This window comes from Streptomyces sp. ISL-36 (assembly GCF_018614205.1).
GTDB lineage: Bacteria > Actinomycetota > Actinomycetes > Streptomycetales > Streptomycetaceae > Streptomyces.
On the sequence record NZ_JAGGOS010000049.1, the window covers coordinates 1 to 92,000 of the forward strand.

Below are 92,000 nucleotides of genomic sequence, written 5' to 3' on the forward strand. Positions count from 1 at the left end.
GCCGGGGCACCGACCACGCGGCCCCGGGCCCGCACGGGACGGTCCGCCGGGGCCGTACGAAACCCGAACCCGCGGCGTTCCGGCCGGCCGAAGGCCCACCGACCACGCGGCCCCCGGGGCCCGCAGGCGGCCGGTCGCCGGGGCCGTACGAGACCCGAAGACACGGGTGCTCGCAGCCGGTCGCCGGGGCGGTCGGAGGGCCCCCGGCCAGACCGCGGCCGGTAGAGGGGCCGTGATCGTCGAGAATCGATCTCACCCGCCGCGGGCGGCAGGTGGCACGCGACCGAAGGGACACCGCATGACCCACGACCACGACCTGGTGCTCCGGCCCACGGCCGCCCAGACCGAGGCCGCGCTCAACCCGCCCGCCGGGCGCAACGGCGGCGACCTCGTCGTCGAGACGCTCTCGGGCCTCGGCGCGACCACCGTCTTCGGGCTCCCGGGCCAGCACGCCCTCGGCATGTTCGACGCCCTGCGCCGCTCCTCGCTCAGCTACGTCGGGCTGCGCGTCGAGAACAACGCCGGCTTCGCGGCCGACGCGTACGGCCGGATGACCGGTGAGGCGGCCCCGCTGCTGCTCTCCACCGGCCCCGGCGCGCTGATGTCGCTGGCCGCGCTGCAGGAGGCGGCCGCCGCCTCCGCCCCCGTCCTCGCCATCGGCAGCCAGGTCCCGGTGGCCGGGCTCGGCGGCGGGCGCCACGGCTATCTGCACGAGCTCCGCGACCAGCAGGCGTCCTTCCGGGACATCGTGAAGTCCGTCCACACCGTCCGTACCCAGTCCCAGATCCCGTCCGCGATCGCGGCGGCCTGGGAGTCGGCGCTGACGGCCCCCCACGGGCCGGTGTGGGTCGAGATCCCCCAGGACGTCCTCCTCGCCGAGACGACGCTCCCCGTCGTCACGGCGATGGACGCGACCCCCGAGGAGGTCGTGCCGCGCCCCGAGCTGACCGCGGTGGCGGCGCATCTGCTCGCGAACGCCGAGCGGCCCGCGATCATCGCGGGCGGCGGAGTCGTCCGCTCCGACGCCTCCGGCAAGCTTCTCGCGCTCGCCCAGCGGATCCAGGCCCCCGTCGTGACGACCTTCGGCGGCAAGGGCGCCTTCCCCTGGGAGCACCCGCTCTCGCTCCAGTCCTGGCTTGAGGACCGGCACACCACCGATTTCCTGGAGGACGCCGACGTCCTGCTGGTGGTCGGCTCCGGCCTCGGCGAGCTGTCCTCGAACTACCACACCTTCGCCCCGCGCGGCCGGGTGATCCAGATCGAGGCCGACGCCGGGAAGCTGGAGTCCAACCACCCGGCCCTCGGCATCCACGCCGACGCCCGCCTGGCGCTCTCCGCGCTGCTCGAAACCGTGGCGGTACGGGAGGACCCGACGGCCCCGGAGCGGGTCGCGGCCGTCCTGGCCAAGGTCCGCGACCGCATCGCGGCCCAGGACCTCACCCTGGAGCAGCGGATCGTGGCCTCGGTCCGCGAGGCCCTGCCGGACACGTCGCCGAGCTTCTGGGACATGACGATCCTCGCCTACTGGGCCTGGTCCGCCTTCGACCCCCGCCACCCCAACACCATGCACTCCGCCCAGGGCGCCGGCGGCCTCGGCTACGGCTTCCCCGCCGCCCTCGGCGCGGCGGCGGCCGACCCGACGCGCCCGGTCCTCGCGGTCTCCGGCGACGGCGGCGCGATGTACTCGATCGCCGAGCTGGCCACGGCCAAGCAGTACGGCTCCGACGTCACCTGGCTGATCGTCGACGACGGCGGCTACGGCATCCTGCGCGAGTACATGACGGACGCCTTCGGCGAGGCGACGGCGACGGAGCTGTCCCGCCCGGACTTCGTTGCCCTCGCGGAGTCCTTCGGCGTCCCGGCGGTCCGCACGACCCCGGAGTCCCTGACGGCCGACCTGACGAAGGCCCTGTCGACCCCGGGCCCGTCGGTGGTGGTCCTCCCGGCCCTCCTGCGCATGTTCGAACCCACGCACCTCTGAGCGTCTCCCGGGCACCCTGACCGCGCCGCGCCACACGCGGAGGCGCGGCGCGGACAGGGGCCCAGGACGCTCGCGCCCAGGACGCCCGTGCCCAGGACGCCCGGGACTTTCAGGCGAGCAGCGCGCCGTACTTCTCCTTGTAGGCGCTGAGCTGGTCGTTGTACCCGTCGCTGAACAGCGCGGAGTCGGAGTTGCCGAGAGCGCCCGACGGGATCCCCTTCGCCGGGATGAGCGCCGGTATGCCCTGGAAGACCTCCGTCGCCGCCTTGGCGTGCGCCCCACCGCGCTCCACGGCCGCCACGATGTGCTCACCCGCCAGCCTGAGATGCTGCCGCAGCTTGTTCTGCGGCGAACGGGCGGTCTCGTACAGCGCGGCGGTCTCCGCCAACTTGTTGGTGCGCGCCCCGATGCTCTCCAGCGCGCGCAGCGCGGCGTGGAGCTGCCCGCACAGATACGCCGCCCGGTGCTCGGTCTCCGACATGCTCACCCCCTCCTCGACCCGCCGCCGTTCGACGGCCCGTGACTGCCTACCCGTTCCCCGGGCCCGCGGAACGCCCTGCCCCCGCGCACGGGAGCACGCCCCCGGCGCACCGCGGCCCGGTCCCAGGACCGAAGCCGGTCCTGCCCGGAGGTTCGTCGCGGCGGGATGAAATCCCACCCCGCCTGCGTTGGGCCTTCCGGTAGAGCAGGACGAACGGGAGGAACCACGTGGCCGTGGCGGGGCAGAAACAGCAGGGCTGGGCGCGCAGGCTGACCGGATACGCGTGGCGCTACAGGGCGAACGTGGTCCTCGCGCTCGGGTCCTCGCTCGCCGGCATGGCCGTCCTCGCCCTCGTCCCGCTCATCACCAAGGTGATCATCGACGACGTCATCGGCGCGCGGACCAGGTCCCTCACCGTGTGGACCGGCCTGCTCATCGGCGCCGCCGTCGTCGTCTACGCCCTCACCTACATCCGCCGCTACTACGGCGGCCGGCTCGCCCTCGACGTCCAGCACGACCTCCGTACCGAGATGTACGGCACCATCACCCGGCTCGACGGGCGGCGGCAGGACGAGCTGTCCACCGGGCAGGTCGTCGGACGCGCGACCAGCGACCTTCAGCTCATCCAAGGTCTTCTCTTCATGCTCCCCATGACGGTGGGGAACATCCTGCTCTTCCTGATCTCCCTCGCCGTCATGGCCTGGCTGTCGATCCCGCTGACCCTGGTCGCCCTCGCCGTCGCGCCCGCCCTGTGGTTCATCGCCAAACGCAGCCGCATCCGGCTCCACCCCGCCACCTGGTACGCCCAGGCCCAGGCCGCCACCGTCGCCGGTGTCGTCGACGGGGCGGTGACCGGTGTCCGCGTCGTCAAGGGCTTCGGGCAGGAGGACCAGGAGACCGGGAAGATCCGCGACGCCAGCCGCCGGCTCTTCGCAGGGCGGCTGCGCACCATCCGGCTCAACTCGCGGTACACCCCCGCCCTCCAGGCCGTCCCCGCACTCGGCCAGGTCGGCGTCCTCGCGCTCGGCGGCTGGCTCGCCACCCGCGGCCAGATCACACTCGGCACCTTCGTCGCCTTCTCCTCCTACCTGGCCTCGCTCGTCGGCCCGGTCCGGATGCTCGCCATGGTCCTCACCGTCGGCCAGCAGGCCCGCGCCGGCGTCGAGCGCGTCCTGGAGCTCATCGACACCGAACCCGTGATCAAGGACGGGACGAAGGAGCTGCCGGCCGACGCCGAGGCCACCGTCGAGTTCGACGACGTGGGCTTCGCGTACGAAGACGGCCGCCCCGTCCTCGACGGCTTCTCCCTGGAGATCCGCTCCGGCGAGACCGTCGCCGTCGTCGGCGCCTCCGGCAGCGGCAAGTCCACGGTCTCGCTGCTCCTGCCCCGCTTCTACGACGTCACCCACGGCGCCGTCCTCGTCGGCGGCCATGACGTCCGCGAGCTCACCCTCGACTCCCTGCGCGCCGCCATCGGGCTCGTCCCGGAGGACAGCTTCCTCTTCTCCGACACCGTCCGCGCCAACATCGCGTACGGCCACCCCGACGCCACCCAGGAGCAGATCGAGACCGCCGCGCGCGCCGCCCAGGCGGACCGTTTCATCGCCGACCTGCCCGAGGGCTACGACACCACGGTCGGCGAGCACGGCCTGACCCTCTCCGGCGGCCAGCGCCAGCGCATCGCGCTCGCCCGCGCCATCCTCACCGACCCCCGGCTCCTCCTCCTCGACGACGCCACCTCCGCCGTCGACGCGCGCGTCGAGCACGAGATCCACGAGGCCCTCGCCTCCGTGATGGCCGGCCGCACCACCCTCCTCATCGCCCACCGCCGCTCCACCCTCAACCTCGCCGACCGGATCGCCGTCCTCGACGACGGCCGCCTCTCCGACATCGGCACCCACGAGGAGCTGGAGGAACGCTCGGCGCTCTACCGCAAGCTGCTCACCGACCCCGACGAGCTCGGCGGCGTCTCGCCCGGGCACACCGTGGCGATGGAACTCCCCGAGGACCGCACCCTCCGCGAGGAGCTGGACGCCGAGTTCGACGCAGAACGCGGCATCACCCCGACCCTGTGGGTGCGGGAGGAGACCGCCGAGGAGTCCCAGGCCCCCGGAGCCACCCCCGAACTGCTCGCCGCCGTGGAGGCGTTGCCACCTGCCACGGACACCCCCGACGTCGACGAGGCCCAGGCGGTCACGCCGGAGAAGACGTACGGACTGCGCCGCCTGCTGCACGGCTTCCGGATCCCGCTGCTCATCAGCCTCGGCCTGGTCGCCCTCGACGCCGGCACGGGCCTGCTGCTGCCCGTCCTGATCCGCCACGGCATCGACGACGGCGTCAACCGGCTCGCCCTGGGCGCCGTCTGGGCCGCCTCCGCGCTCGCCCTGCTGACGGTCCTCGTGCAGTGGGTCGCCCAGACCGCCGAGATCCGGATGACCGGCCGCACCGGCGAGCGGGTGCTCTACGCCCTCCGTCTGAAGATCTTCGCCCAGCTCCAGCGGCTCGGCCTCGACTACTACGAGCGCGAGCTGACCGGCCGGATCATGACCCGGATGACGACGGACGTGGACGCCCTGTCGACCTTCCTCCAGACCGGTCTGGTCACGGCCTTCGTCTCCGTCGTGACCTTCTTCGGCATCATGGTCGCGCTGCTCTTCCTCGACCTGCAGCTCGCCCTCGTCGTCTTCGCGACGCTCCCGGTCCTCGCCGTCGGCACGTACTTCTTCCGCCGCTCCAGCGTGAAGGCGTACGAGCTGGCCCGCGAGCGGATCAGCGTCGTCAACGCCGACCTCCAGGAGTCCGTCGCCGGCCTGCGGATCGTCCAGGCGTTCCGGCGCGAGCGCTCGGGAGCGGCCCGGTTCACGGAGCGCAGCGAGGCGTACCGCGAGGCCCGCGTCCGCGGACAGTGGCTGATCTCGATCTACTTCCCCTTCGTCACCCTGCTGTCCTCCGTGGCCGCCGCCGCCGTCATGATCGTCGGCGCGAACCGTATCGAGGCGGGCACGCTGACCACCGGTGCGCTGGTCGCCTACCTCCTCTACATCGACCTCTTCTTCGCTCCCGTGCAGCAGCTGTCGCAGGTCTTCGACGGTTACCAGCAGGCCGCCGTCTCGCTGAAGCGGATGCAGGAGCTCCTCCAGGAGCCGACGTCGACGGCCGCCGCCGAGGAGCCCCTCGACGTGCTGTCGCTGCGCGGCGAGATCGCCTTCGAGGACGTCTCTTTCGCCTATGGGCGGGACGCCGGCGACGGGGAGGCCGCCCTCACCGGCATCGACCTGCGCATCCCGGCCGGGCAGACGGTCGCCTTCGTCGGCGAGACCGGCGCCGGAAAGTCCACGCTGGTCAAGCTGGTCGCGCGGTTCTACGACCCGACGAGCGGCCGGGTCACGGCCGACGGCACCGACCTGCGGGACCTGGACCTCACCGCGTACCGCCACCGGCTCGGGGTGGTGCCCCAGGAGGCGTATCTCTTCGCCGGGACCGTCCGCGACGCCATCGCCTACGGCCAGCCCGAGGCGACCGACGCCGAGGTCGAGGCGGCGGCCCGCGCGGTCGGCGCGCACGACATGATCGCCACCCTGGACGGCGGCTACCTCCACGAGGTCGCCGAACGCGGCCGCAACCTCTCCGCCGGTCAGCGCCAGCTGATCGCCCTGGCCCGCGCCGAGCTCGTCGACCCCGACATCCTGCTCCTCGACGAGGCGACCGCCGCCCTCGACCTGGCCACCGAGGCCAAGGTGAACCAGGCCACCGACCGCCTCGCGGGCCGTCGTACCGCCCGTCCGTCGCCCGACGGCGACCTCGCGTCGAGCGCCTGCGCGCGCACCACCCTGATCGTCGCCCACCGCCTCACCACGGCAGCGCGCGCGGACCGCGTGATCGTCATGGCCGACGGCCGGGTGGCGGAGGACGGCACCCATGACGAGCTCCTCGCCCGGGGCGGGCGGTACGCGGCGCTGTGGCGGACGTTCATCGGCGAGGAGGAGCCCGCCGCCGCCAAGGCGCTCTGAGTACCGGGGCCGGGCCGTTTGAGTAGCTCAGCGCATTCGGCCCGGCCCCCCGGCGGGGTTGAATCGGGCCCATGAGCGACGAGCGCCCCACCCCGGCCCCCGACGGCCCCGTGCCCGCGGGGCGCAAGGCGTCTGCCCCGGCCTCCGACGGCCCCGTGCCCGCGGGGCGCAAGGCGTCCGCCCCGGACGTCCGTGCCCGCGCCTGGTCGGAGGGCGCCGCCGCCGCCCGTCCGAACGAGGTGGCCCGGCGGCTGCGCACCCGAGCCCTGTGGGCCGGACTGCTGCTGCTCCCCGCGACGGTCGTGGCCGGGTTCCTCGGGCTGGCCTCGGAGAACGCCGGCCGCTGCCTCGGCTACGGCGAGGGCTGCTCCGACACCCCGGGCTGGGCCTATCTCGCCTCCCTCGCCGTGGCGGCCACCGCCTGGATCCACGCCCTGTGCACCCCGGACGCCCCCGCCGAACCCACCACCGCCCGCAAGGCGGCCTTCTGGACGCTGATCGGCGCCGAGTGCGTCTTCCTCCTCCTCGTCCTGACCCTCTTCGGCTGAGCTGAGGGAGGCAACCGCTCGGGCCTCCCGTGCGTCGTACGCATGTACGGCACAGAGGCGGGAGGGGACTCACATGTTCGGTGGGACGAAACGGGCGGGCTCCGGGCGGCTGCTCACGCACCTGCTCACGATGGTGCTGGCCGTCGGCGCCCTCACCCTCGCCGGCCCGGGCGCCGCACGCGCCGACGCCGCCTCCCTGTGCGGCGGCCGCCCCACCAAGACGGTCGCCTTCGCCACCGGAGAGCTGCGCCTCTACAAGAGCCGCCAGTACGTGTGCGCCCTCACCGTGGCCAAGAGCCCCGGCGCGCGCCGGCAGATGTCCGTCTCCCTCCAGCCCCGTGGCGGCCTCCCCGCCGTCGACTCCGGCCGTTTCACCCGCCAGGCGGGCCCGGTCACCGTCCACGCCCTGAACCGCTGCGTCCGCGCCACCGGTTCCGTCGCCGGCCGGAGCGCCTCGACGGGATGGATCCTGTGCTGATGCGGAGGAATTCCCCCAGGTAAGGCCCAACCAGGGCTGGCGGCACGCACGTTGCCCCGCTAGGTTCGCGACACCGTTGTGAATCAAGGGGAGGGTGAATGCGCAAGTCGCTGAGATGGCTGCTGTCGCTCACGGTGCTCATAGGCACCGTCGGAGCGTCCGGCGCGGCTACCGCCGCGGAGCCGGCCACCGGCACGTTCGGCGGGACGGCTGTCGACCGTACGTCCGCCACCGCCGACAGTACGGACATCAAGGACCGCATCCTGGCGATCCCCGGGATGAGCCTGATCGAGGAGAAGCCGTACGCCGGCTACCGCTTCTTCGTCCTCGAGTACACCCAGCCGGTCGACCACCGCCGCCCCTGGGCGGGCACGTTCAAGCAGCGGCTCTCGGTCCTTCACAAGGACACCGACCGGCCGACCGTCTTCCACACCAGCGGCTACGGGCTGAGCACGACCCCCAGCCGCCGCGAGCCCACCCGGATCATCGACGGCAACCAGGTCTCCATGGAGTACCGGTACTTCACGCCGTCCCGGCCGCAGCCCGCCGACTGGTCCAAGCTCGACATCTGGCAGGCCGCCAGCGACCAGCACCGCATCTTCACCGCCCTGAAGAAGGTCTACGGCAGGAACTGGCTCTCCACCGGAGCCTCCAAGGGCGGCATGACGGCGACGTACTACGAGCGCTTCTACCCGCGCGACATGGACGGCGTGGTCGCGTACGTCGCGCCCAACGACGTGGTCAACAAGGAGGACTCGGCCTACGACCGGTTCTTCGAGACCGTCGGGACGAAGGAGTGCCGCGACCGGCTCAACGCCCTCCAGCGCGAGGCCCTGATCCGCCGCGAGCCGCTGCAGAAGAAGTACCAGGAGTGGGCCGCCTCCGAGGGCGCCACCTTCAACACCGTCGGCTCCCTCGACAAGGCGTACGAGGCCGTCGTCCTCGACTTCGTCTGGGGCTTCTGGCAGTACTACGGCGAGGACGTCTGCGGCTCCGTGCCTGAGGCGAGGACCGCGAGCGACGACGAGGTCTACGAGACCATCGACGCCTACTCCGGCTGGTCCTTCTACACCGACCAGGGCCTCGACCCGTACACCCCGTACTACTACCAGGCGGCGACCGAACTCGGATCGCCCAGCATCAAGCTGCCGCACCTGGACGGTCTGACCCGGTACGGCTACCAGCCCGCCCGGACCTTCGTGCCCCGCGAGATCCCCATGACGTTCAAGCCGTGGGTCATGCGGGACGTCGACGACTGGGTCCGCAAGAACGCGCACCAGATGCTCTTCGTCTACGGCGGCAACGACCCGTGGGGCGCCGAGCCGTTCCGCCTCGGCAAGGGCGCCCGTGACAGCTACGTCTACACGGCCCCCGGCGCGAACCACGGCGCCCAGGTCGCCGGCCTCGTCGAGGCCGAGCGCGCCAAGGCCACGGCCCGCATCCTCGCGTGGGCCGGCGTCGACGCCCCGACGGCGGCGGCCGCGCAGCCGCTGGCCCGCTTCGACGCCCGCCTCGACAAGGCGGCCGACGACGAGCTGAGCCGGGAGCACGGCATCCGTCCATGACCTGGAGAGGGGCTGTGCCCGTCGGCCGTGGAGCCGACGGGCACAGCCCCTTCCCTGTCAGGCGTACGAGAGGCCGTACCCGACCGGGTACAGCACCCGCGCCGGGTCGTCCGCTCGCTGTACGGGGACGGGCAGACGGCCCTTGGGCCGCGCCTGGCCCGCGATGACCCGGACGGCGGCCCGCAGTTCGACATCGGTCCAGGAGTACGCGGCGACGGTCGCCCGCTGCCCCGTCAGATGGGCGATGTCGTACGGGTTGCGGATCGCGACCGTCACGACGGGCACACCGGTCGCCACCAGCCGGGCGACGAGGGTGCGTTGGGAGCTGGTCGCCGAGACGTTGTAGGTGCCGACCACGACGACGTCCTTGCCGGCCGCCGCGGCCACCGCCTGCTCGATCTTCGCGGCGGTCGGGCTGATCCCGGTGGACAGCGCCGTGGCGCTGAAGCCGAGTTCGGTGAAGGCCGTGGCCAGGGTGGTGGTCGGCGGCCCCGTGGTGCCGGACGGCGAGGCGGGGTCGGCACCCACGACGAGGACGTCACCATGGCTGCGCCGCGAGAGCGGGAGCAGCCCGCCCTCGTTGAGGAGCAGCGTCGTCGTCGCCTCCGCGATCCGGTCGGCGTGCGCCAGATGGGAGGTGGAGCCGACCGTGCGGTTCACTCCCGCGTCGCCCACGTACGGCCGGCGGAACAGCCCCAGCTTCCCCTTGAGGCGCAGGATCCGCAGGATCGACGCGTCGAGCCGGGCCTCGGTGAGCTCACCGTCCTCGACCGCCCTGAGGACGGCGTTCCAGGCGACGTCGAGCTTCGGCGGGTTGAGCAGCTGGTCGACACCGGCCTTGAGCGCGAGGACGGGCACGCGCCCGTCGCCGTACTTCGTCCGCACCCCCTCCATGCCGAGCGAGTCCGTCACCACCACACCGTCGTAACCGAGCTGCTCGCGCAGGATGCCGGTCAGGATGGGGTGGGAGAGGGTCGCCGGGTCCTCGCTCGGGTCGAGCGCGGGGACGACGATGTGCGCGGTCATGATCGAGTCGATGCCGGCGGCGATGGCGGACCGGAACGGCGGGGCGTCCAGCTCGGCCCACTGCGCCCGCGTGTGGGTGATGGTCGGCAGGCCGTAGTGGCTGTCGACGGCGGTGTCACCGTGCCCGGGGAAGTGCTTGGAGGTGGCCGCGATCCCGGCCTGCTGATAGCCCTTGACCTGGGCCGCGACCAGCGCGGCCACAGCCTGCGGGTCGGAGCCGAAGGAGCGGACGCCGATGACGGGGTTGGCGGGGTTGACGTTGACGTCGGCGACCGGCGCGTAGTTCTGCCGGATGCCGACGGCGGCCAGTTCGGCGCCCGCGATCTGCGCGGCCTTGCGGGCGTCGGAGTGCGAGCCTCCGGCGCCGAGCGCCATGGCGCCGGGGAGCAGCGTGGCGGGCTTGCCGACCCGGCAGACGATGCCGTGCTCCTGGTCGGTGGAGATGAGCAGGGGCAGGGGGGTGGGCTGGGCGAGGCCGGCCCGCTGGATGCCGTCGGAGAGCTCGGCGATCTGACGCGGGTCGCGGGTGTTGTGCGCCCAGGAGAAGTAGATGATCCCGCCGACGTGGTAGCGCTCGACGAGCTCGGCGGCCGTGCGGACGCCGATCTCCTTGAGGTTGGCGTCGATGTCGGCCTGGTCGGGGGCGGTGGCGGAGTGGCCGTACACCCGCATGACGAAGAGCTGGCCGACCTTCTCCTCCAGCGACATCCGGGAGATGAGCTGCTGGAGCGTGGCGTCGTCGGCGGCGGTGTCGGCGCTGTCGGCGGTGCTGTCGGCGAGGGCGGGCGTGGTCACTCCGGTGACGGCCGCCGCGGCTGCGGCGGCGGTGACGGTGAGGAGGGTGCGTCTGGAGGTGGCGCGGTGGTGCACTGATGCTCCTTCCGGCCGTGCAAGGTTGAAGGAAACTTCCAAGGTGTCACGGATAGCCCGAAAGTAACTGCCAGGTCAAGCATCCGGGCAGGATCCGCGTCGCGCCGGGAGAGCGGAAAGGGGTACGCGCCCGGCCGTCACGGACGCCGTGTCAGGTCGGCCCCGGACACCGCGGCCGCCTCGGACACCGCGTCAGGTCACCGCGGTCGCCGCGAACACCTCGTCCGTCACCACGGACACCGCGGCCACCTCGTCAGTCACCGCGGTCGCCGCGGACACCTCGTCCGTCACGGCGGTCGCCTCGGACGCCGTGTCAGGTCACGGCGGTCGCCGCGGACACCGCGGGCCAGAGTTCCTGGAGCGTGCGGACGGTCTCCGTGATCGCCGGACGCCGGGCCGCTCCGGCGCGCCACAGGGCGTGCAGCCGGCGCATCGGCATCGGGTCCAGACGGACCGGGGCCACCTCGGGCGGCAGCGGCCCGCGGCCGAGGCGGGGCACCAGCGCGATGCCCAGACCCGCCGCGACCAGGGCGACCTGCGTGGGATTCTCCTCGGCGCGGTGGACGATGTGCGGCTCGTACCCGGTGGCCCGCAGCGTCTGGATCAGCCAGTCGTGGCACACCGTCCCCGGCGGCTGGGTGATCCACCGCTCCTCCACCAGCTCCTCCCGCCGTACCGATGCCCGCGCCGCCAGGGGATGGTCGTGCGGTACCAGGACGTCGCACAGGTCGTCGCCGATCGCCGCCTGCTCCACCCCCTGCGGGGTCGGCATCGGCGCGATGTCCCAGTCGTGCGCCACGGCCAGGTCGAGCACCCCGCGCGAGACGAGGTCGATCGAGAGATGCGGGTCCACCTCGGTGAGCCGGGCGTCCAGGGAGGGGTGCCGCCGGGCCAGTTCGGCGAGGACCCGGGGCATGAGCCCGCGTGCCGCGCTCGCGAAGCAGCCGATCGCCAGGCGCCCGGACGGCAGCCCGCGCCGCTCCTCCAGGCGTACCTCCGCCTCCTCGACGATCGACAGCAACGTCTCCGCCGTGGCGGCCAGTTGCTGGGCCTCGTCGGTGAGCCGCACCCCGCGCCCCTGGCGTTCCAGCAGCGTTGTGCGGGTCTCCCGCTCCAGCTTGGCGATCTGCTGGGAGACGGCGGAGGGGGTGTAGCCGAGGGCGGCGGCAGCGGCGCCGACCGTGCCGTGGACGGCGACGGCGTGGAGCGCCCGCAGGCGTCCGAGATCGAGCACGGCACTCTCCTCGACAGGTCTGGATGAAGCGCTGCTTCATCCAACCATGAAGAAATCCGTGCTGGTGCTACACGGTCCCGGGCGGCGATGCTCGATCGCATGCGTCCCGCCCACATCGCTCTCGCCGCGCTCGTCGCCGCCGTCTGGGGAGTCAACTTCGTCGTCGTCGAGATCGGCCTCGACCACTTCCCGCCCCTGCTCTTCTCCGCCCTCCGCTTCCTCGTCGCCGCCCTCCCCGCCGTCTTCCTCGTGGGGCGGCCCAAGGTGGCCTGGAAGTGGATCGTCGCCGTCGGCCTGGTCCTCGGCGTGGCCAAGTTCGGCCTGCTCTTCACCGGTATGGACCTGGGTGCGCCGGCCGGGCTCTCCTCCCTGGTCCTGCAGGTCCAGGCCGTCTTCACGGCCCTGTTCGCCTTCGTCGCGCTGGGGGAGCGGCCGGGCAAGGTGAAGATCGCCGGCATGGTGGTGGCGCTCGCCGGTATCACCGTCGCGGCGGTCGACCAGGGTGCGTCGGGGCCCCTGGCGGGCTTCGTCCTCCTGATCGCGGCGGCGGCCTGCTGGGGCCTCTCCAACGTCCTGACCCGCAAGGCGTCCCCGCCCGACGCCCTCAACTTCATGGTCTGGGTCAGCACCGTCCCCGTACTGCCGCTGCTCGCCCTCTCCCTCGTACGGGAGGGGCCCGAGCGGGACCTCGAAGCGCTGCGGGCGCTCGACTGGACCGGCGTCTTCGTCATCGTGTACGTCGCCTGGATCACGACCATCTTCGGCTTCGGTGCCTGGGGCTGGCTCCTGCGACGCCACCCGGCCTCCTCCGTCGCTCCCTTCTCCCTGCTCGTCCCGGTCTTCGGGATGTCCTCGGCGGCCCTGATCCTGGGCGAGGGCATGAGCCCACTGCGCTGGTGCGCGGCGGCGCTGCTGGTCGGCGGGGTGGCGCTGACGTCGCTGACGTTCGGGGGCGGGAGGACGGCGGCGGCGTATCGTGCACCTACCGACGCCCCTGCCCACGTCCGCCCGCACGCTCACGCTCACGCGCACGCCGACGCGCAGCGCGAGAAGGAGTCCGTCCATGTCCCTGGACCTGGTCCCGATCGACCGTGAACCCGCGTCGGCGGCCGTGCTGCTGAGCGGCATCCCCGGCAGCGGCAAGTCGACGGTCGCTGCGGCGCTCGCGGCGCGTTTCGGGATGTCCGCGCACATCGAGGTGGACGGCCTCCAGGAACTGATCGTCGGCGGCTGCCGCTGGCCGACCATGGAGCACGACCCGGAAGCGGACCGTCAGATCTTCCTGCGCGCCCGCAACGCCTGCCTGCTCGCGGACAGCTTCACGACGGCCGGTTTCCTCCCGGTGATCGACGACGTGGTCGTCCGCCGCACCCATCTCGGCTTCTACCGCAGCCAGTTGGAGTCGACTCCGCTGTACGTCGTCTTCCTCGCCCCGGGCCCCGACAAGGCCTGGGAGCGCAACAACGCCCGCGACAAGCGCCTGACGACGAACTGGGCGCCGCTGGACGAGGCGATGCGCGAGGAGCTGGCGGGGGAGGACGTCTGGATCGACAACGTGGAGATGTCGGTGGAGGAGACGGTGGAGGCGATCCTGACGGCGACGACCCTGAAGCCGACCGCGTAACGCACCCCGGCGCACCGGCGGCCTGATCCGGCCCCCGGATCCAACCTCCCCCGAGCCGACCTCCCCCGAGCCGACCTCCCCCGATCCGGCCCCCGAGCCGCCCCCCGATCGGGCCCCCGGCCCGAAGCACGGCCGGGCCGAGCGAGCCGGGCCGTCGCACCGCCCGCCCGAAGGCCGCACCGCCCGAAGGCCGCCCGCCCGAAGGCCGCACCGCCCCGTAAGTCCGCAGCGCCTCCGAAGACCGGCCCGGTTGCTTCAGAGGCCGGTCCCGGCCCCTTCAGCCCCGCGGCGGGGCCGTGGACGCGCGGACCATCAGTTCTGCCGGGATCGTCGCGATGCCTCCCGGCTGCGCCTCCTCCGTGGCCATCGCCAGGCGCCCGGCGCGGGCGCCCGCCTCGTGCAGCGGGAGGCGTACCGTCGTCAGGGCGGGGACCGCGTCGACCGAGAACGGCAGGTCGTCGAAGCCCGCCACCGACACGTCGCCCGGAATGCTCAGCCCCCGGTCGCGCAGCGCCGCGCACGCACCCAGCGCGACGGTGTCGTTCGCCGCCACGATCGCCGTCAACGACGGCTCCCGACGCAGGAGTTCGAGCGTCGCGTCGTATCCCGAGCCCCGGTCGTACGAGCCGTGGACCGTCGGCCCCTCGGCCGCGCCGGCCGCCGACATCGCCTCCCGGTGTCCCTCCAACCGGTGCCGGGTCGTCGTCCGGTCCGCCGGCCCCGCGACGTAACCGATCCGCCGGTGCCCGAGCGTCAGCAGGTGGTCGGTCAGCCGCCGCGCCCCCGCCCGGTTGTCGAAGGTGAGCGCCGCCACGCTCGCGTCCCCCCGCACCGGAGGCCGCCCGCACAGCACGACCCGCGTCCCGGCGTCCGCCAGCTTGGTGAGCTTGGCCGCGACCGCCGCCATGTGCTCCTCGTCCTCCAGGGATCCGCCGGTGAGGATCACCGCGGCGGCCCGCTGGCGCTGCAGCAGGGTGAGATAGGTCAGCTCGCGTTCCGGGGAGCCGCCCGTGTTGCAGACCACGGCCAGTTTCTCGCCACCCGCGCGCCCCGACGCGCCCTCCCCGATCGCGCTCTGCGCCGCGCCCGCCATGATCCCGAAGAAGGGGTCGGCGATGTCGTTGACGAGGATCCCGACCAGGTCGGAGGTGGCCGCGGCGAGCGAACTCGCGGGCCCGTTCAGGACGTAGTCGAGCTCGTCCACCGCCCGCAGCACCCGCTCCCGCGTCGAGGCGGCGACGGGGTAGTTGCCGTTCAGGACGCGCGAGACCGTCGCCGGGGACACCCGGGCCCGCGCGGCCACATCCGCCAGCGTGACTGTCATCGCGTACCTCCGGGGAGAGTCGGGCCGCCCCCTTGTCCGGGGTGTTGTCGGCAGGCTAGCGTCATTCCCAGTAGAAAGCGCTTTCTGTCGGAGGCGCGCATCGCCCATGGAGGGAACCTTCGTGACACGCAGGACAGTCCGCATCGCCATGAACGGCGTCACCGGACGGATGGGATACCGCCAGCACCTCGTCCGTTCGATCCTCGCCCTGCGTGAACAGGGCGGCCTCGACCTCGGCAACGGCGAGACCCTCTGGCCCGAGCCCGTCCTCGTCGGCCGCCGCGAGCACGCCCTGCGCGCGCTCGCCGAGCGCCACGGCCTCACCGAGTGGTCCACCGACCTCGACGCCGTCCTCGCCGACGAGACGATCGACCTCTACTTCGACGCCCAGGTCACGTCCGCCCGCGTCGAGGCGATCAAGAAGGCGATCGCCGCCGGCAAGCACATCTACACCGAGAAGCCCACCGCCACCGACCTCGAAGGCGCCCTGGAGCTCGCCCGCCTCGCCGAGGCCGCCGGCATCAAGCACGGTGTCGTCCAGGACAAGATCTTCCTGCCGGGCCTGCTCAAGCTGAAGCGCCTCATCGACGGCGGCTTCTTCGGCCGGATCCTCTCCGTGCGCGGCGAGTTCGGCTACTGGGTCTTCGAGGGCGACTGGCAGGACGCCCAGCGCCCCAGCTGGAACTACCGCGCCGAGGACGGCGGCGGCATCGTCGTCGACATGTTCCCGCACTGGGAGTACGTCCTCCACGAGCTGTTCGGCCGGGTCACCGGCGTCACCGCCCAGGTCGCCACGCACATCCCGCAGCGCTGGGACGAGCAGGGCAAGCCGTACGAGGCCACCGCCGACGACGCCGCGTACGGCACCTTCCAGCTGGAGGGCGGGGTGGTCGCCCAGATCAACTCCTCCTGGGCGGTCCGGGTCAACCGCGACGAACTGGTCGAGTTCCAGGTCGACGGCACGCACGGCTCGGCCGTCGCCGGACTGCGGGGCTGCCGCGTCCAGCACCGCTCGGCCACCCCGAAGCCGGTCTGGAACCCGGACATCGCGGTCACCGAGTCCTTCCGCGACCAGTGGCAGGAGGTGCCGGACAACGCCGAGTTCGACAACGGCTTCAAGGCGCAGTGGGAGCTCTTCCTCAGGCACGTGGTCCTGGACGAGCCCTACCACTGGGACCTGCTGGCGGGCGCGCGCGGTGTGCAGCTCGCCGAGCTGGGCCTGCGCTCCTCCGCGGAGGGCCGCCGCCTGGACGTCCCGGAGATCGCGCTGTGATCCGCCTGCCGAACGCCGGGGGAGGGCTGCGCGACTACACCCCGCGCCCCGCGAACCCGGCGGCGACCCGGAGCCTCGCCGCGACCGGGACCGGGCCACTGTCCTCCCGTACCGTCTTCTCCGCCGCCCATGTCGTCGCCGACCCGTACGCCGACACCACCCCCGACTCGCCCGCCGCCATCGACTGGGACGCCACCCTCGCCTTCCGCCGCCACCTCTGGTCCCACGGCCTCGGGGTCGCCGAGGCCATGGACACCGCACAGCGCGGAATGGGCCTGGACTGGGCCGGCGCGGCCGAGCTGATCTGCCGCTCGGCGGCCGAGGCCAAGGCCGTCGGCGGCCGGATCGCCTGCGGCGTCGGCACCGACCAACTCACCGGCCCCGCCGACCTCGTGACGGTGCGGGAGGCGTACGAGGAACAGCTCGCCCTGGTCGAGGAGACCGGCTCCCAGGCCATCCTCATGGCCTCGCGCGCCCTCGCGGCCGCCGCGGAGGACCCCGACGACTACGTCGACACCTACACGCACCTGCTCCGCCAGGCCTCCGAGCCGGTGATCCTGCACTGGCTGGGCCCGATGTTCGACCCGGCGCTCGACGGGTACTGGGGCTCGGCCGACCTCGACACCGCGACCGACACCTTCCTGGAGGTCATCGCGGCCCACCCGGACAAGGTCGACGGCATCAAGGTCTCCCTCCTCGACGCCCAGCGCGAGATCGACCTGCGCCGGCGCCTCCCCGACGGCGTCCGCTGCTACACGGGCGACGACTTCAACTACCCCGAGCTGATCGCGGGCGAGGAGCCCTCGGCGGGAGGGCGTTTCAGCCACGCCCTGCTCGGCATCTTCGACCCGCTGGGTCCGCTGGCGGCGCAGGCGGTGCGGATCCTGGACACGGGTGACGTCAAGGGCTTCCGGGAGGTGCTGGACCCCACCGTGGAGCTGTCCCGCCACCTCTTCCAGGCGCCGACCCGCTTCTACAAGACGGGCGTCGTCCTCCTCGCCTGGCTGGCCGGCTACCAGGACCACTTCACGATGGTCGGCGGCCTGCAGTCGGCGCGTTCGCTCCCGCACCTGGCGCGGGCGTACGAACTCGCCGACGGTCTGGGCCTCTTCCCGGATCCGGAGCAGGCGGAGTCCCGGATGCGATCCCTGCTGACGATCTACGGAGTCCCGGCGTGAACCCTCTGTCCCGCTTCAGCATCAACCAGATGACGGTGAAGCAGCTACCCCTGCCCGAGCTGGTGGAGCAGTGCGTACGGCTCGGCGTCCCAGGCATCGGCCTGTGGCGCGAGCCGGTGCACGCGTACGGGCTGGAGGCCACGGCCAAGCTCGTCCGCGACGCCGGCCTGACCGTCACCACCCTGTGCCGGGGCGGTTTCTTCACCACGGCGACTTCCCTGGACGACAACCGCGCCGCGATCGACGAGGCGTCGGCCCTCGGCACCGACACCCTGGTCCTCGTCTCCGGGGGCCTCGCCCCGGGCAGCCGTGACCTGTCGGCCGCCCGGGCGCGGATCACCGAGGCGATCGCCGAACTCGCTCCGTACGCGGGGGAACGGGGTGTACGACTGGCCATCGAACCGCTGCACCCGATGTACGCCTCGGACCGCTGTGCGGTCTCCACCCTGGACCAGGCGCTGGAGATCGCCGAGCACTTCCCGGCGGAGCAGGTGGGCGTGACCGTCGACACCTACCACCTCTGGTGGGACGACCGGGCTCCCGCAGCGGTGGCGCGGGCGGGCGCGGCGGGCCGCATCCACACCTTCCAACTGGCCGACTGGACCACCCCTCTGCCGGCCGGGGTCCTCAACGGCCGGGGTCAGCTGGGCGACGGCGCGATCGACCTGCGGGCCTGGTGCGACCTCGTCGAGGAGGCGGGCTACACGGGACCGATCGAGGTGGAGCTCTTCAACGACGAGCTGTGGGCGAGGGACGGCGTGGAGGTCCTGGAGGAGACGCTGACGCGGTTCCTGCGGATCTGACGGCACCGCCGACCGGGACGGCGGCGGCCCAAGACGTCACCCCGTCGCCCCGTCACCCCGCCGTCCCGTCGTTCCTAGGACCGGGTCCGGGAGCGGGGCGCGCCTCGGCGGCATGACGCCGAGGCGCGCGGCCGTTCCGTCGGCCGGGACATCAGACGGAGAGCGCGCCGCTCCTGACCGCCGCGACGAACGACGACCAGCCGTCCGCGGAAAAGACCACTGCCGGGCCGGTCGCGGCCTTGCTGTCACGGACGGGCACGCCTGCGTGGCCACGGGCGACCTCAAGGCATTCACCTTGGCCGCCGCCGCTGTAGCTGGACTTGAACCACCCGGTGAGGGTGGTCGAGTCCCTGACGGTGTGCTCACTGCTGACCATGCACGTGTTCCTCTGCTGCCGCCCTCACGAGGGCCAGTGACTCCTGCTGCGACATGGCGTCGCTCAGCGCAAGAGCGTAGGCCGTCTGGCTGGCCCTCACCAGAGCGGGATCATCCATCAAGTGCCCGCTCAGCAACCCCTCCACGTAGGCGACCGGCGCAGCGTCCTCGAAGCTCATGAGGGTGAGCAGGCTCTCCATGAGCGCGTGCGCCCCCACTCCGAACGGCAGCACGTGCAGCCGCAGCCGACCGGCCTCCGCCAAGTCCCCGATCCGATGCAACTGTTCCGCCATGACCTGCCGTCCGCCGACCCGGCGGCGAAGCACGGCCTCGTCGAGAAGGGTCCACATGACCGGATTCAGCGGTCCGTCGAGAATGCGGGCACGCCTTGTTCGAATGACAACCGCTTCGTCAAGTTCTTCCCGCGTGTGGTTCGGCTGGTACGCACGGAAGAGGGCGCGGGCGTAGCCCTCCGTCTGAAGCAGGCCCGGGACCAGGGACAGCGCGAACTGCTGGATCAGCGTCGCCTGTTGCTCCAGCTCCGCCACCGCCGCGAAGTGATCGGCGTACTTCGACTCCAGGTCTTCCAGCCAGCGGGAGAAGAACCCGTCCGTCCCCAGCGCCCGGTCGATCCGCTGCGCGTCGTCGGGTTTCGGCAGTCGTCGGCCCGCCTCGAAGTGGCTGATGAGCGTGGGCGAGCACACGACGTGATCGCCCAGTGCCTCCTGGGTGAGGTCGGCCGCCATCCGCCGCAGCCTCAGCTCCTCTCCGTACTTCTGACGTGGTGTGCGCGGCTTGCGGCGCTGCTCCATACCCCAACTCCCCAACCTGACAGGTCTGCTGTCAACCCTCCGGTACTGGCAGCGTAGCGACGTCCGACGTCACTCTGTGAGCGGTTCGCCACACAACGCGACGAAAGGATCGATGTGAAGGACTTCATCGCCAGGCTCGCCCACCGGCTCCTGCGCGGGACCGGTGGCCCCGCTTCCTCCCCGGCGCCCGCCCTCCACCCGTCCCCGTACACCTGCCTCTCCGTCGACGGACCCACCCGCCACCGCACCGGCGAACGCCCGGCGCGCGGGGAGGACAGCCCGCTCGTCCGCCCCTACCTGCTGGCCTACGAGAGGCGGCAGGGGCGGCGACGGGTGGTGTTGCTCGCCGCGCACGGGCTGGAGCTCCGCCCCGGGACGGAGGGCGCCGCGTGAACGGCGACGAGAGGACCCGGGTGCGGCTGCTCCCCTGGACGGGAGAGGGAGGGAAGGCCTGCTATCTCATGAGCGACGGCAGCGACGGCAGCGACGGCACGGACGACGACACCGACAGCGACACCACCGGCACCGGCGCCGTGTCGCGGCTCGCGGACGGCATCGAGAGCGTCCAACTCGGCATGGCCGGCGAGCTGCTCGGCCACGCCGACGACCTCCTCGCGGACCGAAGGGTGACCAGCGGCGAGCTGCGCTATCTGGCAGGCCGGCTCACCGAGTCCCTGCGGGACGTCAAGCGGATCGCGGAGAGCCGGGGCGCCCGCCTCGGGGTGTGACGCGGACACGCCCGTGCGTCACCTCTTCGGGCCTCCGCCCAGCACGTCCGCGAGGCCGCCGCCCTTCCTGGTGGTCGCCCGCTTCGTGAGTGCCGCCAGGACCGCCGGTACCAGCGTCTCGACCGCCCGGTTCACCGTCGCCGGCGGCAGGCCCGTCCTCTTCGCGACGGCGTTCGCCGCCGGCTTCGCGAGCTTTGCCAGTACCTCGCCCATGAGCCCTCCGCCCACCGGTGCTCCGAACTTGGCCACGCCCTGCAGGGGAGGCTCGAAGGTCGTCACCTCGTCGACCGCCTGGCGCACCTCGTCGGCGCTCGCGGGCTCGGCCGCCGCCCGTCGCAACTCACCCGTCAGCGCGGACACGGAGCTGCCGACGACGTCGCGGGCGCCCGCCGGGTCCGTGCCGAGCAGCCCGGCGATCTCCTGGAGCCTGTCGTCGCCGAGTTCGGCCAGCACGTCCTGCTGAAAGGAGGATTCGTCGCTCATGCCGGAAACGCTACGACCCACCGCTGTCGTCGGCACGTCGAGGAATCGGCCGGGACGGGGTCCGTTTGTCCACAGGCCCGGGCGCGCTGTCCGAGGCCTTCGCTACCTTCGGTACATGTCCAACCAAGGTCAGGGCCAGGCAGTGGTCGAAGGGGTTCTCGAGCGGATCACGTACGCCAACGAGGAGAGCGGCTACACCGTGGCCCGGGTCGACACCGGTCGCGGAGCCGGGGATCTGCTCACGGTGGTCGGCTCGCTGCTCGGGGCGCAGCCGGGCGAGTCGCTGCGCATGGAGGGGCGTTGGGGCTCCCATCCGCAGTACGGCAGACAGTTCACCGTCGAGAACTACACGACCGTTCTCCCGGCCACCATCCAGGGCATACGCCGCTACCTCGGCTCGGGCCTCATCAAGGGCATCGGCCCGAAGATCGCCGAGCGGATCGTCGAGCACTTCGGCACCGACACCCTCGACGTCATCGAGCAGACGCCGAAGCGGCTCGTCGAGGTCCCCGGACTCGGACCCAAGCGGACCCGGCTGATCGGCGCCGCCTGGGAGGAGCAGAAGGCGATCAAGGAGGTGATGGTCTTCCTCCAGGGCGTCGGCGTCTCCACCTCCATCGCCGTGCGGATCTACAAGAAGTACGGCGACGCCTCGATCTCGGTCGTGCGGAACCAGCCGTACCGGCTGGCCGCCGACGTCTGGGGCATCGGCTTCCTCACCGCCGACCGGATCGCCCAGGCCGTCGGCATTCCCCACGACAGCCCGGACCGGGTCAAGGCGGGGCTGCAGTACGCGCTGTCGCAGTCGACCGACCAGGGGCACTGCTTCCTGCCCGAGGAGCGGCTGATCGCCGACTCCGTCAAGCTGCTCCAGGTCGACACGGGTCTGGTCATCGAGTGCCTCGCCGAGCTCGCCGAGGACCCGGAGGGGGTCGTACGGGAGTCGGTGCCCGGCCCCGAGGGGCAGCCGGTGACGGCCGTCTATCTGATCCCCTTCCACCGCGCCGAGCTCTCCCTGGCCGCTCAGCTGACCCGCCTCCTGCGCACGGACGAGGACCGGATGCCGGCCTTCCACGAGGTCGCCTGGGACAAGGCCCTGGCGTGGCTCGCCGATCGGACCGGGGCGACTCTGGCGCCGGAGCAGGAGGAGGCCGTGCGGCTCGCGCTGACCCGTAAGGTCGCCGTGCTGACCGGCGGTCCGGGCTGTGGAAAGTCGTTCACGGTCCGCTCGATCGTGGAGCTGGCCCGCGCCAAGAAGGCCAAGGTCGTCCTCGCAGCGCCCACCGGCCGGGCCGCGAAGCGGCTGGCGGAACTGACCGGCGCCGAGGCCTCCACCGTCCACCGCCTCCTGGAGCTGAAGCCGGGCGGGGACGCGGCCTACGACCGGGACCGGCCCCTGGACGCCGACCTCGTCGTGGTGGACGAGGCGTCCATGCTCGATCTGCTGCTCGCCAACAAGCTGGTGAAGGCCGTGGCACCGGGTGCCCACCTCCTCCTGGTCGGGGACGTGGACCAGCTGCCGTCGGTCGGCGCGGGGGAGGTGCTCGGCGACCTGCTGGCGCCGGGCAGCCCGGTGCCGGCCGTCCGGCTGACCCGGATCTTCCGCCAGGCGCAGCAGTCGGGTGTGGTCACCAACGCCCACCGGATCAACGCGGGGCACGCACCCGTCACCACCGGTCTGCCGGACTTCTTCCTCTTCGCGGAGGACGAGACCGAGGACGCGGCGCGGGTCACCGTCGAGGTCGCGGCACGCCGGATCCCCGCGAAGTTCGGTCTCGATCCGCGCCGGGACGTGCAGGTTCTGGCCCCCATGCACCGGGGCCCTGCCGGAGCCGGCGCGCTGAACGGGCTCCTCCAGCAGGCCATCACCCCGGCCCGTCCGGATCTGCCCGAGAAGCGCTTCGGCGGCCGGGTCTTCCGCGTCGGCGACAAGGTCACGCAGATCCGGAACAACTACGAGAAGGGCGCCAACGGCGTCTTCAACGGCACGGTCGGCGTCGTGACCTCGCTCGACACCGTCGAGCAGCGGCTGACGGTGCGGACCGACGAGGACGAGGAGGTGCCGTACGACTTCGACGAGCTGGACGAACTGGCCCATGCCTACGCCGTCACCATCCACCGCTCGCAGGGCAGCGAGTACCCGGCCGTCGTGATCCCCGTCACCAACAGCGCCTGGATGATGCTTCAGCGGAACCTGCTCTACACGGCCGTCACCCGGGCCCGGAAGCTCGTGGTCCTGGTGGGCTCCCGCAAGGCGATCGCCCAGGCGGTCCGTACCGTTTCCGCAGGCAGACGCTTCACCGGCCTCGCCCACCGGCTCGCCGGGCCGTCCGCCGTCCGCGCGTGACGCCGAGGGGCCGGCCGCGGGCCTCCGGTCGTGTGAAAGACCACCCCGGACTTCCGGAAGCGGGGCGAAGGGGGCAAGATGAGCAGGTTGGCGGCACTGAGTGCCGCCAAACGGCCCAATGGTCGACCCCGAGTGCACTCTCCTGAGCCAAATGGGGGATGGTAGAGACAGTCAGGGCACCTCGAAGAAGAGGCACTACGTCGGTGAGGGATGACGTGAGCGACAACTCTGTAGTACTGCGGTACGCGGACGGTGAATACACCTACCCGGTGGTCGAGAGCACCGTCGGCGACAAGGGCTTCGACATCGGGAAGCTCCGAGCCCAGACCGGTCTGGTCACCCTGGACAGTGGATACGGCAACACCGCCGCCTATAAATCCGCCATCACCTACCTGGACGGCGAGCAGGGCATTCTGCGGTACCGCGGTTACCCCATCGAGCAGCTGGCCGAGCGCTCCACCTTCCTCGAGGTGGCGTACCTGCTGATCAACGGTGAGCTCCCCAAGGTCGACGAGCTGTCCAACTTCAAGAACGAGATCACCCAGCACACGCTGCTGCACGAGGACGTCAAGCGTTTCTTCGACGGCTTCCCGCGTGACGCCCACCCGATGGCGATGCTCTCCTCGGTGGTCTCCGCGCTGTCCACGTTCTACCAGGACAGCCACAACCCGTTCGACGAGAAGCAGCGTCACCTCTCCACGATCCGGCTGCTCGCCAAGCTCCCGACGATCGCGGCGTACGCCTACAAGAAGTCGATCGGCCACCCCTTCGTCTACCCGCGCAACGACCTCGGGTACGTGGAGAACTTCCTGCGCATGACCTTCTCGGTCCCGGCGCAGGAGTACGAGCTGGACCCGGTCGTGGTCTCCGCGCTCGACAAGCTTCTGATCCTGCACGCGGACCACGAGCAGAACTGTTCGACCTCCACCGTGCGTCTGGTCGGCTCCTCGCAGGCGAACATGTTCGCGTCGATCTCCGCCGGCATCTCGGCCCTGTGGGGCCCCCTGCACGGTGGTGCCAACCAGTCGGTCCTGGAGATGCTGGAAGGCATCCAGGCCAACGGCGGCGACGTCGACTCCTTCATCAACAAGGTGAAGAACAAGGAGGACGGTGTCCGCCTGATGGGCTTCGGCCACCGGGTGTACAAGTCCTTCGACCCGCGCGCCAAGATCATCAAGGCGGCGGCGCACGACGTCCTCTCGGCCCTCGGCAAGTCCGACGAGCTGCTGGACATCGCGCTCAAGCTGGAGGAGCACGCGCTCTCCGACGACTACTTCGTCTCGCGCAACCTGTACCCGAACGTGGACTTCTACACGGGTCTGATCTACCGCGCGATGGGCTTCCCGACCGAGATGTTCACCGTGCTCTTCGCGCTCGGCCGCCTTCCGGGCTGGATCGCCCAGTGGCACGAGATGATCAAGGAGCCGGGTTCCCGCATCGGCCGCCCGCGCCAGATCTACACGGGCGAGGTCCTGCGCGACTTCGTCCCGGTCGAGGGCCGCTGAACCTCCAGCGCGAGTGCCGCTGAGCCTCCGACGCGAGGGCCGCTGAGTCTTCGGCGCCGCTGAACGAAAAGCGCCCCGCTTCCGATCCCCCCACGGGTCGGCGAGCGGGGCGCTTCCCATATCCCCGGTGCGGATTCCCCCCACGGGATCCGGGCCGGGCGTCTGCCGGTGTCAGCAGAAGCTGGGCGGGCGGCGCGGTCTGCCGGGGTACGTACGTACGGGAGGGCCGCTCAAAGCTCCCCGGTGCACGTGCCCCGGCCAACGCTTGCCTGGGACGTCCCCCAAGACATCCCATGAACGTCCCCCAAGACGTTCTTGGCATCGCCCACTTAGACTCGCGAACGGCCCGAATGGTTACCCCCAAATATCTGTGATCTAGGTCTCTTTGTGAAGGTCCTGTGCGTCACGTGTAGGTGAATTCACGTGAAGCGCCGAAGTCGCAGGCTGTTGGATACGACGAAAACGGACGAAAAGGCCATCGCCAGCCCCGCGATCATCGGGTTGAGGAGCCCCGCGGCGGCCAGGGGCAGGGCGGCCAGGTTGTAGCCGAAGGCCCAGCCGAGATTGCCCTTGATCGTCGCCAGGGTGCGGCGGGAGAGCCGGATGGCGTCCGCGGCGACCCGGAGGTCCCCTCGGACCAGGGTCAGATCGCTCGCCTCGATGGCGGCGTCCGTGCCGGTGCCCATGGCCAGGCCCAGATCGGCGGTGGCGAGCGCGGCCGCGTCGTTCACGCCGTCGCCGACCATCGCGACCGTCCGGCCCTCCGCCTGCAGCCGCCGGACCACGTCGACCTTCTCCTGCGGCAGCACCTCGGCGAAGACCCGGTCCGCGTCGATGCCGACCTCGGCCGCCACCGTCTCCGCCACCGACCGCTCGTCGCCGGTCAGCAGGACCGGCGTCAGGCCGAGGGCGCGCAGCCGGGCGACCGCCTCGGCGCTGGTCTCCTTGACCGCGTCGGCGACCGTCAGGAACCCGCGGGCCCGCCCGTCCCAGGCGACCTGGACGGCCCCCGGCTCGGGCGCGCCGGGCGTCTCGATCCCCTCGGCCGCCAGGAGGGCCGGGCGGCCGACCAGGACCTCGTGGCCGTCGACCGAGCCACGGACGCCGAGACCGGGCGCGTTCGCGAAGGACTTCGGTACGGGAAGCTCCGCCACCGGCAGCCCGAGGCGCTCGGCGGCGCCGGCCGCGACCGCCCGGGCGACCGGGTGCTCGGAGGCGTGTTCCAGGGCGCCGGCGAGCCGCAGCAGCTCGGCCTCGTCCTCCCCCTCGTACGCGTACACCTTCCGCAGCGTCATCCGGCCGGTGGTGACCGTGCCGGTCTTGTCCAGGACGATGGTGTCGACCTTGCGGGTGGTCTCCAGGACTTCGGGGCCCTTGATGAGGATGCCGAGCTGGGCGCCGCGGCCGGTGCCGACCATGAGGGCGGTGGGGGTGGCCAGGCCCAGGGCGCAGGGGCAGGCGATGATCAGGACGGCGACGGCGGCGGTGAACGCGGCCGTCGTGTCGCCGGTCGTGAGGAGCCAGGCCGCCAGGGTGCCGAGCGCGAGGAGCAGCACCACGGGAACGAAGACGGCGGAGATCCGGTCCGCGAGGCGCTGTGCCCGCGCCTTGCCGTTCTGGGCGTCCTCCACCAGCTTCGCCATCCGGGCGAGCTGGGTGTCCGCGCCGATCCGGGTGGCCTCGACAACGAGACGGCCGGAGGTGTTGACGCAGCCGCCCGTCACCGGGTCCCCGGCCGCCACGTCGACCGGCAGCGACTCGCCGGTGAGCAGGGAGGCGTCGACGGCGGACGCGCCCTCCGTGACGGTGCCGTCGGTGGCGATCTTCTCGCCGGGCCGTACGACGAAGAGGTCACCGGTCCGCAGCGCGGCGACCGGGATCCGTACCTCCGTGCCGCCTCTCAGCACCGCCACGTCCTTGGCGCCCAGTTCCATCAGCGCGCGCAGCGCGGAGCCGGCCTTCCGCTTGGCGCGGGCCTCCAGATAGCGGCCGAGGAGGATGAAGCAGACCACCCCGGCGGCGACCTCCAGATAGATCGTGGAGGCTCCGTCGGTGCGGCCGGCGGTGAGGTCGAAGCCGTGGCGCATGCCGGGCATGCCCGCCGTGCCCAGGAACAGCGCCCACAGGGACCAGCCGAAGGCCGCCAGGGTGCCGACCGAGACGAGGGTGTCCATGGTGGCCGCGCCGTGCCGGAGGTTGGTCCAGGCGGCGCGGTGGAAGGGCAGCCCGCCCCAGACCACGACGGGGGCGGCGAGGGTGAGCGAGAGCCACTGCCAGTGGTCGAACTGGAGGGCCGGGGCCATCGCGAGGAGGACGACGGGGGCGGCGAGGACGGCGGAGACGGTCAGGCGGGTGCGGAGCGGGTCGAGCTCCGGGTCCCGGCCGCGCGGCTCGTGCTCGGCCCTGGCCTCGTCCCGGTCCTCGTCCTCGTCCTCGTCCTCGGGAGAGGGTTCGGGCTCCGGGGGCGGGGGTTCCTCGGCGGTGTAGCCGGTCCTGACGACCGTCTCGATCAGATCGGCGATCCCGACGTCGGCCGTGTGCTCGATCCGCGCCTTCTCCGTCGCGTAGTTGACGGTCGCGGTGACGCCGTCCAGGCGGTTGAGCTTCTTCTCGACGCGGGCCGCGCAGGAGGCGCAGGTCATCCCGCCGATGGTCAGCTCGGTGGTGAGAGTGGAGGTCATGTGCGGTGTCCAAAAGGGAGCGGGGCCGTACCGTCGTAACGGTACGGCCCCGCCGGGTATGCCGGGGGCAGGTCTCAGCCCTGGCCGACCAGCTCGTAGCCGGCCTCGTCGACGGCGGCGCGGACGGCGGCCTCGTCGAGCGGCGCCTCGGAGACCACGGTGACCCGGCCGGTCGCGGCCACGGCCGTGACGGAGGAGACGCCGGCGATCTCGGAGATCTCGCTGGAGACCGCGCCCTCGCAGTGGCCGCAGGTCATGCCCTTGACCTGGTAGACGGTGGTGACACCCTCCGTCCGGGCCTCGGCCGCGCCGTCCTGACACGAGCCGGTCGACGAGCAGCAGCTGCCGGTGACCTGGGGAAGTTCGGTCTTCGTCTCGGCGGTCATGACGGTCTCCTCTTCGAGGGGCGGTGCTGGTTCAGGTGCTTCAGGGTCGTACTGAAGCACACTCTATACCCCTAGGGGGTATAAATTCCAGCGCCGTCGTACGCGTGCCGCGCGGAGACCGGGCCGGAGTGCGACGACGGCCGGGACAGGGAGCCGCAGGGGGGATTAGTTTCGAAGGTCGGATCGGCGGTACGGCGGCGGAGGGTGGGGCCCATGAAAGCGGTGGTGTTCGAGCGGTACGGACAGGACGCGGAGGTCCGGGAGGTGCCGGACCCCACCCCCTCCGCCCATGGCGTGGTCGTCCGGGTCGAGGCGACCGGGCTGTGCCGCAGCGACTGGCACGGCTGGATGGGACACGACCCCGACATCGCCCTGCCGCACGTCCCCGGCCACGAACTCGCCGGGGTGGTGGAGGCGGTGGGCGCGGACGTGGGCCGGTGGAAGCCCGGCGACCGGGTCACGGTGCCGTTCGTCTGCGCCTGCGGGAGCTGCCCGGCCTGCGCCGCGGGGGACCAGCAGGTGTGCGAGCGGCAGACCCAGCCCGGCTTCACCCACTGGGGCTCCTTCGCCGAGTACGTGGCCCTGGAGCACGCGGACGTGAACCTGGTGGAGGTGCCGGACGAGCTGTCGTACCCGACGGCGGCCGGGCTCGGCTGCCGGTTCGCGACCGCGTTCCGGGCGGTGATCGCCCAGGGGCGGGTGGCGGCGGGAGAGTTCGTCGCGGTGCACGGATGCGGGGGCGTCGGACTCTCGGCCGTGATGATCGCGGCGGCCTGCGGGGCGCGGGTGATCGCCGTCGACGTGTCGCCGAAGGCCCTGGAGCTGGCGCGGGAGTTCGGGGCGGCGGCCTGTGTCGACGCCTCCGCCCTGTCGGGGACGCCCGGCGCGACGGCGGCGGCCGTGCGGGATCTGACCGGCGGGGGAGCCCATCTCTCGATCGACGCCCTGGGGTCCCCGCTCACCTGCGCCGCCTCGGTGGAGAGCCTGCGGCGCAGGGGCCGGCACATCCAGGTCGGGCTGCTGCCCACGGCCGCCGGAGATCCTGTGGTGCCGATGGCCCGGGTGATCGGCCTTGAACTGGAGATCCTCGGCAGCCACGGCATGGCCGCGCACGCCTACGGCCCGATGATGGAGATGGTCCGCGCGGGCAGCCTGCGCCCCGACCGGCTCGTCACCTCCACCATCCCACTGGCGGCGGCCCCCGCCGCGCTGGCGGGGATGGGGTCGACGCCGGGCTCGGGAGTGACGGTCATCCGACCCTGGGCCTGACGGCTGGACCCGGCCTGGCGACGGGATCCTGGCCTGACGACGGGGCCCCGGCCTGGCGACGGGGCCCCGGCCGGCCGCGGGCCCCGCACCGGGGGAGGCGCGGGGCCCGCGGGCCGGGGGAGGAGGTCAGCCCTGGCGGCTCCGGTTGCCGGGCCGGTTGGCCACCCAGAGGCGGATCGTGTCCACGTACCAGTAGGGCTTGCCCGACTCGACATGGTCGGGCGGCGGCAGGAGTCCGTGCTTCCGGTAGGAGCGGACCGTGTCCGGCTGCACCCTGATGTGCGCGGCAATGTCCTTGTACGACCAGAGCCTTCTGTCCGTCATGCGGGGCACCTCCCTGCGCGCCTCGCAGCGGCGGGCGGGTGTGCCGTTCGGGGGAGCTGCGAGGCGAGCGCTGGCGATCACTGAGCCTGTGCCCGTTGAACGACGCTCCGTGACGAGAGGAGAGCGGCTGTCGATCGCCTGTGACGGAAACCCCGCGTAATGGAGACATCTGTGACGACAGAGGGATGGATGTGACGTAAGTGGCGCACGATCACACACCATCACATCGGCGTGGCGATGTGCCGCTTCCCGGTGTCACGCCCCGCAGGAGCGCAGAAAGCGGCGCGTGCGGACCGCGATCGGATACGGCCGGTCCGGATCGCACGGGTACATGTCCTGCTCGACGATGGCGAAGAGGTCCACGTCCAGCGCCTGCGCCGCCGCCAGGACCGGCTCCAGGGCGGGCACCCCGGAGGGCGGCTCGCACATCACGCCCCGCGCGACGGCCGGCCCGAACGGCACTTCGTCGGCGACGACCCCGGCCAGGATCTCGGGGTCGACCTGCTTGAGATGGAGATAGCCGATCCGCTCACCGTAGGTCTCGATCAGTTTGACGCTGTCGCCGCCGCAGTAGGCGTAGTGCCCGGTGTCCAGGCAGAGCGACACCAGCTGCGGATCGGTGGCGTCCAGGAACCGGGCGACGTTCTCCTCGCTGTCGATGTGCGTGTCCGCGTGCGGATGGACGACGATCCGCAACCCGTAGCGGTCCCGCACCTCGCGGCCCAGACGCTCGGTCAGACCGGTGAGATTCCGCCACTGTTCGGCGGTGAGCGTGCGGTCCTCCAGGACGGCGCCCGTCTTGTCGTCCCGCCAGAAGGAGGGGATGACGACGAGGTGTTCCGCGCCCATGGCCTGGGCCAGGGCCGCGTTGTCGGCGACATGGGCCCAGGTCCGCTCCCACACGGCCGGGCCGTGGTGCAGCCCGGTGAAGACCGTCCCGGCGGAGACCTTCAGCCCCCGTCGGCCGGTCTCCTCGGCCAGCACGGCGGGATCGGTGGGCAGATAGCCGTACGGGCCGAGCTCGATCCAGGCGTAGCCGGCCCCGGCGACCTCGTCGAGGAACCGCTGCCAGGGCACCTGCCGGGGATCGTCGGGGAACCAGACTCCCCACGAATCGGGGGCCGAGCCGATACGGATACGGGACAGTGGCGACGGCTTCGTCATGCAAGCCACCTTGGCCGGGCTCCCGGAGAAGCGTCAAGACGCTCGTCCGAATGTAAGGACATAGCGTTGACAGGGCTCCGGGCGGGCGGCTAGACCTGGGTGCGGGGCCGAGGCGAGAGGGTGGCGTGCATGGAGTCGGAGCCGGGGACGGAGCCGTACGACCTGATCACGATGGGGCGCATCGGCGTGGACCTCTACCCGCTCCAGGTCGGGGTGGCGCTGCCCCAGGTCGAGAGCTTCGGGAAGTTCCTGGGCGGTTCCCCCGCCAACGTGGCCGTCGCGGCGGCGCGTCTCGGCCACCGTACGGCCCTCATCACCCGCACCGGCGCCGACCCCTTCGGCACCTATCTGCACCAGGAGCTGCGCGCTTTCGGCGTGGACGACCGGTGGGTGACGGACGTCGAGGCGTACCCCACGCCGGTCACCTTCTGCGAGATCTTCCCGCCCGACCACTTCCCGATCCACTTCTACCGGCAGCCCAAGGCGCCCGATCTGGAGATCCACCCGCACGAGCTGGACCTCGCGGCCATCCGGACGGCCCGCGCGTTCTGGGTGACGGGGACGGGCCTGAGCGCCGAGCCCAGCAGGACCTCGACGCTCGGGGCGCTGCGGGAACGGGGCCGCGCGGGCGTCACCGTCCTCGACCTGGACTGGCGCCCCATGCTCTGGGCCGACCCCGAAGAGGCCCGCCCGCTCTACCGGGCCGCCCTGGCCCACGCGACCGTCGCCGTCGGCAACCTCGACGAGTGCGAGGTCGCCACCGGGGAGCGGGAGCCGTACGCCGCCGCCCGTGCCCTGCTCGCCGCCGGGGCCCGGCTCGCGGTCGTCAAGCAGGGCCCCAAAGGGGTGCTCGCGATGAGCGCGGACGGCGAGCGCGCGGAGGCGGAGCCGCTGCCCGTGGAGGTGGTCAACGGGCTCGGCGCCGGCGACGCGTTCGGCGGGGCGCTGTGCCACGGGCTGCTCGCCGGCTGGGACCTGGAGCGTACGATCCGCTCCGCCAACGCCGCGGGGGCCATCGTCGCCGGCCGTCTCGCCTGCTCCCCGGCGATGCCGTACGCGGACGAGATCGACCAGGCCCTGGCGAGGGGCACCGGCACGATCCCGGAGCGCACCCCATGACCGGTGACGGCATGACCGACGACGGCATGACCGACGACGGTGTGACCGGCGACGTCGCGTCCGACGACGACATGACCGGCGACGGTGTGACCGGCGACTTCGCGTCCGACGACGACATGACCGGCGACGGCGTGACCGGCGACTTCGCGTCCGACGAGGACCTGGCGACCGCGGGGTCCGCCGCCTCGAACCTTCCCTTGGGCCCCGACACCGACACCGCGCAGTCCGAAGCCGCCCCGCCCCAACCCCCTCACCTCGAAGTCCCGTACGCCGAAGCCGCGGCCCCTCGACCGCACCTGCGGCCGGCGCACGAACCGGAAGACGGGGCGGCGGTCACGGGCCGTCCGTACGACCACCCGTCGGCGCCGCCGGGCCACCGTTCCTGGTACGCGGAGCCGGCACCGGGTTCCAGGGGCGCACGCCCCCGCCCCCACCCGCATCCCTCCCCCGGTGCGGCGTCTGTCGATGTCGATGTCGATGTCGACCGGCTCGTACGGATTCGCGCGCACCACCCCGAGGCCGTCGCCGAAGCCGCCTCGCGGCGCCGCACCCGGCCGTTGTTCCAGGGGCGCGACCGGCTGCTGATCGTCGCCGCCGACCATCCCGCCCGCGGGGCGCTGGCCGTCGGCGACCGGCCGTACGCCATGGCCAACCGCGCCGACCTGCTGGGCCGGCTCTGCCTGGCGCTGTCCCGGCCCGGGGTCGACGGGGTCCTCGCCTCCGCCGACATCCTGGACGACCTGCTGCTCCTCGGGGCCCTGGAGGACCGGCTGGCCGTCGGCTCCATGAACCGCGGCGGGCTCGCCGGGGCCGCGTTCGAGCTCGACGACCGCTTCACCGGCCACCGCCCCCAGGACCTCGCCCGTCTCGGCTTCGACGCCGGCAAACTCCTGCTGCGGATCGACCCCGACGACCCCGGCTCCCTCACCACCCTCCACTCCGCCGCCCGCGCCGTCGACGAGATGGCGGCCCTGCGCCTGCCCGTCTTCGTCGAGCCCTTCCACTGCCGCCGCGACTCCCGGGGACGGCTCCACAACGACCTCTCCGCCGAAGCCGTCATCACCTCCCTCGCCGTCGCCTCCGGCCTCGGCGGCACCTCCGCCTACACCTGGCTCAAGGTCCCCGTCACCGAACACCCCGACGACATGGCCCGCGTCATGGAGACCACCACCCTGCCTGCCGTCCTCCTCGGCGGAGACCCCGGTCCAGGCCCGGACGCGCAGGACCTGGCGTACGAGAAATGGCGCGGCGCGCTGCGCCTGCCCACCGTCCGAGGCCTGGTCGTCGGACGCTCACTGCTGTATCCGCCCGACGGGGATGTGGCCGGAGCCGTCGATACGGCGGCAGGTCTGCTGTAAGAAGGGGTAGTCACCGACCATGAACTCCTTGCACCTGCCCGCCGGGACCGCCTCCCGCGGGCCGTACGCCCTCCATGTCGACCCCGATCGGGCCGGCTGGAGCTACTCCGCACTGCGCGTCCTCGAACTCGGCCCGGGCGACACCCACCTCCTGGACTCGGGGGACGCCGAATGGATCGTGCTTCCGCTCACCGGCGGCTGTACGGTTCACATCGACGGCGAGGTGCTTCAACTCCTGGGCCGCGAGAGCGTGTTCGGCGGAGTGACCGACTTCGCGTACGTGCCCCGCGACGCCCGGGCCCAGATCGCCTCCGGTGCGGGAGGCCGCTTCGCTTTGGCAGGAGCGAAGTGCGAGCGACGACTCCCCGCTCGCTACGGCCCCGCGCCGGAGGTGCCCGTCGAGGCCCGCGGCAGCGGCAACCAGGCCCGGCAGGTGCGCAACTTCGCCGCGGCCGACGCCTTCGACTGCGACCGGCTGATCGCCGTCGAGGTGATCACCCCGGGCGGCAACTGGTCCTCCTACCCGCCCCACAAGCACGACGAGCACCGCCCCGGCACGGAGTCCGAGCTGGAGGAGATCTACTACTACGAGATCGCCGACGGGGGAGTGGGCTACCAGCGGATCTCCCCCTCCCGTCCCGGCGGCGCCGATCTCCTCGCCGAGGTCCGCACGGGTGACGCCGTCCTGGTCCCCGACGGCTGGCACGGCCCGTCGATCGCCCAGCCGCGCCACGCCATGTACTACCTGAACGTGATGGCGGGACCAGGACCGGAACGGGAGTGGAAGATCTGCTTCCACCCCGACCACACGGAGGGATATCGATGACCCGGCTGACGGTCGCCCAGGCTCTGGTGCGGTTCCTCGCCGCCCAGTACACCGAACGCGACGGCGTGCGACATCGGTTGATCGGCGCGACCTGGGGAATCTTCGGTCACGGCAACGTCGCCGGGATCGGCCAGGCCCTGGTCGAGTACGCCGAGGAGATGCCGTACCACCAGGGGCGCAACGAGCAGTCCATGGTCCATGCGGCCGTCGGCTACGCGCGCCAGTCGAACCGGCTCTCCGCCCACGCCGTCACCACCTCCATCGGCCCCGGCGCCACCAATCTGGTCACCGGCGCCGCCCTCGCCACCATCAACCACCTGCCGGTGCTGCTCCTGCCCGGCGACACCTTCGCGACCCGGCCCGCCGACCCTGTGCTCCAGCAGCTCGAGGTCCCGTACGCGGGCGATGTCTCCGTCAACGACTGCCTGCGGCCGGTCTCGCCGTACTTCGACCGGATCACCCGCCCCGAGGCGCTGATCCCGGCCGCTCTCGCAGCCGCCCGGGTCCTCACCGACCCCGTCGCGACCGGGGCGGTCACGCTCGCCCTGCCGCAGGACGTACAGACACAGGCGTACGACTGGCCTGAGGAGTTCTTCGCCGACCGGGTCTGGCGGGTGCGTCGCCCGCGGCCCGACACCGCCGAACTCGAGGCCGCCGTACAGGCGATCAGAGCCGCGCGACGCCCCCTGATCATCGCCGGCGGTGGGGTCAAGTACAGCGGCGCCGAGAACGCCCTGCGCGCCCTCGTCGAACAGACCCGCATCCCCGTCGCCGTCACCCAGGCCGGCAAGGGAGTCCTGCCGTACGACCACGTCTGCGAGACCGGCGGCATCGGCCACACCGGTACCGCCACCGCCGTCGCGCTCGCCCGCACCAGCGACCTGATCATCGGCGTCGGCACCCGTTACACCGACTTCACCACCGCCTCCAGCACCCTCTTTCCCACAGACGCCCGCTTCCTCAACCTCAACATCGCCGGGTTCGACGCCCACAAGCAGTGCGCCCTGCCCCTCGTCGCCGACGCCCGCGAGGGGCTCGCCGCACTCGCCGAAGCGCTCGGCGACCACCGCCAGGACATGGTCCAGTGGACGTTCGCCAAGGCGGACTGGCAGGAACGGACCGACGCCGCCTACGCCGCACCGGACCAGGACGCCCGCCCCACACAGCCGCAGGTCCTCGGCGTACTCGACACCCTGGTCGACGAGAGCGACATCCTGATCAACGCGGCCGGATCGCTGCCGGGCGACCTCCACAAGCTCTGGCGGGCCCGCTCCTCGGACCAGTACCACGTCGAGTACGGGTACTCGTGCATGGGATACGAGATCCCCGCCGCCATCGGAGTCGCGCTCGCCGCGCCGGGGCGGCCGGTCTGGGCGCTCGTCGGCGACGGTACGTATCTGATGAACCCCACCGAAATCGTCACGGCCGTACAGGAGGGCGTACCGATCAAGGTGGTCATCCTGCAGAACCACGGGTACGCCTCCATCGGAGGGCTCTCCGAGGCCGTCGGTGGTGAGCGGTACGGCACTCCCTACCGCTACCGGGCCCCCGACGGCACCTTCACCGGAGCGCCGCTCCCCGTCGACCTCGCCGCCAACGCGGCCTCCCTCGGGATGCGGGTGCTGACCGCCCGCACCGTACGTGACCTGCGAGAAGCCCTCGCCGACGCCCGGGCGTCGACCGTTCCCACATGTGTCTATGTCGAGACCGAAACGGCAGACACAGTGTCGGGCGCGCCCCCTGCCCAGGCGTGGTGGGATGTGCCCGTGGCCGAGACCTCGACCCGCGCGTCGGCGGTCAAGGCCCGGGAGGAGTACGACCGGCACGTCACCGCCCGACGCCGCCACCTGTAACAGCCAGAAGGAGCATGTCGTCATGACGAAGACCGTCAACCACTGGATCGGTGGCAAGACCGTCGAGGGCACGTCGGGCAACTGGGGCCCGGTCACCGACCCGGCCACGGGCGCCGTGACCACGCGGGTGGCCCTCGCCTCCGTCGAGGAGGTCGACGCGGCCGTCGCCGCCGCGAAGACGGCGTTCGAGACGTGGGGCACGGCCTCGCTGGCCCAGCGGACCACGATCCTCTTCAAGTTCCGGGCCCTGCTCGACGCCAACCGGGACGCGATCGCCGAGCTCATCACCGCCGAGCACGGCAAGGTCCACTCGGACGCCCTCGGCGAGGTCGCCCGCGGTCTGGAGATCGTCGACCTGGCCTGCGGCATCACCACCCAGCTGAAGGGCGAGCTGTCCACCCAGGTGTCGAACCGGGTGGACGTGGCCGCGATCCGCCAGCCGGTCGGTGTCGTCGCCGGCATCACCCCGTTCAACTTCCCGGCCATGGTGCCGATGTGGATGTTCCCGATCGCCATCGCGTGCGGCAACACCTTCATCCTCAAGCCGAGCGAGAAGGACCCCTCCCCCTCGCTGAAGATCGCCGAGCTGCTCGCCGAGGCCGGTCTGCCGGACGGTGTCTTCAACGTCCTCCACGGTGACAAGGTGGCCGTGGACCGGCTCCTGGAGCACCCGGACGTCTCGGCGATCTCCTTCGTCGGTTCGACGCCGATCGCGCGTCACATCCACACCACCGCCTCCGCCAACGGCAAGCGCGTCCAGGCGCTCGGCGGGGCCAAGAACCACATGCTGGTGCTCCCGGACGCCGACCTGGACGCGGCGGCGGACGCGGCCGTCTCGGCGGCGTACGGCTCGGCCGGCGAGCGCTGCATGGCGATCTCCGCGGTCGTCGCGGTCGGCTCCATCGCGGACGAGCTGGTGGAGAAGATCCGCGAGCGCGCCGAGAAGATCAAGATCGGCCCCGGCAACGACCCGACCTCCGAGATGGGCCCGCTGATCACGGCCGTCCACCGCGACAAGGTCGCCTCGTACGTGCACGGCGCGGCGGCCGAGGGCTGCGAGGTCGTCCTCGACGGCACGGGCTACACGGTCGACGGTTACGAGGACGGACACTGGATCGGTCTCTCGCTCCTGGACAAGGTGCCCACGACGGCCAAGGCGTACCAGGACGAGATCTTCGGCCCGGTGCTGTGCGTGCTGCGCACCGAGACGTACGAGGAGGGCGTCGCCCTCATCAACGCGTCGCCGTTCGGCAACGGCACCGCGATCTTCACCCGCGACGGCGGCGCGGCCCGCCGCTTCCAGATGGAGATCCAGGCCGGCATGGTCGGCGTGAACGTGCCGATCCCGGTGCCGGTGGGCTACCACTCCTTCGGTGGCTGGAAGGACTCGCTCTTCGGCGACCACCACATCTACGGCAACGACGGCGTCCACTTCTACACCCGCGGCAAGGTCGTCACCACCCGCTGGCCGGACCCCTCGGAGGCCCCGGCGGGCGTGGACCTGGGCTTCCCGCGCAACCACTGACGCGCCGCCCCGCACGTAGTTGACCCCCGTCGGCCCCGGCCGGCGGGGGTCTCAGTGTGCGAGGTACCGACCGTCCGTGCTGTCAATCGGCAGTGGGCAGAGCCCGGAGGCGGTCGCGGAATTCCCGTACGGCCGGCACCGCGAAGTGCGATTCGAGGTGGTTGCTGAACTTCATCAGCCGGACGTACGCCCGGTCGGAGCGGACCCGGTTCTCCAGCAGTTCCAGGCCGACGTTGGCGGCGTCCAGGGCGCCGTCCAGGTCCCGGGCGGCCAGCCGCGCCGTCGCGAGGCGGCCGGAGCGGACGGCTCTGTCGCGCGGGACCGCTTGGTCCACCGCCACGGCGAGGGCGCTGGTCGCTCGCTCGGGGAAGCCGGAGCGGAGCATGATCTTGCCCTCGGTGGACTTGAGTTGGGCCTCGCCGTACCAGCCGAGCCAGTCGGGGCGGTCGCCTTCGCGGTGGGTGCCCCACAGGTCGTAGGCCCGGTTGAGGGACTTGCCGGCCGCCTCGTGTTGGGTGTCTCGGGACAGCGCCTCGGCCTGGTGGAGGTAGAGGTACGAGGTCGCCGCCGGCGGAAGGGCCGTCGGAGCGTTGCCGATGGCGGTGTCGATGAGCTTCACGCGTGCGGAGGTGTCGCCCGAGTCGGAGATGTGGACGCCCATCTCGGCCAGGATGAACGCGCCGAAGCCGTCGTCCTTCGCGCTGTGGGCGCTGCGGAGAGCGCCGACGTAGTAGCGCTGGCCGAGGGAGCGCAGACCCTTGTCGTAGGCCATCCATCCGGCGAGGTACGACACCCGGGCCGCCGCCCCGTAGAGGCGCTGCTCGACGGCGTCGGTGTAGCGCCCGTGGTCGAGGAGGCCGGTGATCAGCGCGAGGTCGCCGGTGGCCTGGTCCAGGAGGCGAGCACCGCCCATCTGGTCATCGAGCGTGCGGAGGGTGTCCACGCGCGCTTCGATGGTGGTCACCATCACGTCGGTGACGCGGTCGCCGTCGAAGGCTGAGGCGAACGGCTCTGGTGCGGCTGCCCAGTTGGCCGCCACGCCCGTCAATGCGACGCCGGTGATGGACAGGAATCCCCGGCGATCCATGTCGCCGCTCCTGACCAGATCAGCGAATACCTTCACGGTGCCGGCCGGAGTCCATGGCGCTGCCAGGGCCGTCGACTCCCACGCCGGCAACCATCGGGGCCAGGACGCCGAGCGTACGTGGTCCTCGGGGACGCCCAGCAGGTCGGCGAGCACCTGTTGCGCGTCGGCGTCAGGCGCCTGCCCCTGCTCCCACTTCCACACCGTCGTCCGGTTGGTGGCCAGCGGTACGCCCAGCTCGGCCCCGCGTTCACGCATGCGCCGGGCTAACTCGGCCTTGCCCCAGCCCTTGCCTTCTCGCACGTAGGTCAGCGGGTGCAGAGCCATCGGGTCAGACATCCCACCCTCCCCTCAGGTTGGTGGTCAGGAGGCTACTCCCCGTGCGGAAAACGGGGGTTTCTCGCACTGGAGGAACCCCCTGGAAACGTTCCGGGCCCGTGGTCCACAGCCGTTCAATGGGCCTCCCGCCGTTCAGAGCTGAGCACCCGGGTCAAACCGGCTCTCCCGCCCCGCTCCGACGGCTCCCAGGACCGCAGCCCATCAATGGCGTCCCTCACTTGGGTGACGGGCTGCACACCCCCCGAGGAGGGTGTGATGAGCCAGCCTCTGCCCGTTCGCATGCCCGGCGCCAGTGGACGGCAGCACACGGATCCCGAGCTGCCGGCCGGCCCGAGCCCCGGCCTCCGTGCCCGCGGCATCGTCTCGTCGACTACGGCCGACAACATCGGGCCCGCCCGATGAGGCAGCGCCTCGCTGTCGTGGCCTACGCGGTCGCCGTCACCGCGTTCGTCGTCACGTTGGCCATCGCCGGAACAACAGACCACTGAGAAGCGGGAGGAACACCATGAGACCTACCGCGAACCGCGGCTTCAACCACCGCCAGGCCCTGACCGAGGAGTGGTTCCGCACTCGAGTTCTTCCCCGCGTATCCGGCGCGCGGTTCCTCCCCTACCAGGTGCGGCAGATGCGGCACGAGCACCTCCCCACGATGCTGCGCGACGAGGATCGCAAGAGCATGGCCCGTATCGCGGGGGACCTGGTGAAGGTCTCCGCGCAGTGGCGCTGCCTGCCGTTCCACTACTTCCGCTACGGCGGATACCGGCGCGAGGTGTCTGCCGAACGCGCCTGCTCGTACCTGCCGGAGGCCGCCCTGTTCCACCGGCTCCTTCCCCGCGTGAACCGGGACACCATCGACCTGGACGACAAGGCGACCTGCAAGAAGATCCTCGCCTCCGCAGGCCTCCCGCAGCCGACGCTGATCGCGAGCGGTGACCGCCGCACGGGCGTGATGCCCGACGGTGAGGCGGTTCCGCTGACGAACGTCCTGCAGCGCGCTTCCGGCTTCGGCCGCGTGGTGGTCAAGCCCTCCCGCTACTCCAGTGGCGGGTCCGGCGTCGTGATCGTGCGGCCCGGCGAGGACGACTTCGACCTCCTGCGCTACGCACAGCGGTGGGGTACGTGGCTGGTGGAGGAGTACGTGCCGCAGCACCCCGACCTGGACGTGCTGAACCCGTACGTCCTCAACTCCTTCCGCGTGATCACTCTGCTGCGGGAAGGCGCCCCCGAGGTCCTGTACGTGATGTTGAAGCTCGGCGGCATCGAGAGCAGCACGGACAACTCGGCGGCGGGCGGCATGCAGATCCGCGTGTACCCGGACGGCGAACTCGACCGCTACGGCTACGACCGGCATCTCAACGCCCACACAAGCCACCAGGTCAGCTCGGTGCCGTTCGCCGACCACCGGATCACCTGTATGAGAGAGGTCCGAGAGCTGGCCGCGCGCTGTGCCCGCCTGTTCCCGCAGGTGCCCTTCATCGGTTGGGACATCGCCCTCACGCCGGGCGGACCCGTGGTCATCGAGGGCAACAGCAGCCCCTCCCTGGCACACATTCAGCGCACTCACGGCGGCATCGCGCCGGAGCTCGTTCCCGCGCTCCGTGCCGTGATGGATCGCCCAATCATCTGACCAGGAGTTCTCGTGGAAAAGCTGAGAATGCAGGCCCGCGCCGCAGCTGGTGGTCTGCTCGACACGCTCAAGACGATGCCGGAGGTCCAGGCGCTCTACGTCCTTTCCTCCTCGGCGGTCGCGCCCCGCAACGTCACGCGATTCAGTACCGATTCGGACTTCGACCTGGCCGTTGTCCTCGACGTTCCGCTCAAGGAGGACGAGTGGAGGCCGCGGCCGGCGGACACATACGCCCTGGTCCGTGACCGGCTCCCCGCCTGGATCCCGGAGTTCAGCTTCCACCTGCCCGTGCCCTGGGGACGCATGGAGGTCAACGTCCACCAGGTCCTCTTCCAGTACGAGGTCGACCCGCGCACGACGTGGAACAGCGACAAGTGCGACGCCTACGGGAACAAGGGCGAGCCGCTTTTCGACCGGGAGGGCGCGTTCGGGGCGCTGATCTCCCGCAAGACGCGGGAGCAGCTTGCGCGGCTGGAGGGCGAGACCCACCGGCTGCACGACCGGATCACGTGGGACGTGCGAGAGATCCCGCTGCGCATGGCGCGGCGGGTCGGGGTGCCCACGGGGCACTTCGTTCTCTCCGGAGCGCTGGACGAGGTCGTGGACTGGATGTACGCCCGCTCGGGCCGGCTGCTGCCGAACATGAAGTGGAAGCTGTACTCCCTCGGCGCGCTCGGCCTGATCGGCGGCGAGCAGGAGAACCTGCTGATCGAGGCCCAGCAGTGCGACCCGCTGTCGATGGTCGACCTGGAGCGGCGGTGCGAGGCCCTGGGCGAGTTCTGCCGCACGGCCGGGATGGACCTGAGCACGGGGGCGATCGAGGCCGTGCGGAAGGCGTACCAGCAGGCCAACCACCACCTCCTCGGAGGCGAGGCGGCGGTCTTCGCCGACCAGCCGACCCCGCGATTCGTCACCTTCGCCGAGCGCGGCGGTTCCAGTTAGACGCTTATGTCCGGGCGTCAGTACGCTGCGTGATCCGCTTACACAGGAGGCAGGATGTCGATCAAGGTCCACAACACGCTGACCGGCCAGACCGAGGAGTTCCGCCCCGAGCGGGAGGCCGAGGTGCGGATGTTCGTGTGCGGACCCACCGTCTACGGCCCCAGCCACGTCGGGCACGCGAAGACCTACACGCAGTTCGACTTCATCGCCCGGTACCTGGAAGTGAGCGGGTACAAGGTCACCTACCTCCAGAACATCACCGACGTCGACGACAAGATCATCCGGCGGTCGGCGGAGGATGGCGTCCCGCCGGAGGAGATCGCGGCCCTCTTCGAGAAGCAGTACCGGGAGGACATGGCCGCGCTGGGGAACACCGGTGTCGACGTCCACGCCCGGGCCCACGACCACATCGACGCGATCGTGGACCAGATCAAGCGGCTCATCGCCCGCGGCCACGCCTACCAGCTCGACGACGGCTGGTACTTCGACCTGGCCTCGTTCCCCGCGTACGGCAAGCTCTCGGGCCGTACCGACCTGCAGCCCGAAGACTCGGTATCGCGGATCGACGACCACGCCAAGAAGCGCAACCCGGGCGACTTCGCCCTGTGGAAGGGCCGCAAGGACGGCGAGCCCTTCTGGGAGACCGAGCTGGGCCCCGGCCGACCGGGGTGGCACATCGAGGACACCGCGATCACGGAGACCTTCTTCGGGCCCTCGTACGACCTGCACGGCGGTGCCGTCGACCTCATCTTCCCGCACCACGAAGCCGAGGTCGCGCAGATGGAAGCCGCCTCCGGCATCGAGCCGCTGGCCCGCTACTGGATGCACACCGGTCTCCTGAGGGTCGACGGCGAGAAGATGTCGAAGAGCACCGGCAACTTCCTCACCATCCGCGACGCCCTTGCCCGGACGGACTTCCGCACCCTGCGGCACGCCTTCCTCTCCCAGCACTACCGCTCCTCCATGGAGCTGAACGACTCCACGCTGGAGCAGGCCCGAGGGGCACGACGCCGGATCGAGAACTTCGCCCGGACCATCGACCCCGCGCACACCGACAGCCCGGCGAACGCCGCACGGGCGACGGACGCCTGGAAGGAGATGCGCGAGCGCCTGGACGACGACTTCGACACCCCCGGCGCCTTCGCCGTCCTCTTCCAGTACATCCGCGAGCAGAACCGCATGGAGGAGCCGGCCGGCCCGGCCGCCCTGCGGCTGATCGAGGACGTGAACAACCTCTTCGGAACCTTCGACATCCCCGGCTCCGCCCAGAGCGATGCCGCCGTAGACGAACTCGTGAAGGAACGTGACCGGCTCCGCGCGGCGAAGAAGTTCGCTGAGGCCGACGCGATCCGTGACCAGCTCACCCAGCAGGGCGTCGTCCTTGAGGACTCGCCCGAGGGCACCCGTTGGTGGAAGGAGACCACTTCATGACTTGGAAGAGCCGCTTACCGCTCGTCGTAGAGAGCGCCATCCCCCTCAGCCTCTGCGGAGCGGTGATGGACCACGTGAAGAACCGGACCGCCCGCCCGCGCACCTACCAGGGCGTCATCGACGAATCGCTGCGCAAGAGCGAGTACGTCGAGGTCCCGACGCACATGGAGGAGGCAGTCATCTCCCACTGCGCCGCCCACGTCCGCGGTCACTTCGAGATCGCCCCGGCGCGCATACCCACCCAGCCTGCGGTCGTCTACCGCTACGGCCCCGGCGTCGGCTTCGTCGCCCACCACGACGAGGTCACCGACATCGAGCGCGAACGGGCCCGGACCAATGGTCAGCCTGTCGTCGGCGGTGACCTCACCCTCGTGGTCTGGCTCAACACCCCGGACTCCTACGGCGGCGGCGAGCTGTTCTTCGAGAACCCCGCCCAAGAGTTCAAGCCTCCCTGTGGCAGCCTGGTCGCCTTCCCGGCCACACGCGACCACACCCACGGCGTACGCCCGATCACGAGCGGTGAACGTCTCACCCTCGTCGTACGCACCGATGCCGAGCGCCTCTGAGCCCGATAGCTGACTCCAGGGGAGAGGCCGGTGATTCTGTCGGGCCGCCCGGCCGGAGGGCTGGGAAGCAAGCTGTTCTGCGCAGCCCTTCCATGCGTACTCCGGCCGGGCCCAGGCGTACGGGGCGGTCGGGCGACGGCGAGCAGGTTCTTGAGCGTGAGATCGGCTCACCGCATCAAGGAAGGCAGCCAAGCTGCCAGGATGAGCGGCATGGCGACGATCGACGGTGAGGTAGCGCCCGGGTTCGAACCGGTCCGCGAAGCGTTCATAAAGAACTTCACCCAGCACGGAGACATCGGCGCGGCCGTGTGCGTCTATCAGCACGGCCGACCAGTGGTGGACCTGTGGGGTGGCGTCGCCGACCCGGAGACCGGTCGTCCGTGGACGCGGGACACCCTCCAGCTGGTCTACTCGGCGACCAAGGGAGCCACCGCGACCGCAGTGCACATGCTGGCTGAGCGCGGCATGCTGGACCTCGACGCACCGGTGGCGAAGTACTGGCCGGAGTTCGCGGCCAACGGCAAGGCCGACATCCCAGTGCGCTGGCTCCTGTCCCACCAGGCCGGCTTGGTTGCGCTCGATCAACCGCTCCCGCTGACAGAGGCGTTGGCCTGGGATCCCATGGCGACTGCATTGGCGGCCCAGCGCCCCCTGTGGGCTCCGGGCACTGCACACGGGTACCACGGTCGAACCTGGGGCTGGCTGGTCGGCGAGGTGATCCGACGAGTCTCCGGGCGTTCGCCGGGCCGCTTCTTCGACGACGAGATCGCGAGCCCTCTCGCGTTGGACTTCTTCATCGGCTTGCCGGCGAGTGAACGCGGCCGAGTCAGCCGCATGGTGTACCGGCCACCGGCCGTAGACCTCACGACGGTCCCCGCCGGATCCCTCCCCGAAGAACTCCGCGAACAGGTCGCCGCCTGGCGCGACCCGAACTCGTTCGGCAACCGGGCGTTCGCGGTCACCGACCCCGCCGGGATCGACTTCGACTCCCCCGAGGTGCAGGCCGCCGAACTCCCGTCCTCCAACGGCATCGGCACCGCACGCGCAGTTGCGCGCATGTACGCCGCGCTGATCGGGGAGGTCGACGGCGTGCGCCTGCTCGCCCCGGAAACGCTGGCATCGGCGACTGCGGAGCAGGCAAGCGGGCAAGACCAGGTGATGCTGATCCCGAGCCGCTTCAGCACCGGATACATGCTGCCCACCGGATCCAGCCCCATGACGGGCCCGAACGTCTTCGGCCACACCGGCCGCGGCGGCTCACTCGGCTTCGCCGACCCGGATCACGCCATCGCCTTCGGCTACGTGATGAACCACATCATCAGCGGGGCCGACGATGCACGCGCGGCTTCGCTGACAGAAGCGGTACGGAAGTCGCTGGCGTAAGTGATCGACTGGCCTCGAAAGGCAGGCCACACACCGTCCAGGCCATGTCCGAGAGAGTCTGGTCGGCGCTGGGGCACGGCGCCCACGGTGACGGCGTGCGAGATCGGCCGTCCAACACGCCGCCTCCAAGCCACGCGGCCGTCAGGTCAGGATCACGACCGCAGGGGAAGCGGGTTGTCGTTGTCGGGGCCGGGGTGCAGGGCTCACCACCGCCGTCGTTCTCGTCGAGGCGGGAGCATCGGCGCACGTGATCACCGAGCTGGTGTCCGGGTTCACCTCGTGGGTGGCTGCGGCGATGTGGGGGCCGTACCTGGTCGAGCAGGTGGCCGCACCTCCGACGCTGTATCCAGCGTGAGGAGCCCCGGCCGTTCGACCGGGGCTCCGTCGACGGTTCTCAGGCAGACAGTTCGGCCCATACGAGCTTGCCAGGGCCCGACCGATCGGATACGCCCCACTTCTCCGAGAGCGTGTCCACGAGCGGAAGCCCCCAGCCGCCGTCGGCGTCACCATCCGGCAGTGCCATCAAGGGCCGTCGCTCCGAGGCGTCGTGGACCTCGACGCGCAGTCCATCGGGGATGAGGACGAAGCGCGTCTCGATCGCCCTGGTCGGCACACGCGCATGCCGGACCGCGTTGGTGAGCAGCTCCGAGAGCACGAGCGAAGCCGCGTCTTCGATGTGGCTCAGCCCCCAGTCCTTCAGTGCCCTGCGCAATTCACCTCGGGCCAGCGGGACGCTCCTTGCTCCCCGCTCCCAGCGCAGTACGATCAGGCCGCCCACTTCCATCAGGCCACCTCCACGCCGTGGATCAGCCGCGGGCCCACATCCACACCGTGAACGGCCAGCCACAACGCCCGCCGCCGCTGACGAGCGACCGTGTCTGTTCCTTCGCCTCGTGCGCGTCGAGATACGGGCGCACGAGCCTGCTGTCCTCGCCACGAAGCAGTGGGACGCGGTGGCGAGCGGGCACCGCCGAAGCCGTCCAGGCGGTCACCAACGGTGCTTGCCAGCGCGAGCCGGCGCATCGCCGTCGACGTCCGGACGGTGGCAGGACCAGCCGTAAGAACCACGTGGTGAGGTGGACGATAGGGTTGCTCATGTTGACGCTCCTTCGCAGCGTTGGCCATGCCCCCGGACCGGTCGCACGGTCGCGGGGGTCTTTTCGTTTCGACGCAGCGTCACGCACAGCGACAAGCCGTGTGCGCATTGCCATATCCAGAATGGACGCCTGCCAGCCATTCGGCAAGCTGCTTTGGTGAGTTGGCCTATTTGCCAACTCGATCGAGTTGGTTTCACGACCGCCTGTGCGAGCATGTAGCGGCCTACGTCTGGAGCGGAGCAGGCTGAACCAGCAAGCGAGTAAGGGAGTTACCCGGTCATGGCACCACCCACCGTGCGGCGGCGCAGACTTGGCCTGGAGCTGCGCAGACTTCGGGAGCAGGCCAAGCTCACCCTTGAAGAGGTCGAAGCGCGGACCGGTCTCAGCGCGTCGAAGCTCTCGCGCCTCGAAAGCGCGGCCCGAGGCGCGAGATCGGCTGACGTCGAGCAATTGCTGAGCCTGTTCGGGGCGGACCAGGCGCTCTCCGAGTTCCTGCTGACGCTCGCGAAGGATGGCAGCCGACGAGGATGGTGGCAGACCTACGACATTGCTCCCGTGTACGCCGACCTCATCGGTCTGGAGGCCGACGCGGCCTCGGTCAGCAACTTCGAACCACTGTTGATCCCAGGGCTGTTGCAGACGGCGGCGTACGCTCGCGCTGCAATCGGGGCCGTCAGCATGACCGCGACGCCCGAGGAGATCTCACCGCTCGTGGAAGTGCGCATGGCGCGCCAGTCGGTCCTGACACGGCCCAACCCACTGAAGCTGCGCGCGATCATCCACGAGGCTGCCCTCACCGCCCGTGTGTCAGGAGCCGGCGTCATGCGGGACCAGTTGCAGCGTCTTCTCGACGTGGCCGAGTATCCGCATGTGACGATTCAGGTTCTCCCAGCCACTGCCGAGCTGCACCCCGGTGCCACAGGTGGGTTCGCCATTCTGGGCTTCGGGCAGCCAGGCATGGACGTCGTGCTGCTGGAGCACCTGAACAGCAGTCTGTACATCGAGGAACCCGCCGAAGTGGACGGGTACACGGAAGCGTTCGAGCGGCTCACCGCATCTGCGCTGCCGTTCGATCAGTCGCTGAGCCTCATCGCCGACCATAAGAAGGATGCACACCAGTGAGTGCGATCACCCCGGACGCGTCGACCCTCCCTGTGGCATGGCGCAAGTCCAGTCACAGCGGGGCCAATAGCAACTGCGTCGAAACAGGTCGTCTCCGAGGTGCGACGGTGGTGCGCGACAGCAAGAATCCCAGTGGTCCCGCGCTGCACTTCACGGTCCACGCATGGGGCCGCTTCATGGAGTGCTTCCCCCGTCGCGGCTGACTGAGAGTGCCGCTTCCGCGCGGAAATTCGATGGCCCCAGGGCGTGCGGCGGCGGAGGCTGGGGTCATGTCCGTTCCACCGAAATACCAGATCCGCGCCCTGCACACCGAGTCGACGGTGACCGTCTACCAGGCGTACGGCCCCTCCATCGGTCTCCCGGCCGTCCGGGACGGGCGGTTCCCGGACGCGTGGAAACGGGACCGGATGACCTGGATCAAGCCCTCGTTCCTCTGGATGATGTACCGCTGCGGCTGGGGCCTGAAGGAGGGCCAGCAGACGGTCCTCGCCGTGGAGATCACCCGCGAGGGCTTCGAATGGGCCCTGCGCCACGCCTGCCTGTCGCACTACGTCCGGGGCTTCCACCCCGACCGGGGCGCCTGGAAACGGGAGTTGAAGCAGGCTCCGACCCGCGTCCAGTGGGACCCCGAGCGGGACGTCCACCTCACCGCCCTGCCGTACCGCTCGCTCCAGCTCGGCCTCGCGGGCGAGGCGGCCCGGCGCTACGCCGACGAATGGACCGTCGGCATACGGGACGTCACGCCGCTCGCCCACGACATCCACGCGCTGGTGCGGGCGGGCCGGCTGGACGAGGCGGAGAAGCGGCTGCCCGGGGAGCGTCCGTACCCGGCGGGTCCGGAGCTCCTCGGGCAGCTGGTCGCTTGAGGCCTAGAACAGCGAGTACAGCAGCTTGTTCGGGGAGCCCGTCCTCGGGTCCTGGACCTTGCCGCTGGTGGCGTTGTTCACCAGCGCGTCCCGGACCTGGGCCGGGGACGCCGTCGGGTTCGCCGACAGGTAGAGCGCCGCCACGCCCGCGGTGTGCGGGGTGGCCATCGAGGTGCCCGAGATGGTGTTCGTCGCGGTGTCGTTGTCCTTCCACGCCGAGGTGACGGAGACACCCGGCGCGAAGAGGTCCACACAGGTGCCGTAGTTGGAGAACGACGCCCGCTTGTCGGCCGAGTCCGTGGCGCCGACCGTGATCGCCTCGGGGACGCGGGCCGGGGAGTAGTTGCAGGCGTTCGCGGGCAGGCCGAGGATGTTGCCGTTGCCCGCCGCGACGGCGTAGCTGACGCCGGAGGCGATGGAGCGCTTCACCGCGTCGTCGAGCGAGGCGTTCGTGCCGCCGCCCAGGCTCATGTTCGCCACCGCCGGCTTGGCCGCGTGGGCCGTCACCCAGTCCACGCCGGCGATGACCCCGGCGGTCGTGCCGGAGCCGGTGCAGTTCAGGACCCGTACCGCCACCAGCTTCGCGGCCTTGGCGACGCCGTACTTCGCACCGCCGACCGTGCCCGCCACATGGGTGCCGTGACCCTGGCAGTCCTGGCCGTTCTGGCCGTCGCCGACCGTGTCCGTCCCGACGGTCGCCCGGCCGCCGAACTCGCTGTGGGAGATGCGGATCCCGGTGTCGATGATGTACGCGGTGACGTTGGAGGCCGTCCTGTTGTACGTGTACGTGGTGGACAGCGGCAGGTTCCGCTGGTCGATCCGGTCAAGGCCCCAGGTGGCGCCGGTCTGTGTGTCGGCGACGCGGACGGTGGCGTTCTGCTCGACGTACGCCACGCGAGGGTCGGCGGCCAGCGCGGCGGCCCTCGACCGGGACATCGTGGTGGAGAAGCCCTTGAGCGCCGTGCGGTACACGTGCTGGGGCGTGACGCCGAGGTCGGCGGCGTGGGTCGAGCCGTCCTTGAGGACGACGATCCAGCTGTTCTCGACCGCGAGGGAGGCCGGGGCGAGCCGGAGGTCACCGAGGGGGGCGGTGGCGGCGCCCTGGGCGGTGGGGGAGGTGGCGAACTGCAGGCCGGCGGTGAGCGCGACGACCGGTATGAGCGCGGCGATACGGCGGGTGGTGGGGGACATCGGGTGAGGCACCTGAACCTTTCGTTGTCCGAGGCACGGGCAGGCACGGAGACTGGCTGGTGCTGGTCGTGCGGTGCCCCACAGGTTCTCGCCGTTGTCATGCGCTGCACAAGACGGTGTCGGTCCTCATTCACCGAACCGCCACTCCAACATCGCGAACACCCCTCCGTCCGCCGCACCGGCCGACCGATACGTCCGCAACGCCGCCTCGTTGTCCGTGTCGACCCCGACCCACACGTCGTAGCAGCCCCGCTCCCGCGCCACCGCCACCAGCGCCTTTGTCAGCGCCCGCCCGATGCCCCGCCGCCGGTACGCCTCGTCCACCGACAGCTCGTACAGACACATCTCCACGCCCTTGTCCGGGTGGAGCATCTCGATCCCGGAGACCAGACCCGCGGGGAAGCCGTCCTCCGCGTACGCGATCAGCATCAGATGGCCCGGCGCCGTCAGGAACCTCTCCGCCCACGCGGCGCGTGGCGGGCCGTCGTAGAGATGCTCCGCCGCGAGCAGCTCGGCCACCGTCGTCGCCCGCCTGATCTCCATCCCCAGCCCCTCGGATCACGGCCGCGCATACCGCGCCTGGTGTACGGGACGGTACTGCGTACGCCTCCGGGAGGTCCGGGACCTCCGCCCCTGGGCAGCCGTGCCGCACAGCTCGCCCGCCTAGGCTCAGGGGCATGCAGCTCCGACTTCCCCGGTGGGCCGCGGTCACCGCCGCCCTCGCCGTACTCGCGGGCGCCGGCACCTGGACCGCCGTCGCCACGGACGAACCCCCGCCCGTGCACCGCGCGGACCAGGTACTCGACATGCCCGGGGCGCGGATCGACACCTCGTACTTCACCGACGGCGGCGGTGGCCGCCGGCCCGCCGTCCTCCTCGGGCACGGCTTCGGCGGCTCCAAGGACGACGTCCGCGCCCAGGCCGAGAGACTCGCCCGGGACGGATACGCCGTGCTGACCTGGTCCGCGCGCGGATTCGGCGCCTCCACCGGCCAGGTGGGTCTCAACGACCCCGACCACGAGGTGAGGGACGTCCAACGGCTCCTCGACTGGCTCGCCAAGCGCCCCGAGGTCCAGCTCGACAAGGCCGGCGACCCGCGCGTCGGGGTCACCGGAGCCTCCTACGGCGGTGCGATCTCCCTGCTCGCCGCCGGGTACGACAGCCGCGTCGACGCGATCGCCCCGCAGATCACCTACTGGAACCTCGCCGACGCGCTCTTCCCTGAAGGCGTCTTCAAGAAGCTCTGGGCCGGCATCTTCTTCTCCGCCGGAAGCGGGCCGGGCGCGACGGACGGCTGCGGCCGCTTCACCCCCGAACTGTGCGCACTGTACGAACGCGTCGCCGTCTCCGGGAAGCCCGACGCCGCCGCCCGTGCGATCCTCGAAGCCCGCAGCCCCTCCGCCGTCGGCGGCCGCATCAAGGTCCCGGCCCTGATCGTCCAGGGGCAGACCGACTCCCTCTTCCCGCTCGCACACGCCGACGCCATGGCGCGGACCATCGGCGCCAACGGCGCGCCCGTCGCCGTCGACTGGATCGCCGGCGGCCACGACGGCGGCAACCAGGAGACCGACCGGGTCCAGGCCCGCATCAGCAGCTGGTTCGACCGCCACCTCAAGCAGGACAAGGGCGCCGACACCGGCCCCGTGTTCCGGGTCAGCCGCGCCGGCGGAGTCGACTCCACCGACGGGCAGGCGACCCTGCGGGGTGCGACCTCCGACCGCTACCCCGGTCTCTCCGGCGAGGACCGGCGCACCCTCGCCCTCGGCGCAGGCCGGCCGCAGCCCTTCGCCAACCCCGCCGGGGCCAACCCGCCCGCCATCTCGGCCGTCCCCGGCGTCGGCGGCGGACTCTCCCAGCTCTCCTCCCTCGGCGTCGGCCTCTCCCTCGACTTCCCCGGCCAGCACGCCCGGTTCGAGACGAAGCCGCAGGAGGAACCGCTGCGGATCACCGGTTCGCCGACCGTCCGCGTCAAGGTCACCTCCGACAGCCCCGACGGCTCCGCCGTCCTCTTCGGCAAGGTGTACGACGTCGGACCCGACGGGCGGCAGCAGGTGCTGCCCGCCCAGCTCGTCGCGCCCGTCCGGATCGAGGGCGCCCGAGCCGGCACGTCGGTGGAGCTGACCCTGCCCGCGATCGACCACGAGGTCGAGGCCGGGCACCGGCTGCGGCTGGTGCTCTCCGCCACCGACCTCGGCTACGCCTCGCCGGCCACGCCCGCCACGTACACCGTCGCCGTGGAGAGCGGACTCACCGTGCCGACCGCGCCAGCCGTCGCCACCCAGGCGGCAGGGACACCCTGGTGGGTGTGGGGGCTGCCGCTCCTCGGCGCCCTCGCCGCCGCCGCGCTGCTGCTCACCGGCCGCCGCCGGACCGCGCCACCCGCACCGGAGCCGACCCTCGCCGCCGTACCCCTGCAGATCACCGGGCTGACGAAGAAGTACGCCAAGTCCTCCGACCGGTACGCCGTACGGGACCTCTCCTTCCGTGTCGAGCAGGGCCAGGTCCTCGGTCTGCTCGGCCCCAACGGAGCCGGGAAGACCACCACCCTGCGGATGCTCATGGGCCTGATCACCCCCGACGGCGGGGAGATCCGCGTCTTCGGCCAGGCCGTCCGCCCCGGCGCCCCGGTCCTGTCCCGGGTCGGCGCCTTCGTCGAGGGCGCGGGCTTCCTGCCCCACCTGTCCGGGCGGGACAATCTGGAGCTGTACTGGAAGGCCACCGGCCGCCCCGCCGAGGACGCGCACATCGACGAGGCCCTGGAGATCGCCGGCCTCGGCGACGCCCTCGCCCGCGCGGTGCGGACGTACTCGCAGGGCATGCGGCAACGGCTCGCCATCGCCCAGGCCATGCTCGGCCTGCCGGACCTGCTCATCCTCGACGAGCCCACCAACGGACTCGACCCGCCACAGATCCGCGAGATGCGGGACGTGATGATCCGGTACGCGGCCGGTGGCCGGACCGTCATCGTCTCCAGCCACCTCCTCTCGGAGGTCGAACAGTCCTGCACCCATCTGGTCGTGATGGACCGCGGCCGGCTCGTGCAGGCCGGACCCGTCGCCGAGATCACCGGCGCGGGAGACGCCCTCCTGGTGACGCTCGGCGAGGCCGTCCCCGACCCGCTCGTCGAGAAGATCGACGCGCTGCCGGGGATCGACTCGGCGGTACGGACCGAGGGCGGACTCCTGGTCCGCCTCGACGGGGCCGACGCGACCGCCCTGATCGGCGAACTCGTCCGCCTGGACGTACCCGTGACCGGTGTGGGACCTCACCGGCGCCTGGAGGACGCGTTCCTCACCCTGATCGGAGGAGGATCCGCATGAGTACGACCGCGGAACTGGTGGAGAGCGCCCCGGGCTACCGGGCACGGCACACCCTGCCGCTGCGCGTCGAGGCCCTGCGGCAGCTGAAGCGGCGCCGCACCCTGGTCATGGGAGCGGTGCTCGCGGCCCTGCCGTTCGTCCTGATCATCGCGTTCGCGATCGGCGGCGGCCCGGACGGCGGCGACCGGAACGGCCGGATCACGCTGATGGACACGGCGACCGCCTCGGCGGCCAACTTCGCCGCGACCTGTCTCTTCGTCTCGGCCGGATTCCTCCTCGTGGTGCCGGTGGCCCTGTTCTGCGGGGACACCGTGGCCTCCGAGGCCAGTTGGTCCTCGCTGCGCTATCTGCTGGCGGCGCCCGTGCCCCGGGCCCGGCTGCTCTGGTCCAAGCTGGCCGTGGCGCTCGGATTCAGCGCGGCCGCGATGGTGCTGCTGCCGTTGGTGGCGCTCGCCGCCGGCGCGGTCGCCTACGGCTGGGGGCCGCTGAAGCTGCCCACCGGCGGGGCCCTGCCCGCCGCAGAGACCCTGCCCCGGCTCGCGCTCGCCGTCGCCTTCATCTTCGTCTCCCAACTGGTCACCGCCGGACTGGCGTTCTGGCTCTCCACCCGGACCGACGCCCCGCTGGGCGCGGTCGGCGGGGCGGTCGGCCTGACGATCATCGGCAACGTCCTGGACGCGGTCACGGCGCTCGGCTCCTGGCGCGACTTCCTGCCCGCGCACTGGCAGTTCGCCTGGGCCGACGCCCTGCAGCCGCAACTGGAGTGGGGCGGCATGGCCAAGGGCGCGGCGGTCTCGGTGACGTACGCACTGATCCTTTTCGCCCTGGCCTTCCGGGGCTTCGCCCGCAAGGACATCGTTTCGTAGCAGCCGAACCGGCGCTTTTCACAGCCACCCCCTTCGAGCCGCTTCCGCACCCGCGCGGAAGCGGCTCGTCGTGCCGAGGGCGTGCATCAGCTCACCGACGCGCCGGCTGTACGTACGGCCCGACATCCCCAGACGCGCGGCAGCGGTCTCGTCCGTCAGACCGGCGAGGAGCGCGTCGAGCACCGGCCGCAGCTGTGCGGGGAGGTCCCGCGGCGGAGCGGTGGCACCGGCCAGCTCCTCGGCCGCGTCCCAACTCGTGTGATGGGCGCGGACCAGGGCCTGGACGACGACCGGGTCGCGGATCAGCAGCAGCCCGTTGTAGAGCAGCTCCAGGTCGAGCGGGACCGCCGCCACCGTGCGGTCGACGACGATCATCTTGAACGGGATCGAGTCCACGAACCGGGCCCGGCCCGGCGCCCCGACCGCGCCCGCGACCTGGGGGAGGGCGTGGCGCGGCACGATCCGTCTGACCTCCGGGGCCCGTTCCACCGCGGCCCGCATGCACGCTTCCGCCAGCTCCAGGAACGGCTCGGGGATCGCCCGGCCCGCGGAGGCGGCCGGGTCGTCGAAGGTCAGCAACTCCTGCCGGGTCGAGGCGGCGAGACCGGCCAGCGCCGCGCTGATGCGACGGGCGCCGCGGACGGGTCGTCCCGGCGGCCGCTGTGCCTCCGTCACGGCGCGGTTCATCGCCGACCGGGCGAGCATCACGGAGCCCGCAGTCTGTGCCACCGCTGACCACCCCCGCCGATCGGTGTGCCACTCCATGTACGCATGCGACTGCACACGGTGACAACCCCTGTTGAGAAGGATGGCGAGTCCATGCCACGTGGGGCGGCCGGGGCAGCCGTTGCCGCATCGAGATCCATCCGCAACGCCTTCGTCTGCTCCGTCGCCGCCCCTCGGACGTCTCATTCACCAGTGCCGGACAACGAGGGGAAGAAGCGATGAAGCGACGACACGGCGGGCGGCTCGGCGCCGGGATCCTGGTCACCGGACTGCTGTTGACGGGGTGCGCGGGCGGCAACGGCGTCGAGCGGACATCGGACCGGGGCGGCGGCAGGCACGCACCGGCCGTCCCCGACGGCGGCGGCCGGACGGGCGCGGACGCCCCCGAGGGCGAACAGCGCTCCCGCCCGCCGGCCGCCGACCACCTCTCCACCTTCGCGCTGGACGTGGACACCGCCTCGTACGGCTACGCCCGCCGCACGCTGGCCGACGGCCGGCTGCCGGACCCGGCGACCGTACGGCCCGAGGAGTTCGTCAACAGCTTCCGGCCGGACTACCGGCGGCCCGAGGGCGACGGGTTCAGTGTGACGGTCGACGGCGCGCGGAGCTCCGACGACGGCTGGTCGCTCGTCCGGGTCGGCCTCGCGACCCGGGCCGCGGAGCCCAAGGGCACCCGCCCGCCGGCCGCCCTCACCTTCGTCGTCGACATCTCGGGATCGATGGCCGAACCGGGCCGGCTCGACCTGGTCAAGGAGTCGCTCGGCATCCTCACCGACGAGCTCCGCGACGACGACTCGGTCGCCCTGGTCACCTTCAGCAACGAGGCCGAGACCGTGCTGCCCATGTCCACGGTGGGGGAGAACCGTGAGCGCATCCACGGCCTCGTCGACGAGCTGGCCACCACCTCCTCCACCAACGTCGAGGCGGGTGTGCGCACCGGGTACGACGTCGCCGTGGAGGGCCACCGCAAGGGAGCGGTCAACCGGGTCGTGCTGCTCTCCGACGCCCTGGCCAACACCGGCGACACCGAGGCGCAGTCGATCCTGAACCGGATCGACGAGGAGCGCAGGGAGTACGGCATCACCCTCTTCGGCGTCGGCGTCGGCAGCGACTACGGCGACGCGTTCATGGAGCGGCTGGCCGACAAGGGCGACGGGCACACCACGTACGTCTCCACCCGCGAACAGGCCCGCAAGGTCTTCGTGGAGCAGCTCCCCACCCACATCGAGCTGCGCGCCCGCGACGCCAAGGCGCAGGTGGCCTTCGACCCGGCGACCGTGGAGAGGTTCCGGCTGATCGGCTACGAGAACCGCGAGGTCGCCGACGAGGACTTCCGCGACGACCGCGTCGACGGCGGCGAGGTCGGCGCCGGTCACACCGTGACCGCGCTGTACGCGGTGAAGACCCGCCCCGGCCGCACGGGCCACCTGGCGACGGCCACGGTCCGCTGGCTCGACCCGAAGACCCGCGCCCCGCACGAGCGTTCCGGGACGGTGGGGACGGCCGCGCTGACCTCCTCGGTCTGGGCCGCCGGCCACGACAGCCTGCAGCTGACCGCCGTCACCGCCTACTTCGCGGAGAGGCTGCGCGGCGGTGATCTGCCGGGCGCCCCGAGTCTCTCGGAGCTCGCTCGGTACTCGGCGGCCATCGCCGAGCGGTCGCGCTCGAAGGTGGTCCGGGAACTGACCGAGGCGATCCGGCAGGCGGACCGGTTGCACGGCCCGGACGGGGACGCGGAACCGGGCGATCCGTACAGCGGTTGATCCCCGTTCCCCGCGTGATCCCAATTTTCTCGCGCGCGGTGGCCATGGAGAGCGTCAAGATGACCTCATGGCCACCCTGCTGCTCGCCCTCGCCGTCGGATCCACCGGTCTCTACGCCGGGTTCATGCTGATCTTCCTGACGGGGATCATGCCCGCCCTGGCCCGGCTCGACGACGCGGAGTTCGTGGGCGCGATGCGCCGGATCAACGAGTACGTGCCCAAGGCCGTGTTCCTCGTCGTCTTCCTCGGGGTCGTGGCCTTCCCCGCCGCCGCGTTCCTCGTCCCGGTCGACGGCCGCTCAGAGACCCAGAAATGGCTGATCCTGGCCGGTCTCGTCGGCGCGGTCCTCAACCACCTCGTGACCATGGGCGGCAACATCCCGCTCAACAACGCCCTGGCCGCTTCGGAGGGCACGGGGGAGTCTCCCGCTGCCGTCCGGTCGGCCTTCGAGAAGCGGTGGAACGGCTTCCATCTGATCCGTACGGTGCTGATCACCGCTGCTTTCGGGCTGCTGATCGCCGCCTGTCTGAACTGAGCGGCGAGCTCCCCGTCGTTCTGGCGACCGGGGCTTTCCGCGACGCGGCCCTATCCGGTGGGCAGGTCCGCCACGGTGGTGATCGCGGTGAAGAGGATCTCGTCGTCCTGCCGGCCGGTCACCCGGATCAGCCGCTCCACGCCGCCGGGGTAGCCGACGGCCGGCTCGGTCTCGATCCAGCAGGGGCTGCCGAACTCCGCGTACCGGTGGAAGGCGGAGTCCATCGCCACCGGCAGGACCGCGCGGCCGTCCGGCGTGAGGGTGTGCACCGCCTGGCGGGCCGCCTCCAGGAGGACCATCCCCGGTATGTGGTCGCCGGGGTGGTCGAAGAGCACCGGGTGGCGGGTGTTGACGCGCAGCCGCCAGCGGTCGTCCCGCTCGGTGGGGGTGAGCACCACGTCGAAGTCGTGGTGCCGGCCGACGCGGCGCGGCTCCACGGGCGCGGTGGGCGGCGCCGGCGCAGCGGCGGAGTGCTCGGCGAGACGGTCGGCGCGCAGCCGGCGGTAGACCTCGGGGCTGGTGCAGATGTACCGGGCGTCGCCGGTGGCGATCGCCCGGCCGCTCTCGCTGATCACGACCTCGTAGCTCAGCCCCGCCAGCCGGCCGGCCCGGCGGCGGATGTCGGAGCAGGTGACGTCGAGGCGCAGCTCGGCCGGCGCGTCACCGACGGGCAGCAGCGCCGGGACCACGCGGTAGTTGAGCTCCCACATGAGGAACTGGTGACCCAGCGGCACGTCGAAGCCCACGTGGGCGAGGAGCGCCCCCACCTGGCGGATCGTTTCGGCGGCCAGCATCGGGTCGTAGTGACTCCCCCCGACGGGCCCGAAGAAGGAATGCCCGCGAGGCCATTGGGCGCTGAGGGTGAAGTGAGCCTCGTCCGTACGGGACCAGTCGGCGGTCAGGAAGACCTCGGCGAGCGCGGCCCGGTGGACGTACTCACGAGGGGCCGTCGTGGTGAGCCGGACGAGGGCTTCGGTACCCACGAGGTCGGTCGGAGCGGGCGTCTGCAGCATGAGATCCCTCAACTAGGGGCCTACTAAGGAGATTCGGGCATCCGGGCACGGCGGAAGTTACGAACCCATGGGTCGGTTTTGCAAGTCGCCGGTCTCGGTTCTGTCAGGTCGGTCGGAGGACGGTGCGGAGCGTGATCGGCCCTGTACGCAGTCAACCATGCTTGTCAGAACGGCAGATGTCCGACTCGTGAGACCCCAGGGTTCACGAGGGGAGAGGCTTCGGGTATCTTCCAGCTGCCGGAAATCTGTACCGCCAGGTTTGTTTCTCGGGCATCCGAGACGCCGGTTCGGGCGGACACGTCACCATCCGAGTGATTCGACCCGATGTGCCCCGGCTCGCCGACCGGCTGCCCCTTGGAGATTCCGTGGAACAACTGCGCCAGATATCCCTCGCCGCCGTCAACATCGACGGCGTGTTGCTGAACGACACGTTCAGTCCGGTGATCCACCGGTTCGTCACCAGCCGCGGCGGGCGTTACGACGCCGAGGTGGAGCGGGAGATCTTCTCCCAGCCCCAGCTCATCGCGGCCAAGGCCCTCGGCGCCGCCGCCGGACTCGACGCGAGTCCCGCGGACGTGCTGACCGCTTACTTCGAAGAGCGCGAGGCCCATCTGGCCGAGCATCCGCTGCGACTGCTCGACGGCGCGGTCGAGCTGCTGCACCGGCTGCGGGGCCTAGGGCTCAGGACGGTCTGCTACGGCGGGCTCGACAAGACCCACTTCGACCGGCACCTGCGGGAGCTGGCGCACCTCTTCGACGGTCCCGGCTACGTCTGCACCAACGACTTCCGCCCCGGTGTGCACGAGATCACCACGGAGGTCTTCGGGCTCCGTCACGACCAGGCCCTGTTCATCGACGACGTCGCACGCGTCGCCGAGGCCGCCAAGGAGCTCGGTGTCCCCTTCATCGGCCACCCGAGCGACTTCGCGCACGGCTTCCAGGGCGAGCTGATGCGAAGGGCGGGCGTCCGCCACCTGGTGGGGTCGCTCGACGAGATCGACGAGCCCCTGCTGCGCACGCTCGACGCCGAGGCCGCCGCCGGCCGCGTCTGGAACGGCTGAGTCCCGTGGCGCACCCCCGCGAAGGCGCCGCCCGCGCGACCGCGGTGATCTCCACGAGCCCGCCGAGCCCGACGACCTCGACGCCTCATGACCAGGTGTCATCCATCCGACTGCCGAGGGAGACGACCGTCCCATGACTGCCGACCACCGCCTGCTGAGCGACAAGGTCGCCCTGATCACCGGCGCCAGCAGCGGAATCGGAGCGGCGGCCGCCCGGGTCTTCGCCCGGGAGGGCGCCCGGGTGGTTCTCACCGCCCGCCGCGAGGAGAAGCTGAAGGCCTTGGTGGCCGCCCTGCGCGAGCAGGGCGCGGAGGCCGAGTACGTGGTGGCGGACATGACCCGCCGCGAGGACACCCGAGCCGCCGTGGCGCATGCCGTGGCGTCGTACGGGCGGCTCGACCTGGCCTTCAACAACGCCGGGTGGGGCACCGGCCGCGAGCCCCTGCACGAGATGGACGACGAGCTCTACGACCGGATCATGGACGTCAACGTGCGCGGCGTCTGGAACTGCCTGCGCGACGAGATCGCCGCGATGCTGCCCACCGGCGGCGGCGCGATCGTCAACACCAGCAGCGTCGGCGGGCTGCTCGCCACCCCCGTGGCCGCCCCCTACGTCGCCGCCAAGCACGCCGTGATCGGACTGACCAGGGCTGCCGCCGCCGAGTACGCGGCCCAGGGCATCCGGGTCAACGCGGTGGCGCCCGGCACGACCCGGACCGAGGTGGTGACCGACTGGTTCGCCGCCGTGCCCGGGATGGAGGAGGCGCTGCACGCCGCCACCCCGCAGCCGCGCACCGCCGAACCGGAGGAGATCGCGGAGGCCGCCGCCTGGCTCTGCAGTGACCGAGCGTCGTTCGTCACCGGTGCGATCATGCCGGTGGACGGCGGCTTCACGATGGTGTGAGCCGGGTGACGCCCGACCGAACGGCCTGCGTGCGATGTCTTGTGTCCTCTGCACGTATCCGTCCATACTTGCTGTTTTCGACCGTGAAGTGCACGGAGCACGGAGCGAGCGCGAGGGCCCTTTGGGGCATCGGGCTATGAGAGGGACGTGACCCCCAATGGCGAAGCAGGATCGCGCGATTCGGACGCGCCAGGCGATCTTGGAAGCGGCTGCCACCGTCTTCGACGAGCGTGGTTACGAGGCCGCGAAACTCACCGACATCCTCCGGCTGGCCCAAGTCACCAAAGGCGCGCTCTACTTCCACTTCGACTCCAAGGAGGACCTCGCGCACGCGGTGATCGACGCGCAGGTCTCCACCGCCCCGATGCCGATGCCGCAGGTCTCCAAGGTGCAGGAGTTCGTCGACATCGGCATGGTGTTCGCGCACCGGCTGGCCCATGACGGGCTGCTGCGCGGCAGCGTGCGGCTCACCCTGGACCAGGGCGGCCACGAGCTCAACCGCAGCGGCCCCTACCGGGAGTGGACCGAACTCAATCTGCGGGTGCTCAACGAGGCCAAGGAGTGCGGCGAACTGCTGCCGCACGCCAATCCGCAGGAGGTGGCCCCGCTCGTCGTGGGCGCCTACGCCGGCCTGAATCTCATGACCCAGGCGCTGGGGAACAACCGGGCCGAGATGGACCGCTGGGCCTCGGTGCTCTACCGCCATGTGCTGCCCAGCATCGCCGTGCCCGCCGTGCTCGCGATGCTCGACATGGAGCCGGGGCGGGGGGCCAGAGCCCTGGAGGCCGCGGAGGCCGCCGCGGCCGGCTGACAGGGCCGCCGCCGGCTGACAGGGCAGTCCGGGCCTGTCAGGCCCCGTATGGAGCTTCAAACCATACCCACAGGCCGGTTTTCTGTGGATGACACGAACGTGCCATCTTCTCTTCGTCGGAAATCGACCGGACAAAAGCGTACCCGCGAGTCCAGATCCTGGATCCGTGGGTACGCTTCTCTGTGCCCCTTACAGATTCTTGATCGCGGCAAATCCGCCCAACTAGGGCATAATTCCCAGTTCTTTGGCCAGGGCATTCCATACCCTGCGGTTTCTTATTGACATGCCTCCGGGTCTCTTTTCTAATCATCCAGGGCCATGCCGCGCACAGACACTGAGGGGGCAAAGTGGACGTCCGCATCCTGGGGGGACTGTCGGTACGCGAGAACGGGGTTTCGATCACTCCGACGGCCGCGGCACCGCGGCAGCTGCTCGCCCTGCTCGCGGCCAACGCCGACCAGGTCGTGCCCGTGACTGTACTGATGGAGGAGTTGTGGCCGTCCGGGGCGCCACGCGGCGCCCGAGTCGAACTCCAGTCCCACATCATCGATCTACGCGCACTGATCACCACCGCGCTGCGCGGCGCCGAGCCACCGGATCCGGACGCCGCCTGGCAGCAGCGCCACACCGCCGAGGCCGTGCTCGTCTCGCTGCCCGGCGGCTACCGGCTCGACACCGGAGGCGGCTCCAACGACGCCTGGCAGTTCGAACGGGCCGCCGGAGCCGGCTACCGCGCCATGGAGGCCGGCGACCTGCAGCGCGCGGCACGCCGACTCCAGGAGGCGCTCGCCCTGTGGCACGGCGACCCCTACGCGGGCGTCGCGGCCGGCCCCCATCTGCGCATGGAGATCGAGCGCCTGGAGGCCTCCCGGCTGAGCGCCCTCGACCAGTGGGTCGAGGCCCAGCTGCGGCTCGGCCGCCACTTCGAGATGATCTCCGACCTCGCCGAACTCGTCGCCCAGTACCGCACCAACGAACCGCTGCACGGCCAGTTCATGCTCGCGCTGCTGCGCTGCGGCCGGCAGGACGAGGCCCTGGAGGTCTACCAGCGGCTGCGCAACGGCCTGAAGAAGGAGACGGGCATGGAGCCCTCCGCGCGCCTGCGCAGGCTCCAGCGCTCGATCCTGACCGTACGGGACGTGGCCCGCCCCGCGTTCGGGCGCCAGACCTCCACCCGCCCCCGTCGCGTACCGGCCGGTTCGCTCGTCTGACCGTCGTACGCACGACACGAAGGAGGGGCGGGACGCTCGAAGCGTCCCGCCCCTCCTTCGTGTCTCGGCCGTCAGACGTCGGCGAGACCCTTCTTCAGCGCCGTGGCGATCTCGACGGCACGACGGGTCTGGAACTCGATCGCGGCCAGGTTCTCACCGGCCACGTTGTTCGCCTCGTTCGCCGAGACACTGCTCGTGCCGTACGGGTTGCCGTTCGCCGGAGCGAACTGGACCGGGTCCGCGTAGCCGGGCGCCACGATGACCGCACCCCAGTGGTAGAAGGTGTTGTTCAGCGCGAGGAGCGTCGACTCCTGGCCGCCGTGCGCGGTCGAGGTCGAGGTGAACGCCGAGGCGACCTTGTTGACGAGCTTGCCCTGCGCCCACAGGCCACCGGTGGTGTCGATGAACTGCTTGATCTGCGCGGCGGGCAGACCGAAACGGGTGGGCGTGCCGATCAGCACGACGTCCGCCCACTCCAGGTCCTCGGGCGTGGCGACCTCGATGTCACGGGTGGCCTGAACGTGCTCGGCCCACTCCGCCTTCGTCTCGATCACCGACTGCGGGGCCAGCTCCGCCACCTTCCGCAGCCGCACCTCCGCACCGGCCTTCTCCGCGGCGTTCGCGGCGGCGGTGGCCAGCGCGTGCACATTGCCGGTCGACGAGTAGTAGATGACTGCGACGTTGGTCATGACAGACCTGCTCCTTGACTACGGAGGACGGGAAAGGGTGGAACCGTTGAGCACAAGGCCCGTCGCGACCTTCCCCGAACGACACGGCGCCACTCCACGAGGCCGGGGAAAGTCCGTCAGGTCCCGCCCCCGGATGTCACTTTCCGGCGAAGAACCGCAGCACAGCCTGCTCGTCCTCGTCCTTCAGTTCGACCGAGAACAGCTCCCCGAGCGCGCACACCGTGTCCGCCGCGCTCAGCTCGCGCCGCTCGACCCGCCCGTCCGCGTACTGGATCTCCAGCATCTTGTCCCGCAGCAGCAGGCGCTCCTTCTCCGTCTCCTTCTGCGCGACGAGCTGGCCCACGAACGGCGAACCCGGCCGGGTGGAGGAGAGGTAGTGCGCCGCCTCGAAGTCGATCCGGAACTGCGGCTCCTGGCGGAAGCTGTACATGGCGAACCAGCCGTCCCCGTCCGGGATCTCCACCACCCAGTCCGGGCCGTCCGCCACCAGCCGCCAGGTCCAGTCGGCGACCGACGAGGTCGCGCCGTCCTCCAGCGGCAGCGCCTCCATCAGCCCGCTGTAGCCGTAGCCGGCGTCGGCCAGCCACACCCGGTCGTCGGCCCGCACCAGCAGCACCGTGTGGGTACGGAAGCGGCGCCGGGTCTCGCCCTGCCGGATCCGGGCGAGGAGCCGGGTCACCGGAAAACCGAGCCGGTCCAGGGCGGCGGCGAGCAGCAGGTTGTTCTCGTAGCAGTAGCCACCGCGCCCCGCCCGTACCAACTTCTCCTGGATCCGCTCCAGATCGAGCGAGACCGGACGTCCCAGCGCGATGTCGATGTTCTCGAAGGCGATCGTGGACATATGGCCGCGCAGGACGCGGTGCAGGGTGTCCGCGGTGGGAGTGCGGGGACCGGTGAAGCCGATCCGGGCCAGATACGCGTCGAGGTCGAGGCGCTCGCTCTGCCACTCCGGATCGGCCTCGACCGTCACGGGCAGACCGTACGTTCCCAGCATGGGTGTCTCCTTGGCTCTGTCAGATGCGGTGCGGGTCGTCGTCCCGCAGCAGCTCGGGCGGGATGGTGTCCGGGCAGACCGTCCCCTCGGCGCCCGACAGGAAGGGTGGGAACGGCGGGACGGATTCGGCCGACGGGATCGATTCGGTTGACGGGATCGACGGGGCCTGCGGCGGCGGCCGCAGCGCCGCCGCGAGTCCCGCCGCGAGCGCCGCGCCCAGGACAGGACCGATCAGATACGCGGCCAGGAAGCCGAAGTTCCCGGCCCACAGCGCGGGCCCGAACTGCCGGGCCGGATTGACCGAGCCGCCCGACAGCGGCCCGAGGATCGCGATGAAACCGCTGATGCACAGCCCGACCACGCCCGGGATCAGCCACTCCCAGCGCGGCCGGATCAGCAGGGCGGCCACCAGCGTCATACAGATCAGCTGCCCCACCGTCTCGGCCGCCAGCACCCCCCAGAACCCCCAGCCGGGCTGCGGCGCCACCGCCGCGAAGCCCACCTGGGGCAGCCCCACGTCCGCGCCCCACACCAGCCGGGCCAGCCCCACGCCGGCCACGGCACCGGCCATCTGCGCCGCACAGAACGGCAGCACGTCCCGGCCGGGAAAGACCCGCAGCAGCCACAGCCCGATGCTCACCGAGGGGTTCATGTGCCCGGCGGTCTTCCGCGACATCGAGTAATGGATGATCCCCGTGTTGACGCCGCCGAAGAAGATCCCGAGCGCGACGAACGCCGCCCGCCCCTTCAGTACCGAGCCGAGCGGCGCGTCCGGAGCGAAGAGCCAGCGGGCGGTGGTGACGATCAGGAAGAGGATCCCCGCCGTGATCAGGAACTCCAGGACGACGGTGCGGGCGCGCGGCGAGAGATACCGCGTACGCGGAGCCCGGTGACGACTGCTGTGGGTCATGGTGACCAACTCCCAGCTGTGATGCGGTTGGTACGGATGGTGCGCGGGGCACACATGCGTCCGCGGCGCCGCGCACGACCCGAAGGCCGTGCACGACGCCGCAGCAGGGCGAACGCGCAGGTCAGAGCTCGATACGGACCTCGTACGCGAGCGCCCAGGCGTTGAACTCGATCAGCCGCTCCATCACCGCCCGGGTCCCCCAGAGCCCGCCGAGCGCCGCGTACTCCTCCAGCGGCTTGTCGAGGAGCTTCTGGATCCCCTCGCGCGGGACGAGCCGCAGCACCGGCGAATCGTCGGCGAGCAGCTTCTCGACCTTGGCGCGCAGCGCCGTGACGTACTCGACGTCCTGCGTCGAGGGGTACGGGCTCTTCTTGCGCTCCAGGACGGACTGGGGCAGGACGTGCGCGGCGGCCGCGCGCAGCAGGCTCTTCTCCCGGCCGTCGAAGTTCTTCATCTCCCACGGCACGTTGTAGACGTACTCGACGAGCCGGTGGTCGGTGAACGGGACGCGGACCTCCAGGCTGGTGGACATCGAGATCCGGTCCTTGCGGTCCAGCAGGAACTTCTCCCAGTGCGTGATGTTGAGCCAGGTCAGCTCCTTCATCCGCTCCTCGTGCCGGGAGTCGCCGGCCAGGCGGGGCACCGCCTCCAGGGACTCGGCGTAGCGCCGCTTGACGTACTCCTCCATGGAGAGCCGGTCCCAGAGCCCGATCTCCTTGATGGTGTCCAGGCCGCCGAGCCGCCGCCAGGCGTCGTACCAGGGGAAGGTGTCCCCGTTGACGGCCTCCTCGTCGAAGAACCAGTTGTAGCCGCCGAAGATCTCGTCGGCCGCCTCGCCCGAGAGCGCCACCGTGACCCGCTCCTTGAGCGCCTTGCACAGGTGGTACAGGGAGTGCTCCATGTCCCCGGTGGAGACCGGCAGGTCCTGGGCGCGCAGCACGGCGGCGCGGACGTCCTCGTCGAGGATGTCGCGGTTCTCCAGCTCCACGATGACGTGCTCGGCGCCGGAGTGCTGCGCCACGTCGACGGCGTAGGGGGTGTCCGGGTCCATCCAGATGCCGTTGTCGCGGAAGGTCTTCCCGTGGTCCTTGAAGTCGACCGAGAAGGCGGTGATCCTCTCGTCGGAGCCCTGGTCGCGCAACACCTTGGCGGCGAGCGCGGTCACGGCGCTGGAGTCGAGGCCGCCGGAGAGCAGCGTGCCCACCTTCACGTCGGCGATCAGCTGCCGCTCGATGATGTCCTCGAGCAGTTCGCGGACCTTCGCGATGGTGGTGTCCAGGTCGTCGGTGTGCGGACGGGCCTGGAGCGTCCAGTACGTACGGGTCGTGGTGCCCGCGCGGGAGAAGCGGACGACGGTGCCCGGGACGACCTCGTACATGCCCTTGAAGACGGCGTGGCCGGGGGTGTTGATGATGGCGAAGATCTCCGCCAGGCCCTCGGCGTCGACGACGGCTTCCGCCTCGGGGTGGACGAGGATCGACTTGGGCTCGGAGCCGAAGAGGACGCCGTCGGCGGTGGGGTAGTAGTAGAGCGGCTTGACGCCCATCCGGTCGCGGACCAGGAGGAGCTCCTCGGTGCGCGGGTCCCAGATGGCCAGCGCGTACATGCCGTTGAGCCGCTCGGCGAACTCCTCGCCCCACTCGAGGTAGGCGTGCAGCACCACCTCGGTGTCCGACGAGGTGCGGAAGGTGTGGCCGAGGCCGGCGAGTTCGTCCCTCAGCTCGCGGAAGTTGTAGACCTCGCCGGTGTAGATGAGAACGGGCTGCCCGTCGTCGCCGGGCACGGCGTGCATGGGCTGCCGGCCGTTCTCCAGGTCGATGATGGAGAGCCGGCGGTGTCCCAGGGCGGCGTGGCGGGAGAGCCAGATGCCGCCGTCGTCCGGGCCCCGGCACTCCAGGGTCCGGGTCATGGCCTCGGCGGCGTCGCCGCCGAGCGTCAGGTCGCGGTCGTAGGCGACCCAGCCGGTGAGTCCGCACATGGCGCCTCAGGTCCTTTCTCGAATGATCAACTGATCAGCGGGATGTACGGAGTCAGGGGCCGGGGGCGGTCGCGGGCGCCGGAACGGTCGTCGGCTTCGGGTCCGTCGCGGGCTCGGGAACCGTCGTGGCCGCCGGAACCGTCGCGGGCCTCGGGACCGGGACCCAGCCGGCGGTGTCCCAGTGGGCGAGCCCGCGCAGCGCCGAGCGCTCGCCGATCTCGGCGACCCGTTCCCCGCCGAGGATCAGCGTGGAGGGCCGGTCCGGCGAGAAGCGCGGCACCGCGGGGGCGTTCGGGCTGCTCGGGGCTCGGCCGCGGGCGAAGGAGGCGATCAGGTCGATGAAGGTGTCCGAGACAAGACGTTCCAGCGGGCCGTCGCCGTAGTGCGGGGCGTTGACGGCGGAGCCGTAGGTGCCGAAGAGGAACTTGGAGGTGGCCTCGTGCGGGGTGCCGGTCAGCGGCGGGGCGACCGGGTGCGCGAACTCCATGAGGTAGCTCGGCACCTCGGGCCGCTCCCGCGCCTGCCGCTCGGCGAGCCGGGTGATCTGGTAGCGGAAGAGGCTGTCGCCCCAGATCGCGCCCCAGATGGACACCGGGTCCTGCGGCAGTCCGTCGATGGCGGCGGCCCGGCGGTACGCCGATATCGCGGCGTCCACCTCGGTGTCGGCGACATGGACGGCGCCCTTGTGGAGCACGGCCCGGACGGCGGTGCGCAGGCTCGCGTCGTCGGTGGGGTGCGGACCGGGGAAGGGATAGCCCGGGCCGGTGGTGAAGAAGGTCCCCTCGGTCCGGCCGTAGACGGCCAGGGTGGGGAGGTCGGGGGTGGGCAGCTCGAAGTCGTGGCCGAGCATCCAGCGGTCGTCGACGACCGGGCCCTGGTACTCGCGCCAGGTGGATATCTCCCGGTCGGTGGGGCTGCCCGAGAAGATCTTCTCCCAGGTCTCCTTCAGCCGGTCCGCCGGGACGGCGCGCAGCCCGCGGACACTGGTGCCGAGCTTGCGGGCGACCAGCTCGAAGACCCGGTGCGAGTCCTCCCGGCTCATCGAACTGGCCGGCTCCCACACGTGCTTGACGCTGATCGGAACGATCCGCCGCACGGTCCCGCGCAGCTCGGGGAGCAGTCCGAGCTGCCAGGTGGAGGAGCCGCCGGCCGAGGTGCCGACGAGCGTGATGTTCTCCGGGTCGCCGCCGAAGGCCGCCGCGTTGCGGCGCACCCAGTGCAGCAGCGCCACCTGGTCCTGCAGGCCCCAGTTGGAGTACCCGCCGGTGCGCTCGTCGACGAGGTCCTCGTGCAGGCCCCAGCCAAGCGCGCCCAGACGGTAGTTGAAAGTGATGACGACCATGTCGCCGTGGGTGGCGGGGCGTGCGCCGTCGAAGTCGGGCTCGCTGCCGGCGCCGAGGAACCAGCCGCCTCCGTGGATGTAGACGACCACGGGGCGACCGGGGTGGCCCGGCCCGGAGCCACCGGTGTGCGGTGTCCAGACGTTCGCGTACAGGCTGTCCTCGCTGGAGCCCGGCAGATACGACTGGTACGAGACGGGTGCGAACGCGGTCGCGTCCCGCACCCCGCTCCACGGGACCACCGGACGCGGAGAGCGGTAGCGCAGCGCACCGACCGGGGGAGCGGCGTAGGGCACCCCACGGAAGACGGAAAGACCGCCGGTCCGCTCGCCCCTGATCAGGCCGCCCTCGACGCGGGCGACGACACCGGTGACCGCCTCGTCGGACGCGGCGCCGGCGGCGGCCGGGCCCGGCACGGTCGCCGCGGCGGCGCCCGGCACGGTCACCGCGGTCGCCACCGCTGCGGCGGCCGCGACGACCGTACGTCTCCGTGGCATAGGTGGCGGCTCATGTCCAACTCCCGACCGGTCCATAAACAAAACTCCCCGGGTATGCGAATGCCGAAAGACGGCACGTCGAAGAGTGACGACGGTGTGAGGGTGCCGTACGCTCCCGGCCTCGGCCAATGCGCTTCGGCGTACTCAGTCAGGTCAGTCGGACGGCCGGTCGAAGCGATGTCACGGTGACCTGACGTATTCACACGCGACCCTTTGAGCACACCCGTCGGGTATCGGCAGGATCCAGGCATGACAACGTCGATTCTGGACTCCCGCCCCCTTTTCGAGCTGGGTGCCGAGATTCACATCGCGGCCTCCGCGGACAAGATCTACTCGATCGTCAGCGACATGAAACGGCATTCCGAGTGGAGCTCGGAACTCCAGGGCGGAAAGTGGCTGTCCGGAGAGCCGGGACAGGTCGGATCGATCTTCGAGGGAGAGAACTTCCGCAGCGACGACATCGTGTCCTGGGCTCCGCTCATCCGTGGAATCTGGCACACCAAGTCGGAAGTCGTGGAGACCACGCCCGGCCGCGCTTTCCGCTGGAAGATCCACTCCAAGACCGGTGAACCGCAGGAACTCACCTGGTCCTTTCTGATCGAGCCCACCGAGGACGGTGCCACGCTCTCCCAGACGTTCCGTATGGGATACGCCTCGCCCGGGATCCACGAGATCACCAAGGACATGGACGAGGCCGAAAAGCAGAAGTTCATCGCCGACTGGACCGAGAAGATGACCTGGGACGTCACCGAGACCCTGGGCAAGATCAAGGTCGTCGTCGAGAAGGACTGACGCCACCCCCCACCCGCACCGGGAACGACGCAGCGACGGGCCGGCCCCCACGAAGGGCCGGCCCGTCGCACACCCGGCCCCCACACCCCCACACCCCCACCTCCCCCCCACACCCCCCCACACCCAAGGCAAGGAGATCGGGGCGCGCACAGGGCGCGCCCATGACGAGGGGAATCCCCATGCTTTCCAGACGACGGTTCATCGGTGCCGCCCTGGCGACAGGCGGCACGGTGGCCACCGGCGCAGCCCTGACCCCGCTGCTCGGCGCGGCATCGGCCTCCGCGGCCGACGCGACCGCCGTCGCGTTCTTCACCCAGCCGATGCCGCTGCCGCAGGTCATCGCACCCAGCTCCACCGCCAACGGCGTGGACACCTACAACATCTCGATCCGCACGAACACCAAGGAGATCCTGCCCGGCAAACTCACCGAGGTCCTCACCTTCAACGGCGGCTTCCCCGCGCTCATCCGGGCCACCTCCGGCCGCCCGGTCGTCATCAACCAGTACAACAAGCTGGACATGCCGGCCTCGATCCACCTGCACGGCGGGCACGTCGCCCCGGAACACGACGGCGACCCGATGGCCACGATCGCCCCCGGCGGCGTCCGTACGTACCACTACCCCAACCAGCAGGCGCACGCCCCGCTCTGGCTCCACGACCACGCCCACCACATGGAGTCCGAGCACGTCTACCGCGGCCTGTCCGCGTTCTACCTGCTCAGCGACGCCCAGGAGAAGGCGCTGCCGCTGCCCTCCGGCGCGTACGACGTGCCGATCATGCTCCGCGAGGCGAACCTCGACGCGGCCGGGAAGCTCGTCTACACCATGGACGACTTCATGGGCCGCTCCACCATCCTCGCCAACGGCAAGGCCTGGCCCTATTTCCAGGTCGCCGCCCGCAAGTACCGCTTCCGGCTGCTCAACTCCACCAACCTGCGGTTCTTCACCCTCCGCCTGCAGGACGGCTCGCCGTTCGTCCAGATCGGTTCCGACGGCGGTCTGCTGGAGAAGCCCTTCTCCACCGACACCGTCTCCCTTTCGCCCGGAGAGCGCGCCGAGGTCGTCATCGACTTCTCCCGCTATCCGGTCGGCACCCGGCTCGTCCTGGAGAACACCGAGGGGCCGGGACCGGCCGAACAGACCGGCAAGGTACTCAGATTCGACGTGGTGAAGACCGCCACCGACTCCAGCTCCGTGCCCGCCACCCTGCGCACCCTGCCCCCGCTGCCGGCCGTCACCGGACGGCGGACCGTCGTCATGAGCATGGACGAGGACGGGCGACCGAATCCCCAGGGATATATGGACGGAAAGGTCTACGACCACCACCGCATCGACAACACCGTCCCCTGGGGCGGTTCGGAAATCTGGACGGTGACCAACAGCAATCAAGCCATTCCGCACAACTTCCATATTCACCTGGTGCAGTTCCGCGTTCTCGAACGGAACGGAAATCCGCCCGGCCCGGCCGAGGCCGGACTCAAGGACACGATCCGCGTCATGCCCGGCGAGACGGTGAAGTTCCAGGCGACATTCGACAGCTTCCGCGGGAAGTATCTCTACCACTGCCACATGCTCGACCATGCGGCGATGGGAATGATGGCCCAGATGGAAGTCGTGTGAACCCAGCACGAACCGACCTGATGGATTCTCCGCCCACTTGACGGAGTGCGGCCCGCATCATTGGCCGGGCCCCCGCACACAGCGGATGATTCCAACGAATTCCGGGCCGGCCGGCCCCTGTCGAGGACACCGCGGACACCGGTTCGCTGATCCGCACTGCCGGCCGGCCCTCCACCTGCTCCCTCTTCCCGCCGAGCGGATCTCTGCCGCGAAGAATGCCGCCGCACCGTCGTCCTGTCGTCTTAGGAGAGACCCCCCGTGGACAACACTCTGCTCGACATCCGGCAAAGGCCGGCTCTGCAACAGCCCGTGTGGGAAGACGCGTCGCAGGTGGCACGCGTACGGGAGGAACTGAGCGTCCGCCCCTCCCTGGTCAGCCCCCAGGACGTGCACACCCTGCGCACCCTGCTCGCCAGGGCGGCCGCGGGCGAGGCCGTGATCGTGCAGTCCGGCGACTGCTCCGAGGACCCGGACGAGTCCACCGCCCAGCACGTCGCCCGCAAGGCCGCCGTCCTCGACCTGCTCGCCGGCGCCATGAAGATGATCACCCACAAGCCGGTGATCCGCGTGGGCCGCATGGCCGGACAGTTCGGCAAGCCGCGCTCGAACGACACCGAGAAGATCGGCGACCTCGAACTCCCGGTCTACCGCGGCCACATGGTCAACGGACCCGAGCCCGACCCGGAGTCCCGCCGCCCCGACCCGCTGCGCCTGCTCACCGGCTACATGGCCGCCAACGACATCATGGGCCACCTCGGCTGGCGCAAGCCCGTCGGCCGCCCGGTCATCGACCCGCCCGTGTGGACCAGCCACGAGGCCCTGCTCCTCGACTACGAGGTGCCGATGCTCCGCCGTGACGACGAGGGCCGGCTGCTGCTCGCCTCCACCCACTTCCCGTGGATCGGCGAACGCACCCGGCAGACCGACGGCGCCCATGTCGCCCTGCTCGCCGAGGTGGTCAACCCCGTCGCCTGCAAGGTCGGCCCGAGCATGACCCCCGACGAACTGCTCACCCTCTGCGAGATCCTCGACCCGGCCCGCGAACCCGGCAGGCTCACCCTCATCGCCCGCATGGGCGCCGAGAAGGTCGCCCAGAAGCTGCCCCCGCTGGTCGAGGCCGTCCGCGCCGCCGGCCACCCGGTGATCTGGCTCACCGACCCCATGCACGGCAACACCGTCTCCGCGCCCGGCGGCCTCAAGACCCGCTACACCACCACCGTCGAGCGGGAGATCTCCGAGTTCCAGCTGGCCGTCCGCTCCTCCGGCGGCATCGCCGGCGGCGTGCACCTGGAGACCACCCCCGACGACGTCACCGAGTGCGTGCTCGGCGAGCAGTGGGTCGGCCGCTGCGGCGAGCACTACACCAGCTTCTGCGACCCGCGGCTCAACCCCGGCCAGGCCGTCACGGTCATCTCGGCCTGGCGCGCCTGAGCCCCGTCCGCCCGCCCCACGCCCTCAGGGAGGAACCGTCATGCAGGACAGGCAGAACGCACAGGACAGCCAGACCACGCAGGACAGGCAGACCACGCAGGACAGGCCAGACACCCAGGACAGGCAGACCACGCGGAACACGCAGGACATGCGGGACAAGGTCGCCCTCGTCACCGGCGCCGCCGGCGGGATCGGCGCCGCGGTGGTCCGCGCCCTCGCCGAACGCGGCGCCACCGTCGCCGCCGTCGACCGCGACGAGACCACGCTCAAGCAGCGGGTGGCCGCGTTCACCGACGAGGGCCTGCGCGTCGAGGCGTTCCCCGCCGATGTCACCGACAGCGCGCAGGTCACCGCCCTCGTCGACGAGGCCGAGCGCCGCCTCGGCCCGATCGACCACCTCGTCAACGCGGCCGGCGTCCTGCGCCTCGGCCCCGTGCGCACTTTCACCGACGAGGACTGGGCGGCCACCTTCGCCGTCAACGCCACCGGCGTCTTCCAGGTCTCCCGCGCCGTCGTCGACCGGATGATCCCGCGCGGCTCGGGCGCCCTCGTCACCGTCGCCTCCAACGCCGCCAACACCCCGCGCAGCGAGATGGCCGCGTACGCCGCCTCCAAGGCCGCCGCCTCCCTCTTCACCAAGTCGCTCGGGCTGGAGGTCGCCCGGTACGGCATCCGTTGCAACCTGGTGGCCCCCGGCTCCACCGACACCCCGATGCTCTCCTCGATGTGGCACGACGAGTCCGGCCCCCGGGGCACCATCGAGGGCCGCCCCGAGGCGTTCCGCGTCGGCATCCCGCTGAAGAAGCTGGCGCTGCCCACCGACATCGCCGACGCCGTCGTCTTCCTCCTGTCCGACCAGGCGTCCCACATCACCCTCCACGACCTCACGGTCGACGGCGGCGCCTCGCTCGGCGCCTGAACCCGCTCCGTACACGCCCCCACGTCACGAGAGGACGTCATGGCCGGGATACCGCCCATCAAGGCCTATCCGTTGCCGACGGCCGGCGCGCTGCCGGCCGCCACCCCGCAGTGGTCCGTCGACCCGGACCGCGCGGTCCTGCTCGTCCACGACATGCAGCGCTACTTCTTGGCGCCCTTCCCCTCGCCGCTGCGCGAGGAGATCATCGCCAACGCGGCGCTGCTCCGCGACCGTTGCGCGGGCCGCGGCGTCCCCGTGGCGTACACCGCGCAGCCGGGCGGCATGACGCCCGAACAGCGCGGCCTGCTCGCCGACTTCTGGGGCCCGGGCATGCGCGTCGACCCCGCCGACCGGGAGGTCGTCGAGCCGCTCGCCCCCGCCTCGGGGGACTGGCTGCTCACCAAATGGCGCTACAGCGCCTTCTTCAAGACCGACCTCCTGGAGCGGATGCGGCTCCACGGCCGCGACCAGCTGATCATCTGCGGGGTGTACGCCCACGTCGGCGTCCTCGCCAGCGCGGTCGACGCCTTCACGAACGACATCGAGACCTTCCTCGTCGCCGACGCGCTCGGCGACTTCACGGAGGCCGAGCACCTCTCCGCCGTCGAGTACGCGGCCAAACGCTGCGCCGTGGTCACCACCACCAAGGAGGTCCTGGGATGACCGCGCCGGCCCACGAGAAGCAGGACCTGCTGAGCCGCGTCCTCGGCCCGAACCCGCCCGCCTTCGCCGTGCTGCACCGCCCCGAGACCACCGGGCCCGGCGCCCTCGACCTGCTGACCGGTGACATCTCGCTGCCCGCGACCCTCGCCGACCTCCCCCTGCGGGACGAGCCGGGCACCGCCGGGCGCCACGAGGTCCTCGCCGTCGTCCCGTACCGCCAGATCGGCGAGCGCGGCTACGACCGCACCGACGACGGCGCCCCGCTCATCGCGATGAGCGTCACCGAGCAGGCCACCCTCCCCCTGGACACCGTCCTCGCCGCGATCCCCGACGTCCCCATCACCCTCGCCGACGGGCACTTCGACGTCGAGGACTCCGCCTACGCCGAGATCGTGCGCCGGATCGTCGCCGACGAGATCGGCACCGGCGAGGGCGCGAACTTCGTCATCCGCCGCTCCTTCACCGCCGAGATCACCGACTACGGACCGGGCAGCGCCCTCACCTTCTTCAAGCGGCTCCTGGAGCGGGAGACGGGCGCGTACTGGACCTTCGTGATCCACACCGGGGACCGCACCTTCGTCGGCGCGTCCCCCGAGCGGCACGTCAGCCTCGCCGACGGCACCGCCGTGATGAACCCGATCAGCGGCACCTACCGCTACCCGGCCTCCGGCCCCACCCTCCCCGGCGTCCTCGACTTCCTCGCCGACCGCAAGGAGGCCGACGAGCTGTACATGGTCGTCGACGAGGAACTGAAGATGATGGCCCGGATCTGCGAGGACGGCGGCCGGGTCGTCGGCCCCTACCTCAAGGAGATGGCCCGGCTCGCCCACACCGAGTACTTCATCGAGGGACAGACCGACCGCGACCCGCGCGAGATCCTCCGCGAGACGCTCTTCGCCCCGACCGTGACCGGCTCGCCGCTGGAGAGCGCGGCCCGCGTCATCGCCAAGTACGAACCTCACGGCCGCGGTTACTACAGCGGCATCGCCGCCCTCATCGGCCGCGACGCCCTCGGCGGCCGGGCCATGGACTCCGCCATCCTCATCCGTACCGCCGAGATCGACGCCACCGGCCGGCTCGGGATCGGGGTGGGCGCCACCCTGGTGCGCCACTCCGACCCGGAGTCGGAGGTCGCCGAGACCCGCGCCAAGGCCGCCGGGCTGCTCTCCGCGCTCCAGGACGACGGCGCCGCCCGCTTCCGCGCCCACCCCCGCGTGCGGGAGGCGCTGGAACGGCGCAACGCCACCATCGCCGACTTCTGGCTGGCGGAGGAGTCCGGCCGCGGCCGGCCCGGCCTCGACCCCGTCCTCGCCGGCCGGCGCGTCCTGATCGTCGACGCCGAGGACACCTTCACCTCGATGATCGGGCAGCAGGTGCGCGCCATGGGGCCGGAGGTGACGGTCCGCCGCTTCGACGAGGAGTACGCCTTCGACGGGTACGACCTCGTCATCATGGGCCCCGGCCCGGGCGACCCGCGCGAGGCCGGCCACCCCAAGATCGCCCACCTGCGGGAGGCGGTCTCCACCCTGCTGCGCGAGCGCCGGCCGTTCCTCGCCGTCTGCCTCAGCCACCAGGTCCTCAGCCTGCGCCTCGGCCTGGACCTCGCCCGCCGCGACGTGCCCAACCAGGGCGTACAGAAGGAGATCGACCTCTTCGGCAGCCGGGAGCGGGTCGGCTTCTACAACACCTTCGCGGCCCGCAGCGACACCGACCGTCTGCACCGGCCGGACATCGGCACCGTCGAGGTCAGCCGGGACCGGGAGACCGGCGAGGTGCACGCCCTGCGCGGACCGTACTTCGCCTCGATGCAGTTCCACGCCGAGTCCGTGCTCACCCAGAGCGGACCGCGGATCGTCGCGTCCCTGCTCGGTGGTCTGGTGAAGAGCGCCCCGGCCGAGGGCGTGCCCGTCGCGTGACCGGCCCGCCGCCCCGCCCGCCCGCCGTCCTCCTCGTCCTCGCCGGGCCCACGGGCTCCGGCACGTCCGCCGTGACGGCGAGGCGGCGGGCGGGCGCGGCGCGTCGGCCCGGTCGGAAGGAGGATCGGACATGAGCCCCACCGCCGTCGCCACCGCACGGATCCCCGGATCCAAGAGCATCACCAACCGGGCCCTGCTGCTCGCCGCCGCCGCCCGCGGCACCACCGCCCTCGGGTCGCCGCTCGTCAGCGACGACACCCTCGCCTTCCGTACCGCACTGACCGATCTCGGCACCTCCGTGCGCGCCACCCCCGACGACACCCGCTGGGAGATCACCGGCAGCGGGCACGGCCCCCGCTCCGGTGGCCGGGTGTGGTGCGCCGACGCGGGGACGGCGGCCCGCTTCCTGCCGCCGTACGCGGCCACCGGGCACGGCACGTTCACCTTCGACGGCTCGGCCCAGCTGCGCGCCCGCCCTCTCGCCCCGCTCGCCGACGCGCTGGGGCGGCTCGGGGCCGGGGTCGCGGGCGACGGCGCACTGCCGCTCACCCTCACGGCCGACGGGCTCGCGGGCGGGCGGATCGCCCTGGACTCCTCGCTCAGCAGCCAGTACCTCACCGGCCTGCTGATGGCGGCGCCGCTCATGGCCCAGGGGCTCACCGTCGAGGCGAGCTCCCTCGTCAGCCGCCCCTACATCGACATGACCCTCGCCCTCATGCGCCACTTCGGCGCGCGGACCGCCGAGCGGGACGGGGTGATCACGGTGGCGCCCGGCGGCTACCGGGCCGCCGATCTGGTCGTCGAACCGGACGCCTCCACCGCCTCGTACGTCTTCGCCGCCGCGGCGGTCACCGGCACCACCGTCACCGTGCCGGGGCTCGGGCGCGGCAGCCTCCAGGGCGACCTGCGCTTCGTCGAGGCGCTGCGCCGTGCCGGAGCCGGGGTCGAGATCGGCGAGAGCGCGACGACCGTCACCGGCGCCGGCCCCCTGCGCGGCGGGTTCACCCTCGACATGGGCGAGATCTCCGACACCTTCATGACCCTCGCCGCGATCGCCCCGCTCGCGGACGCGCCGATCACCCTCACCGGTATCGCCCACGCCCGGCTGAAGGAGTCCGACCGGATCGCGGCCGTCGCGGAGAACCTGAGGGCCTGCGGCATCCGCACCGAGGAGGCCGCCGACCGGATCACCGTGCACCCCGGGTCCCCGCGCCCGGCGCGGATCGCCTGCCGCCGGGACCACCGGATCGCCATGGCCTTCTCGGTGCTCGGACTCGCGGCCCCGGGCGTGATCACGCTGGACGACCCGGGGTGCGTGGCCAAGACCTTCCCCGGCTTCCACGCCGAGATGGCCCGGCTGTTCCCTTCGTAGGAACCGGCGTCCCCGACAAGGCCTGTGCGGGAACGGGTCCTCGCGTGTCGTACCCGGGCAGGTGTCGGACGCGGGCAGGTGTCAGGCGCGGACGGGTGCGGTGCCGGTGGGTGCGGGGTTGGTGGGTGCTGTGCCGGTGGGTGCGGTGCCGACCTCCACGCGCCCGAGGAGGGTACGCCCGTCCGCTCCCAGGACGAGCTTGCGGTACCGGCCGCCCGCACGGTCCGCCTCGCTGAACTCGATCGCCCCCTCCGTACGGGCGTGGATGTCCCCGAACCCGGAGACGTCGATGCCGAGCAGCTTGAGCCGGGTCGGCTGTCCCGTGTCCGTGAACGGCGTGTGGTCGAGGCCGAGGAGACGCCGGGCCACCGCGGCGGCCATCCGGAGGCCCGGGGCCAGCAGGCCGTGGCAGCGCCCCTCGACGGCGGCGCACTCGCCGATCGCCCAGATCCGCTCGTCGGCCGTGCGCAGGCCGTCGTCGACGAGGAACCCGCCGCGCTCCCCGGTCGCCAGCCCCGCGGCGGACGCCAGCTCGTCCCGGGGCCGTATCCCGGCGGAGAAGACGACGAGCCCGGCCTCGATCTCCGCACCGTCGGCGAGGCGGACCCGGTCGGCGTCGACCGAGACGGTCGTCGCCCCGCAGTGCACCTCGATCCCGAGCTCCCGCACCAGCGAGGCGAGGAGCCGGCCGCCACCCGCGTCGACCTGGAGCGGCATGAGTCTGGGGGCGGCCTCCACCACGTGCGGCCGCATTCCGAGCCCCCGCAGCGCGTCGGCCGCCTCAAGACCGAGCAGCCCGCCGCCGATGACGACACCCGGTTCGCCGGGGCGGGCGGCGGCGCGGAGCGCCTCGATGTCGTCGATGGTGCGGTACGTGAGGCAGTGCGGCAGATCGTGTCCCGGCACGGGCGGCACGAACGGCCGCGAGCCGGTGGCCAGGACCAGCGCGTCGTACGCGTGCCGCGACCCGTCGGAGCACCGCACGGTCCGCCGGACCCGGTCGATGCCGGTCACGGTCGTGGAGAGGCGCACGTCCACCAGGGAGTCGGGGGCGGGCAGCGTGAGGTCGCCGGGGGTGCGGCCGGAGACGAGGGAGGAGAGGGCGACCCGGTCGTAGGCGGGGCGCGGCTCCTCGGCGAGGACGACGATCCGCCAACTGTCGGTCCGGTCAAGGGCGCGGACCTCGGTGACGAGCCGGTGCCCGACCGGCCCGTACCCGGCGACGACGAGCGTACGACGGCTCACGCGGCCACCTCCGGTACATACGGCACCGGGACCGCCCGGATAGCCTCGGAGGCTTGCGCCGTCCGGGCCCCGATCGCCTCGGCTGCCTGCGCCGTCCGGATCACCTCGGCTGCCCGCGTCCTCTCAAGCGTTCCGGTCGCGGGGCGTCCCGCGGCCCTTCGCGTACGGTGATGGCTCATCCGACCTCCTCCGGGACCCGCAGCGCCGCGCACACCGCGCGGACCGTCTCCGCGCAGCCGCCGCAGCCCGTGGTCGCCCGGGTCGCCGCCGCCAGGGCGGTGAGTTCCCGCGCGCCGTCCTGCCAGGCCCGCACGACGGTTCCCTTGCTGACGTTGTTGCAGTGGCAGAGGACCGCCTCGTCGGCCATCGCGGCCGGGTCGTCCCCGGGCTCCTCGGCCCGGCCGCCGAGCAACAGGGCGAGCCGGTCCGCGGGCACGGGCCGCCCCGTGGCGGACAACTGGCCGACGGCCGCGATCCCTTCGGGAAGGCCGACGAGCACGGCCCGCGCGATCCGCTCGCCCCGGATCTCGATCCTGGCGTACCGCCCGCGCGCCGGGTCGGAGAAGGTCACCACCTCGTCGGGCCCGGTCGCCGGACCGGCGCCCGGCCACCCCCAGGTCCCGACGGAGGCGATGTCGAGGCCCGGCACCCTCGGGCGCAGGAGCGGCGGCACCGGGACGTACCGCGCCTCGCCCCCCGCGAGAAGCGTGGCCAGGGTCTCCGCCTGCGCCATGGACCCCGCCTGGTCCGGCGTACCCGCGCAGGCGCCGATGGCCCGTATCGAGGGGTCGCTCGTGCGGAGGCGGTCGTCCACCACGACGCTCCCTGTACCGTGCCGCACCGCAAGACCCGCCTCGCGGGCCGGCGCCGTGTCCGGGACGGTGCCGGTGCACCGCAGGACCGTGTCCGCGCCGAGCGTGTCGGACGGCGGGACGTACGCGCCGAGCCGCAGCTCGATGCCGCAGGACTCCAGCCGCGCCGCCACCAACTGGCCCGCCACCTCGTCGAGATGGCGGTGCATCGGGTACGGGCCTCCGTGCGCCAGGACCACTCGGTGCCCGCGTCGCCGCAGGGCCGTCGCCGTCTCCACGCCCAGGACGCCCCCGCCCACCACGGCCACCCGGCCCCGGACCGGCCGGGCGCCGTCGTCCAGGGTGTGCAGATCGCCGGTGGGCCGCGCCCCCGTCGCCAGGACCAGCGTGTCGTAGCCGTACACCGCCCCGTCCGCGCACCGCACCTGGCGGCGCGCCCGGTCGATCGCGACGACCCGGACACCGGTCCGCACCTGGACCCCGGGCGGCGGTGCGGACAGTGTCAGCGCGCTCGGCGGCAGGTCCCCGCCGATCACCGAACCGAGCAGGGTGCGCTGGTACGCGGGGTGGGGCTCGGCGCCCAGGACGGTCACCGGGCCGTCGTGGCCGAGTGCCCCGAGGCGGTCGGTCAGCCGATGCGCGGCCGGCCCGTTGCCGACGACGAGAATCCGCTTCACGCGCCCACCGGCCCGACCCGTACCGCGTCCACCGACTCGGCCTCCACCGGCCCGACCCGTACCGCGTCCACCGACTCGGCCTCCACCGGCCCGACCCGTACCGCGTCCACCGACTCGGCCTCCACCGGCTCCACGCGTACCGCGCTCACCTTGAACTCCGGCATGCCGCTGCGGGGGTCGAGCGCCCCGCTCGTCAGCAGGTTGGCCCGGCCGTCCCCCGGGAAGTGGAACGGCAGGAACACCGTGTCCGTCCGCAGGCTCTCCACCAGCCGCACCCGCGCCACCACCGCTCCCCGCGCCGAGACCACCCGGGCGAGCCCGCCCGCCGTCACGCCCGCCCGCCGGGCCGCGTCGGGGTGGATCTCCACGAACGGCTCCGGCTCGGCCGCCGTCAGTCCCGGCACCCGCCGGGTCTGCGCCCCGGACTGGTAGTGGGCCAGGACCCGGCCGGTCGTCGCGTACAGGGGCAGGTCGCCGCCCGGCAGTTCCGCCGCGTCGCGGTGTTCGACCGGTACGAAACGGGCCCGCCCGTCCGGGTGCGCGAAGCCGTCGAGGAAGAGTCGCGGCGTCCCCGGATGAGCCGGTCCCGACGGCACCGCCGGGCAGGGCCAGTGCAGCGCCTCGCCCGCGTCGAGGCGTTCGTAGCTCACCCCGGAGTAGTCGGCCCGGCCGCCCGCGGTGGCCCGCCGCAGCTCCTCGAAGACCTCGCGGGGCGCGACGGGATACCGCTCGGCCGGTTCCCCCAGCCGTACCGCGATTCCGCGCAGGACCTCCAGGTCGCCGCGTACCCCCGGTGGCGGAGCGAGCAGCGCGCGACGGCGCAGCACCCGCCCCTCCAGGTTGGTCAGCGTGCCCTCCTCCTCCGCCCATTGGGCGACGGGCAGGACCACGTCCGCCATCCGGGCCGTCTCCGAGGGAACGAAGTCCGCCACGACCAGTAGATCGAGCGCGGCGAGACGCTCGGTGACATGGCCGGCGTGCGGGGCGGAGATCACCGGGTTCGAACCGAAGACCAGGAGCGCGCGCGGACCGCGGGGCGTCCCCAGCGAGTCGAGCAGCTCGTACGCGCTCGGCCCGGGCCCCGGCAGCGCCGCCGGGTCGACGCCCCACACCCCGGCCACGTGCGCGCGGGCCGCGGGGTCGGTGATCATCCGGTAGCCGGGCAACTGGTCGGCCTTCTGCCCCAGTTCACGTCCGCCCTGACCGTTTCCCTGGCCGGTGAGGCAGCCGTAGCCGCTGCCGTCCCGGCCCGGAAGCCCGAGCGCGAGCGCGAGATTGACGAACGCGGAGACCGTGTCGGCACCCTTGCTGTGCTGTTCGGCGCCGCGCCCCGTCAGGACGTACGCCCGTCGGGCGTCGGCGAGCAGCCGTACCGCCTCCCGCTGGGCCGCGACCGGCACCCCCGTCACCCGCTCGGTCCGCTCCGGCGTCCAGGGCAGCGCCCGCTGCCAGGCCTCCTCGAAGCCGTTCGTGCGCTCCCGTACGAAGGAGTGGTCGAGCCGTCCGTCGACCACCGTCAGCTGCAACAGCCCGAGCGCGAGGGCGAGATCGGTGCCGGGCGCGGGCCGCAGATGCAGCGCGGCCCGCTCGGCGGTCGGGGTGCGGCGCGGGTCGAGCACGATCAGCGCGGCCCGGTCCAGATGCCGCATCAGCGGCGGCATCGTCTCGGCCGGGTTCGCCCCGGCGAGCAGCACGACGTCCGCCCGGCCGAGGTCGGCCACCGGGAAGGGCAGACCCCGGTCGATACCGAAGGCGGCGTTGGACGCGGCGGCGGCCGACGACATGCAGAAGCGCCCGTTGTAGTCGATCCGGCTGGTCCGCAGCGCGATCCGGGCGAACTTGCCGAGGAGGTACGCCTTCTCGTTGGTCAGCCCGCCGCCGCCGAACACGCCCACCGCGTCCGGGCCGTACTCCCGCCGGATCTCCCGCAGCCGCCCCGCGACCAGGTCCAGGGCGACGTCCCAGCCGGCGGGGGCGAGCCTCCCGTCCGCGCCGCGCACCAGGGGTTCGCGCAGCCGGTCGGCCGCCGACAGCACCTCGGGCGCGGTCCAACCCTTCTGGCACAGACCGCCCTGGTTGACGGGGAAGGAGGAGGGGGCGACGGTGACCTCACCGAGGGATCCGCGGCCGCCCGCGTGACCGAGCCGCGTACCGCACTGCAGCGCGCAGTAGGGGCAGTGCGTATGGACCGCGCGGGGGGCTGCGGACACGGCGGAGGAGACAGCGGGCGTCACGGCGGGCGAGACAGCGGGCGTCACGGCGGGGGAGTGGATCGGGTCAGACACGGGTGGCCCCGGACCGTACGGGACGCGGTTGCGACTGCCCGGGCCTGCCGGGCCGGCCTGGCCGCACCGGCCGCAGGTACACCACCCAGGTGACCGCCACACAGAGCGCGTAGAAGCCGAGGAACGCCAGGAACGCCGGCGCGCCGCTGCCGCCCTCGGAGCCGTACGCCGCCCGGAAGGCGAGGTTCACCGCGACCCCGCCGAGCGCGCCGACCGCGCCGGCGATCCCGATCACGGCCCCCGAGAGCCGGCGGGCACGGGCGAAGGCCCGGGTCGCGTCCCCGCCGCCGGTGACCTCGCGGCCGGCCCGCTCGGCGAAGACGGCCGGGATCATCTTGTACGTGGAGCCGTTGCCGATCCCGGTGAGCACGAACAGCACGGTGAAACCGGCCACGAACAGGGCGAACGAGCCCTCGCGCGAGGCGAGGAGCAGTCCCGCGGTCCCGGCCGCCGTCCCCGTGAACGTCCACGCGGTGACCCGCGCCCCGCCCCACCGGTCGGCGAGCCGCCCACCGAAGGGGCGCGCCAGAGAACCGAGGAGGGGGCCGAGGAACGTGTACGAGGCCGCTTGGAGCGGGCTGGACCCGAACTGGGTCTGCAGGACCAGACCGAAGGCGAACCCGTACCCGATGAACGACCCGAACGTGCCGATGTAGAGCAGCGAGATCCACCAGGTGTGCGCGACACCCAGGGCTTCGCGCAATGCACCCTTCTCGCCGCGCACCAGCGCCAGATTGTCCATCCGCAGCGCGGCCAGGAGCGCGACGGCGACGATCAGCGGCAGGTAGAACGCGGCGACGTAGGACGGGTGCGTGTCGCCGGCCGTGGCGATGACCAGCAGCCCGAGAAGCTGGACCACGGCCACCCCCAGATTGCCGCCACCCGCGTTGAGCCCGAGGGCCCAGCCCTGGTGGCGCTGGGGGAAGAAGGCGGTGATGTTCGTCATCGAGGAGGCGAAGTTGCCGCCGCCGACGCCGCCGAGCGCGCCGATGAGGAGGAAGACCCACAGGGGTGTGCCGGGGCGCTGTGTGAAGTACGCGGCACCGCAGGCGGGGACGAGCAGCACGGTGGTGGCGAAGACCGTCCAGTTCCGGCCGCCGAACCGGGTGACCGCGTGGCTGTACGGGAGTCTCAGCACCGCGCCCACCAGGGTCGGGGTGACGACGAGGAGGAACTTCTCGCCGGGCGTGAACGGCAGCCCGATACGCGGCGACATGAACAGCACGAGGACCGACCACATGGACCAGACGGAGAAACCTACGTGCTCGGAGGCTATGGAGAGCACCAGATTGCGCCGCGCGATCCGCTTGCCCTTCCCCTCCCAGAACCGGACGTCCTCGGGGTCCCAGTCCTCGATCCACCGGCCGCCCGCGCGCCGGCCCTCGGCGCTCACGGTGCGCCCTTCAGCGCCCGGTCCACCAGGGGGCCCGCAGCGCCCGTGTAGGCGGCCGGGTCGCAGAGCGAGGCGATCTCGGCGGCGTCCATGACGCCGGCGAGCTCGGGGGCCTCGGCCAGGACGTCGGGGAGGGGCCGGCCGTCGCGGTCCGCCGTCACCGACGCCCACGTCAGCAGCTCCTTCGCTGCGGCCTTCCCGAGCCGGGGCGCGAGCACGGCGGCGATCCGCTCGGAGACGACCTGGCTGCCGGTGAGCGCCAGGTTCTCCCGCATCCGCTCCGCGCGCACCTCAAGACCCTCGGCCAGCTCGACGGCCGTGTGCGCGGCGCCGCCGGTCAGCCGCAGGCACTCGCGCAGCAGCTGCCACTCGGCGTGCCACACCCCGCCGGAGCGCTCGTCCTCGGTCACCAGGCACTGCGCCAACGCGCCGGCGAGCGCCGGTACCTGCAGGGCGGCGGATCGGATCAGGGTCGCGAGGACCGGGTTCCGCTTGTGCGGCATCGCCGAGGACGCCCCGCGTCCGGACCCGCCCGACGGCTCGGCGACCTCCCCGACCTCGGTCCGCGCGAGCGACTGCACGTCGACCGCGATCTTCCCGAGCGCACCGCTGGCGAAGGCGAGCGCGGAGCCCAGATCGGCGACCGGGGCGCGCAGGGCGTGCCAGGGCAGCAGCGCGGTGCTCAGCCCGGTCTCCTCGGCGAACGCCGTGAGGAGCCGCTCGTGGTACGCCCCGGCGTCGAACCTCTCCGCGGCGTCGTCGGTCGCTGCCTCGCCGGTCGCCGCCGCCTCGCCGGTCGCCCCCTCGCCCGCCGCCACGCCGGTCGCCCCCGCGGGCCCGGCCGCGAGGCGCGCGTACTCCACGTACCCCGCGAGCGTGCCCGCCGCCCCGCCCAGGGACACCGGGAGGGACTCCTGGACGCGCGCGAGGCGTTCGTCGGCGGCCAGGAGCAGTTCGCGCCACCCCGCGGCCTTGAGTCCGAAGGTGGTCGGGACCGCGTGGAGGGTCAGGGTGCGGCCGGCGATCAGGGTGTCACGGTGGCGTTCCGCGAGGGCGGCCAGCGCGACCGCCGTGCGGGACAGGTCCGCGCGGATCAGCCGCAGCGCCCGGTCCGCGACCAGCATCGCGCCGGTGTCGAAGATGTCCTGGCTCGTCGAGCCCCGGTGGACGTACTCCGCGGCCGCCGGTTCCTCCGCCGCGACCACCCGGGTCAGCGCCTGCACCAGGCCGACGACGGGGTTCGCGGTCTCGCGCGCCGCGAGGGCCAGGGCCCGAAGGTCCAGGCGTTCCGCGCGCGCCGCGTTGGAGACCGCACGGGCCGCCTCCGCCGGGACCGTGCCGAGCCGCGCCTGCGCCCGGACCAGCGCCGCCTCGGCGTCCAGCATGGCCTGCAGCCAGGCCCGGTCGCCGACCGCGGCCTCCACCGGAGTCCCGGCCCGTACGGGCGACAGCAGCCCCGCGTCCTCCCACGGCCGCGTCACACGATCACCCCCGCCGGCTCCATCGAGGAGCCCTCCGTCACCGGCCGCACGCCCGCCGGTACCTGTGTCGCCGGCGGCAGCGCGCACAGCGCCCGCGCGATGGCGTCCGAATCGCCGAGTGTCACGGAGTCGACGCCCGGCCGGATGCCGGCCGCGGTGACCCAGTGGACCGACTCGGTCGGCACACCGTACGCGAACCGGCGCGGGTGCGGTCGGCCGCGGCCGTCCACCACCCGGTACGGCCGCTCGGTGACGGCCAGGCCCCCGGTCTCGTAACTCGTCCCGCAGGACCCGGCGATCCGGTACGGCGCCGCCTGGTCGGTGCCGAGGAGATGCAGCATCAGCGGGTCCCGGGTGCGCCGCAGGTCCGGCTCCGGCAGCCGCGCCTCGATCAGCACACCGGCCCGTACCGGCGGCCCCGGCACGGACTCCGACGCGGCCACGAACGACGGCGCCGCCGCGTCCAGCCGGATCTGCGTGCCCGGCCCGGTGACCTCCAGGACACCCGCCTCGATCAGCGCGATCATCTCCTCGACACGGGAGGCCGGGGGCCCGATCGACAGGAAGCCGTTGAGCGGGGTGTACCAGCCCTCCAGGTCGTCCCGGTGCGAATTGCCCTCCAGGCCGCCATGGTCGACGGCCAGCCGGATCTCGTTGCGCAGGTCCCGCAGCACGTCGAGCGCGGCCTTGAGTGGGCCCCGTACATTGCCCGCCCGCGCCTCCGCCACGTCCCGCTCCAGATGGCGCAGCAGCCAGGCCCGGAAGTCGTCCCGGCCGGTGAACTTCCGCTCCCCGTAGGGCCGGGACAGCTTCTCCCAGTCCCACCGGTCCGGCTCGGTGACTCCGTACTCCGCCACCAGCGCCGCCCGCTCGGGCTCCTCGGCCGCCTCCAGGTAGCGGGCGGTGAACTCCTCGCGGCGGTCGCCGCGCCCCAGTGAGTCGAGGAGCGTGCCGTAGTAGACGCTCTCCACCTCGCGTGAGATCAGCGGCCACAGGTCCTGGGTGAAGTTCACCCGCTCGCCGTCGACGTTCCGGGCCCGCAGCCGCGCGATGAACTCCGGTGTCAGCAGCTGCGGCAGGTGACGCCCGTACGCGCCCTTCTGGTTGTCGCCGCGTGCGTGGTATGGCACCCCGCGGCGCGAGGACGCGAACAGCTTCGGCTCCCGCCCCGAGGCGCGGTACACCAGTCGGCCGTCGCGCCGCTCGAAGACCCCGCCCCGGCCGGCCGTGAACAGCGCCATGTGGTCGAAGAAGTTGAGCCCCAGGCCGCGCAGGAGCACATGCTGCCCCGGCTCGATGAAGCTCAGATCCACGTCCGCCGGGTTGGCCGGCGTGATGTAGCGCAGGTTGTGGATCCGGGCCAGGCTCGCCGTACGGGCCTCGCGGGCCGTCGGCCGGGCCGGCACATGGCCCTGGGCGAGGACGACTCCGTCGAGGTGGTTGAGGCGTGTGCCGTCCTCCAGACGCACCCCCTGCGGGCCGCCGGGCACACCGTGGGTGTCGGCCATCGCCACCGCCCGCGAACGGTGCACCCGGACCGTCACATGATCCGGCGCGCGGTCCACCACCCGCTGGAAGCAGTCGTGCAGATAGCGGCCGTAGAAGGCGCGTGAGGGGTACGAGTCCGGGCCGAGCCGGCGGGCCTCCTCCAGCGTCTCCGCGTCGTACCCGTCGGCGGACGCGCCGGCCCGCGTCAGCACCGCGAGCTGCTGCGCCCACGCGTACAGACTGGGCCCAGGCTCGACCGGGCCCTCGATCCGCGTGCTGTCGTCGGTGTAGACCGTCACCTGCGAGGCGACCGTGTTCATCAGCAGGTGCCGCGACTGCTCCGTCCGCCAGACCGCGCCGGGGCCGGGCGCCGCGGGGTCGACCACGTGGACGGTGAGCGTCCGGTGGGTGGGCGCCACACGCTCGTTGGCGCAGATCCGCTCCAGGACGGACAGGCCGCGCGGCCCGGCGCCGACGATGCAGAGCTCGGCGTGCGCGCCGTTCATGCCTGCGCCCCGGCGGCGGGGGCGGAACCGTTCGTACCGGTCACACGGGTCGCATCGATCGCACCTGCTGTACCGGGCACACGCGTCGCATCGGTCGCACCGGTCGCACCGGTCGTGCCGGCCGCGAGCAGACGGGCCAGTTCGAGCCGCTTGATCTTGGTCGTCGCCGTCTGCGGCAGCTCACCGAGCCGCCACTGCACCGGCTCCGCCATCGGAGGCAGTGTGGCCGTCGCCGTCTTCCACGCCGCCGGGTCCAGCGGGCGGTCGTCCTTCGTGCAGACCACCGGAACGGCACGGCCGTCGGCGCCGGGAATGATGATGACCTCGGCCAGCTCGGCCAGCTTCCCGAAGAGGGTGTCCTCCGCGGCGAGGGTCGATCCGAAGCCCTCGATCAGGTCGACCTCCCGGTCGAGCAGGTGCACACAACCCCACTTGGTGCGGTAGCCGACATCACCCATCCGCCACCAGCCGTCCGCGGACACCTGCTGGTCGTACCGCTCCTGCTCCCCGAGGTAGGTGACGATCCGGCCGTCGCTGCGGACCTCGATGTAGCCAGGGTTCTCCGGCGAGGGCTCCTTGCCGTCCCGGCTCACCACGCGGACGTCCGTCATCCCGGGGAAGGGGCGGCCGACGCAGCGCCCGTCGTCCTCCAGCGAGCGGCGCCGGGTGAAGGCGCGCACCACCGCGGGGCCGACCTCGCTCTGCCCGTACAGCTGGCCGAAGAGCGGCGCGCGCCGCTTCGTGGCACGCAGCAGTGTGTGCACGGTCCGCGGGTGGATCGCGTCGAAGGTGGACGAGAACAGCTTGACGTTCGACAGCGGACCGCGCGGGTCGTCCGCCAACTCCTCCCACTCCATGAAGGAGTTGGGGTGCGCCTCCAGGATGCCCGGCTTCAGCCGGGCGAACAGGTCGGCGGCCTGCTTCGGGTCGGGGTCGGCCAGCACGATGATCGGGAAGCCCCGGAAGAGGGAGATCGCGAGCGCCGTGAAGAGCCGCGAGTGCACGAACGACACATGCATCGCGATCGTTTCGCGGCCCCGGATCAGCGGCGCGATGGCGGAGACCTGCGGCCGGTAACGGGCCTGCAGCGTACGGCCGGTGTGCACGGCCAGCTTCGGAGTTCCCGTCGTGCCCGAGGTGTGTGTGATCAGCGTCGGGTGCTCGGGCGGCATGGTCACCGCGGGGACCCGCGCCACGCCCGCCAGACCGGCAAGCTCGGTGGCGCGCTCATGGCTGCCCGAGGCGAGCAGCACGGTTCCGGCCAGGTCGAAGACCTCGGCCGGCAGCTCCTTCTCCAGCTTCGTGGCGTCCGTCAGGAGGAACGGCCGCTCCGTGCGCCGCACCAGCTCGGCGGCGGTCGCGCCGTCCAGCTTCGGCGAGAGCAGCACCGGTACGGCTCCGATGCGGGCGATGGCACAGGACAGCAGCGTGATGTCGAAGCCGTCGGACTTGTAGACGACGACCCGCTTGCCGGGGCGCACCTTCGCCGCCCACAGCCGGGACGCGAAGTCGTCGATCAGGTCGGCGACCTCCGCGACCGTCGTACGCCGCCCCAGCTCGGGCGCGATGTCCAGGTCGTGGTCGAGGATCACCACGTTCGCGGGATGCCGGGACGCCGCTCGCTCGAACAGCGTACCCAGCCGGATTCCACGGTTTCCAATGCGCTGCAGCAGCATGTCCCCAGGCTTTCGTCGGTAGAAATGCCGAGATCGACAGAGATCGGCAAGGCGAATTCGAGCCGCTCCCGCGAGAATGCGCGGGGTGAAGAAGGGCGGACGGAGAATGGGCGCTAATTCGCCGTTCTCGGAACGGGATACTGCTGAGCGTTCATGGGACGGTCAACGGAACGAATCAGGGTCCGTCAAGTCCGGTGCGGGTCAGATGCCGATCCGATGCCGATCCGATGTCGGTCCGATGCGGATCAGTCGCGGATCAGTCGCACGTCCGACGCACGTCCAGTGCGAAGTGCAGTGCCACGATGTTCATGCGTCGGGCGTGGTAGAAGCGCTGCGCCCCGAGGTTGGCCGTGCCGGTGTCGAGTTCGATTCGTAGGCAGCCGGCCCGCAGGGCCCGCTGCCGCAGCTCGTCGAAGAGGCGGGCGCCCACGCCGGCCGAGCGGGCGGACGGCGCGGTGACGAGGTCGTCGACGAAGAGCAACCGCCCGCGGCTCGTGGCCAGTACGCGGTGTGCGGCCACGCCCAGACACCGGCCGGCCGGGTCGTACGCGGCGGTGAAGACGAGTCCCTGGAGGTGCGCGACGGCCGCGAACTCCAGGAAGCCGGCGGCGTCCAGGCCGGGTCGCAGTGTCCGTATCAACGGCCCGACGTCGGTGGCGAGGGCGGGGTCGTCCGGCGTCAGATCGGTCATCGTCAATTCCATGGCCGTCAGCGTAGGTCGGTAATCCCGTGTTTTCCGGTCGAGTTGACACATCATGCGTCGCGGGGGCGAAAGAACGGTTCCACTCTGTCAGTATCCGGTCATGCGCGCTGCCTACATCGAAGAGCTCGGACCGCCGGACGCGATTCAATACGGAGAACTGGCCGCACCACGTCCCGGTCCTACGGACGTTCTTGTCGACGTTCTGGCCACGACGGTCAATCCTGTCGACACCTTCGTCCGTTCCGGAGTGTTCCGGACTCCGCTGCCCTTTCCTTTCGTGATCGGGCGCGATCTCGTGGGGCGTGTCGCGGAGGCCGGAGCGGGCGTCCACGGCTTCGCGGTGGGCGACCTCGTGTGGAGCAACAGCCTGGGCCACGAGGGGCGTCAGGGCGCCGCCGCCGAACAGGCCGTCGTCGCCGCGGACCGGCTCTACCGGCTTCCACCCGGCGTCGACGCGGAGACCGCGGTGGCCGTGGTCCATCCGGCGGCCACCGCGTACCTCGGGCTCTTCACCCACGGCCGCGTACGCGCCGGGGAGACGGTGGTGGTCGCGGGCGCGGCCGGCAACGTCGGCAGCGCGATGGTCGTCCTCGCCGCCCGGGCGGGGGTACGGGTGATCGCCACCGCCCGGGAGCGGGACGCCTCGTACGTCTCCTCGCTGGGCGCCGCCGAGGTCTTCGACTACACCGACCCCGAGGTCCATGAGCTGATCCGGAGGGCGGCACCGGACGGCGTCGACGCCTATCTCGACGCGTCGGGCACCAACGACCTCACCCGCAGCGTGGACGTGCTGGCCCGACGCGGCCGGATCGTGCTTCTCGCGGGCGCCCGGACACAGCCCGTCCTGCCGGCCGGTCAGCTCTACATGAAGGACGGCACGATCGCCGGATTCGTCATCTCGCACGCCTCCACGGCCGAACTGGCCGAGGCCGCCGAGACCATCAACCGACTGCTCGCCGCCGGGGTGCTGTTCCCCCGCGAGGTCGAGGTCCGTCCCCTGAGCGAGGCCGCGGAGGTCCACCGCCGCATCGAGACGAAGGGCCCCCACGGCAGCCGCATCGTCCTGCGCACGACGGCACGCTGACGGCCCGACCCGGCGACTGCCCGGGCCCCGGCCCTTGGGCCGGACCTCGCGCCCTGCCGCTGGGGCGCCCTGACGGCCGGACCCCGGGGAGTGCCTCGGGCCCGGAGTTTTCCGACCCCTCGGCCGGGACGCCTCGGGCCCGGAGTTTTCCGAACCCTCGGCCGCGCCGGCAAGGTGGTCGCACGACACCGTTCACGCCACCCCGTGGTGATCTTGCCACCCCCGTCGTACCCCGGCCATCGGCCGGGAACGAAGTGGCCGAGGTCACCGTTGACCCTCTCCCAGCGCCGAATTAGTTTCGGCCAGCGGTACGGGTTCCCTCAGGGGCTCCCGGTTTCTCTCAACAACGGGGGTTGAGGCAATGTCCCAGCACGGCGCGGACGGAGGCGGGGGCACCGACGCGCTCTCGGTTCTGGAGCTGCTCGCTCAACAGGCCCCACCGGGCCGCTACGAAGCACTGCTGGAGGAGGCCCGCCGGGCGGGCGCACCACCCGGCGAACTGGCGAGGCTGGAGAGGGCCGTTCAGCTCGCCATCGGTATCAGCTCCTCCTTCGACCGCCGGGAACAGCGCGAGGCCGGGCTCGCCGCACTCGTCGACACCGCACGGGACCTGACCTTCCCGTACGACCTCGACAGCCTCCTGCGGGTCATCGTCCGCCGGGCCAAGGGGCTGCTCGACTTCGACATGGCGTACGTCAGCCTGCGCGACGCCAACGGCTCCTCCTTCGTCCACACCACCGAGGGCTCCCACACCGGACTGACCACCGGTCTGCGGGTCCTCGACGGTCACGGACTGGGCGGCGAGGCCCACAGCCACGGGGAACCGGCGTGGTCCGCCGACTACTTGGAGGACGACCGCTTCCCGCACGCCCGGGCGGTCGACGAGGTCGTCAGGGCCGAAGGGCTGCGCGCCGTCATGGCCGTACCGCTGCGCAGCGGCGACACGACCGTCGGCGCGCTGTACGGCGCCGACCGCAGGGTCCGCCACTACACGCCCGACGAGATCGGCCTGATGTCCTCACTGGCCGACCTGGCCGCGGTCGCCATCGAGAAGGCTGGCCTCCTCGACCAGACCCGGGCCGAGGTGACCGAACTGGAGCTGGACAGTTCGCGGGCCCGCTCCAGCCTCACCCGGATGCGGCACATCAGCGAGGCCCACAGCCGGATCATGAACCTCGTCCTGGCGGGCGGCGATCTGTGCAACGTGGCAAAGGCGGCGGGCGACGCGCTCGACGCGACCGTCATGATCCGTGACCCGGGCGGACGCAGCCTCGCCTTCGGCGGCGAGATCACCGGCCTCGACGAGGAGGCCGTGGCGAAGGCCTCGCTGGACGCGCACGCCGGCCGCCGGCCCGTCGTGACCGGCGACAACACCTGGGTGGCGCCGGTCATCGCCGGCTCCGAGGACCTGGGCGTCCTGGTGATCCGCGCGGCGACCGGACTGACGGGCGAGGACGAGCGGCTGCTCGAACTGGCCGCCCAGTCCGTGGCCTTCCTCCTCCTGATGCAGCGCTCCACGGCTGTCGCCGAGGGGCCCGTCCGCGACGAGCTCCTCGACGACCTGCTCGCCGACCCCCAGCACGCCCCCCAGCAGATCGTGCAGCGCGCCCGGCGCCTCGGCATCGACCTGGGCAAGCCGCACGTCCTGGTGGTGGCCCGGCCGGAGGGCGGGGAGCAGGGGCGGGCGGTGGTGTGGGCGTCCTCGTACGCGTACCGGATGTCCGGTCTGAAGACCGTGCAGGGCGGCTGCATCGTGCTGCTGCTGCCCGGACTCGACGCCTCGGCCGTCGCGAAAGCGGTCTCCGGTGAACTCTCCCCGCTGCTCGGCCACCCGGTCTCGGTCGGCGCGGCCGGCCCCGGCTGGAGCCCGGACAGCGCGGGGCGGCTCTACCTGGAGGCCATGCGCTGCCTCGACGCGATGAGCGCACTGGGCGGTTCCGGCTCGGCCGCCTCCGTGCAGGACCTGGGGTTCCTGGGGCTTCTGCTCTCGGACGACCACGACGTGGACGGCTTCATCGAGTCGGCGATCGGGCCCGTACTGGACTACGACGCCGAGCGGTTCACCGATCTGACGCGCACGCTGGAGGCGTACTTCGCGTCGGGCGGCAGCCCGACGAACGCGGCGGAGGCGCTGCACGTCCACCCCAACACGGTGTCGCGCCGGCTGGAACGGATCGGCGAACTCCTCGGCGCGGAGTGGCAGAAGCCGGGCCAGGTCCTGGAGGTCCAGCTGGCCCTCCGCCTCCAGCGCACCCGCGACGTCCTGGCCCAGCAACGCGGCACGGACCCGTCCCGCTCGGCACCACCGACCGCCTGACGAGGGGGAGCGGGCGGGTGGGCGCCGGAGGCGACCCCGGCAGCCGCCGCCTGGCACCCGGCACCGGGAGGCGGCGCTAGCAGCCGCCGCCCGCCGTCCGGCAGTTGCCACCGGCGGTCGCCGCCCGCCACCCGGCCCCGGGAGGCGACTGCCCGGCGCCGGTAGGCGCACCTGGCACGCTGCCGCCGAAGCCGAAGCCGAAGCC

At 71.8% G+C, this 92,000-nt stretch carries 76 protein-coding genes and 1 pseudogene; 46 read left to right on the forward strand and 31 right to left on the reverse strand.

Features of this window, described 5'->3' with window-relative positions; translation table 11 throughout:
- Positions 1–298: 298 nt before the first annotated feature.
- A complete protein-coding gene (locus J7E93_RS13650) occupies positions 299–1,981 on the forward strand; it encodes a thiamine pyrophosphate-binding protein (protein WP_215068946.1) in 1,683 nt (560 codons plus the stop codon).
- Between the two features lie 109 nt (positions 1,982–2,090).
- Here J7E93_RS13650 and J7E93_RS13655 read toward each other — a convergent pair whose 3' ends face one another.
- Entirely contained in the window at positions 2,091–2,462 is a 372-nt protein-coding gene (locus J7E93_RS13655) for a hypothetical protein (protein ID WP_215068948.1), read from the reverse strand.
- A gap of 233 nt (positions 2,463–2,695) precedes the next feature.
- Between J7E93_RS13655 and J7E93_RS13660 the strand changes: the two genes are divergently transcribed.
- From J7E93_RS13660 to J7E93_RS13675, 4 genes are all read left to right on the forward strand, one after another.
- Positions 2,696–6,472: an ABC transporter ATP-binding protein gene (locus J7E93_RS13660; protein ID WP_215068950.1), complete on the forward strand. Its 3,777-nt coding sequence runs from the start codon at positions 2,696–2,698 to the stop codon at positions 6,470–6,472.
- Between the two features lie 71 nt (positions 6,473–6,543).
- Positions 6,544–7,020, forward strand: a complete 477-nt coding sequence (locus J7E93_RS13665; protein WP_215068952.1) for a hypothetical protein — start codon at positions 6,544–6,546, stop codon at positions 7,018–7,020.
- 130 nt (positions 7,021–7,150) lie between these two features.
- Entirely contained in the window at positions 7,151–7,498 is a 348-nt protein-coding gene (locus J7E93_RS13670) for a hypothetical protein (RefSeq protein WP_251066511.1), read from the forward strand.
- A 98-nt stretch (positions 7,499–7,596) separates the two neighbouring features.
- Complete coding sequence (locus J7E93_RS13675; protein WP_215068956.1) at positions 7,597–9,063, forward strand: aminopeptidase; 1,467 nt, start codon at positions 7,597–7,599, stop codon at positions 9,061–9,063.
- Positions 9,064–9,120: 57 nt separating this feature from the next.
- Here J7E93_RS13675 and J7E93_RS13680 read toward each other — a convergent pair whose 3' ends face one another.
- A complete protein-coding gene (locus J7E93_RS13680; protein WP_215068958.1) occupies positions 9,121–10,959 on the reverse strand; it encodes a glycoside hydrolase family 3 protein in 1,839 nt (612 codons plus the stop codon).
- A gap of 313 nt (positions 10,960–11,272) precedes the next feature.
- Positions 11,273–12,193, reverse strand: a complete 921-nt coding sequence (locus J7E93_RS13685; RefSeq protein WP_215068964.1) for a LysR family transcriptional regulator — start codon at positions 12,191–12,193, stop codon at positions 11,273–11,275.
- 99 nt (positions 12,194–12,292) lie between these two features.
- Here J7E93_RS13685 and J7E93_RS13690 point away from each other — a divergent pair, with 99 nt between their 5' ends.
- Both J7E93_RS13690 and J7E93_RS13695 read left to right on the forward strand, forming a co-directional pair.
- Positions 12,293–13,288: an EamA family transporter gene (locus J7E93_RS13690; protein ID WP_215068966.1), complete on the forward strand. Its 996-nt coding sequence runs from the start codon at positions 12,293–12,295 to the stop codon at positions 13,286–13,288.
- Positions 13,257–13,817 (forward strand): AAA family ATPase, encoded by a 561-nt coding sequence (locus J7E93_RS13695; protein WP_215068968.1) that lies wholly within the window; start codon positions 13,257–13,259, stop codon positions 13,815–13,817. Before J7E93_RS13690 ends, J7E93_RS13695 begins: the two co-directional genes overlap by 32 nt.
- 277 nt (positions 13,818–14,094) lie before the next feature.
- On the opposite strand, the gene J7E93_RS13700 is transcribed toward J7E93_RS13695, so the two are convergent.
- Positions 14,095–15,141, reverse strand: coding sequence for a LacI family DNA-binding transcriptional regulator (locus tag J7E93_RS13700; RefSeq protein WP_215068970.1), 1,047 nt, complete (start codon positions 15,139–15,141; stop codon positions 14,095–14,097).
- Positions 15,142–15,262: 121 nt separating this feature from the next.
- Between J7E93_RS13700 and J7E93_RS13705 the strand changes: the two genes are divergently transcribed.
- From J7E93_RS13705 to J7E93_RS13715, 3 genes are read left to right on the forward strand one after another with little or no spacing between them, the layout of a single operon-like run.
- Positions 15,263–16,414 (forward strand): Gfo/Idh/MocA family protein, encoded by a 1,152-nt coding sequence (locus tag J7E93_RS13705; protein ID WP_215068972.1) that lies wholly within the window; start codon positions 15,263–15,265, stop codon positions 16,412–16,414.
- On the forward strand, positions 16,411–17,592 hold the full coding sequence (locus J7E93_RS13710) for a dihydrodipicolinate synthase family protein (RefSeq protein WP_215068974.1): 1,182 nt from the start codon (positions 16,411–16,413) through the stop codon (positions 17,590–17,592). The genes J7E93_RS13705 and J7E93_RS13710 overlap by 4 nt, the downstream gene beginning before the upstream one ends.
- Entirely contained in the window at positions 17,589–18,395 is an 807-nt protein-coding gene (locus tag J7E93_RS13715; protein ID WP_308368534.1) for a sugar phosphate isomerase/epimerase family protein, read from the forward strand. The genes J7E93_RS13710 and J7E93_RS13715 overlap by 4 nt, the downstream gene beginning before the upstream one ends.
- Before the next feature lie 151 nt (positions 18,396–18,546).
- Here the strand turns inward: J7E93_RS13715 and J7E93_RS13720 are convergent, their stop codons facing one another.
- Positions 18,547–18,771, reverse strand: coding sequence for a DUF397 domain-containing protein (locus J7E93_RS13720; RefSeq protein ID WP_215068975.1), 225 nt, complete (start codon positions 18,769–18,771; stop codon positions 18,547–18,549).
- Positions 18,758–19,582, reverse strand: a complete 825-nt coding sequence (locus tag J7E93_RS13725) for a helix-turn-helix transcriptional regulator (RefSeq protein ID WP_215068982.1) — start codon at positions 19,580–19,582, stop codon at positions 18,758–18,760. The genes J7E93_RS13720 and J7E93_RS13725 overlap by 14 nt, the downstream gene beginning before the upstream one ends.
- A gap of 114 nt (positions 19,583–19,696) precedes the next feature.
- On the opposite strand from J7E93_RS13725, the gene J7E93_RS13730 reads away from it, so the two are divergent.
- A complete protein-coding gene (locus J7E93_RS13730) occupies positions 19,697–19,975 on the forward strand; it encodes a hypothetical protein (RefSeq protein WP_215069117.1) in 279 nt (92 codons plus the stop codon).
- Positions 19,976–20,043: 68 nt separating this feature from the next.
- The gene (locus tag J7E93_RS13735) at positions 20,044–20,310 is read left to right on the forward strand and encodes a hypothetical protein (RefSeq protein WP_251066515.1); all 267 of its coding nucleotides are present in this window, start codon (positions 20,044–20,046) and stop codon (positions 20,308–20,310) included.
- 18 nt (positions 20,311–20,328) lie between these two features.
- Here J7E93_RS13735 and J7E93_RS13740 read toward each other — a convergent pair whose 3' ends face one another.
- Positions 20,329–20,793 carry a DUF937 domain-containing protein gene (locus tag J7E93_RS13740; RefSeq protein ID WP_215068986.1) on the reverse strand — a complete coding sequence of 155 codons (465 nt, stop codon included), beginning with the start codon at positions 20,791–20,793 and terminating at the stop codon, positions 20,329–20,331.
- Positions 20,794–20,908: 115 nt separating this feature from the next.
- Between J7E93_RS13740 and J7E93_RS13745 the strand changes: the two genes are divergently transcribed.
- Together J7E93_RS13745 and J7E93_RS13750 are read left to right on the forward strand one after the other, a co-directional pair.
- Positions 20,909–23,140 (forward strand): ATP-dependent RecD-like DNA helicase, encoded by a 2,232-nt coding sequence (locus J7E93_RS13745; RefSeq protein ID WP_215068988.1) that lies wholly within the window; start codon positions 20,909–20,911, stop codon positions 23,138–23,140.
- A 215-nt stretch (positions 23,141–23,355) separates the two neighbouring features.
- Positions 23,356–24,645 carry a citrate synthase gene (locus tag J7E93_RS13750; RefSeq protein ID WP_215068995.1) on the forward strand — a complete coding sequence of 430 codons (1,290 nt, stop codon included), beginning with the start codon at positions 23,356–23,358 and terminating at the stop codon, positions 24,643–24,645.
- Between the two features lie 419 nt (positions 24,646–25,064).
- Here J7E93_RS13750 and J7E93_RS13755 read toward each other — a convergent pair whose 3' ends face one another.
- Together J7E93_RS13755 and J7E93_RS13760 are read right to left on the reverse strand one after the other, a co-directional pair.
- Positions 25,065–27,326, reverse strand: coding sequence for a cation-translocating P-type ATPase (locus J7E93_RS13755; protein WP_215068997.1), 2,262 nt, complete (start codon positions 27,324–27,326; stop codon positions 25,065–25,067).
- A gap of 74 nt (positions 27,327–27,400) precedes the next feature.
- Positions 27,401–27,712 (reverse strand): heavy-metal-associated domain-containing protein, encoded by a 312-nt coding sequence (locus tag J7E93_RS13760; RefSeq protein WP_215068998.1) that lies wholly within the window; start codon positions 27,710–27,712, stop codon positions 27,401–27,403.
- A gap of 213 nt (positions 27,713–27,925) precedes the next feature.
- Between J7E93_RS13760 and J7E93_RS13765 the strand changes: the two genes are divergently transcribed.
- The gene (locus J7E93_RS13765; RefSeq protein WP_215069000.1) at positions 27,926–28,981 is read left to right on the forward strand and encodes a zinc-dependent alcohol dehydrogenase family protein; all 1,056 of its coding nucleotides are present in this window, start codon (positions 27,926–27,928) and stop codon (positions 28,979–28,981) included.
- A 126-nt stretch (positions 28,982–29,107) separates the two neighbouring features.
- On the opposite strand, the gene J7E93_RS13770 is transcribed toward J7E93_RS13765, so the two are convergent.
- On the reverse strand, positions 29,108–29,305 hold the full coding sequence (locus J7E93_RS13770; protein ID WP_215069002.1) for an AlpA family transcriptional regulator: 198 nt from the start codon (positions 29,303–29,305) through the stop codon (positions 29,108–29,110).
- A 255-nt stretch (positions 29,306–29,560) separates the two neighbouring features.
- Positions 29,561–30,469, reverse strand: a complete 909-nt coding sequence (locus J7E93_RS13775) for a sugar phosphate isomerase/epimerase (protein WP_215069004.1) — start codon at positions 30,467–30,469, stop codon at positions 29,561–29,563.
- Positions 30,470–30,598: 129 nt separating this feature from the next.
- On the opposite strand from J7E93_RS13775, the gene iolC reads away from it, so the two are divergent.
- From iolC to mmsA, 5 genes are all read left to right on the forward strand, one after another.
- A complete protein-coding gene (gene iolC, locus J7E93_RS13780) occupies positions 30,599–31,588 on the forward strand; it encodes a 5-dehydro-2-deoxygluconokinase (protein ID WP_215069005.1) in 990 nt (329 codons plus the stop codon).
- A 497-nt stretch (positions 31,589–32,085) separates the two neighbouring features.
- A complete protein-coding gene (locus J7E93_RS13785; RefSeq protein WP_215069105.1) occupies positions 32,086–32,946 on the forward strand; it encodes a deoxyribose-phosphate aldolase in 861 nt (286 codons plus the stop codon).
- Positions 32,947–32,965: 19 nt separating this feature from the next.
- Positions 32,966–33,772 carry a 5-deoxy-glucuronate isomerase gene (gene iolB, locus J7E93_RS13790; protein WP_215069007.1) on the forward strand — a complete coding sequence of 269 codons (807 nt, stop codon included), beginning with the start codon at positions 32,966–32,968 and terminating at the stop codon, positions 33,770–33,772.
- Positions 33,769–35,625 (forward strand): 3D-(3,5/4)-trihydroxycyclohexane-1,2-dione acylhydrolase (decyclizing), encoded by a 1,857-nt coding sequence (iolD, locus tag J7E93_RS13795; protein WP_215069009.1) that lies wholly within the window; start codon positions 33,769–33,771, stop codon positions 35,623–35,625. The genes iolB and iolD overlap by 4 nt, the downstream gene beginning before the upstream one ends.
- A gap of 22 nt (positions 35,626–35,647) precedes the next feature.
- Positions 35,648–37,150 carry a CoA-acylating methylmalonate-semialdehyde dehydrogenase gene (mmsA, locus tag J7E93_RS13800; protein ID WP_215069011.1) on the forward strand — a complete coding sequence of 501 codons (1,503 nt, stop codon included), beginning with the start codon at positions 35,648–35,650 and terminating at the stop codon, positions 37,148–37,150.
- A gap of 82 nt (positions 37,151–37,232) precedes the next feature.
- Here mmsA and J7E93_RS13805 read toward each other — a convergent pair whose 3' ends face one another.
- Complete coding sequence (locus tag J7E93_RS13805; RefSeq protein ID WP_215069013.1) at positions 37,233–38,573, reverse strand: helix-turn-helix transcriptional regulator; 1,341 nt, start codon at positions 38,571–38,573, stop codon at positions 37,233–37,235.
- Positions 38,574–39,078: 505 nt separating this feature from the next.
- Here J7E93_RS13805 and J7E93_RS13810 point away from each other — a divergent pair.
- The 6 genes and pseudogenes from J7E93_RS13810 to J7E93_RS37060 all read left to right on the forward strand — a co-directional run.
- Positions 39,079–40,200, forward strand: a complete 1,122-nt coding sequence (locus J7E93_RS13810) for a sugar-transfer associated ATP-grasp domain-containing protein (RefSeq protein WP_215069015.1) — start codon at positions 39,079–39,081, stop codon at positions 40,198–40,200.
- A 12-nt stretch (positions 40,201–40,212) separates the two neighbouring features.
- Positions 40,213–41,142 (forward strand): hypothetical protein, encoded by a 930-nt coding sequence (locus J7E93_RS13815; protein ID WP_215069016.1) that lies wholly within the window; start codon positions 40,213–40,215, stop codon positions 41,140–41,142.
- Between the two features lie 54 nt (positions 41,143–41,196).
- On the forward strand, positions 41,197–42,573 hold the full coding sequence (gene cysS, locus J7E93_RS13820; protein WP_215069018.1) for a cysteine--tRNA ligase: 1,377 nt from the start codon (positions 41,197–41,199) through the stop codon (positions 42,571–42,573).
- Entirely contained in the window at positions 42,570–43,139 is a 570-nt protein-coding gene (locus tag J7E93_RS13825) for a 2OG-Fe(II) oxygenase (protein WP_215069020.1), read from the forward strand. Before cysS ends, J7E93_RS13825 begins: the two co-directional genes overlap by 4 nt.
- A 210-nt stretch (positions 43,140–43,349) precedes the next feature.
- Complete coding sequence (locus tag J7E93_RS13830; RefSeq protein ID WP_215069022.1) at positions 43,350–44,522, forward strand: serine hydrolase domain-containing protein; 1,173 nt, start codon at positions 43,350–43,352, stop codon at positions 44,520–44,522.
- 164 nt (positions 44,523–44,686) lie between these two features.
- A pseudogene (locus J7E93_RS37060) lies at positions 44,687–44,841 on the forward strand (FAD-dependent monooxygenase); the annotation flags it as partial.
- A 75-nt stretch (positions 44,842–44,916) separates the two neighbouring features.
- Here the strand turns inward: J7E93_RS37060 and J7E93_RS13835 are convergent.
- Together J7E93_RS13835 and J7E93_RS13840 are read right to left on the reverse strand one after the other, a co-directional pair.
- On the reverse strand, positions 44,917–45,306 hold the full coding sequence (locus tag J7E93_RS13835; RefSeq protein ID WP_215069023.1) for an ATP-binding protein: 390 nt from the start codon (positions 45,304–45,306) through the stop codon (positions 44,917–44,919).
- Positions 45,307–45,328: 22 nt separating this feature from the next.
- Positions 45,329–45,619: a hypothetical protein gene (locus J7E93_RS13840; RefSeq protein WP_215069118.1), complete on the reverse strand. Its 291-nt coding sequence runs from the start codon at positions 45,617–45,619 to the stop codon at positions 45,329–45,331.
- 279 nt (positions 45,620–45,898) lie between these two features.
- Here J7E93_RS13840 and J7E93_RS13845 point away from each other — a divergent pair, with 279 nt between their 5' ends.
- From J7E93_RS13845 to J7E93_RS13855, 3 genes are all read left to right on the forward strand, one after another.
- Positions 45,899–46,741: a helix-turn-helix transcriptional regulator gene (locus J7E93_RS13845; RefSeq protein ID WP_215069039.1), complete on the forward strand. Its 843-nt coding sequence runs from the start codon at positions 45,899–45,901 to the stop codon at positions 46,739–46,741.
- 32 nt (positions 46,742–46,773) lie between these two features.
- Positions 46,774–46,944 carry a DUF397 domain-containing protein gene (locus J7E93_RS13850; RefSeq protein WP_374105383.1) on the forward strand — a complete coding sequence of 57 codons (171 nt, stop codon included), beginning with the start codon at positions 46,774–46,776 and terminating at the stop codon, positions 46,942–46,944.
- 66 nt (positions 46,945–47,010) lie between these two features.
- Positions 47,011–47,607, forward strand: a complete 597-nt coding sequence (locus J7E93_RS13855) for a DUF4291 domain-containing protein (protein ID WP_215069041.1) — start codon at positions 47,011–47,013, stop codon at positions 47,605–47,607.
- Between the two features lie 3 nt (positions 47,608–47,610).
- On the opposite strand, the gene J7E93_RS13860 is transcribed toward J7E93_RS13855, so the two are convergent.
- Positions 47,611–48,798, reverse strand: coding sequence for a S8 family peptidase (locus tag J7E93_RS13860; RefSeq protein ID WP_215069043.1), 1,188 nt, complete (start codon positions 48,796–48,798; stop codon positions 47,611–47,613).
- Between the two features lie 126 nt (positions 48,799–48,924).
- The gene (locus J7E93_RS13865; protein ID WP_215069045.1) at positions 48,925–49,341 is read right to left on the reverse strand and encodes a GNAT family N-acetyltransferase; all 417 of its coding nucleotides are present in this window, start codon (positions 49,339–49,341) and stop codon (positions 48,925–48,927) included.
- A 134-nt stretch (positions 49,342–49,475) separates the two neighbouring features.
- Between J7E93_RS13865 and J7E93_RS13870 the strand changes: the two genes are divergently transcribed.
- Together J7E93_RS13870 and J7E93_RS13875 are read left to right on the forward strand one after the other, a co-directional pair.
- On the forward strand, positions 49,476–52,118 hold the full coding sequence (locus J7E93_RS13870; protein WP_215069047.1) for an alpha/beta fold hydrolase: 2,643 nt from the start codon (positions 49,476–49,478) through the stop codon (positions 52,116–52,118).
- Complete coding sequence (locus tag J7E93_RS13875) at positions 52,115–52,984, forward strand: ABC transporter permease (RefSeq protein WP_215069048.1); 870 nt, start codon at positions 52,115–52,117, stop codon at positions 52,982–52,984. Before J7E93_RS13870 ends, J7E93_RS13875 begins: the two co-directional genes overlap by 4 nt.
- A gap of 18 nt (positions 52,985–53,002) precedes the next feature.
- Here the strand turns inward: J7E93_RS13875 and J7E93_RS13880 are convergent, their stop codons facing one another.
- Positions 53,003–53,713, reverse strand: coding sequence for a DNA-binding response regulator (locus J7E93_RS13880; RefSeq protein ID WP_215069050.1), 711 nt, complete (start codon positions 53,711–53,713; stop codon positions 53,003–53,005).
- A gap of 215 nt (positions 53,714–53,928) precedes the next feature.
- Between J7E93_RS13880 and J7E93_RS13885 the strand changes: the two genes are divergently transcribed.
- Together J7E93_RS13885 and J7E93_RS13890 are read left to right on the forward strand one after the other, a co-directional pair.
- Positions 53,929–55,473, forward strand: a complete 1,545-nt coding sequence (locus J7E93_RS13885) for a von Willebrand factor type A domain-containing protein (RefSeq protein WP_215069052.1) — start codon at positions 53,929–53,931, stop codon at positions 55,471–55,473.
- A gap of 67 nt (positions 55,474–55,540) precedes the next feature.
- On the forward strand, positions 55,541–56,008 hold the full coding sequence (locus J7E93_RS13890; protein WP_215069054.1) for a DUF1772 domain-containing protein: 468 nt from the start codon (positions 55,541–55,543) through the stop codon (positions 56,006–56,008).
- A 50-nt stretch (positions 56,009–56,058) separates the two neighbouring features.
- Here J7E93_RS13890 and J7E93_RS13895 read toward each other — a convergent pair whose 3' ends face one another.
- A complete protein-coding gene (locus J7E93_RS13895) occupies positions 56,059–57,021 on the reverse strand; it encodes a ScbA/BarX family gamma-butyrolactone biosynthesis protein (protein ID WP_215069056.1) in 963 nt (320 codons plus the stop codon).
- A gap of 365 nt (positions 57,022–57,386) precedes the next feature.
- Between J7E93_RS13895 and J7E93_RS13900 the strand changes: the two genes are divergently transcribed.
- The 4 genes from J7E93_RS13900 to J7E93_RS13915 all read left to right on the forward strand — a co-directional run bounded on the left by J7E93_RS13900 (position 57,387) and on the right by J7E93_RS13915 (position 61,008).
- Complete coding sequence (locus J7E93_RS13900; RefSeq protein ID WP_308368544.1) at positions 57,387–58,082, forward strand: HAD family phosphatase; 696 nt, start codon at positions 57,387–57,389, stop codon at positions 58,080–58,082.
- Between the two features lie 133 nt (positions 58,083–58,215).
- Positions 58,216–58,986: a glucose 1-dehydrogenase gene (locus J7E93_RS13905; protein ID WP_215069058.1), complete on the forward strand. Its 771-nt coding sequence runs from the start codon at positions 58,216–58,218 to the stop codon at positions 58,984–58,986.
- A gap of 157 nt (positions 58,987–59,143) precedes the next feature.
- Positions 59,144–59,797: a ScbR family autoregulator-binding transcription factor gene (locus tag J7E93_RS13910; RefSeq protein ID WP_215069059.1), complete on the forward strand. Its 654-nt coding sequence runs from the start codon at positions 59,144–59,146 to the stop codon at positions 59,795–59,797.
- Positions 59,798–60,144: 347 nt separating this feature from the next.
- The gene (locus tag J7E93_RS13915; protein ID WP_215069061.1) at positions 60,145–61,008 is read left to right on the forward strand and encodes an AfsR/SARP family transcriptional regulator; all 864 of its coding nucleotides are present in this window, start codon (positions 60,145–60,147) and stop codon (positions 61,006–61,008) included.
- A 71-nt stretch (positions 61,009–61,079) separates the two neighbouring features.
- Here J7E93_RS13915 and wrbA read toward each other — a convergent pair whose 3' ends face one another.
- The 5 genes from wrbA to J7E93_RS13940 form a co-directional block, all read right to left on the reverse strand.
- Positions 61,080–61,697 carry an NAD(P)H:quinone oxidoreductase gene (wrbA, locus tag J7E93_RS13920; RefSeq protein WP_215069063.1) on the reverse strand — a complete coding sequence of 206 codons (618 nt, stop codon included), beginning with the start codon at positions 61,695–61,697 and terminating at the stop codon, positions 61,080–61,082.
- Between the two features lie 136 nt (positions 61,698–61,833).
- Positions 61,834–62,691, reverse strand: a complete 858-nt coding sequence (locus tag J7E93_RS13925; protein WP_215069065.1) for an arylamine N-acetyltransferase — start codon at positions 62,689–62,691, stop codon at positions 61,834–61,836.
- Positions 62,692–62,710: 19 nt separating this feature from the next.
- A complete protein-coding gene (locus tag J7E93_RS13930; protein ID WP_215069067.1) occupies positions 62,711–63,601 on the reverse strand; it encodes an MIP/aquaporin family protein in 891 nt (296 codons plus the stop codon).
- Positions 63,602–63,722: 121 nt separating this feature from the next.
- A complete protein-coding gene (gene asnB / locus J7E93_RS13935; protein ID WP_215069069.1) occupies positions 63,723–65,579 on the reverse strand; it encodes an asparagine synthase (glutamine-hydrolyzing) in 1,857 nt (618 codons plus the stop codon).
- 52 nt (positions 65,580–65,631) lie between these two features.
- Complete coding sequence (locus J7E93_RS13940) at positions 65,632–67,416, reverse strand: carboxylesterase family protein (RefSeq protein ID WP_215069071.1); 1,785 nt, start codon at positions 67,414–67,416, stop codon at positions 65,632–65,634.
- Positions 67,417–67,665: 249 nt separating this feature from the next.
- Here J7E93_RS13940 and J7E93_RS13945 point away from each other — a divergent pair, with 249 nt between their 5' ends.
- From J7E93_RS13945 to aroA, 7 genes are all read left to right on the forward strand, one after another.
- Positions 67,666–68,208, forward strand: a complete 543-nt coding sequence (locus J7E93_RS13945) for an SRPBCC family protein (protein WP_215069073.1) — start codon at positions 67,666–67,668, stop codon at positions 68,206–68,208.
- A 179-nt stretch (positions 68,209–68,387) separates the two neighbouring features.
- Positions 68,388–69,827 (forward strand): multicopper oxidase family protein, encoded by a 1,440-nt coding sequence (locus tag J7E93_RS13950; RefSeq protein WP_215069080.1) that lies wholly within the window; start codon positions 68,388–68,390, stop codon positions 69,825–69,827.
- 258 nt (positions 69,828–70,085) lie between these two features.
- Positions 70,086–71,258 (forward strand): 3-deoxy-7-phosphoheptulonate synthase, encoded by a 1,173-nt coding sequence (locus J7E93_RS13955; protein ID WP_215069082.1) that lies wholly within the window; start codon positions 70,086–70,088, stop codon positions 71,256–71,258.
- A gap of 148 nt (positions 71,259–71,406) precedes the next feature.
- Entirely contained in the window at positions 71,407–72,177 is a 771-nt protein-coding gene (locus J7E93_RS13960) for a 2,3-dihydro-2,3-dihydroxybenzoate dehydrogenase (RefSeq protein ID WP_215069111.1), read from the forward strand.
- A gap of 39 nt (positions 72,178–72,216) precedes the next feature.
- Positions 72,217–72,840: an isochorismatase family protein gene (locus J7E93_RS13965; RefSeq protein ID WP_215069083.1), complete on the forward strand. Its 624-nt coding sequence runs from the start codon at positions 72,217–72,219 to the stop codon at positions 72,838–72,840.
- Positions 72,837–74,756: an anthranilate synthase family protein gene (locus J7E93_RS13970; protein WP_215069085.1), complete on the forward strand. Its 1,920-nt coding sequence runs from the start codon at positions 72,837–72,839 to the stop codon at positions 74,754–74,756. Before J7E93_RS13965 ends, J7E93_RS13970 begins: the two co-directional genes overlap by 4 nt.
- A gap of 130 nt (positions 74,757–74,886) precedes the next feature.
- On the forward strand, positions 74,887–76,128 hold the full coding sequence (aroA, locus tag J7E93_RS13975; protein ID WP_215069087.1) for a 3-phosphoshikimate 1-carboxyvinyltransferase: 1,242 nt from the start codon (positions 74,887–74,889) through the stop codon (positions 76,126–76,128).
- An 81-nt stretch (positions 76,129–76,209) separates the two neighbouring features.
- Here the strand turns inward: aroA and J7E93_RS13980 are convergent, their stop codons facing one another.
- The 8 genes from J7E93_RS13980 to J7E93_RS14015 form a co-directional block, all read right to left on the reverse strand.
- Positions 76,210–77,373 carry an FAD-dependent oxidoreductase gene (locus J7E93_RS13980; protein ID WP_215069089.1) on the reverse strand — a complete coding sequence of 388 codons (1,164 nt, stop codon included), beginning with the start codon at positions 77,371–77,373 and terminating at the stop codon, positions 76,210–76,212.
- 175 nt (positions 77,374–77,548) lie between these two features.
- Positions 77,549–78,862, reverse strand: a complete 1,314-nt coding sequence (locus tag J7E93_RS38050) for an FAD-dependent oxidoreductase (protein WP_308368551.1) — start codon at positions 78,860–78,862, stop codon at positions 77,549–77,551.
- Positions 78,859–81,072 (reverse strand): molybdopterin oxidoreductase family protein, encoded by a 2,214-nt coding sequence (locus J7E93_RS13990; protein WP_215069114.1) that lies wholly within the window; start codon positions 81,070–81,072, stop codon positions 78,859–78,861. The genes J7E93_RS38050 and J7E93_RS13990 overlap by 4 nt, the downstream gene beginning before the upstream one ends.
- Positions 81,073–81,139: 67 nt before the next feature.
- Entirely contained in the window at positions 81,140–82,540 is a 1,401-nt protein-coding gene (locus tag J7E93_RS13995; protein ID WP_215069091.1) for an MFS transporter, read from the reverse strand.
- On the reverse strand, positions 82,537–84,021 hold the full coding sequence (locus J7E93_RS14000; protein WP_215069093.1) for a lyase family protein: 1,485 nt from the start codon (positions 84,019–84,021) through the stop codon (positions 82,537–82,539). Before J7E93_RS14000 ends, J7E93_RS13995 begins: the two co-directional genes overlap by 4 nt.
- The gene (locus J7E93_RS14005) at positions 84,018–86,015 is read right to left on the reverse strand and encodes an FAD/NAD(P)-binding domain-containing protein (protein WP_215069095.1); all 1,998 of its coding nucleotides are present in this window, start codon (positions 86,013–86,015) and stop codon (positions 84,018–84,020) included. Before J7E93_RS14005 ends, J7E93_RS14000 begins: the two co-directional genes overlap by 4 nt.
- Complete coding sequence (locus J7E93_RS14010; protein ID WP_215069096.1) at positions 86,012–87,691, reverse strand: class I adenylate-forming enzyme family protein; 1,680 nt, start codon at positions 87,689–87,691, stop codon at positions 86,012–86,014. The genes J7E93_RS14005 and J7E93_RS14010 overlap by 4 nt, the downstream gene beginning before the upstream one ends.
- A gap of 256 nt (positions 87,692–87,947) precedes the next feature.
- Positions 87,948–88,394 (reverse strand): GNAT family N-acetyltransferase, encoded by a 447-nt coding sequence (locus J7E93_RS14015; protein WP_215069098.1) that lies wholly within the window; start codon positions 88,392–88,394, stop codon positions 87,948–87,950.
- 100 nt (positions 88,395–88,494) lie between these two features.
- On the opposite strand from J7E93_RS14015, the gene J7E93_RS14020 reads away from it, so the two are divergent.
- Both J7E93_RS14020 and J7E93_RS14025 read left to right on the forward strand, forming a co-directional pair.
- Positions 88,495–89,478 (forward strand): NADPH:quinone reductase, encoded by a 984-nt coding sequence (locus tag J7E93_RS14020; protein WP_215069100.1) that lies wholly within the window; start codon positions 88,495–88,497, stop codon positions 89,476–89,478.
- Positions 89,479–89,839: 361 nt separating this feature from the next.
- A complete protein-coding gene (locus tag J7E93_RS14025; RefSeq protein WP_215069101.1) occupies positions 89,840–91,795 on the forward strand; it encodes a GAF domain-containing protein in 1,956 nt (651 codons plus the stop codon).
- The last annotated feature ends 205 nt before the right edge of the window (positions 91,796–92,000 follow it).

What these genes read in the sequence shown, in the direction of transcription:
- J7E93_RS13925 (WP_215069065.1), bottom strand. Translation starts at nt 62,691, where the DNA reads ATGCTGGGAACGTACGGTCTGCCCGTGACGGTCGAGGCCGATCCGGAG.
- J7E93_RS13760 (WP_215068998.1), bottom strand. Translation starts at nt 27,712, where the DNA reads ATGACCGCCGAGACGAAGACCGAACTTCCCCAGGTCACCGGCAGCTGC.
- J7E93_RS13740 (WP_215068986.1), bottom strand. Translation starts at nt 20,793, where the DNA reads ATGAGCGACGAATCCTCCTTTCAGCAGGACGTGCTGGCCGAACTCGGC.
- aroA (WP_215069087.1), top strand. Translation starts at nt 74,887, where the DNA reads ATGAGCCCCACCGCCGTCGCCACCGCACGGATCCCCGGATCCAAGAGC.
- asnB (WP_215069069.1), bottom strand. Translation starts at nt 65,579, where the DNA reads ATGTGCGGACTCACCGGCTGGGTCGCCTACGACCGCGACCTGACGCTC.
- J7E93_RS13965 (WP_215069083.1), top strand. Translation starts at nt 72,217, where the DNA reads ATGGCCGGGATACCGCCCATCAAGGCCTATCCGTTGCCGACGGCCGGC.
- J7E93_RS13670 (WP_251066511.1), top strand. Translation starts at nt 7,151, where the DNA reads ATGGTGCTGGCCGTCGGCGCCCTCACCCTCGCCGGCCCGGGCGCCGCA.
- J7E93_RS14025 (WP_215069101.1), top strand. Translation starts at nt 89,840, where the DNA reads ATGTCCCAGCACGGCGCGGACGGAGGCGGGGGCACCGACGCGCTCTCG.
- iolB (WP_215069007.1), top strand. Translation starts at nt 32,966, where the DNA reads ATGAACTCCTTGCACCTGCCCGCCGGGACCGCCTCCCGCGGGCCGTAC.
- cysS (WP_215069018.1), top strand. Translation starts at nt 41,197, where the DNA reads ATGTCGATCAAGGTCCACAACACGCTGACCGGCCAGACCGAGGAGTTC.
- J7E93_RS13765 (WP_215069000.1), top strand. Translation starts at nt 27,926, where the DNA reads ATGAAAGCGGTGGTGTTCGAGCGGTACGGACAGGACGCGGAGGTCCGG.
- J7E93_RS13650 (WP_215068946.1), top strand. Translation starts at nt 299, where the DNA reads ATGACCCACGACCACGACCTGGTGCTCCGGCCCACGGCCGCCCAGACC.
- J7E93_RS13855 (WP_215069041.1), top strand. Translation starts at nt 47,011, where the DNA reads ATGTCCGTTCCACCGAAATACCAGATCCGCGCCCTGCACACCGAGTCG.
- J7E93_RS13810 (WP_215069015.1), top strand. Translation starts at nt 39,079, where the DNA reads ATGAGACCTACCGCGAACCGCGGCTTCAACCACCGCCAGGCCCTGACC.
- J7E93_RS13945 (WP_215069073.1), top strand. Translation starts at nt 67,666, where the DNA reads ATGACAACGTCGATTCTGGACTCCCGCCCCCTTTTCGAGCTGGGTGCC.
- J7E93_RS13825 (WP_215069020.1), top strand. Translation starts at nt 42,570, where the DNA reads ATGACTTGGAAGAGCCGCTTACCGCTCGTCGTAGAGAGCGCCATCCCC.
- J7E93_RS13725 (WP_215068982.1), bottom strand. Translation starts at nt 19,582, where the DNA reads ATGGAGCAGCGCCGCAAGCCGCGCACACCACGTCAGAAGTACGGAGAG.
- J7E93_RS13960 (WP_215069111.1), top strand. Translation starts at nt 71,407, where the DNA reads ATGCGGGACAAGGTCGCCCTCGTCACCGGCGCCGCCGGCGGGATCGGC.
- J7E93_RS13695 (WP_215068968.1), top strand. Translation starts at nt 13,257, where the DNA reads ATGTCCCTGGACCTGGTCCCGATCGACCGTGAACCCGCGTCGGCGGCC.
- J7E93_RS13840 (WP_215069118.1), bottom strand. Translation starts at nt 45,619, where the DNA reads ATGAGCAACCCTATCGTCCACCTCACCACGTGGTTCTTACGGCTGGTC.
- J7E93_RS13910 (WP_215069059.1), top strand. Translation starts at nt 59,144, where the DNA reads ATGGCGAAGCAGGATCGCGCGATTCGGACGCGCCAGGCGATCTTGGAA.
- J7E93_RS13875 (WP_215069048.1), top strand. Translation starts at nt 52,115, where the DNA reads ATGAGTACGACCGCGGAACTGGTGGAGAGCGCCCCGGGCTACCGGGCA.
- J7E93_RS14020 (WP_215069100.1), top strand. Translation starts at nt 88,495, where the DNA reads ATGCGCGCTGCCTACATCGAAGAGCTCGGACCGCCGGACGCGATTCAA.
- J7E93_RS13950 (WP_215069080.1), top strand. Translation starts at nt 68,388, where the DNA reads ATGCTTTCCAGACGACGGTTCATCGGTGCCGCCCTGGCGACAGGCGGC.
- J7E93_RS14010 (WP_215069096.1), bottom strand. Translation starts at nt 87,691, where the DNA reads ATGCTGCTGCAGCGCATTGGAAACCGTGGAATCCGGCTGGGTACGCTG.
- J7E93_RS13885 (WP_215069052.1), top strand. Translation starts at nt 53,929, where the DNA reads ATGAAGCGACGACACGGCGGGCGGCTCGGCGCCGGGATCCTGGTCACC.
- J7E93_RS13805 (WP_215069013.1), bottom strand. Translation starts at nt 38,573, where the DNA reads ATGTCTGACCCGATGGCTCTGCACCCGCTGACCTACGTGCGAGAAGGC.
- J7E93_RS13940 (WP_215069071.1), bottom strand. Translation starts at nt 67,416, where the DNA reads ATGCCACGGAGACGTACGGTCGTCGCGGCCGCCGCAGCGGTGGCGACC.
- J7E93_RS13905 (WP_215069058.1), top strand. Translation starts at nt 58,216, where the DNA reads ATGACTGCCGACCACCGCCTGCTGAGCGACAAGGTCGCCCTGATCACC.
- J7E93_RS13755 (WP_215068997.1), bottom strand. Translation starts at nt 27,326, where the DNA reads ATGACCTCCACTCTCACCACCGAGCTGACCATCGGCGGGATGACCTGC.
- iolC (WP_215069005.1), top strand. Translation starts at nt 30,599, where the DNA reads ATGGAGTCGGAGCCGGGGACGGAGCCGTACGACCTGATCACGATGGGG.
- J7E93_RS13870 (WP_215069047.1), top strand. Translation starts at nt 49,476, where the DNA reads ATGCAGCTCCGACTTCCCCGGTGGGCCGCGGTCACCGCCGCCCTCGCC.
- iolD (WP_215069009.1), top strand. Translation starts at nt 33,769, where the DNA reads ATGACCCGGCTGACGGTCGCCCAGGCTCTGGTGCGGTTCCTCGCCGCC.
- J7E93_RS13665 (WP_215068952.1), top strand. Translation starts at nt 6,544, where the DNA reads ATGAGCGACGAGCGCCCCACCCCGGCCCCCGACGGCCCCGTGCCCGCG.
- wrbA (WP_215069063.1), bottom strand. Translation starts at nt 61,697, where the DNA reads ATGACCAACGTCGCAGTCATCTACTACTCGTCGACCGGCAATGTGCAC.
- J7E93_RS13860 (WP_215069043.1), bottom strand. Translation starts at nt 48,798, where the DNA reads ATGTCCCCCACCACCCGCCGTATCGCCGCGCTCATACCGGTCGTCGCG.
- J7E93_RS13745 (WP_215068988.1), top strand. Translation starts at nt 20,909, where the DNA reads ATGTCCAACCAAGGTCAGGGCCAGGCAGTGGTCGAAGGGGTTCTCGAG.
- J7E93_RS13690 (WP_215068966.1), top strand. Translation starts at nt 12,293, where the DNA reads ATGCGTCCCGCCCACATCGCTCTCGCCGCGCTCGTCGCCGCCGTCTGG.
- J7E93_RS13835 (WP_215069023.1), bottom strand. Translation starts at nt 45,306, where the DNA reads ATGGAAGTGGGCGGCCTGATCGTACTGCGCTGGGAGCGGGGAGCAAGG.
- J7E93_RS13775 (WP_215069004.1), bottom strand. Translation starts at nt 30,469, where the DNA reads ATGACGAAGCCGTCGCCACTGTCCCGTATCCGTATCGGCTCGGCCCCC.
- J7E93_RS14015 (WP_215069098.1), bottom strand. Translation starts at nt 88,394, where the DNA reads ATGGAATTGACGATGACCGATCTGACGCCGGACGACCCCGCCCTCGCC.
- J7E93_RS13865 (WP_215069045.1), bottom strand. Translation starts at nt 49,341, where the DNA reads ATGGAGATCAGGCGGGCGACGACGGTGGCCGAGCTGCTCGCGGCGGAG.
- J7E93_RS13890 (WP_215069054.1), top strand. Translation starts at nt 55,541, where the DNA reads ATGGCCACCCTGCTGCTCGCCCTCGCCGTCGGATCCACCGGTCTCTAC.
- J7E93_RS13970 (WP_215069085.1), top strand. Translation starts at nt 72,837, where the DNA reads ATGACCGCGCCGGCCCACGAGAAGCAGGACCTGCTGAGCCGCGTCCTC.
- mmsA (WP_215069011.1), top strand. Translation starts at nt 35,648, where the DNA reads ATGACGAAGACCGTCAACCACTGGATCGGTGGCAAGACCGTCGAGGGC.
- J7E93_RS13930 (WP_215069067.1), bottom strand. Translation starts at nt 63,601, where the DNA reads ATGACCCACAGCAGTCGTCACCGGGCTCCGCGTACGCGGTATCTCTCG.
- J7E93_RS13655 (WP_215068948.1), bottom strand. Translation starts at nt 2,462, where the DNA reads ATGTCGGAGACCGAGCACCGGGCGGCGTATCTGTGCGGGCAGCTCCAC.
- J7E93_RS13700 (WP_215068970.1), bottom strand. Translation starts at nt 15,141, where the DNA reads ATGACAGTCACGCTGGCGGATGTGGCCGCGCGGGCCCGGGTGTCCCCG.
- J7E93_RS13845 (WP_215069039.1), top strand. Translation starts at nt 45,899, where the DNA reads ATGGCACCACCCACCGTGCGGCGGCGCAGACTTGGCCTGGAGCTGCGC.
- J7E93_RS13895 (WP_215069056.1), bottom strand. Translation starts at nt 57,021, where the DNA reads ATGCTGCAGACGCCCGCTCCGACCGACCTCGTGGGTACCGAAGCCCTC.
- J7E93_RS13675 (WP_215068956.1), top strand. Translation starts at nt 7,597, where the DNA reads ATGCGCAAGTCGCTGAGATGGCTGCTGTCGCTCACGGTGCTCATAGGC.
- J7E93_RS13720 (WP_215068975.1), bottom strand. Translation starts at nt 18,771, where the DNA reads ATGGTCAGCAGTGAGCACACCGTCAGGGACTCGACCACCCTCACCGGG.
- J7E93_RS13830 (WP_215069022.1), top strand. Translation starts at nt 43,350, where the DNA reads ATGGCGACGATCGACGGTGAGGTAGCGCCCGGGTTCGAACCGGTCCGC.
- J7E93_RS13770 (WP_215069002.1), bottom strand. Translation starts at nt 29,305, where the DNA reads ATGACGGACAGAAGGCTCTGGTCGTACAAGGACATTGCCGCGCACATC.
- J7E93_RS13735 (WP_251066515.1), top strand. Translation starts at nt 20,044, where the DNA reads ATGAGCGACGGCAGCGACGGCAGCGACGGCACGGACGACGACACCGAC.
- J7E93_RS14005 (WP_215069095.1), bottom strand. Translation starts at nt 86,015, where the DNA reads ATGAACGGCGCGCACGCCGAGCTCTGCATCGTCGGCGCCGGGCCGCGC.